Raw genomic sequence first — 114674 nt, forward strand, 5'->3', positions numbered from 1 at the left:
GTGATCGCCAACGGGCTGCGCTACGGCACGTGCGCTGCGCTCACCAACGTGCTGGGCGCGCAGGTCGGACTTGCGATCGTGATCGGCACCGTCGCGGTCGGGCTGACCTCGCTGATGGCGACGATGGGCTACTGGTTCGACTGGGTGCGCTTTGCCGGTGCCGCCTATCTGGTCTGGCTCGGCTTCAAGCTGATCCGCTCGCCGGTCGAGGGCGTCAGCACCGACGACACGCCGCCGCCGCCGCGCGGAGGCTTCTTCCTGCAGGGCTTTCTGGTGCTGCTCTCGAACCCGAAGGTGCTGGTGTTCTTCGGCGCCTTCATCCCGCAGTTCATGGATATGGACAAGCCGCACGTCCCGCAGGTGGCGCTGCTCGGCCTTACCTTCATGGCGACCGCCGTGCTGACCGATGCCGCCTACGCCTTAGCGGCCGGCCGGGCCCGCAAGTTCTTCTCCAAGGAGCGGACCCGGCTGATGTCGCGCATATCAGGCGGCTTCATGATCGGTGGCGGCATCTGGCTGGCGCTGACCCGGGCGCGCTGAAGCCGCCGGGCGATAGGCTCAAAATCGCCGCCGACAAGGCCACGATTCCCGGCGTCGGCAAACTTCGCAGACGTTTGCTCTAGCCCGGAGGCCGTCGGCCATGCTTTGATCCGCGACGGAAGCTAACCCATCGTCTGGGAGCAGGCCTTGACTACCGTGAATCGGCGCCTGGCAGCGGTTCTGGCGGCGGATATCGCCGGCTACAGCCGGCTGATGGGAATCGACGAGGAAGGCACCTTGGCCAGGCTGAAGTTGGTCAGGCGGATGCTGCTCGATCCGACGCTGGCTGCGCATCGCGGTCGCGTCGTCAAAACGACCGGCGACGGAATACTCGTTGAATTCGCCAGCGCCGTCGATGCGGTGCGCAGTGCGGTTGAAGTGCAGCGCCGAATAGCCGATCAGAATGCTGCCGTGCCGCTGGAACAGCGTCTCGAATTCCGAATCGGAATCCACGTCGGCGACATCATTTTTGATGACAACGATATCTTTGGCGACGGCGTCAACATCGCAGCGCGGCTGGAAGGGATTGCCGAACCGGGTGGCGTTTGCATTTCCGACGACGCGCAACGGCAAGTTCGCGGCAAGGTCGATGCGACCTTCGAGGACTTGGGGCCGCAGCTTCTGAAGAATATTGCGGAGCCAATTCGTGCTTGGAGGCTTCGCGTTGGTGACGCCTGCGCAGCGGCCACGGTCGCGAAACCCGCCTTCACCCCTCCGGCCTCCCCGCCCGCGCTTGCCGAGAAGGCCTCCATCGCGGTGCTGCCGTTCCAGAATATGAGCGGCGATCCGGAGCAGGAATACTTTGCCGATGGCGTCGTCGAGGACATCATCACGGCGCTATCGCGTTTCAGATCGTTGTTCGTGATCGCGCGCAATTCAAGCTTCACCTACAAGGGAAAGCCCGTCGACATCAAGCAGGTCGGGCGCGAACTCGGTGTGCGATACGTGCTCGAAGGTTCGGTGCGCAAGTCGAGCGGCCGCGTTCGGATCACCGCGCAACTGATCGAGGCCGGCAGCGGTGCGCATCTCTGGGCAGACAGGTTCGACGGCGAACTGAAGGACGTGTTCGACCTGCAGGACCAGGTCACCGCAAATGTTGTCAGCGTGATAGCGCCAAAAATCCAGCAGAGCGAGATCGAACGAACCCGAAGCAAGCCGACCGATCGTCTCGACAGCTACGATCTCTTCCTGAGAGGCATTGCGGCCTATGCAGACCGCTCCAAGTGGGGCGACGCCGAACTGGGCGAGTGGTTCAACAAGGCCTGCGCGCTTGATCCCAATTATGCGGCCGCTCAGATTATGCTGGCCTATTCGTCGCTGCTGAAACAGACCACGCGCGGTACGCCCCCCGGCGCGGAGGAGTTGGCAGAGGCGCTGCGGATCGCCGAACTCGCCTGCGCGCTGGCGAGTGACGATCCGTTCGTGCTGGCTCGCGCGGCTCACATGTTTGCCTATCTCGGCCACGACTACGATCGCGCTGAGACGATGATCGAAGAGGCGATCTCGCTCAATTCGAACGATGCTGCGGCGTGGGGATATCGCGGCTGGATTTCGCTCATGTGCGTCCAGCCGGCACGCGCGATCGAAAGTTTTGGGCATAGACTCCAGCTCAGCCCGATCGACCCCGGGCGGGCGTCCATGTGGAACGGAATCAGTTTCGCGTATTTCATGCTCGATCAGTATGAGCAGGGCCGTGCGGCGGCCGCCAAGGCGCTGGTGATCGGCGAAGACGCACACACGCTCAGCGCATTGATCATGAATGAAGTCGGCTCGGGGCGCCTCGACGAGGCGCGCGTCATCGCCGGCCGCCTGCTCAAACTGCGGCCCGATTTCCGCGCTTCCTACGCGCGGCAGAATTTTCCGACCAGGAGCGTCGAATGGGGCGACCGCATGGTCGCCGTGCTGTGTGAGGCCGGCATTCCGGCGTAGGAATTCCTGGATCTATGCATTCCAGACGCGACGTTGCCTCGGGGCCGCGAATGGGCGCTTGATCCTACGCCACGATCCGCTCGACGACGTCGCGCACCAGGCCCGTCAGCAGCTCGAGCTTGTATCCGGTCATCGGTAGCGGCCTGGCTCCCGAGGTCACCAGTTCGGCGGCCTGCGCGATGGTCGCCGCGTTAATCTGCTTGCCCTGCAGTGCCGCCGCGGACGCGATAAGCCGCAGCGGGACCGGAGCGATGCCGCCGGCGGCGATGTGGACCTGCTGGAACGCGCCGCCGGAGATCACGGTCCGCACGCAGATCTCGACCAGCGGCCATTCCGCATGCGTCCGGCTGATGGCGCGCTTGCACAGCGCGCGCTCACCGGCCAGCGGGGCAGGGAGCTCGATCCGCTCGATCCGTTCGCCCGGTGCAAGCAGATTGTCGGCCGCACCATTGCTGCCGTCGCCGAGCAGCTCTGAGATCGACAAGCCGCTGCGCCGGTCGGTGGCGACCTTCGCATCATAGGCGAGCAGCGCCATCGCCATCGTCGATGGATGCGGCGCCACGCATGGGCCGAGATCGAACGCGACGTGATAAAGGTGATTGCCGGATCGCGCCGGACAGTCGGCGCCGCCCTTCTTGAGACAGGCGATCTGCGGATTGCGGAAATACCAGCAGCGCGAGCGCTGGGCGAGGTTGCCGCCGAGCGTCGCCATGTGCCGGATCTGCGGCGTGGCGAGGCCCTGCGCGGCTGCGGCGATGCCGGGGTAAGCCTCGGCGAGCCGCGGATCGGATGCGATCGCAGCGATCGTGGTCAGGGCGCCGATGCGGGCCGAGCCGTCCGCATTCCACGCAATGCCGATCGTGTCGGGACTGGCGGCGAGATCGATGATCACGCCGCACGACAGGCCGCTGCGGCGACGTTCCGACAGGTCGGTGCCGGCGGCGCGGAATTCGGGCGCGGATATGACGTCTGCAGTCGCGACACTCATGCGGCATCCCTCCCTTTCAGGGCGGCGACGATGCGATCGGGCCGGATCGGAATCTCGGTGAGGCGGACGCCGATCGCGTTGTGGATCGCGTTGGCGACGGCGGCCGAGGTCGGCACCGTCGACGCCTCGCCGATGCCGACGCTGTTGCCGAGCACATGGTCGAAGCCGGCTTCGTCGAAATGGACGTCGATCTCCGGCGTGTCGGCGATCCCCGGGATGCGGTAGTCCTCCATCCCCGCGGTCAGGACGTCGCCGCTGCTCGGATCGAGCTCGCGTGCCTCATAGAGTGCGTAGCCGAGGCCCTGGATCACCGCGCCGCAAGCCTGGCTGCGCGCCAGCGCTGGGGAAGCGATCCTGCCGACCGCGATGCCGGTGTGCACGTTGAGCACGCGGACATGGCCGAGCCAGGTGTCGACCTCCACCTCGATCACCTGCACCGAGCTCGGCACGCCGGCGCCGACCGCGATGTTCGAGAAGCGGCGCATCATCCAGCCGAACACCATGCCCATCAGGCCGACTTCGCGCAGCGGCGAGCGGATGCCGGGCGCGGTGTTCTTGCCGTCCTCGCCGCGCGTCTCCACCACCGCGATGTCGGGCGAGCGTGCGATCAGCTCGCGCCAGGGCGCGTTCGAGCCGGGCGCCGGCTTTCGCGTGGCCTGTTCGAGCATCGCGGCCTTCAGCTTCCGCACCGCCAGCAATGTCGGCGGCATCACCGAGGCGGTGACGCGGCTGCCGCCGGAGCCGGGGCCTTCGGGCAGCGAGGAATCGCCGATCCGCACATCGATCTCAACGGGTTCGAGATCGAACTCGCGCGCGATCGCGTCGGCAAGCACGCTGCGGGTGCCGGTGCCGATGTCCTGCGTCGCCGTGCTGGCGACGATGCGGCCGCCCTTGACCGCGACCTCGACCTTCACCTTGGGCTGCCAGAGATAGAGCCAGTAACCGGTCGCGACCCCGATGCCGCGGCGATAGCGCCCGTTCTGCGGCGGTTTGCGGTTGCGCCAGATCTCGAGCCCTGATGCCCAATCGTAGAGTCGCTGCCGGTTGGGATCGGGATCCCAGCGCTTGCGCAAGGCGATCGGATCGACGTTGAGCCGCAGCGCGGCCTCGTCGATCGATTGCTCCACGGCGAATGCCATCGGCGGACCGCCGGGGCCGCGGAAGGCGGCGCCGGGCGGCAGATTGCTGATGACGTCGAAATCCGAAAGATCCTTCGCCTCGGCCGGATAGATCAGCCGTGCCAGGCCCGCGATCGTCGAGTTAGTCGCGGCCCCGGTGTCGGCGTGCGCGGTGACGGAGAGCGCTTTCAGGCCGCCCTGGTCGGAAGGCAGCAGCGCGACCTTCAGCTCAGCAGCCGGCCGATAGCCGGCGACCGAGAGTTCTTCCTGGCGATCATAGGCGACCCGCACCGGCGCTTTCGCCGCGCGGGCAAGCTCGATCGCGGCGATCGCCTCGGTCCCCAGGCTCGCCTTCGACCCGAACCCGCCGCCGACGTGGTCGGCGATCACGCGGACCTTGTCGTGATCGAGCTTGTAGCGCTTTGCGATCTGCTCCTTGAGGTGAAACACCTGCTGGGTCGAGGCGTGCAGGGTCAGCCGGTCGCCGTCGAAGCGCGCCACCGCGGCGTGGGGCTCGAGACATGCATGCTGTTGCGTCGCGGTGCGGAAGGTGGCTTCGACGAGCAGTTTGTTGTTGGCCTGGCGCGCCTCGTCGACCCAGTTGCGGGCCTTCTTGGCGCGGGTCGAGAACACAGCGGTCGGCCCGCGGATGTTCTGCTTCCAGGGCGCCGGCCCGCCGGCCGCCTCCGAGACGTTGCCGGCCCGCTTGCGGCTTGCCTTGTCGAACACCACGGGCGCGCCGTCCTTGCGTCCGGCGTCGAGCCCGATCACGGCGGGCAGGCGTTCGCTGATCAGCCTGATCGCGGCCAGCGCGGCCAGCGCGCTCTTGCGGTCTTTTGCGGCGACCGCGGCAATCGGCTCGCCGACATAGCGCACGATCCGGTCGTCGCCGAGCAGCGACACCGCGGTAACGCCGGCAAGCGCGCGCGCCGGCGCGAGATCGAGCGTGGTGATGCGCGCATGCGCCTCGCGCGAGCGCAGGATCAGGCCTTCGAGCTGGCCGTCATGATGGATGTCGACGGTGTATTTCGCCGCGCCCGTCACCTTGTCGCGCGCCTCGATGCGGGGCGCCGTGACATGATCGCCGTCGAAGTGGCCGGCGCAGGCATCCGCCACCGCGCGAAAAATCCCGTCATAGGCGCCGCAGCGGCAGAGATGGCCGGACAGTGCCGCGCCGATCTCCTCGCGCGACGGCACCGCCGTTCCCCTGGTCTCGCGCCAGCGGTCGCAGAACGCGGTCGCTTCCACGATGAAGCCGGGGGTGCAGAAGCCGCATTGCAAGGCGTCATGCGCCATGAACGCCTTCTGCACCGGATGCAGCCCGGACGCGCCGATGGCTTCCACCGTCGTCACCGATTTGCCGGCGGCGGCGTGCGCCGGCATCAGGCAGCTTGCGACCGGCGCGCCGTCGACCAGTACGGTGCAGGCGCCGCAAACGCCGGCGCCGCAGACGAGCTTGGTGCCGGTGAGCTTGAGCTGGTCGCGCACGATGTCGATCAAGAGCGCATCGGGATCATCGGGCAGGGATTCGACGCGGCCATTGATGGTCGTCGTGCTCATGGATGTCCTCCGCTTGTACTGCGTGTCGGCCTTTTGGGGATCGCCGGCTTCTTGACGGGCGGCTTCTGCGATTTCGGATTGGATTTCGGTAGCGCGCCGGCGCAGAGCGTCCGCACTATGATCGCCATGTCCTTCAGGAACGCCTCCGACGGCTGCATCGCCGGATACTGCGACTTCGCTGCGTACATCGCCATTTCGACCAGCCGCGCGAATTCGGCCGGCGAGAGGTCTTGCGGCAGCGCGAGCTGCTGCTTCCGCACGACCCGCGTGATCGTCGCGACCATGCGTTCCGCATAGCGCGCGGCGTAGGTCTGGTAGAGGTCGCGCGCGTGCACGAGGTGCTCGGAATACAATTCCTCGAGATGCGGCGAGCCGTCCAGCGACCCGATCATGGTCGACATCCGCGCGGTCATGCCCGCGGCCAGGATGTTGCCGAGATCGCCGCCCGCCGTCTCCGCCGCGGCAACGGCGGTCTCCTCGGCCGCGATCGCGGATTCATGCACGCGCTCGATCACGGCGCGGAACAGCGCTTCCTTGGATTCGAAATGATGATAGAGCGCCTGCCGTGTCAGGCCGGCCGCCTCGGCGACCTGCTCGATCGAGGAGCGGCGAAAGCCGTGCCGGCGGAACACCAGCATGGTGGCATCGAGAATGCGGGTTTTCGGTCCCATTTGACGATTTTGACAAATATAGAAGAACTGTCAAATCGCGATTTGGTGAGGAGGCGATGCTGGAGCTTGATCACCATTCCGCGAGGCCGCCGCGCCGCCCGCCCCCGTGTGAACCGCCTTTCGAATGGTCGCGTCGAAGAAACGTGGAGCTCCAAAGGCGAGCCTTCTCGTCCGGAGCTTGCGAGGATAACGCACATGACCCAGGTCTTTTTCCATTGCTCGACCACGCACGGGGTACTGATGGATCGCCGCGGCACCTCGGTGACCAGCCTCTCGGAGGCCTGCGAGGCGGCGACGTGCATGATGCAATCGCTGGTCGCAACGGTCAGCCTGGAAGACTGGCGCGACTGGGTCGTGCATGTCAGCGACGAGTCCGGCGAGGAGATCGTGATCCTGTCCTTCGCATCCGTCCTCGGCCAACCGCACTGAGGGCGCCATGCTGTCATTGCACGCATCATTGCTCCTTCTGCGCGACAGCTTGAACGCGATCACGACGGGCTTGCAGAATCTGATCGCGCGAATTCGCGACCCCTACCGGCCCGAGCTGCACTACATGCGCGGACCGGGCCCCAAATGGCATGCCAAGCATGCCGTGCGAGCCGCGGCCGGTTGAACGCGGCGCTGTTCAGCTCTCGCTTTTCGCAGGGCGATGCATCTCGCGCCGCCACGCCGCCGGGCTGACGCCGACCACGGCGGAAAACACCCGCGTGAAGTGGCTTTGATTGGCAAAGCCGGCGGAAATCGCGATCTCGGACAGCGACAGGTCGCGCGCCGCCATCAGCTGCTTGGCCACCTTCAGGCGCTGCTGAAGCAGCCATTGGTGCGGCGGCAGGCCGGTGGAGATGCGGAAGGCGCGCGAAAAATGGCCGACCGACAGATCGAGCTCGGCCGCGATCTGCTTCAGCGAAATCTTCCCGCTGAGGTCGGACTCGAGCTTTTCGCAGGCGCGGTTGATCTGCCAGGCGGCGAGGCCGCCACGGGTCGGTCCGGTCGGGTGTTGTATTCCGCCATAGGTCCGGGTGACGTGCGCGGTCAGCGCCAGCATCATGTGATCGATGAACAGCTGGTTGGTCTCGTCCGGCCGACGCAATCCCTCGCGCAGCAGCGCCCCGACGTGGCGAATGACGCCGTCGTCGTGACCGGTGCCGATTTCGCAGGCCAGTTCGCCGATGCGCGGCGAGCCGGTCTGTTCGGCGAAATCAGTGAGCGCCGAGCGCGGCAGATAGAAGAACAGCGAGTGGAACGGCTTGTCGATCACGTAGCGCGGATCGCGTTTGAGATCGTAGAGATAGGTCGCGCCCGCCGGGATATCCCGCTTCATGAGGCACTTGCCGCCCTCCCACAATTCGCAGTCCGGATAATCGTGCAGCTTCAGGCTGACGAGAAAGGCATCCTCGGCGGTGAGCGATCCGGACAGCCCGGGCACCGGGTTGTCGTCCCGTGTTTCGGTGACCGCGAGTTCGGCGCTGCGCAGCGTGCGCGTGATCAGCGCCGGCGGCGTGTCCTTCAGGCGCAGGAATTGCCCGAGCCGCTGCCCGTAGGCGCCCGCCTGTGTCATCTGCGTTGAGTCCATCATTGATGTGCAGCCGGGCAGGGACCTGTCAGCCATCCTGCGAAGCCGTCACTCATTATCCGGGATTGCTGCTGCGCAGTCCAGTTTGCTCACGCAATCATGAACGACCTGCCCGCCGATCGCGGCCAAGCGATTCCAGAGCGATTTCAATTGCCTTGGTTCGATCGGCCGTACCCGGCGCAGAAATATCGCAGCGCTGCGCTTGGCGCAGAATTGGGCAAAGCATGGCCGTTTCAGGAAAGACATTCGAATTGCACGGCGCTTAGGTCCGGCGGGCAGTTCCGCGCCTCACCGGTCCCACAGACCGGCCCGCAAGGAGGGAGCGCATGAGCCTTCAAACGCGAGCACAGGTGATGAGTAAGCCGATCCTGCACGATCCTTTGCGGGATTCGTCCGCCGCATCCGAAGCGCGGCCGGCCGAGGCACTGGCCGGCCCGCGCTGCCCGGCCGGCCAGGAGATGGCCCGTGTGCTCAAGACGCAGCCGCTTCGCATGGCGGCCGACCCCTCGAGCGGCGCGATCGCCTATTGGAAGCATGATGCCCTGCACGACGTGGTCAGGCCGATGGTCGACCATGTCGTCATGAGCTATCCCGCCGGCTCGCAGCGGCTGGAGCGGCGCACCGGCAGGGTGGCTTCGATCGGAACGGCACGGTCCGGGGTCGTGACGATCATTCCGGCCGGCTCGAGCTCGCGCTGGGATATCCACCAGTCGGTGCATGTCGTTCAGCTCTATCTTCCGCATGCGACGCTGGCGCACGTCGCCGGCGAAGCCGACACCGCGGCTCCCGGCGATCTGCTGGAGCGCACCGGGCACCCCGATCCGATTACATCGCGGTTGCTGCTGAGCGCCGCTGATGCGCTCGAGGGCAGCGCCGCGCTGGATGCGCTGTTCCGCCAGCAACTGACGGATCTCTTGGCCACGCGCCTGCTGTCGGCGCATGCCGGCGTGCCTGCCACCGTGCGGGCGACCGTGGGCGGTCTTGCGCCGACAGCGCTGCGCCGCGCCATCGAGCGGCTGCGCTCGGACAGCGATGCGGACGTCTCGCTCGCGGCGCTGGCGGCGGAGGCCGGCCTGTCGCGTTTTCACTTCTGCCGGGCTTTCAAGGAAAGCACCGGGCTCTCGCCGCATGCCTGGCTGCGCCAGCACCGGCTCGAGCAGGCCATGAACATGCTGCGCGACACCGACGCATCCGTGGTCTCGATCGCAGCGGCGCTCGGCTACAGTTCGCAGACCGCGTTCGCGGCCGCGTTCAGGAAGCTGACCGGCGAAACCCCGAGCGACTGGCGACGGCGCCTGCGGTAGAGCGTTTTCGAGCGCAGAATCGAAAATGCTCTAGTGTGCTGAATGCGAAGTTCGTGCGATTTCGCGGCAGCCACTTTCACGAACTTCGCATTCATAAAGCACACCAGAATCATAAGTTTGCTAGTGTCCTTATCGAATCCGAAGTTCGCTCCGAAGGTGCGGCAAATGATGCGAACTTCGGATGCGGGACACTAGCCGCAATCGCTCTTCAGGTCGGGCAATCGCTCTGGGGCACTCATACGGCCAATTCGCTAGATCACCGTGGCGCCCATGCCAATAACGGAGACAAGCGATGGCCTGGAAGGATTTCGGTAGCTCCCTTGCAGTCACGCGACGACGCCGGGTCCTCGCGACTGCACTGATGTACGGACTTACGCTCACCGTCCGCTTCACGTCGGCAACCGGCGAGGATGCCGATGCGCCGGCGCAGGCCGTTCAGGGCGCCGATGCCATGACGTCGGTGACGATCAGCGACGCCGCCCAGGCGCTGTACCGCGACTGGCTCCCGGGGGCCGCGCTGCCGATCGGCCTTCAGCATGGATCGCTGTCGGGCGCGAGAGGCTGCCGCGCAGCGTGCATGCCTGCGGCGCGCACGCCGTTCCTGTCGAGCTGCGCCCGGCAATAGGCGCTCGCCCTTTCACCTCTTCGCGTCGCCGATCGCGACAGGCTTCGCCGCACGCGGCGGCAACGCGCGGACATCAGAGACTGTCAACCCAGAGGAGTCATAACATGCGAATTGTCATCATTGGCGCCGGCTTTGCCGGCATGTACGCCGCGCTCTCCGCAGCCCGCCTGCGCGACATCAAGGGCGTCTCGCCCGAGGAGCTCGAGATCGCGCTGGTCGCGCCGGAGCCGACCCTGGTGGTGCGCCCGCGGCTCTACGAGCCGAAGCCGGAGACGCTGACCGCGCCGCTGCTCGACGTCTTCAACGCGATCGACGTCGTCTATGTGCAGGGCAGCGCCGAAGCCGTCGACACCAAGGCCCGCACCGTGCAGATCGTCACCGCCAAGGACGCGCGCAAGACGCTGCCTTATGATCGCCTTGTGGTGGCGACCGGCAGCCGGCTGTTCCGTCCGAACGTGCCCGGCCTCGCCGAACATGGCTTCAGCGTCGACAACCTTGCGGACGCGATCGCGCTCGACCGCCATCTGCATGGCCTCGCCAGGCAGCCGGCATCAGTGGCGCGCGACACCGTCGTCGTCGCCGGCGGCGGCTTCACCGGCATCGAGGCCGCGACCGAGATGCCGGCGCGGCTGCGCGAGATCCTTGGCGAGGACGCCAGGCCGCGCGTCGTCATCGTCGATCGCAATGCCGCGATCGCGCCCGACATGGGCGAGGGCCCGCGTCCGATCATCGAGGACGCGATGCGCAAGCTCGGCGTCGAGGGCCGCTTCGGCGCCGGCGTCGCCGAGGTCAGCAAGTCCGGCGTCACGCTGTCCAGCGGCGAGCACATCGAGGCTGCGACCGTGGTCTGGGCGGCGGGCATTCGCGCCGCGCCGCTGACCACGCAGATCCCGGCGGAACGCGACAATTTCGGCCGGCTGCTGGTTGATCGCGATCTGCGCGTGCCGTCGGTCGCGGGCGTGTTCGCCACCGGTGATGCGGCGCGCGCCGCATGCGACGATGTCGGCAATTACGCGCTGATGTCGTGCCAGCACGCGACGCGGATGGGCGCGTTCGCCGGCAACAACGCCGCGGCCGAGCTGCTCGGTGTCCTGACCAAGCCGTATCACCAGAAGGCCTATGTCACCTGCCTCGACCTCGGCGAGGCCGGTGCGCTGTTCACCCGCGGCTGGGAGCGCAAGGTCGAGATGGTCGGCGACGTGGCCAAGAAGACCAAGCGGGAGATCAACACCGTCTGGATCTATCCGCCGCGCGCCGAGCGTGCCGCGGCGCTCGCATCCGCCGATCCGGAGCACGTCACCGAAGTCTGACGCTGAGCTCGGCGAGAGCACCGCAACTGCGATCATCGCTTCCGCGCACGGCGTCGTTCGATCGCTGTGCGCGGAACTGACTCGAAGTATCGCGGAGCGAAACGCAATTTAGAATCGTCCTTAGAAGCGCTCGAAAAATCTGAGGCGCATTGACGCAGTTTCGCTGCGTTCACGTTGCGAGCTCGCAACACCATCGGCGATAAGCCCAACACTGGACGTGTTCTAATCACCGATCGGCTGCGTACGTCTTTCATCGTGTTAGTGACGGCGAGGATGAAGGCGATGTGAGTTGACGGGGGTCGGATGTTTCGTCGCACTGCGCTGGCGGCCGGGTACATGGCCGGCAGCGGTTTGTTCGTGCTGAGTGTGGTGATGCCGCGTGAAAGCGTTGCGCAATCGGCGCTGCCGCCGGTGACGGTCGAGGCGCCGAAACAACAGCAGCAGGCGCGGCGAACGCAGCCGGCGCGACGCGCGGCGCGTCCTGCGCGCACGACGCCGCGATCGATCGCGAACCGGGCGCCCGCGCAAGCGCAGAACGTTCCATCACGGTGGGCGGGTGGCGGCGGCGAGCGCGGCAACGGGCCGGTCTCCGGCTATCTCGCCAGCCAGAGCGTCACCGCAACCAAGACCGACACCCCGGTGCTCACGACGCCGCAGTCGATCTCGATCGTCACCCAGGATCAGATCCAGGCGCAGGGTGCGCAGAACATCACCGAAGCGCTGCGCTACACGCCCGGCGTGACGATCGAGAGTTTTGGCGCCAACGCGTTCTTCGACGAGTTCAAGCTGCGGGGCTTCACCGCGCCGCGCTATCTCGACGGGCTGCGGCTGCCGACCGACACCACGACCTTCGCGGTTCCGCGCATCGAGACCTACGGTCTCGAGCGCATCGAGGTCCTGAAGGGGCCGTCATCCGGCCTCTATGGACAATCCGATCCGGGCGGCCTGTTGAACCTGGTCAGCAAGCGGCCCACCGAGACGCCGCATTACGAGATCGAGGGGTCGTTCGGCTCGTTCGATCGCTTCCAGGGCGCCTTCGATATCGGTGGTCCCGCCGACAAGGACGGCCGGTTCCTTTACCGCATCGTCGGCCTTGGCCGCGACAGCAACAGCCAGACCGACTTCGTTCAGGACAACAAGCTGTTCATCGCGCCGAGCTTCACCTGGCGGCCGACCTACGACACCAGCTTCACCGTGCTCTCGCAGTACCAGAAGGTCGACAACAAGGGTTACCAGCAATACGTCCCGGGACAGGTGTCCTTCCTGCCCAACCCCAACGGACATATTCCCTACAGTCGTTACCTCGGCGAGCCCGGGCTGGACGGCTATCATCTCGAGCAGTTCGCGGTCGGCTACGCGTTCGAGCATCGCTTCGACAACATCTTCCAGTTCCGGCAAAACCTCCGCTACACCCAGGTCAGCAACGACCTCGCCTCGGTGCGGACCGAAGGCATGGTGACGGATCGTCTGGTCGCGCGCAGCTACAACTACGTCAAGGCCAATGCCGCCAATGTCGCGCTCGACAATCAGCTGCAGGCGGATTTCGCGACCGGGCCGCTGGTCCACAAGGTGCTGGCCGGCGTCGACTACTTCGATCTGTGGGCGAACACGGACTATCGCACGACGCCGATCGCGCCGATCGATGCCTATAGTCCGGTCTACGGCACCGCCGTTCCGTCAGCCAGCTCGCTGGCGCCGTTCATTCTGCGCGACGACAGGCAGTCGCAGCTCGGCGCCTATCTGCAGGATCAGATCAAGCTCGATCGCTGGACGTTGACCATGAGCGGGCGCCAGGACTGGGTCAGCTCCGGCTTCACCAGCATGGCGTTCTATCCGCCCGCCGGCCATTATTCGCGCGACGACTCGGCGCAAACCGGGCGCATCGGCCTGAGCTACCTGTTCGATATCGGCCTGGCGCCCTATGTCAGCTACGCGACCTCGTTCACGCCGAACCTCGGCACCGACAGCGCCGGCCGGTCGTTCAGGCCGACGACAGGCGAGGGCGCGGAGGTCGGTGTCAAGTTCAAGCCAAACGGCTCGAACTTCATGGTGACGGCGGCGGCGTTCGATATCCGTCAGCAGGACGTGCTGACGGCCGATCCCATCAATCCGCTCTTCAACGTGCAGACCGATGCCGTGCGCGTCCGCGGCCTCGAGCTCGAGCTGAAGGGCAATCTGACGCGCGAGTTCGAGATCACGGCGGGATACACCCACCTCGATCCGCGGGTGACGACGAGCATCGCCGGCTATGCCGGCAAGTACATGATGAACACGGCACAGGACCAGGGCGCGGTCTGGGGTAAGTATACCTGGTATGACGGCGCGCTCGCGGGCCTTGGGCTCGGCCTCGGCGTGCGCTATGTCGGCGAGACCTACGGCGACAACTTCAATACCTTTGTCATTCCCTCCTATGCCTTGCTCGATGCGGCGGTCAGCTACGACTTCGCCTATCTGCGGCCCGACCTGAAGGGATGGAAGGCACAGGTCAACGTGACCAATCTGACCGACCACTTCTACGTTGCATCCTGCCTGACCGGGCTTCCCTATTGCGGCCTCGGCAATGGCCGCACGGTGCTGGGCACGATGAAGTACACCTGGAACTAAAGCATGATCCCGAAAAGTGCGAAGCGTTTTTCGGAAAAGATCATGCTTCAACAAAAGCATGATCCGGAAAAGTGCGAAGCGGTTTTCCGAACAGATCATGCTTCAACAAGAGGCTAAAGCTCGACGACGATCCAACTGGATCTCATCGCGCTTTAGGTAACGACATTGACTGCGACGACCAGATCCTTGCGGCGATGGGGCGCTGTCCATAAATGGACCAGCCTCATCTGCACGTTGTTCATGTTGCTGCTCTGCATCACCGGCCTGCCGCTGATCTTCCACGAGCAGATCGACGATCTCCTGCACAGTCAGGTCAAGCCGGCCGACGTGCCGCCAGGCACGCCGCCGGCCAATCTGGACCGTCTGCTCGGCAACGCGCTGGCGCAGGCGCCGGGAAAGGTGCCTCACTTCCTGATCTGGGATCGCGATGATCCGAGCGCGATGTTCGTCAGCGTCGGCCCGACCATCGATGCCGATCCGACCAACAATTTGCTGATCCGGATGGATACGCACACCGGCGTCTATCTCGATGCGCCCGATGTGACCGGCCGCTTCACTTACATCATGCTGAAGCTGCACACCGACATGTTCGCGGGGCTGCCCGGCAAGCTGTTCCTTGGATTGATGGGGATCCTGTTCTGCGTCGCGATCATCTCCGGCATCGTCGTCTATGCGCCCTCGATGCGGAAGCTGCGCTTCGGCGCCTACCGCGCGCAGCGGACCCGCGTCGTGCGCTGGCTCGACGTCCATAATCTCGCAGGCATCCTGCTCGTCGCCTGGACGCTGGTCGTCGGCTTCACTGGCGTCATCAACACCTGGGCCGATCTCGTGCTCAAGATGTGGCAGTTCGGCCAGCTCGCCGAAATGACCGCGCAGTACAAGGACCGGCCGGTTCCGTCGAAGCTGACCTCGCTGAATGCGGCGGTCGAGGTGGCCACCCATGCGGTGCCCGGCATGACGCCGAGCTTCGTCGCCTTCCCGGGAACCCTGTTCAGCAGCAAGAGCCACTACGCGGTGTTCCTGCACGGCGATACGCCGCTGACCTCGCGGCTGCTGAAGCCGGCGCTGATCGACGCGGAAACCGGCAAGCTGACCGATACAAGGGACATGCCCTGGTATGTGACGACCCTGTTCGTCTCGCAGCCGCTGCATTTCGGCGACTATGGCGGCATGCCGCTCAAGATCGTCTGGGCGCTGCTCGACATCCTGACCATCTTCATTCTGGTGACCGGCGTGTATCTGTGGGTGCGCCGCCGCAAGGCGGGCGTGAGCCAGGAACGCGCGATCGCCAACGCCGCCTCCATCGACAACCCCGCATTATCGTCGTGACGTCAGCATGGTCTCGCATCGTTCATTGACCCAGATCTTCGGCGCCCCGCTCGTCATCGCGATCGTGAGCACGGTCGGATTGATCAGCGCGCTGGTCGGCGACGGCTGGTGGGATGCAGTCTCGTGGGCCGGGCTCGGCCTGCCGGTGCTGCTCTATCTGCTGTTCATCTGGCGGCGCCAGCCGAATTGATTGGGTTGACCTGATCGCGCCTCGAACCGGTCGTGCAATCAGCAAAGCTGGTCCAATCGGAATATGCCGATCCCTGCGGTGTCTCATCCGCGGAGATGCGCAAGAAATCCAACGGGCAATCGAACAAGCAGTCGCGGCCGCGTAAGTGTCTGGCGTGCGGCATCGCGCCGGTGCGCGCGCCGCAGATCATCTGCCACGGTTGCATCGGCACCGCGGCCGCGATCGAGGTCGTTCGCAAGTCCAGAGTGGCGCGGGGACCGGCCAGGAAAGCCAAGGCGTCTGTCGGGCCTCCCCTGAAGAAGCGGCGGCTTCATCTCCGCCGCCCCAAGGCATCTGTCTAGGTGGACGACCAGGTCGTGGACCCAACAACGTGATGGCGCGGCGATGTCATGATGTTCCGCCGTTTCCGCTATGGGCCGCTACCGGCACTCGTCGTCTCGACGGCGTTGTAAGATGACAGGTCTTCACTCCGGGAGCCCCGCCATGCGTAGCGGGTTGACCAATGCGTCCAGGTCGCCTTGTCGACGGTACGGCAGCAGCCTGGCCCAGCGGGCCAAGCTGAAATTGGGGTGGCCCGCCAGCAAGTCGCTTGAGATCATGCGCGCGTCATCTTGCCGGCCGAGATTCCAGAGCGCCGCTATGAGTGTCGACTGCGCGGTCAGCCAGAGCGGCCGCTGCCTCAACACGCGGGAGGCTATATCGTGCGCCGCCACGAAATCTCCGAGATGAAATCTTGCGCGCGCTTCGTCCACCATGGATTCGTTGCGCTCAATCGGACTGAGCCGTTGGGCGTGTTCCTCGTAGAGGACGGCTTTTCGGAAGTTGCCGGCATAGCCGTGGTACATGCCCGCCATGTGATGGGCGTCAGAGCTGCTGGGAGCGAGACTGATCGCCGTTTCTCCTGCTGCCACAGCCTCATCATGACGGCGTTGATAGGTGCGAACATAGCCGATCACCAGGTATGCTTCCCCGAAGCTAGGGTCGGCGGCGAGAGCCCGATCAGCGCAGCCCAGAGCGGCTTGATACGCTTCATTTTCATCCTTGATCCAACCGAATCGCGCCTGGTCTGTCAGGGTAAGACCCAACAAGTAGAGCGCCGGCATAAACGAGGGATTGATCTCCAGCGCTTGTTCAAAAAGCTTCCGGGCCTGTGCATGGGTTTGCCTTGCGAAATTAACGTACAGGGCGCGTCCCTTTAAGACATACTCATAAGCCAGCGGACTGCCCGAGCGTTTTCTCCACACCCTTGCGCGTTCGCCGACCGTCAACTGCACTTCAAGCGCTTCGACGATCTCTTGCGTAATTCGGTCCTGGAGATCGAACACGTCGTCCAGGTCTCCGTCAAAGCGATCCGCCCAGAGATGACCGCCGTCTCGACCATCAATCAACTGCGCCGTCAATCTGATGCGATTGCCGATCTTTCGAACGCTCCCCTCCAGCAGATAGCGAGCACCCAGGATCTGCCCGATTTCGCGAATGTCCCGGTTCTGCCCCTTGAACGCGAAGCTCGAATTGCGAGCTATCACCATCAATTCCTGAATCTTTGACAGGGTCGTAAGGACGTCTTCCGCGATCCCATCCGCGAAATACTCCTGCTCGTTGTCGCCGCTCATGTTCTGAAACGGCAGCACCGCGATGGAGGGCTTTCCCGAAAACGGGCGTACGTGAAGCGATTCGGCGGGAGTTGGATGGCGCTGAGGTGAAGTTCTGGCGCCGATCTTCATTCGCCAGGCGCGGATCGGTTCAGCGATGTTCTTCAGATTCTGTTGGCCCATGTCTTCGAAGGCTGCATCGACCTTGCTCCGGATCTGCCGGTAGGCGTCGTCAGACAGGCATATGCCGCCCGGGTCCGCGATGTTCTCCAGCCGCGCGGCGATGTTGACGCCGTCGCCGAAGATGTCGTCGTTGTCGATGATGATGTCGCCGACGTGAATGCCGATGCGAAATTCGATCCGCTGCTGTTGCGGTGCGGATGCATTAAGCTCCGCCATCCTGCTCTGAACGTCTACAGAGCTGCGCACTGCATCGACGGCGCTGCCGAACTCGACAAGCATACCGTCGCCGGTTGTTTTGACGATGCGGCCTCGATGAGCGGCGATCGTTGGATCAATGAGATTCCTTCTGGCCGCCTTGAGCCGCGCGAGCGTACCTTCCTCGTCCGCTCCCATCAGGCGACTGTAGCCGGCGACATCTGCCGCCAGCACTGCTGCCAGTCGCCTCTCCACTCGCTCGGGCGCCACGGACTACCCTAACTTGGAAGTTCAACCCAGCCAATTAAAGCACGTCGAACTGGCTTCGGGCTAGAGGCCACGCCCTGGCTGACCGTTAGTCGCTAGATCAGCGCTTCCGTGCGCAGCGTCGCCTCGATCTCGTCGAGGATGCGCGCCAGCCGTTCGGCCCATGCGGTCTCGCCGGCCTGGTCGGAGATCAGGTCCTGGCGGATCTCGATGCCCGAATTCATCAGGCCGCGCGTCTCGCCATGCACCGGGATCGTGTAGTCGGTCTCGTCGCTGACCGCATAGGGCTCGTTGTCGCCGACCACGAGATCGCCCTCGGCGCGCAGACGCTTCAGCAGCAGCGGCGGCAGCACCGTGTCGCGGTGATAGAGCGTGCCGATGTGCCAGGGGCGTGCGATGCCGGCGTAGATCGGCGTGAAGCTGTGCAGCGACACCAGCACCGTCGGCAGGCCCTGACGCGCACGCGCGTCGATGATCTCGTCGATGCGTTTGTGATAGGGATCGAAGATCTGCGCGCGGCGCATCTCGGCGGCCTCGCGCGACATGCCTTCATTGCCCGGCACCGTGGTGGCCTCGCTGATCAGCGGGATCGAGCTTGCGACATGCGGCGGACGGTTGCAGTCGATCACGAGCCGCGAATAGCGCTGCGCGATCAAATGCGCGTCGAGCCGCTCCGAGAGCCGGGTTGCGACGCCGGCGATGCCGATATCCCAAGCGATGTGCCGCACCAGCTCATCTTCGGGCAGGCCGAGGTCGCCGAGCGGAGAGGGGATCAGCCTGCCGTAGTGGTCGCAGGTGAACAGGAACGGTGAGCGGCCGCCGGCATTGTGTTCAAGAACCGGTGAAGCGTCGGTGCTCGCGAGCAGGAACGATGGACCGCCTCCGTAATTCAAGGGCTTTTTTCCTCAACTTTGCCTATTCAGGCGGCATGCTGATCTGGAATCGGGCAGCTTTCTCTATAGATTATGCGGTCCGAAATCACGATGATTGTTTGAAGATGCCGCTGCTGACTATTCATCACAAGACCGTTTATCGCTACGCGCGCCCGGTGGCGTTCGGCGAACACCGCATCATGCTGCGGCCCCGTGACGGCCACGATCTGCGCGTGCTCGACAGCGCGCTTGTGATCGATCCACAGCCGATGTCGCTGCGCTGGATCCACGACGTGTTCGGCAACAGCATGGCGATCGCCGCCTTCGACGAGCGCGCGGACACGCTGTCCTTTGTCTCGACCGCCACGGTGGAGCACAATCCCGCCGATAGGTTCGCGCTGACGCCGGACGATCCCGCCTATTTCTATCCGTTCCTCTACGACGATGAGGAATTCCCCGATCTGCAGCAGTTCATCACGCCGCAATATGGCGACCCGAACGGCGAACTGTCGGCCTGGGCGCGGCGCTTCCTCGATGTCGAGGCACCGACGCCGACTTTCAAGATCCTGAGCGGCATGACGCACGGCATCCGCGAGGCGTTCAGCTATCGCAAGCGCTATGAGCAGGGCACCCAGCATCCGCTCGATACGCTGCGCACGCAGTCCGGCACCTGCCGCGACTATGCGCTGTTCATGATCGAGGCGCTGCGCCGGCTCGGCATCGCCGCGCGCTTCGTCTCCGGCTATCTCGCCATGCCGCCCGGCAGCGCGCACGGCTATGTCGGCGGCGGCTCGACCCATGCCTGGGTGCAGGTCTATCTGCCGAGCGCGGGCTGGATCGAGTTCGATCCGACCAATGGCATCGTCGGCACGCGCGATCTGATCCGCGTCGCGGTGGCGCGCGATCCGCGCCAGGCGATCCCGCTGCACGGCGTCTATCTCGGCGCGGCGGATGCCTTTCTCGGCATGGATGTCGACATCAAGGTGGTCTCGGTCGGCGAGAATGCGGAGCAGGAGACGGCCTGACGATGCAGATCAAGGTCGGCTTCGAGATCACCTACACGGCGGCGCAGCCGACCCCGATGGTGATCATGCTGTCGATCCATCCGTCGCGCTACGCCGACATCGTCGGCACCGAGCATCTTTCGACCGAACCGGACGTGCCGATCGGCCTCTATCGCGACGGCTTCGGCAATGTTTGCGGGCGCCTGGTCGCCCCAAGCGGTGCCGTCACCTTTCGCGGCAGCGCGCTGGTGCGGGATTCCGGACTGCCTGACATCGTCAATCCGGCTGCGCAGCAGCTGCCGATCGAGCAATTGCCCGACGATATGCTGCTCTATTTGATGCCGAGCCGCTATTGCGAGACCGACAAGCTGACCGACATTGCCTGGTCGCTGTTCGGCAACACACCGCAAGGCTGGGCGCGGGTGCAGACGATCACCGATTTCGTGCACAACCACGTGACGTTCGGCTACCAGCACGCCCATCACATGAAGTCGGCGCACGACGTGTATGAAAGCCGCGCCGGCGTCTGCCGCGACTTCGCGCATCTGGCGCTCACCTTCTGCCGCTGCATGGGCATTCCGGCGCGCTACTGCACCGGTTATCTCGGCGACATCGGCGTGCCGCCGGACCCCGCGCCGATGGATTTCTCCGGCTGGTTCGAGGTCTATCTGTCGGGCCAGTGGTACACCTTCGATGCCCGCCACAACACGCCGCGGATCGGCCGCATCCTGATGGCGACCGGCCGCGACGCCGCCGACGTCGCCCTCACCACGAGCTTCGGGCGCATGACGCTGACGAAGTTCGTCGTGGTGACCGACGAGGTGGCGGCGGAATGAGGTAGTCCCCGTCATTGCGAGCGGAGCGAAGCAATCCATCTTTGCGGCGGCATGGATTGCTTCGCTTCGCTCGCAATGACATAGAGGGCCATGACCTCCGATCTTCTCTTCGTCTACGGCACGCTGATGCGCGGCTTCGACCATCCGATGGCGAAGCTGCTCGCGGGCAATGCCGAATTCCTCGGGCCGGCGCAGTGCCGCGGCCGGCTCTATCTGGTGAAACATTATCCGGGCCTGGTGGTGTCGGACGATCCCGCCGACATCGTGCATGGCGAACTGTTCCGCTTGCGTGAGCGCGAGGCCATGCTGCGCGAATTCGACATGTACGAGGCCTGCGGCGAAGGCTTTCCGCCGCCGACCGAGTATGTCCGCGAGATGCTCGAGGTCACGCTCGCCGACGGCAGCGTGCACGAGGCGTGGACCTATCTCTACAACTGGCCGGTCACCGAGCTGCCGCGGATCACGTCAGGAAAATTCCTGGAGCATTAGCTGCTTCAGATTTCCCGCATCACGCGGATATCGACTTCGCGCTCGACAAAATTCCATTCCTCGGTCGCGCGCAGCATGCTGACCAGTTCGTCGAACAGGGTGACATGGTCGGGTGCGAACTCGAACCAGGTCAGGAAGTCGAAGGGCATGCCGAGGTCGCGGGAATGAAACAGCTGGCGGGCGATTGCGGGGAGGAATTTGAGGGTGCCGGCGATGTGGTGCGACTTGTCCTCGAAGATCTGGCGGCGCTCCTCCTGGGTGAGCTCCCACCACGCCGCGGATTTCCTGATCGGGATCAGGGCCGCGTGGGTTGCCTCGCTGCGGCCGAGCCCGGCCTGCACGGCTAAGAGCTTCTCCCGCTCCTCCTTCTCGGTGTAGCGCAGATGGCTGGTGACGCCGGCAAGTCGCCATGCGTTCTGCGACGGCAGCAGCGGCAGCGCGATCGACTCGCTCGCAACGATCGACAGCGCCGCGACCTTCGGCAGCGTCTCGCCCTTCACCCGCGTGATGGAGGTGACCTGCCAGCCGCCGCTCTGTCCGCCTCTGAATGTCGTGAACATGGCCTATCCAATCCCGGAAGCGGGAAGGGGGCAAGCTCGCCACACAGGCTCTCCACCGTGGATTTGGGGGTAGCCCGCTCGACGGAGCCGTGACAGGCCAGACCTGTGAATAGCCCGGAAAAGCCCCACATTGTTCGGCATGGCGGGTCGTGCCGCTATATGGCTAACCGGTTGTCTGCGATTCGCCGCCCGAGCCCAAAATCCTGACTGATGCGTTTCACGCCCGAATTCCTCGATGAGCTGCGCGCCCGGCTTCCGGTCTCGGAAGTCGTGGGCAGGCGCGTCAAGCTCAAGAAGGCCGGTCGGGAGTGGAAGGGGCTGTCGCCGTTCCAGCAGGAGAAGACGCCGTCCTTCTTCGTCAATGACCAGAAGCAGGCCTGGTTCGACTTCTCGTCCGGGCTGAACGGCAACATCTTCGACTTCCTGATGAAGACGGAGGGCGTGACTTTCCCCGAGGCGGTGGAACGCCTCGCCGCGATGGCAGGTGTTCCGCTGCCGGCCGTGACGCCCGATACAGCGCGGCACGAGCAGCACCGCCGCACCCTGCATGACGTGATGGAACTGGCGACCAAGTTCTTCGCCGACACGCTGGCTTCGCGGGGCGGCGCCAAGGCGCGCGGCTATCTTGCCGACCGCGCCATCTCGCCGGCGACCCAGCTCCAGTTCCGGATGGGCTATGCGCCGCCGGATCGCTTCGCGCTGAAGGAGCACCTCGGCGGGCAGGGCATCTCCACCGACGACATGGTGGAGGCGGGCCTTCTGATCGGCGGCGAAGATATCCCGGTGCCGTATGATCGCTTTCGCGACCGCGTGATGTTTCCGATCGCGGATGCCCGCGGCCGCGTCATCGCGTTCGGCGGGCGTGCGCTGGAGAAGGACGTTTCGGCAAAGTACCTGAACTCGCCGGAAACCACGTTGTTTCACAAGGGCGACAATCTTTACAATTTGTTCACCGCGCGGCAGGCCGCGCATGACGGCGCGCAGCTGATCGTAGTCGAGGGCTATGTCGACGTCATCGCCATGGTCACGTCGGGTTTTCCCGGCGCCGTCGCACCGCTCGGCACCGCGCTGACCGAGAACCAGCTTGGCCTGCTTTGGAAGATGGTCGACGAGCCGATCCTCTGCTTCGACGGCGACCGCGCCGGGCAGAAGGCGGCGTACCGTGCGGCCGACATCGCCTTGCCGCAGCTCAAGCCCGGCAAGAGCCTGCGGATTGCGCTGCTGCCGGAAGGGCAGGACCCTGACGATCTCGCCCGCTCCGGCGGCCGCGGTGCGATCGAGGACGTGATCTCGGCCGCGCGTCCGCTCGCCGACATGATCTGGTCGCGCGAGATCGAGGGCGGCAATTTCGATACGCCCGAGCGCCGCGCCGCGCTGGAGGCGCGGATCGGCGAGCTCACCAATGGCATCCGCGACGAGGTGGTGCGCCGCTATTACCGGCAGGACCTGCAGGAGCGGCTGCAGCGCAATTTTGCGCCCGAGGGCGGACGCGGCGGTTATGGCCGCGGCGGCTACGGACGGGGCAATTTCGGCGGCGGCCGCGGCGGCGAATCACCCCGCCAGTTTGCCCCCCGGGGACCTGCCCAAAACGGCCGACAAGGAGGCCTGCAAGGCGGCCGGTTCGGTGCCAGGGCCGGCGCCACCCCCGGGATTTCACGGGGTCCCTACCAGGCCGCCAGCCCCCAATTGGCCAACAGCCCGATCATGCGCGGCCAGCGCAGCGCGATCTCCCGCCGCGAGGCCCTGATCCTGCAATCCCTGATCAACCACCCCTGGCTGCTGCACGACCATCTCGAGGAGGTGGCCGCGCTCGAGCTCGCCCATCCCGAGGCCCACAAGCTGCGGGCTGCCGTCATTGCCGCCTTTGCCCATGACCATCACCATTCCCCTGACGCCGAGGAGCAGGCCGAGAAGATGCGGGCCGACCTTGAGGCAGGAGGATTATCGCAGATTCTTCAAAGGGTTGAGCGGGCGATCACAACCCAGGCGGTGTGGGGGGCGCAGATCGGCGCCGCGCGCGAGGATGTTTTATCGACCTGGCGTCAACTCGTTGCCTTGCATCAGAAAACCCACGCCTTACTTAGGGAAAGAAAAGACGCGGAAGCGGCTTTGGCTGATGACTCCAGCGAAGCCAATCTGGCGTGGTTGCAGGATATCCAGGCCCGGATGGCAGAAGCCGACGGGACCGAAGCCCTGATTGAAGGGTTCGGCGAATTATCGGGCCGGTTCCAGCGTAATGTCTGATAACAAAAATGCTGCGGACGGCGCTGGCCGAACCCGCAAAAAGACTCGCCAAATCCATGGTTTGGCTGCAAAAACAGGGTTAAGCGAAACTTAATAGCTACCGTAGCATTTTCAGGCGAAGTGGTTCCCGGTTCGCCGTCAGAAAATGCGTCAGATCTAGATCTGGCGCGTCTTCCGATCGTAAAACCGGTGTCCACTTTTACGGAAGACGCGACGGGCTATTTCAGAACGGAAACCGTCGAGACGGCTCAAAGGGGTGGCGAAAATTGCGCCGCCCTTTGCGCGTCGAGAGTTGATCAGGTGAAATTGTGCGAGGTGCGCGCGTGGCGCCATTTTGCACGACCGCGTTTCGGGAGCTTAGTGAATGGCCACCAAGGCAAAGACGCTGCAGGTTAAGGACAAGGAAAAAGACGACAAGGCAGCGGATGCTCCTGAGAAGGATGCCGCTGACGCGCCGTCGCCGTTGCTCGACCTGTCGGATGCCGCGGTGAAGAAGATGATCAAGCAGGCCAAGAAGCGCGGCTTCGTGACCTTCGATCAGCTCAACGAAGTGCTGCCCTCCGACACCACGTCGCCCGAACAGATCGAAGACATCATGTCGATGCTGTCGGACATGGGCATCAACGTCACCGAGGCCGACGATAGCGAAGGCGAGGACGAGAAGGACGACGGCGACGACGAGACCGATAACGAGCTCGTCGAGGTCACGCAGAAGGCCGTCACCGAGGTCAAGAAGTCGGAGCCCGGCGAGCGCACCGACGATCCCGTGCGCATGTATCTGCGCGAGATGGGCACCGTCGAGCTGCTGTCGCGCGAGGGCGAAATCGCCATTGCCAAGCGCATCGAGGCCGGCCGCGAGGCGATGATCGCGGGCCTCTGCGAAAGCCCGCTGACCTTCCAGGCCATCATCATCTGGCGCGACGAGCTCAACGAAGGAAAGATCTTCCTCCGCGACATCATCGATCTCGAAGCCACCTATGCCGGCCCCGAGTCCAAGGGCGGCATCAATCCGAACCTGATCGGCAACAACGGCGCCGAGGGCGCCGCCGCCGAAGGCAATGGCGGCGATGCGCAAGGCGCAGCGCCGGCCCACGTCGCGCCGCCGGCCGCGCCGCCGTCGCCGACCCCGTTCCGCGCCGCGCCCGCCGGTGGCGAAGCCGCCACCGAGGAGAAGGATCCCGCCGAGGCCGCCGCCGAAGGCGACATGGACGACGACGAGTTCGAGAACCAGATGTCGCTCGCCGCGATCGAGGCCGAGCTGAAGCCGAAGGTGGTCGAGACCTTCGACAAGATCGCATCCGAGTACAAGAAGCTGCGCCGCCTGCAGGAGCAGGACATCGCCAACCAGCTGCAGAGCGAGTCGCTGTCGCCCTCGCAGGAGCGCAAGTACAAGAAGCTGAAGGACGAGATCATCGTCGAGGTGAAGTCGCTGCGCCTCAACCAGGCCCGCATCGATTCGCTGGTCGAGCAGCTCTACGACATCAACAAGAAGCTGGTCTCGTTCGAGGGCCGCCTGCTGCGCCTCGGCGACAGCCACGGCGTCGCGCGCGAGGACTTCCTGCGCAACTACCAGGGGTCCGAGCTCGACCCCCGCTGGCTCAACCGCGTCTCCAAGCTGTCGGCCAAGGGCTGGAAGAACTTCGTCCATCACGAGAAGGACCGCATCAAGGACCTGCGCCACGAGATCCAGTCGCTGGCCGCGCTCACCGGGCTCGAGATCGGCGAATTCCGCAAGATCGTGCACGGCGTGCAGAAGGGCGAGCGCGAGGCCCGTCAGGCCAAGAAGGAGATGGTGGAAGCCAACCTCCGTCTCGTGATCTCGATCGCCAAGAAGTACACCAACCGCGGCCTGCAATTCCTCGACCTGATCCAGGAAGGCAATATCGGCCTGATGAAGGCGGTCGATAAGTTCGAATATCGCCGCGGCTACAAGTTCTCGACCTACGCCACCTGGTGGATACGGCAGGCGATCACCCGCTCGATCGCCGACCAGGCCCGCACCATCCGCATCCCCGTGCACATGATCGAGACGATCAACAAGATCGTCCGCACCTCGCGCCAGATGCTGAACGAGATCGGCCGCGAGCCGACCCCGGAAGAGCTCGCCGAGAAGCTCGGCATGCCCCTCGAGAAGGTCCGCAAGGTCCTCAAGATCGCCAAGGAGCCGCTGTCGCTCGAAACGCCTGTGGGCGATGAAGAGGATTCGCATCTCGGCGATTTCATCGAGGACAAGAACGCGATCCTGCCGATTGATGCTGCGATCCAGTCCAACCTGCGCGAGACCACGACGCGTGTCCTGGCCTCGCTCACCCCCCGCGAGGAGCGCGTGCTGCGCATGCGCTTCGGCATCGGCATGAACACCGATCACACGCTGGAAGAAGTCGGCCAGCAGTTCTCGGTCACCCGCGAACGTATCCGCCAGATCGAAGCCAAGGCGCTGCGCAAGCTGAAGCACCCGTCGCGCTCGCGCAAGCTGCGGAGCTTCCTGGACAACTAATTCTATCGGTATCCATCGAAACGAGAACGGCGGGCCTGAGCCCGCCGTTTTCATTGTGTGCCGAGTATGAGCGACAGCTTGGAGGTGGAAGTCCTCTATCCAGCCTGATGGCGGCGAAGGATTAGCGAAGCGCAAGGGCGTCATCGTGAGGTGGGGTCTGAAGAAAGCGTGGAGCAAAGCCGCGGCCCGATGGACAAACACCGGATAACGAGGCCTACCCGGCCGGACGAGCGAGCAATTGATCGCGAAGTCCAAGGTCATCAAAGGTCGGGGTGGTAAATTCGGCGGGCGTGCGGTGAAGGCGGTCGGTCTTACCTCGGGAGGTCTGCGCTGTGTCTCGGCAACGAGACTGAGACCGTCGCAAGACGGCCTGACCGCAGCGCAGAAGTCAGCCGAGGGCGTAGTAGGCGGCAGCGCGCCGCTGAAGGCCTGAACGGTGGAAGTGGTCAGTAGAGCGGCGATCTCGTGCGAGCCATGCGGCAGAAGAATCAGGTCGAGCTGAACTTGAGCCCCGGAGCGGAGGGTGAAGCCCGAAGCGCCGGCGCCCGAGAGCCTGAAGCGCGTGCGGCGGAAGTCTGTCTCGAACGCCCGGCGGTCGCAGGACCGTCGATGGAAGACGTTGTCGAGAGTGAGAATCTGAAGGCAGCGTTGGCGCAAGTAAAGCGCAACAAGGGCGCGGCGGGCGTCGACGGGATGACCGTCGGCGAGCTGTCAGCCCACCTGAAGGAGCACTGGCCTGCGATCCGAGCCCAGTTGCTTGACGGCACCTACAAGCCACAGCCGGTGCGGCGGGTGGAGATACCGAAGGCGTCGGGCGGCCTGCGGCCGCTCGGCATTCCGACGGTGCTCGACCGCTTGATCCAGCAGGCGGTGATGCAGGTGCTGCAGGCGGATTGGGATAGGACGTTCGCCGAGACGAGCTTCGGCTTTCGGCCGGGGCGCTCGGCACATCGGGCGGTGGAACGGGCGCAGGCGTACATTGCGGCCGGCCACAGCATCGTGGTGGACATCGACCTGGAGAAGTTCTTTGACCGGGTCAACCACGACATCCTGATGGGACTGGTTGCCAAGCGGGTTGCTGACAAGCGCATCCTGAAGCTCATCCGCGCCTTCCTGAATGCGGGTGTGTTGGAAGGAGGGCTGGTCAGTCCGACGGAAGAGGGCACGCCGCAGGGCGGTCCGCTCTCGCCGCTGTTGTCGAACCTGATGCTGGATGTGCTGGACAAGGAACTGGAGAAGCGCGGCCACCGCTTCGTGCGTTACGCCGACGACTGCAACATCTACGTGCGCAGTCAGCGGGCGGGCGAACGGGTGCTGGCTGGCGTCGAGAGGTTCCTCGAAAAGCGCCTCAAGCTCAAGATCAACAAAGCGAAGAGCGCGGTTGCCAAACCGAGTGTTCGCAAGTTCCTGGGCTTCAGCTTCACCGGCGGGCAAGAACCGCGGCGGCGCATCGCGCCGCAGGCACTCGCCCGCTTCAAGGCGAAGGTTCGGGAGCTCACGCGACGCACGCGTGGTCGATGCCTCGTGCAGATCGCCAAAGAACTGTCGACCTACCTGATTGGGTGGCACGGCTACTTCGGCTTCTGTCAAACCCCGTCGGTGTTGCGCGTGCTTGACCAGTGGATCAGGCGACGGTTGCGCGCCGTTGCCTGGAAGCAATGGAAGTATGGACCCGCTCGCTTTGCCGAGTTGCGACGCCGCGGCGTCGGCCGGGATCTGGCGGCGCAAACCGCCGGCAGCCCACGTGGCCCTTGGCGGCTCGCGAACAGCCCCGCGCTCACCATTGCTCTGCCAAACGGCTTCTTTGCCTCACTCGGCTTGGCTTCCGTCGCGGCACGGCGACCCGCATAATCCGCTGAACCGCCGGATACGGACCCGTATGTCCGGTGGTGTGGGAGTTGCGCCTTGCAAGCGCGTTGAAATCTGCCGTCTGAGATGACGGCCACGGCAAAGCCTAGCGAGCGGCCGTGTACCAAGTCTTGCGTGGCGTCCGGTAACGGTCGCTACGAAGCGTAGACAGGGAGGTTGCAGGCCGGAATGAAGTGAACGGGAAGATAGCCCCGAAATCGAACGTGATCGGAGTAGCCGACCCTGTCTCTCAAAGGGGAAGGCGGAATCGCAACCCGCGTCATCGCGAGCGGGCTGAGGTGCTCCCGGGGTTCGTACCGCCAGCATGCAACCAAGGGGATTGACGTGAACAAGGGAGATCCGTCCGGTTCAAGCGCAAGCTTGTAGGACCTGCCAAGCCGATGAGGTGAGAAGGGTCTGATGACCGGGTGGAAGTCAGACTGACTGATAGTACTCGGAGGTCGGGAGAGCCGACTACATGGGGAAGCGGTCAGCGGTAGTTGAATTGTTCTTGGGCGACATGGGCTCCATTCAACGGGAGTCACGGCCTTCTATCCTAAGAGAAGATCAGCTGACCATGGAAACGAAACTTGAACAAATAGCAGTGAAAGCTCGGCGCGAGCCAAATCTTCGCTTCACCTCGTTGGCCCATCACATCACGCGCGACCGAGTGCAAAAGAATCTATTACAGATTCCGAAGCGCTCCGCCGCCGGGGTGGACGGACAGACGGTGGAGGCGGCGAGGGAGAGCTTCGACGGATGGATCGAGCCGATGCTCCAATCCATCCACCGACAGGGATATCGGGCGCCGAACATTCGGCGTGTCTATATCCCCAAGCCCGGTAAGACGGAGAAGCGCCCCCTCGGGGTTCCAACTGTCGCCGACCGGGCCCTCCAGCGCAGCACGGCTGAGGTGTTGTCCGCCATCTACGAGCAGGACTTCTTGCCCAGCTCGTTCGGCGGCAGGCCGAAGCTCAGCGCCCATCACGCCTTGGCGACCCTCAATGAGGTCATCGCCGGCGGCATGATCAGCTGGGTGTTGGAGGCGGACTTGAAGAACTTCTTCGGGAGTCTCGATCATGATTGGGTCCTCCGGTTTGTCGAACATCGAGTCGGTGATCCGCGCCTGATCAGCTTGATCCGGCGCTGGTTGAAAGCGGGTGTCTTGGAAGACGGAGCAGTGCATCCGAGCGAACAAGGAACGCCACAAGGCGGATCGATCAGTGTGCTTTTGAGCAACCTCTACCTTCATTACGTTCTCGACCTCTGGTTCGAACGCGTGGTGAAGGGTCGGTTGCGGGGCGAAGCCCGACTTTTGCGCTATATCGACGACTTTGTGATCTGCTTCCAATATCGATCGGACGCCATCCGCGTACAGGAGGCCCTGCGTCTTCGGTTGGGGAAGTTCGGCCTCACTCTAGAGCCGACCAAGACCAAGTTGGTCGAGTTTGGTCGGTTCGCGCAAAGACACGCGGGCAAACGCGGCAGAAACCGCCCGGAAACAATCTACTTTCTGGGGCTGACGCTCTATTGCACGCGAAACCAAAGAGGCAACTTCAAGGTTGGGATGCGTACCGAGAAATCTCGGCTAAAGCGCAGCCTCATGTCTCTGCAGGAGCTGATGCGGCGAATACGGCATTACAAGATCAGTGACCAGGCCGATGAAATCAACGTCGTCCTGCGCGGCCACTATGGCTATTACGGCGTCGCCGGAAATCTCCGGAGCCTCGTAAAAGTTTATCGGGCAGTGGAGCGTTACTGGCGCGGAATGCTGCGCAGCCGCAGCTGGGCAGGCCGACGCCTCACTTGGGACGCCTTCAACCAAATCAAAGAACGGACACCGTTGCTGAAGCCTAAGCTGCGCCTCCCTTATCGGGAGCTGCAGGCGCTTGCGGTGCTGTGAACCAACTGTCGAAGAGCGTCGGTGCGGGAAATCCGCACGCCACGTTCTGTGGGAACCGGGGGCGGGCGACCGCCTCCGGTGACCCGGTGGGCGGAGCCGCGAGGCTTCCCCCTATCCCGATTTCCCACCTTAAAGGCGGCAAAATTTCCAGACATTGAGAAGAGCGGACGAAAATTGTTGCATGACGCTGGAGTCCACGAATGAGCCCTTCCGGAGCTTTGATCGCGATCCTGCCGTGTAATGACCTCGATGCGTCGGAGCGGTTCTACAATCGGCTGGGCTTTGCGCGCCCGGACAGCGAAAGGCCTGCTCCGGGAGAGCCCGACACCTATCGGATGCTGTCGAACGGGAAGGGCGGATATCTACATCTGACGGACGCGGTCGAGGGATGGCTCACGCCGGGCAGAAACCCGTTTGGGCTTTATTTCTACCTCGATAGCGTTGATGCCGCCGCGCGCGAATTTCAGCAATCACCCGAAGACAAACCGTGGGGGATGTACGAATTTGCGATCTCTGACCCGGATGAAACGTTAGTCCGTGTCGGTTGGCCAACCCGTCTCCGCGCCGGGGCGCAATAAATCGTCTGCAACTGGCCCATCGTGACATGTTGTGCTGCTGCAGTCACTTGGTCGCTATGGGAGCAAAGCGGCTGCCGAGTTTATAGGTACACGGCCTCGTCGCGAGCGTGAATAGCGCGCTCGCTGCTGATCGCGATCCTCGATCCCGAGGCTTGCGCGCGCTACTTCTTCTTCGCGCCGACGCGCTCGATGGACTTGATCTCGAGCGGCGAGCGGCCGCCCTTTTCGGCGATCTCGCGGTCCTGCTCGCGCAGGAAGGCGCGCACCGGCTCGTCGCCGTCGAGCCCGCCAATGAGCTCCGACGGCACGCGGCGGTTGGAGCGCTGCGAGCCGTCTTCATAGAAGACGTTGAAGAAGGCGAATTCGCCTTTGGGATTGGTCCCGGGTTTTTTCGGCATGCGCGGCTTGTCCCCGATCGGGGCGGCGCTGTCAAAGCAAATCGCCCGCGCCCGTGCGCCGGTCTGCCCTGCGCGATGGGGTTGCGTGCGACCCTTGCGCAACGTCGGGCGCAGTTCGGCCCGGCATGCGCTCGCGGCGCCCGTCCGGTCACATCAACGACACATACGGCTCAGCCCTCGAACAGCACGAACGCCGCCCACACGCTCGCGTCGCCCGCGCCCGCGACCTTGCCGTCACGCGCATCGCGCCTGGACTGGCGCAGCGCATCCGAATAGGTCAGCCCCTCCGCGAGGTGCTCGTAGAACCGCACGGTGAAATTCGCGGTGCCCTCGTCGGCGACCGGCCACAGCGTCAGCAGCGCGCGCCGCGCGCCGGCGATGCCGAGCGCGGTCGGCAGGCCGCGCAGGCCGCTGACGAAGCTCTCGTCGCCGCGGCCGGTTTCGCAGGCCGACAGCACCAAAAGATCGAGCCCGGACAGGTCCCAGTCCATCAATTCGAAAGCATAGAGATAGCCGTCGTTCTCGTCGCGCAGCGGAAATCGGCTGTCGCCGGCGCCCGACAGCACGATGCCGCTCTGCCACAGCGTGTCGAGGCCGGATGCCGTGCCGTCGCGATAGAAGCCGTGCGTCGCCAGATGCGCGATGCGTGCCTTGCCGATCGCCGCGCGCAGCGTGCCTTCGCTGACGCCGCGGCCGGTCAGCATCTCGACCGGCGCGCCGCGCGTGCGGGCGAGCTTTGCGATCGCCTCGATCTCGGTCCGGGTCGCGGGCAGGGGCATCGGCCCCGGCTCGCCATATTCGATGCCGCCGGCGAGCAGCATCGCGCCCCGCTGATCGAGCGTCTCGCGCGCATGGATCGCGATCAGCGCGTCGGGGCTGGTCAGCATCCGGATCGTGAACTTGTCCTCCAGCAGGCCGCCGCCATTGCCGGGCAGCAGCGCGAACGGCACGGCAAACAGGAAGCCGTCAGGCACGACATAGAGCGTGGTCTTGTCCTTCAGCAGCGGCTCGAGCGGCGCGAACAGCCGCGCCCGGAGGTTCTGGAAGCGGCCTTTGACGTCGGGCGCGTGCGCATCGGGATCAGGCACGGTGGCCCGCGTCGCGCGCAGCCGGGCGATCTCGGTGCGCACGCCGGTGTCGATCATCCGGCCGGGATCGCCGAGATCGACCACGCGCGGCTCGCTCGTTGCGGTCTCGACGATGGCGTAGAGCACGGTCGCCGCCAGCGGCGCATTCGCCTGGCGATCCGCCTTCCATTGCCGCGTGATGAAATAGTTGACGACGGCTTCCTGCGCCGCGAGCAGCTGTGACGGACGGATCGGGTCTTGCGGCAGCTTGACGCCGATCGCATCGAGCCGCTTCTGAAGCGCCTTCTCGGCCGCGTCCTGCCGCCCCCACACCGACCTTGCCCAGTCGTCGATATTGCCCGACGAGAACAGCTCCTGCTTCTCGCCGTTGAGCCGGAGCGCGGTGCGCAGCAGCGTCGCGGTTTGCTCGTCCTTGCCGGCGACCGCTGTCTCGAGCTGGCGCAGCGCCGTGGCGTCGGCGCCGCCGAGCGTCTTCCAGCGCAGCACGGCGGCGGCAAAGGCCGGCTGCGCCACGGCGGAGCCGGCGCCGGTGGCGAAGCGGCCGAACGCGAACAAGAGATGGTCGGCATGGGCGCGGATCGCTTCGGCGACGGCGCGATCGCCCGATGTGCCGACCTCGCGCTTCATCCAGTCGAACATCTCGCGGTCGAGCGCGGCGAAGGCCTGCACCGCGCGGGTCGGATCATCAGCGATCAGCGCGGTCGCGATGCCGAGCTTGATCTCGAAGCTGATCGGATGCTGCGCGGTGAAGGCGCGGCTCGAGATCGCCAGCGCGGTCTCGCGCAGCCGCATCCCCTTGTCCCGCTCGCCGCGCTGCTCGCGTTGGCCGGCAGCCAGCACCGCGGATTTGATGCGCAGGAAATCAGCAAAATTCGCCTCATTGGCGACGATCGCCTCCAGCCGCCCCAGATCGGCCGGCGTGATCGCGGCGTCGCCGGCGGCGAGCATGTCGGTGTAGAACAGCCAGGCGTCGGCCTGTCCGGCAAAGCTCGGATCCTTCGGCGCCATCGCGGCCGCGATCGCGCGGTGGCGGCGGAAGTAACGGCGGGCGTCGTCGAAGCGGCCGAGATTGAGGAAATCCTGGCCGGCATTGTTGACCGTCACCAGCGTGTTGAGATGGTTCTCGCCATAATGTTTGGCGCGCTTCTCGATCGCGAACAGATCGAGCTCGAGCGCCTTCGCCGGCGCGCCGATCTCGCGCAGCATGTCGGCATAATTGTTGGCGAGCTTCCAGGTGGTGCGGTGGTCGGGCCCCAGAGCCTTCTCCGCGCGCTCGAAATTGTGCCGGCCCAGATTCGTCGCCGACGCCGCCGAGCCGTTGGCGGACAGCGCGACCGCGAGCTTGTCGTTCGCGATCAGCGATTCCTCGGAGCCTTCGCCCCAATAGGCGTTGAACGCCGCGATCGCCTTCATGTAGAGCGGAACGGCTTCGGCGATCCTGGCGTGGTCGGACAGCAGGATCGCGTACATCAGCAGCACGTCGGCATTGCCGGGCGGCCTCTGCGCCGCCGCCTTGCTCTGGAACGCGCGCACGAACAATTTTTCGGCGAGATCGTCGCGCTTGACCGCGCGCAGCGTCGCGGTCGCGTCGAAATACTGCTCCATGACGAACTGGGCGTCGTCGAGCTTGTCGGCGGCATCCAGTGCTGCAAGCAGCTGTGCATAGCCGGCGTCGATCTTGCCGCCGCGCGTCAGCGCGACGGCGTTCTTGATCTGCGCGGCGATCGCCTGCGTGCTGCCGCCGCCTTGCGCCGGCGCACGCTTGGCGGAGACGCCCTGCGCGGCGGCGGTGTCGACCGTTGCGGTCAAGACAGCGCCGAGCGCGAGCACGACACCGAGCGATGCGGCGGCCCTGCGCGCGCGTGCGAGACCCCCGGCGATCGTCATCAACAGCACATCCTCATCCCCAAACGCGTCATCGGATGGCGTCCCCAAATGACGGCGGCGTTGCAGCCGGCGTGGCTGGCTTTAGCGGCGCGGCGTTGCATGAACAAGACAGCGCGGCCGGCCGCGTGGCGGAAGCGGCTAGCCCAGCCCGTGCTTCTTGGTCGCGGCCGGCGGCTTCGGCGTTCATGCCTCGCGTCCGCAAATGCTGCCGTGCGGTGGGTCGCTCGCCGCCGCTTGCAGGCCACCGGCAGTCAAGCCATCGGATGATATTACCGCCGGTTGCGCCGGCCCGCCTGCCGTTCGCGCCGAGCCGAGGGAATGGCTGGCGGCGGAGCCGCGCACGGCGGCGCACTTTCCCGGCAGCCGTCTTTCGCATCGGCGTGCAAACGAACGACGGCCGAAAGCTGAGCTTTTTCTGACCATCGTCACTTGCGCCATGCCGTCCGATTCGCGTATGAGGCGCATCCTTCTCCTTCTACAACCTTTCCTTCGAGAACCGATCGCCGATGTCCCACGCCACAATCGACGCCAACAAGGCGCTCGTGCTCGCGCATTACGACGCCGTGACCAATCGCCACGATCCCGAGGCGATCCGCGCGCAGCTGGCGCCCGACTTCTTCGACCATGCGGCGGGCAAGCGGCTGAGCGCCGAGGACGTGATCGCGCATTCGGCCGCGATGCACGAGACCTTCGCCGACCTGTCGGCGGTGGCGGAATGCCTGGTGGCCGAGCGCGACATCGTCGCCGGCCGCTTCGTCTGGCGCGGCCGGCACCGCAGCCCGTGGCGCGGCATTCAGCCAACCGGCCGCCACGTCGAATTCCGCGGCATGACGTTCTGGCGGATTCAGGACGGCAGGATTTCCGAGCGCTGGGCGGAAATCGATTTCGTCGGGTTGGAGCGGCAGCTCAGGGATTGAGGGAAATCTGCACGACTCCGCCGCGCTGCGGCCGTGATCCTCTGCTACAGATCATCGCTGCCGCCTTACTGCTTCATATTTGCGCGAGGATAAACGCATAGACTTCTTTGCACCATTGAGGTGGCAATAAAATTGGGGAGGGTGAAAATCACTAACTGCCTTACGAATGCCTTCCAGTGAAAGAGTCGGTTGCATCACCATTACATCGCTTAGAACTAAACCGTACGCGACGTCGCGTGCGTGGAAATACTCCTCGAATTCCTCTCGTGAGATCGCTGTTTGGTTGCCGAGCGATCGCCAAATCTGCGTCGGAGACCCGCTCGCTATTCTGACTAGATTTGCATAACCGCATATTGCCGCAGTTGGCGCTGTGGCATAAATCCAAACCCGAGTGCCTTCGGCAATCTTCAGTCGGCGTCTCCGAAGCTCGACAGTCTTCTTCCCATGAAAAAGATTGTCCGCATGCTGAGGTTTCAAGGATATTAGGATATCTCTTGCTTCATTCATCGGAATAGCCTGCATCGACAATTGCAGCTAGTTGTTCGTCCGTGATCGGCGTGGCCGAAACAAGGTTGGTTTTGGTCACGCAGCCCATCTGCCGCAGCGCTTCAAACGAGACCGGGTTTCGTAGAGCGACAAGATTGTCGAAGGTGGTAGCAAGCACACGGCTGGACTTTGTCAGTATCTCAATATCATCGACGACGCCGCCTCTCTGAAGAAGCTCTGGCGCTCCTCTAGAGGGAATTGAGGTCGAGTCCACAATCCTACCAAGAGCAACAATCGCTCCCCGTCCGCCGCCACGTTTAGACTCGTAGAAGGCAAGTGCCGCTCCCCGAATCATAGCACGTGAGGCCCTGATCGTGTTGAAGTATGTTCGCCGCGTAAGAAAGTGAGCCTCAGGAACCTCCAGGAACGAGAATTGCCGATCGGTCCCTAAGAGGTCAGCCGCGTAGGATCGCGTTATCGGGACTATGACGTCGTTTCGCTTCGGCAAAGCCAGCAGGGTCGGCGAAAGCAACGCCTCAAAGTCATAGAGTTGAACGGCGCGTGCATCTCCGTTAGATGCAATTCTAATATCTGGTTTATCGTACCTCGGGCATTCTTTCTGGACGCTTAGCCCGGCGAGTCTCTCAACAGAGAGACGAACTCTGTTCCAATTGGCTTTTGTGACAGGCTGTCCCAAAGCCATCTTTGCAAGCTCACTGCGCCCGCTGACGTGTTGGAATCCCTGACCGATGGCGATCCTGCGCGTGATCGGATGAGTCGGAATATCAATCATCAGCATTCTGCACGGAGCTTTGGCCGAACAATAGCGTACCTGATCGGAGATGAGGTAATCCGCGACAGTCGATGAAAATGGATGCTCTTGGCGTACGCATACGACGCTGCGAGACGGGTGATCGAGCGCGCTCGAGACCCGCATGATGGCAACGCCTATGATTCCATCCTCGTCAAGAACCGCTAGCTGGCGACATTCCGCGCTAGCTATTTCTGGCTCCAGGGAAATGCCTTCACTCGCGACGAACGCGACTAGGTCTGATAGGGACACCGCGGTAATGCGGAAGTTCTTTGTGGTGCGTGCTGATTGAGTTTGGCCAGCCTCCGGCAAATCGAGAAGTTCTGCGAACTCCGCTAGTCCAATTACGTCCAGTCCAAAATCCTGCATCAGAGTGTCGCGAGCGTCGAGCACTTTGGTATCGCTCGTTATGTAACCATGCGCACCTGCTGCAACAGCGTGAGCTAAGTGGAGCGCATCCGACACGTCGGTCGACTTGAGCTTCTGCTGTGCAAATCTCTCCGGAAAAACTTTTGGGGCAATGAGGTCTGCGAGACTAGTAATCTTTGATTTTTCTTGAGGCGGTAGGAGCGGGAGACGCTTAGCAAACGAAAGAACGGGGTCCCGGGACTGGTCGGACGATGTTCGACGAAGCTCGGACGTAAACTCTTGACTGACGGCCAGTCTGATTTGATGGTCTAAGGCAGCCTCAATGATAGTCCCTGCATCCTCTGATCGGCGTCGATTCCTGACTACGTCAAAGAAAACATTTAGATCAATTGCGTAAAGCGGAATGCTTGAGGAGCGCTTTTTCAGTTGAAATAGTTCAGAGGTTTCTAGCGCAACAGTGCCCAGCATATAGGACATGAGACTGGGAGTATCGAGCTGAAGTATCCGAACGTTGATCGTCCGGTTCCGGCTTTTTCCTCCAGTCTTTAGACGAGACGAAAGAAAGCCGTGTCGTTCGTAGAATCGGTTGGCTTCGACCAGATCGGTGGCGACGTTGGCCACAACGTTTAGGTAAGACTCTTTCTCGCCTTGGGCCACTAGAGCTCGCAACAACCTACTTGCGTGTTGTTGACGCCTGTATTGTGGTAACACCACAATTTGCCGCACTCGGAGGATTGGAAAGATTCCACCAAAGAGCAGGTGCCCGACATAGGAGACTTTGTCTCCGTCTTGGGAGACGAGCAGAATGAGCTTTTTCTGTCTCGCAGCTTCCGCGTAAGCCGGCTCGGGAAGAAAACCAAGTGCGCCACGCTCGCTATCTGCCTGCTTGCGGATCGAATCCAGAAAGGGAAGGATATCGATAAAATCACGTCGGATAAAAAACTGTTCAGCCATTTCCTCTACCCTACGTTGAGATGTTATCCACCTCCCAAGATTTGGCAAGTGGTTGAGGACTGAGGACGATTGACTTCAATAGGCTCGTATGAACTCCTCGATGCATGCTAAAAATCGTTAGATTTCGATTTTAGGTAACCGGTGAAGGGGGCAAGTCGAAATGTATCGATTCCGAGTGGCTCTATTGCTAACTTTGGCTTTTGCCACCCCCTCATACGCCGCCCGTTGCGGCGGCAGTTTTCCCGGCTTCGTCCAGTCGTTCTCGCAGGAGGCGGCGAGGGCCGGCATCCAGCAGGATGTGATCTCGGCGGCGCTCGGCGGGGTGCAGCAGGATGGCGGGGTGCTCGCCTTCGACCGGCGGCAGCGCTACACCTTCAACAAGACCTTTGAGCAGTATGTCGCAACCCGGGTCGGGCCCGGGCGCATCAATGGCGGCCGCGCGATGCTGCAGCGGCACGCCGCGCTGCTCTCGAAGATCGAGCAGCAGTATGGCGTGCCGCGCCAGATCCTGGTCGCGATCTGGGGGCTGGAGACCGATTTCGGCAAGGGCGACATGGGCAAGCTGCCGGTGTTTCGCGTGCTCGCCACGCTGGCGCATGATTGCCGCCGCACCGACCTGTTCCAGGGCGAACTGCTCGCCGCGCTCAAGATCGTGCAGCGCGGCGATCTCCGTCTGAACGACATGATCGGCGCCTATGCCGGCGAGATCGGCCAGACCCAGTTCCTGCCGTCGTCCTACATCAAGTACGGCGTCGATTTCGACGGCGACGGCCATGTCGACCTGCGCCACTCGGTCGCCGACGTGCTGGCCTCGACCGCGAACCTCCTGCACACCAGCGGCTTCAAGATGGGTGCGCCCTATGGCGAGGGCACCGCGAATTTCGAGGCGATGCGCGAGTGGAACAGGGCGGTGATCTATCGCAAGACCATCGGGTATTTTGCCGATCAGCTCGTGGGGCGGTGAGGGCGCGGCGCCTCTGCCGCGTCGTCATTGCGAGCGAAGCGAAGCAATCCATCTTTCAGCACATGCGGGACGATGGATTGCTTCGTCGCTTCGCTCCTCGCAATGACGACCGGGGGATGGCATGGAAACCATCGGCAGCCAAAAGATCTGGTCGTTCTTCGACCGCAGGGGATGCCAGGTCGCGAAGAACGCGGCGGTGCGGGAGGGGCCGGGCCATCGCGTCTCCTCCTATCTCGAGCTCGCCACCAAGATCGCCGAGCTGCAATTCCTCAACCGCGACCATGTGCTGCTGTTTCGCGGCCAGGGCGCCGACTACAGGAACATCAAGCGCAACTCGTCGCTGAAGCCGACGTTGTTTCGCGGCGGCCGCGGCAATCCCGATCAGGCGACGTTGGTCGGGCGGTTCGATGCGCTGCAACGCGCCGAGCGGATCCTGATCACCGAATACGCCAGGGAAAAGCTGCTCGGGCTCGAGCGGTTGAAGCGGCATCGCATCCTGCGCTGGTCGATCCTGCAGCATTACGAGGTCTGCACCACGCCGCTGCTCGACGTCACCCATTCGATCCGGATCGCCGCCTCCTTTGCCTCGCTGGCGGAGACCGGAACCGCCTTCCTCTATGTGCTCGGCGTGCCGAATCTGAGCGGCGCGATCACCGCGAGCGCCGAGGCCGGCCTGCAGATCGTGCGGCTCGCCAGCGTCTGCCCGCCGTCGGCGGTGCGCCCGCACATCCAGGAGGGCTATCTGCTCGGCGAGTATCCGGAGATGTCCGGCACCGAGCAGAAGGAAAACTACTTTCCCTATGAGATGGATTTCGGCCGCCGGCTGGTCGCAAAATTCTCGTTCGCGCCGGCGTCGTTCTGGAAGAACGACAATTTCCCGCAGGTGGCGAAAAGCGCGCTCTATCCGTCGGAGAAAAGCGATCCGCTGTTCCGGCTGGCGCTCGGGGTGAAGAGGCAGCTCGGCGGGTAATCTCGTGTCGCGATGACGCGCAGGCGTGACTCGCAGGCATATGTATGACCCGCGGGCCGTGCAACATCCTCCGTGTCGTCCCGGGCTTGACCCGGGACCCATAACCACAAATTTCGGCCGTTCATGACGTTGTGGCCCCAGCGTGTCTCACCAACTCAATCCTGTGGTTATGGGTCCCGGCTTTCGCCGGGACGACGGGTGTATGCGCGTCTGCACCACAGGCCTCATGTCGCGCATCGTGCATTCGCTCACTGCTCGCGCAACATCCTCAGTGTCGTCCCGGGCTTGACCCGGGACCCATAACCGCAAATGGCGGTTGTTGCACGACGTTGTGGCCCCGGCGTGCTCAACAACCCGATCCTGTGGTTATGGGTCCCGGCCTTCGCCGGGACGACGGGTGTATGCGCGTCTGCGCCACAGGGCCTCATGTCGCGGCGTCGAGCGTTGGCTCGCTGCTCGTGCAACATCCTCGGTGTCGTCCCGGGCTTGACCCGGGACCCATAACCACAAATGTCGGTTGTTGCACGACGCTGCGGCCCCAGCGTGCTCAACAACCCGATCCTGTGGTTATGGGGCTCGGCTTTCGCCGGGACGACGCCGGTTGAGGTGCGCGGGTTACCCGTGCCATCGCGCTACTGACTCGCCCTCGCGGCATCGCGCGCCATCCGCCTGGCCGCCGTCTTCTCCATCATCCGTTGCATCGTTTTCCAGTATGTCGCCGGGCGGAAGCGTTGCAGCAGATCCATGAAGTATGCGTCCTTGCCGATCAGGATGCGCGGCTGGTTCTTCTCGATGCCGGCGATGATGCGCTGCGCGGCCGCGGTCGGCGTGGTCCTGGCCAGCGCGTCGAAGCGCTCGATCGATTCGGCGCGGCGGGCATTGTCGGTGACGCCGGTGCCGGCGCGCGAGTTGCGCGCGATGCTGGTGGCGACGCCGCCGGGATGCACGACGGACAGACGCACCGGGCTGTTCGCCACCGCAAGCTCGTGGCGCAGGCTTTCCGAGAAGCCGCGCACCGCGAACTTGGCCGCGCAATAGGCGCTCTGGCCGGGCGGGGCGATGATGCCGAAGATCGAGGAGACGTTGACGATATGCGCCTCGCGCTGCCGCGAAAGCTGCGGCAGGAAGGCGCGGGTGCCGTGCACCACGCCCCAGAAATTGATGTTGAACAGCCACTCCATCTGCGCCTGATCGAACTCGCCGAACTCGCCGAGCAGCGCGACGCCGGCATTGTTGACGACGATGTTGAGCGAGGGATGCGCTGTAACGGCGGCCTCCGCGAACGCCGTGATCTGGTCCGGCTCGCTGACGTCGAGGCGGTGCACGGTGACCTTGCGCGGGCTCGCTTTCGCGATCTCCGCGGCGGCGGCCTGCAGGCCGGCCTCGTCGCGGTCGGCGATCGCCAGATCGCAGCCGCGCAGCGCCAGTTCATGCGCGAGCGCGCGGCCGATGCCGCTGGCGGCTCCGGTCACGGCAGCGGCGGATCCAGAGATCGCGGTCATGTCAGGTGAGCTCCATCTCAAACGGGGGTAGTGGTTGCCAAGCGGGGAACACGGCGTTTCCACGCTTTTCTCAAATTGGAACTGAACCATCCAGTGATTTTAGGCATTTAATCTATGTTACGCGCTCGAACCGAAGCATTCAAACCAAGGGAGCCACACCCATGGGACAGTCAAAGCCCTATCGTGCGAAGGCCCTGGTTGTTGAGGACGACCCGATGCAGCGCGAGATGATCGGGCTGCTGCTGGAGGAAAGCGAATTCGACGTCATCGCCTGCGAGAGCGCCGAAGCCGCCGAGCTGGTGCTGCAGGGCAACGGCGAGAACGTCGTGCTGATGATGACCGACGTCGAATTGGCCGGACACATGACCGGCGTCGAGCTCGCTTATGTCGCGAAGAAATACAGACCCGATCTCGACGTGATCGTCACCTCGGGCAAGCCGCTGCGGCAGCGCCTGCCCGAAGGGGCCTTGTTCTGGGCCAAGCCCTGGGCACCGCTGGACGTGATCCGGGTCGCCGAGATGAAGGCGTCGGAGCTTTCGCATCGCGGATGGCGCAGGTCGTCATGACGGGGTGTCGGCGCGGGCGCCGGGCGGAGGCCCGGCAGCCGCTTCCGCCGTCCCCGTCGCCGTGATATTGGCGGACGATGTCCCGCCCGCCTGTCCCGCCCGCCGAGGATGTGAAGTGACTTGGTCCTTTCTGCTGACGTCGCTGATCGTGGTGGCCTCGCCCGGCACCGGCGTGCTCTATACGCTGGCGGTGGCGCTGACCCGGGGAGCGCGGGCGAGCGTCGCGGCGGCGTTCGGCTGCACGCTCGGGATCGTGCCGCAGATGATCGCGGCGATGCTCGGGCTTGCCGCCATCCTGCACACCAGCGCCGTGGCGTTCGCGGCGCTGAAATGGGGCGGCGTCGTCTATCTGCTCTACATGGCCTGGCAGGCACTGCGCGAGCGCGGCGCCCTCGCCGTCGACACCGAGATCAAGCCGCGCTCGCGCCGGCGGGTGATCGTGACCGCCATCCTGATCAACATCCTCAACCCGAAGCTGTCGATCTTCTTCCTGGCCTTCCTGCCGCAGTTCATCGCGGTCGACGAGCCGCATCCGCTGGCGCGGATGGTCGAACTCAGCGGCGTCTTCATGGCGATGACCTTTGCGGTGTTCGCGGTCTACGGGCTGTTCGCCGCCTCGGTGCGCGACCGCGTCATCACCCGGCCGAAGGTGATGGCTTGGCTGCGGCGAAGCTTTGCCGCCGGCTTTGCCCTGCTCGGCGCCAGGCTCGCCTTGGCGGAGCGCTGACGTCGCGCCCTGACGCAGGCAATAAAAAAGCAGGCGTTGCGCCTGCTGCCTTGTGCCCCGACAGTTCGGGGCCGATCGATGTAGGGCTGGTGAATTCGAGGTTGCTGTCGCTGCGACCGGTTGTCCCGATCCGGGTGCCCGGGCAGGGCAAGGGCCGCTACCCGGGCTGGAATTCGTTACTTCTTGGCGGCCTTCTTCTTGGTGGCCTTTTTCGCCTTCGCCTTCTTCGCCTTCTTCGCTTTCTTAGCCATAGTATCCTCTCAGGGTTTCATGGATTGAACGCGACTCCGAGGCATGCTTGGCGGAGGGCCAGCCTCGCAACATCCTCGATATCAAACTCAGCAGATTCGGAGGCTGCTGCCGCGTGCTGTCACGGCGCCGTCATCGTGTTATCCACAGCTGTTACGTGTTTTCGCCAGTTTTTTCGCAAAGCGCGGGCATGTCGCGCGTCGCGTCGTCGTCGCATCCGTCATGCTTAACGATGCGCAAACGGCGGATGCGCAGATCTTCATCAATTCAAAACCACAGCACGGATTGCCACGTCGCGGGTGACGCTCCGTTAAGTGGCGCGGCCGCATGCTCTTCCGTAAGACAACGGGGATTGTCATTGGAGGAAACGCCCGGGGGGGCGGACGATCATTTCAGGAGAGGCGAGGCCGATACGGGTCTCGAACAGGGGCGATGTTGAGCGTTCCGACGCTTTGGACGGTATTCATTATCAATTTTCTCGCGCTCGGGCTGATCTGGGCCTATGTCGCGCGCAGCTATCCTGCTTTCGGCGCGGCGCGGTTCTGGACCGCATCCGCCTTGGTCGCCTCCGCCGGCGCCACCTGCGCGATGCTTCGCGTGATGCTGACGGACTCGCTGCTGCCGCTGCTTGCGGCGGGGACCTTGATGGTGTTCGCCGCCGGCCTTGCCGCGATGGGCATCGAGCGGTTCTACGACAAGCCCGCGACCTGGCGCGCCACCCTGCTGACCACGGCGCTGGCCTTCGCCGGTCTCGGCACCTTCATCTTCGCCTATGACAGCATGCCGATGCGCATCCTGCTCTACACCGTCGCACAGGTCACGCCGTTCGCGCTGACGCTGAAGCTGTTGCTGTCGTCCGAGAACGGCCGCGTCAGCCCCGGTGCCCGGCTCGCCGGCATCGTCGCCTCCGTGCTGATCGGCATCTACGCGCTGCGCGCCGTCGGCGCGCTGCTGCAGGCCGGCGAGTTCTCCTTCGTCCGCTTCTCCGCGGGCCAGTCGCTGGTGATCCTGCTGATGGTGTTCCTGTCGATGGCGCTCAATTTCGGCTTCCTGCTGATGGCGATCGACCGGCTGCGCAACGAGGTCGCCGACCTCGCGCTGCTCGACGATCTCACCGGCGTCGGCAACCGCCGCCATCTCTTGCAGCGGCTGACCGAGGAATGCGCGCGCTCCGACCGCAACGGCGAGGCGTTCGCGCTGCTGGTGATCGACCTCGACGGCTTCAAGGGCATCAACGACACCCATGGCCACGCCGCCGGCGACGCCTGCTTGCAGCACTTCACGCTGATGGCGCAGACGCGGCTCCGCCCGGGCGACATGCTGGCCCGCACCGGCGGCGACGAGTTCTGCATCGTGCTGCCGTCCTCGACCCTGCGCGAGGGCGCGATGATCGCGCGCCGCGTGCTCGAGGTCTGCCGCGCCGATGCCGAGCAGTGCACCGGCAAGGACATCCCGATCGCGGTCTCGATCGGTGTCGCGCAATGGACCCGCGAGATCGGCCTGCATCCCGACCGCCTGGTTGCCGCCGCCGACCACGCGCTTTACGACGCCAAGAAGGGCGGCAAGAACGGCTACGCGACCTACGAGCCGAAGGCGCCGGAGATGGCCGATCCGCTGGAGGCGAGCCTGCGCAAGCGCGCCTGAGCGTGCCAGGGCCCGTACTCGTTCCGCGGTCGCAATCCAACGATCGCTATTGCGCCAACTCGGACAATGAAGCCTGCGCGCGGCGCTCGAAGATGACCGCACCCTGGCGCTTGGCGATCTCGGCAGCGGTTGCGAAGGCCGATCGTGCCTCCGTCTTGTTGCCGCGGTCGAGCGCCAGCAGGCATGCGCCGCGCAAGCGGTAGATTTCGGGTAGGTAGATGCCGATGCCGGCCTCGTCGATACCTGCGATCGCGCGGTCGAGATGACCGAGCGCGTCCGCGGGGCCCGCGGAAAGCAGAACTTCAGCTGCGAGGCCGAGATAATATTGCGGCAGCGGACCGGCTGCGGTGGCGATCTCGGCATCGATCAGCCGCACGGCATCCGCGGCGCCTGCACCACTTGCGGTGGCCCACCCGGCCAGGATGAGGCTGCTGGCGCGCCATGGCGGCAGGGCGAACTTCTCGGCCAGCGCTGCCGCGCGATGTGCCACAGCGTAAGTCGCTTCGCGGTCTCCCCCGAGCTGATAGCCTATACCGACATTGTGCAGCCCGTGCGCGAGACTGTTCGGGTGATCGAGCATTTCGGCCAGCGCAATGCCTTGTGTGAAATGCGGCTTTGCCTGTTGTTCGTCTCCCGATAGCCGCCGTGAATTGCCGCACTGGATATGAGCGCAGACGGCGGGATCGTGACCTCCAAACGCGTGCGCAAGATGGCGATGCTGGGTCATGTCGTAAAGCGCGATGACGTGCTGGCAGCCCTCTAGCGCGCCGCCGACGTCGCCACGAAAATATGCCGTTGAAAACTGGCAATGATAGGCTTCCAGCAACAACTCGCGATCGCCTGACTGTTGCGCGAGCGACACCAGCTCGCCGGCGCGGTCGCGCGCGAGGGCCGTTTTGCGCCTGAGGTTGCGTTGATCCAGAGGCCCCATTTGGCCTGGAAGGAAGCGGTGCTGTCGCCGATCTGCTCGCCGATCTCGCCAGCCTTGGTATAGGCTGCTTCGGCCTCGGCGCTTTGCATGCCGTGGGCGACCACCGACGCCGCGCCGAGCTTGAGCCAGAACTCCACTTGCCGGCGCAGGCCGTCTTGCGCCGGCATGGTTTCGGCGAGCTTGAGACCCGCCGTGAAATGCGCGATCGCCTCCACATAGGCCGAGCGGCTCACGGCCTGGTTGCCGGCGCGCATGCGGTAATCGCAAGCGAGAGCGAGCTGCTCCGCTTCGCCGAAATGATAGGCCAGCAACTCCGGTTCCTTGGCAGCGACATCGCCAAAACGCTCCAGCGCGAAACCGACGCGCCCGTGCCATTCTCGGCGGCGCATCAGCAACAGGCTTTCGTAGGCGGCGTCGCGCACCAGCGCGTGCTTGAAGTTGAAGCTCCGCTCGAGGCCACGCTCCTCAGGAAACACAATTCCCGCGGCAACCAGCTTTGCCAGCATGTCTTCCAGTTCGTCGTTGTCCTTGCCTGCTACCGCTTCCAGCAAGGCAAAGGTAAATTGCCGGCCGATCACCGCGGCAATTTGGGCCACCTCGCGGGCGCCGCCGAGACGGTCGAGGCGGGCCATTAGGGAGTCCTTCAGCGTCGCCGGCACCGAATCCTCGCCCGCCGATTCCATCACGCTTCGGGTCAGCTCTTCGACGAACAGCGGCACGCCATCAGTCTTGGCGATGATCGCGGCGATCGTGTCCGCCGTCAGTCCATGCGGCGGCGACGCTTGCGACCACCTGCACGCATTCGGGGCGGCCAAGGCGTCCGAGCGTGATCAGCGTGGCGTGTGGCCTTGACAACCAGGGCGGCGTGAAATCCGGTCGCGCCGACACAACGACAAGAAGCCGCGCGCGGGCGATGCTGTCGGCCAATCGCGTCATCAGTTCGATCGTGGTCGCATCGATCCAGTGCGCATCTTCCAGCACGGTCAGCACCGGATCGCTGTCGCTGGTCCGCGTCATGATCTCGACGATCAGCGCCAGCGTCGCGGCCTTGCGCTGCGCCGGCGACGCGGCGGGAGCCGCCTCAGCCAGCGGGATCGACAACAGCTCGGCCAACAGCGGCAGCGCAGCCGGATCGGCGACGTGCCGCGCGCCAAGAAGCGCGCGGAGTTTCTCGGTACGCACATCGGACGGGTCGGCAGGCGCGAGGCCCGCGACCCGGTTGAGATACTGGATCACAGGGTAGAGCGCGCTATCGCTGTGATAGGGAGAGCATTGCAGATTGATGCGCGCATGAGCGTCGGCCGCAAGCTCTTGCTGTAGCGCCTCGATCACGCGCGATTTGCCGATTCCGGCTTCGCCGGTCACGGTCACGATCTGGCCGTCGCCCTGCCGCGCCAGATGCCAGCGTTCGCGCAGCAGTCCCATTTCATGGGCTCGGCCGACCAGCGGCAGGCGTCTCGCTCGGATCGCGGCAAATCGGCTTTCGACCGAGGCCTCGCCGCACACGCGCCAAGCTGGTACCGGTCGGGAGAAGCCCTTGAGCTCGTGCTCGCCGGTATGGGTGAGTTCGAATAGGCCGCCCAACAATTTCTGGGTGGACTCGCTGATAAGGATGCAGTCTGCACTGGCCAGCGCCTGCAGCCTCGCCGCGAGGTTGGGTGTTTCACCGACGATGGTCCGCTCCTGCGCCGAGCCGGTGCCGATGATTTCGCCGACCACGACAAGACCAGTGGCGATGCCGATCCGGGTCTGCACGCGTGTGCCGTCGGGCAGTTCGATTGCGCCGACTTCCGACAGAATTCCAATCGCGGCGCGAACGGCACGTTCCGCCGCATCCTCGAAGGCGCGGGGAAAACCGAAATAGGCCAACACACCATCGCCCATGAACTTGGCGACAAATCCACCGTAACGGCCGATCGCACCGGCCACCGCGTCCTGGTATCGCCGGATCAGGCCGCCGAGCAGCTCCGGATCGATCTTCGCTGAGAGTGCCGTGGAGCCGACCATATCGGCGAACATCACCGATACCTGCGGCCGCTCGGCGTCGCCAGAGCCGGGCGCGCCAGCCGCGGACGAAGCTTTGCCGGGCGAAGGAGCCTTGTCCTGGCCGGAAATCGGGCTTGCTGCGATATTACGGCCCGCGATCGCCTTCAAAAGCCGGCGGCGATTGCCCAGTGAGAGGCCCAATTGCTCGAGATCATGGTCATCGAGGTCGGGCAGGATGTCGAGGTCGATGTCATTCGCCTCAAACGCGTCGGCATATTGCTCGAGATTCCGCCCACGCAACCAGTCGCGCAGATCGCTCATGCCGTCGATTCCCCCACCCGGCGCTACTAAAGGTAGATTGGCACATCTACCTGACCGTGGGATACAGGACTTTGGGCGCGGGATTTCGAGCAGCAGAGGGAAGCTCCGCCCGGGGGTCATTTTCGACAGATGCGGCGGCGGATTTGGGCTAGCCCTAACGAGGAACGACACCGGATCTCCGTGATGATGCCTCGCCTGCTCGCCGCGCTCCTTGCGCTGGTCCTGTCCTCCGCCGTATCAGCCCAAACCCCCGATCTCGCGGCCATTGCGCGATCGCAAGGCACGCCCGAGATTCCCGGCTTGAAGATGATCTGGCTGTCGCCCTGGGGCGACGTCGCCAAATCGCATCCCTGGCGCAACATCATCGTGCACCAGACCGAGGGGCCGCAGGGCTCGGCGCGATACGGCGCCGAGGCGCAGCACAAGAACCCGACCCGGCGCGGCGTCATGGTCTGGGTCGAAACCGACGGCACGGTCTACTGGTCGGTCGCCGACAATCTCGTTCCGACCCACACCGACGGCGCCGATCGCAATGACAACAAATACATCGACAACAGCAAGACCTATCGCCAGGTGAACAAGGACACCTCGATCGGCGTCGAGTTCGCCGGCAATTACCCCGACGTCACGACCGGCCCGACCGACGCGCAGGTCGCGGCCTGGCGGGTGCTGGTGAAGCTGCTGCGCGCGCGTTACGGCATTCCGGCGGAGCGCGTCTACGCGCACAACTGGATCGACTTCAAGGACGCCCGCTACTGCGAGGGCTGCGCGCTCGCGACCATGGCGCGGCAATGGGGCGAGTAGGGCGCGTACTCCATTAAAAGCCGGGACGCCCGCTTGCGCGGACGAAGCGGACGCCCGATCCGACCTCAGGGATATCGCCTTCTGCCCCTCATCGGAAATCGGTGGGCCCAATCCGGCCGTCTACCGCTGACAATTATCGGAGCCATTCGCCGGATCGGATGCCTCGCGGGTCAATGTCTCGGTGCGAGGCGACGTAGTCGATCTCTCCGCGCGTGGTGCCGATGTCCATCAGCTCCGCGTCGCTTAGGTTGGACAGGGTGGCGCGCAATTCCTGGCGTTCGCGGCGCTCCCGAAAGGCATCCCAATATTTCCAGATGAAGCTGGAGACATGCCGGGTCGATACGGATGTCCGTTCCAGCCACGTTGTACCGTGCGTCGAGCTCATCGCGTAGTCTCCATGGGGTGGTGTTTTCTTCCACGGCTTTAGCGCTCCCCTGTTGCCACTATGGTGTCAGGAGCCGTCATCGCCGGCATGAGGATGTCGCGAGAGCGGCGGGGATGCTTGACCGGCGGCTTACATTTTCCTCACCTGCAGCTTATTCTTGCGATTTCCCGCCGGCCCAAGGCGCTGCCCGGTTATCGGGGGCTCTCATCCGAGGGGATTCCAGGGGGATTCGCATCTTGCGCTATCTCTTCGAGGATTACGCATTCGACCTCGACCGGCGCGAGTTGTATCGCGGGGCGGACGTCGTCCGCATCGCCCCGCAGGTGTTCGATCTGCTCGATTATCTGATCCGCAACAGGGAGCGCGTCGTCAGCAAGGACGACCTGATCAATGCCGTTTGGAATGGGCGCAGCGTTTCGGATGCGGCACTGACGACCCGGCTGAATGTCGCCCGAAGCGCAATCGGCGATTCCGGGGAGGAACAGCGACTGATCAAGACGTTACCACGCAAGGGATTCCGTTTCGTCGGACAGGTGCAGGAGGCGCGAGAGGTTGCAGGTCCGGATCCGGCCGATACGCCCGAGAGCGCCCCTGCGGTACCCGACAAGCCCTCCATCGCCGTGCTGCCGTTCGCGAACATGTCTGGCGATCCCGAGCAGGAGTACTTCGCGGACGGGATGGTTGAGGAGATCACGACTGCGCTTTCGCGGTTCAAATGGCTGTTCGTGATCGCGCGCAATTCGAGTTTCACCTTCAAGGGCAAAGCCGTCGACATCAAGGACGTCGGGCGCAGGCTTGGGGTCCGCTATGTCCTCGAGGGAGCCGTGCGCAAGGCGTCGGGGAAAGTCCGCATCACGTGCCAGTTGATTGAAGCGGCCACGGGCGCACACATCTGGGCGGACAGGTTCGAGCGTGACCTGACGGACGTTTTCGCGCTGCAGGACGACATCACGCTCGCTGTTGTCTCGGCTGTTCAGCCAGAGTTGTTTCAAGCAGAAATCGCAATGGCGTCGCGGCGGCGACCGGAAGACCTCACCGCATATGATCTTTATCTCCGGGCAACACAGCAAGCCGTCCGATCGACCCGCGAAAGTCTGGCCGAGGCACTCCGACTGGTGCAGCGCGCCCTGGAGCTTGACCCTGGGTTTGCTGCTGCGGCAGCTTTGGCAGGTGCCTGTTATTTGGAAAACGTGCTCAGGAGCTATGCGATCGACCAACAATTCGAACGCGAGGCGGCCCTTCGGCTTATGCGCCTGGCATTGAGCCTCGACGATCATGATCCAGGCACGTTGGCAACTGCCGCATTGATCTCGGCTCTTTTGGTCGGCGATTGCGAGGCTGAGATTGAGATGGCCGATCGGGCGGTCGCGCTCAACCCGAATTCATATAACACATGGAACCGCAGAGGCTGGGTCTATAAGATTGCGGGGCAGCCGGAGGAAGCGATCCGGAGCCTCGAACGCGCCATGCGAATGAGCCCGGTGGACCCGCTCCAATTCACAGCGTTAACCGGGATGGGATTTGCCCTTATTGAGCTTCGTCGCTTTGACGAGGCCATCGTTGCAGGGAAGAAAGCCCTGCGTCAGAACCCTTCCTATCCAGGCGCATACCGCTGCCTCGCGTCTGCTTTCGCTCATCTCGGACGGGACGCTGAGGCCCGTGAAGCGGCAGCCGGTGTGCTTGAGCTCGATCCCACTTTCACAATATCGGCGTGGATCGCTCGGAGCCGGCTATCAATAAATGCGAAGCTGATGATCGAGGGTTTTCGCAAAGCGGGGTTGCCCGAATGAGCCGCGCTCCTCCGCATCGACAGGCTGATCTATGGGGCGCGATTTGCCGCGGCGCATCTCCGGAACCACCGATCGAATGTGGACGACGGGTGTTGCAGAACAAGGGCCGGCGTTAACGACGCTTGGCGATTTCCACCCTGAGCGAAATCGCTTCGAGGCTTGTTAAAATTTGCCGGGTACCTCTTCCAGGCTTGGGATCAGGGGAGAGGTATGGGCAAGCGGGCCAAACGTGGAAAGATCGAAACGCTCACCCTGCCGGTCGCCGGAAGAGTTGTAGTTGGCGTCGTGGCCGCTGCCGCATTGGGGTACAGCTTGCTGTGGCGGCCGGCGAGCGTTCAACCAATACGGAAGCAAGCCGCGCACCAGGTGCCGGCGCCATCTAGTCCGACGCCGTCGACTCCCATTCACGTAGCGGCGCCGGTTCAGGCTCCAGCGCCAGCTCCGGTTCCAATCCCGGTCCCCGCACCCCGGATCGAAACACCAAAAGCCGCTGACGCTCCCGGAAGATTTGTTCGGCAGGTGGTTGACTACGTCAGTCACCAGCCGCCGGGCACCGTCGTCATCGATACCGGAAACACATTCCTCTATCTCGTTCTGAACGGCGGGCAGGCGATGCGCTACGGCATCGGTGTTGGCCGCGAAGGTTTCACATGGTCCGGTGAACAGGTCGTGGCCCGCAAGACGGAATGGCCGGATTGGCGTCCGCCGGCAGAGATGCTTTCGCGCCAGCCTTATCTGCCGCGGTTTATGGCAGGCGGTCCTGGTAATCCGCTCGGCGCCCGGGCGATGTATCTGGGCGATACCGAATATCGCATTCACGGCACCAACAAGCCCGATACGATCGGGAAGCGGGTTTCGTCCGGCTGCATCCGGCTGACCAATGACGACGTCACGGACCTTTATGATCGGGTGAAGGTCGGAGCGAAAGTGATCGTGCTTCCGGCACAAGCTGCCCATCGACCATCCCAAAGCGCGCCGCCCGACGCCGCCCTCTCATCGCCGGAACCGGCGTCGCCGTCGAGCCGGCCCTCGGCAGTCAACGCACAACCGCAGTCATCCCGACCGAAGATGGCCGACGCCCAGTAGCTCAAGGCAGGACTTGCGTGGGTCTTGTTCGATGATCGCTCCGAGTCTGAGCCGTAAGCTTCGAAGTCGATAATGCGGAATGCGACAGTTGCGGCACTAATATGCGAGTTTCTATTGCCGCCCGGTTTAGCCACCACGGGCGGCTTTTGACCCGATGCGGACTCCCGGCCAACTGCCATGTTCCCGAATTGGTCTGGTATCACCATCCGTTCTGACGGGACGGTTGAGTGCTGTCCGTCTTAGGCACCGGCGCAGGGCGCAACGCACATAAAATAGGGGCCGCCAACGCAAGCGACCCCTGCCGGATAACCAAAAAATGATCTTTATGAAATAGCCCGGGATTAGGACCCTAGGCCCCTTCTGCTTCAAAGCAGATTTCGTAGAAACACGGTGACAAAAAACGGCCCCAGCGCGTTGGAACGAACACTGGGGCCGCCTCACCGCGCCGTCTCTGGAGAATTGCAGATTATGACAGGCCTGTCTCTCCGGTGTTTCACCGTCCGTCCCAATTGGCCGGAGCTTAGTTCGAATTTCCGAGGGGCCTGTTCTGAATTAACCCATAGCAAATGTTGCCGTCTGCCAAAGTTCTCTCAATCCACAGCGCAGGGGTGTTACCGCGGTTCTCCATGGGTGAACAGAATTTCCCTAGTTAAGTCCGGAACGGACTTAACTCCGGTCTGTTGGGTCAGCGTGATCGGTGGAGATCATGCGATGCTCAAAACAGAAGAAGCTATCCGTCGCTGCAAGTGCGGCCGAGAGCTGACCAACCTCCGCAGCTTTCCTGACGCGCAGACTGGAACTCGCTTCCTGACGCAGCGCTGCGAGGCCTGCGGAGAGGTCAGCATTATCCTGTTTGAGGAAAAGGGAGCGGCGTCGGAATGAACCGCGCCGGCCACCTCAGTTGGCGGGCCCGAGGAACGTTGCGCGGCTTCCCGACTTGAGTCCCTCGTTCCAGGCAGGAACCCAATGAGGAAATTCGCATGGGACCAATTAGACGCCGGAGCATTCAAACTGAGCCGCTGGAACGCGGCTTGCCGGACAGGCCGAAGAGATGCGCGAACGGGCCAAGTCGATGCCGCCAGGTGTTGAGAAGGAGGCGCTGTTGAAGCGCGCCAGGCAAGCCGAGACCGGCGCGCACGCGAGCGAGTGGCTACGCTCTCCCGGGCCGACGTGAATCGAGAGGAGGCGAAGCAAGAACTTGAACAGAAGCTGCGCGGCTATCGTGGGCTTTCGGAGCGTTTCGCCCATGACGCTCTGCGGTTTTTGCTCATTGACATAATCAAGGACATCGAAGAGCAATTAGCGGAGCTGGACCGCCGACCGTAGCAACCTTCCGCTCGCTCAGCCGTATCCCTATTGCTGGAGGATTGCAGCTTCCAGTTTGAGCGCCAGCGCCGCCAAGTCTTATACAGCTTGGTCGCGCTGTGCGCTTGAACGTCGGAGCCTAATAAGGGCACCTCACACCTTGGCTCTCTTACCTATGTGAATGGATTCATCGACCGATCCTGCGATCCTATGGCATGGCTGGTCGCGAACAAGCGTTGCGCACTCAAATGCGCTTTCACTTAGAGGCAGCTTCGGCGTACGCCGAAGAGCTGCATGACACACGCACTCAAGCCGTTGTTGATACAGTGCTGCAAGAGGTTGAGCAGGACGAAAAGCCGGGCCCTAAAGAGCAAGGCCGCCAGCCCAATCCGTAGGAACCACCTCCAAGTACAGATATTGAGAGTAGGGTCTGTGGTGCGACGCTTGAAACACCAAGTTCGTGCCATCCACCCGGAACGGCCCATCGTCGATCGCGCGGTTGGCGGTGGGCCGGTTCTTGATTAGAGCGCTTTAACTGGTGGCGTCTTTCATTCAGCCGAACCAGCAGTAACTACCGCTTGTGGCCCTTAGCCGACATGAACCAAGTTTGCCTCGTTTGTCCGCACCCGAGGCTGATGCGACATTCGTCGGCAGGCGGATCTATGGGCATACGATCCTGGATCGAGGTGCGTGCCGAAGCACTATGCCAAAAGCCAGCCCGTAGCATGGGTGGAGCGAAGCGATACCCATCAACCTTGTGCTGCGCGCACTACGGCAGTCCGCCGGAGCGCGTCTACGCGCACAACTGGATCGACTTTAAGAACGCCCGCTATTGCGAGGGCTGCGCGCTCGCCACCACGGCGCGGCAGCGGGGCGAGTAGGGCAGGTACTCACTAAAATCCGGGACGCCCGCTGTCGGGGACGAAGCGGAAACCCGACCCGACATCGGGGATATCGCCCTCTGACCCGAAGCGGTCCTGCACGCGGATGGCGCGTCGTCGCGTGCGCCATCCGCTCCTGCAATCGATCTCTTGCGAAGAAAAGAGCCTTAGGCCTTCAGGTCCGTGATCCGCATGATCGCGACCACATTCCCATCGTTGTACGCCTGCTCTTTTGTTTCCTTGTTACAGGTCCAGACAAAATTCTTCTTGCCCGTAAAGGTCTTTCCCTCCTGCTCAAGCCGAAGCTCCCCTTCGGTGATATGGCAGATCATGGCGTTCATCATCGGGGGACCCATGGTCTTCGATCCCGGCTGCATAATGACATCGCGCATTGAGACTGTCTTGAATCCTGGGATCAGGGATGGTGTCTCGCCTTCATATTCACGCACCACGACACCTGGCCAAGGTGCCGTATCCTTGTAGCCCGTGGCTTGAGCCTCGGCGGGCTTGATCATGGCAGTCGAAACCGCTGCCAACGCGATTCCCAGTGCGGACCTTCGATCGACCTTCCTCATCGCTTTTCTCCCGACGTTACCGAACGAGCCGCCGCAAATGCAGCGCGCAAAGTTCGTGGTGAACGGTGGTGCGAAACCGAAAAAAGAACGGCCTCTAGGAGAGCGTGCCTGCCGATGGCACCAGTGCTGCTCGTTTGCCCGGACGGTGATTTCGGCACGTCCCGTTTCAAGGGCCGTGACATTCTACGTCACCTGACGCATCCGGGGAACAGGTGGCGATGCACGAAGACACTGCGGCCTGTCGGGAATGTCCGAAATTGGCCCCGTAGCCGACATGGCCAAGTGCGCCTCGCTTGTCCGAGGCTGATGCGGACAGTCGTGGGCAGGCGGAATTATGGGCATTCCTCCACTGCTTCCCGGAATTCTGCCCCCGAAGGCAGTCCCGCTTTGATCTAGATCAAGATCGCCTTAAGCGAGTGAGTGTCACCTGTATCAGCTTCAGGGCGGCCAGTGAGGCACCGCGGCATCCGTGGGTCGAACAGAGGCCGCGCGCGCAGATATTGGACCACGGTCCGATATCACGCGAGGGTTTTGCCTCGTAGCGCGGAAAGACCGGCTGGGAGGTGACGCCTTGCGAGCGAAGTCCAAGCGCGCGCGCGATATCGCCATTTGCGATGGTCCGTCGGATATCGACAAGATGATCTACATACCCGGCGGGACATTCCGCATGGGATCGGACAAGCATTATCCGGAGGAGGCGCCGGCACATCGGGTGAGTGTCGATGGCTTCTGGATGGATCGCCATCCTGTCACAAACAAGCAGTTCAGAAAGTTCGTCAAGGCTACTGGTCACGTTACCGTGGCCGAGATTGCGCCCGACCCGAGAGACTATCCCGGGATCCTACCGCATATGGTCTTTGCGGGCTCACTGATGTTCTTGCCGCCGGGGCATCCGGTCGGCCTGCGCGACTTCAGCCAGTGGTGGACCTTCGCCAGGGGTGCTGACTGGCGCCATCCCTACGGACCGAATAGCAACATCCATGCGCTCGACCATCATCCGGTCGTGCACGTGGCCTTCAACGACGCGCTTGCCTACGCGCAATGGGCTGGCAAGGAATTGCCGACCGAAGCGGAATGGGAGTTTGCGGCACGCGGCGGGCTCGACGACGCCGAGTATGCGTGGGGTGACGAATTCATGCCGCGCGGCCATCACATGGCTAACACCTGGCAGGGTGATTTTCCGCACCAAAACACCAATGCCGACGGTTTCGAACGCACCTCGCCAGTCACCGCATTCCCGCCGAACGGCTACGGCCTTTACGACATGATCGGCAACGTCTGGGAATGGACAGCCGACTGGTATTCCCCCAGGCATGAGGCGGATGTGACGAAGGCCTGCTGCATCCCGGAGAATCCGCGCGGCGGGCGTGAGGCCGACAGCTACGATCCCAGAATGACCAACGTGAAGATTCCAAGGAAGGTCATCAAAGGCGGCTCGCATTTGTGCGCGCCGAATTACTGCCGACGCTACCGGCCGGCAGCGCGCCACGCGGAGCCGGTTGATACTTCCACGAGTCATCTTGGCTTTCGATGCATCAGTCGAGGAGCCTCTAGTGCATCATAAACAGGAGAGCGTAGCCATGTTGAGTTCTGTATTGCCCGACAAGCCGTCGCCGCCTACTAGAACGCCGTCACGCAAGACATCTGGCCGGCTCAAGGGGACCTGCGCCTCGCTGCTCGGCACGACGATGCTGATGGCCTTGTCCGGTCCGGTCAGTACGCCGGCCTTGGCGCAAAACCAGCAAAAACCAAACATCCTCTTCATCATGGGTGACGACATCGGCTGGATGCAGCCGAGCATCTACCATCGCGGATTGATGGTCGGGGAGACGCCCAACATCGATCGCATCGGCAACGAAGGCGCAATGTTCACGCACTATTACGCGGAGCAGAGCTGCACGGCCGGGCGAACGGCCTTCCTCACCGGCATGCAACCGGTTCGCGTCGGCATGACCTTGCCGGAGATTCCCGGCAGCCCATCCTATCTGCGGCCCGGGACGCCGTCGCTTGCCAGGTTCCTGCTCGATCTCGGCTACAACACCGGGGAGTTCGGCAAGAACCATCTCGGCGACCACACCGACTCGTTGCCGACTGCGCATGGTTTCCAGGAATACTGGGGCTACCTGTATCACCTCGACGCCATGCAGGGGGTGAGCTTCCCCGACATCAACAAGACCGCGACCCAGCAGACCGTCGCGCCGCCCTGCAAGAATACGCTGATCCCCGGCCTGCCCGAGGTTGCCGGCGCGGTGGATCCAAAGACCACGGTCTGCCTGACGCCACCGCGTCCGATGCTCGCGTGCAAGTCCTCGGATGGCACCGCCAAGAACATGACATGCAAGGACGAGGGCCCGCTGACCCTCGAGCGATCGAAGGGTATCGACGAGGAAATCTCGGCTAAGGTCGTCGACTTCCTCGATCGCAACGATCCGAGGAAGACCAACAAGCCGTTCTTCGCCTGGTACAATCCGGCACGCATGCACATCACGACCGTGCTGTCGGACAAGTACTTGGCCATGGTGGGCGAGCCCGGCGGCAAGGACTGGGGCGTCAACGAAGCCGGTATGAAGCAGATGGATGACAACATCGGCGTGGTGCTGAAGAAGCTCGAAGACATGGGCCAGCTCAACAACACGATCGTCGTGTTCACCACCGACAACGGCGCCGAGACCATCACCTTCCCGGACGGTGGCGTCACGCCGTTCAAAGGCGGCAAGCTGAGCACTTGGGAGGGCGGCATGCGCGCCCCGATGGTGATCCGGTGGCCAGGCGTCATCAAGCCGGGCACGGTCAAGAACGAAATGTTTGCCGCCCTCGACTGGGTCCCGACTCTCGTCGAGATCGCCGGCGGGCCCAAAGGCGACGGACTGAAGCAACGGATCGAGGCCGGGGAGTATCCCGGCATCGTCAAGACCACGCTCGATGGCGTCAACCAGGTGGAATACCTGAGCGGCAGGTCCGACAAGTCGGCCCGCGACCACTTCCTGTATTACTCCGGCAAGGAGCCGTCGGCGGTCCGCTACAAGAACTGGAAGATGTACTTCGCAATGGTGTCCGACTCACCGTCGGGCTTCATTTCCGGAGTGCTGCCCTTCCACTGGACCCAGGTCGTCAACATCAAGCGCGATCCCTTCGAGACCTCTATTGGTTCACAGCAGAAGACGCTGTTCGGTATGGGCGGGGCGATTGCTTCTCCGTCTACCGCCTATGTCTATGACTGGAACATGCTGCCTATCGGGCAGCAGCTGTGGCTGATGCACCTCGAGACTTTCGTCAAATTCCCGCCGCTGCAGGACCCGGCCAGCTACAACCTGGACCAGGTCATGCAGCAAGTTAAGAATATGAAGACGGCCGGCCGAAGCGACTAGCTGCGAACGTCAGGCCGCGATTGAGAACAACAGAAGCGGCCGGCCCGAAAGCGCCGGCCGCCTATCCCGGGCACCTACAAACTCCACGAGAAGCGCAAGATGAGGCTCTCAACGAAGACTAGGCCGAAACTCTCTGTGACTGCGACCGCCGGAGATCGAGGATGAATCGGCGCAGGCACATCTGGTTCGGCATGGTGGCATCGTTCGCCGCCATGATGGTCGCATCCGCGGCGTCAGCACAACAGCAAAAGCCGAACATCCTCCTCATTCTCGCTGACAACATCGGCTATGGCGACATCGGAGCTTACGGCGGCGGCGAACTGCGCGGGGCGCCGACGCCGCGCATCGACCGGCTTGCCGCCGAAGGCTTGCGGCTGACGCAGTTCCTGGTCGAGCCGTCCTGTACCCCGTCGCGCGCCGCCTTGATGACCGGACGCTATTCCATTCGCTCCGGTCTGTCGCTGGTTGCTGTCGAGGGGACTCCAATCTCGCTGCCGGCAACAGAAATCACCATGGCCGGAATGCTGCGCGAGGCAGGCTACGCCACGGCGATCTTTGGCAAATGGCATCTCGGCGCCCAGCCTTACAGCCAGCCGCAGAACAAGGGTTTCGACGAATTCTACGGCATCCCACCCGGCGATACCTGGGATGCCTTCCTCATGACCCAGCAGGCTCGGCAAACCAAGACGCTCGATATCCCGATCGATAAGGGGCCACAGGTCGTGGAGGCCGCGCGTGGCGAGCCGCTCAAAGCGGTGAAACCCTACACGGCGGATGTGCGGCGCGAGATCGACTGGGAGCTGGCGGAGCGCGGCGTCGATTTCATGCGGCGCCAGAAGGCCGTCGGCAAACCGTTCTTCCTCTATCTGCCGATATCGCGGACGCACTTTCCGAACCTGCCGTCAAAGCGGTTCGAGGGCCAATCCCGCGTCGGCCAGTTCGGTGATTCCCTGATGGAAGGCGATGCCATCGTCGGCAGAATGCTCGATGCACTCGATCAGCTCGGTCTCGCGCGCGACACCATCGTGGTGTTCGCGTCCGACAATGGCCCTGACGGTCCCGTCTCGCGCCCATTCGGCGGCGACATGCCGGACATGGGCTCGTCCGGGCCGTGGCGCGGGGCGCTGGGTGACATAAGTGAAGGATCGATCCGCACTGCCGCCATCATTCGCTGGCCGGAGCGAGTAAGGCCTCGATCGTCCAACGCCATGTTTTCGATCATGGATTTCTTCCCGACCTTCGCGCGGATAGTCGGCGGCAAGGTGCCGGATGATCGCCCGATCGACGGCATCGACCAGACCGACTTGCTGCTTGGCGGGAACGACAACGGGCGTCGCGAAAATCTCCTAACCTTCGTCGGCCCGTCTCTCGTTGCGGTGCGCTGGAAGCAGTTCCGCATCTATTTTGTCGACGTGGCGCCGGGCCGCAGCGGCGCCGGCGGCGCGACCCTCTTGGGAGGAGTCGGCGCCAGCGCAGCACCGATGAACGGCTATCCCAAGGTGTTCAATATCGAAGCGGACCCCCACGAAGAACACAACATCGGAGAGATGTACGAATGGGTGATCGGCCCGGCGCTGAAGACGGTCGAGGAATACAAGGCAAGCCTTGTGAAATCGCCGAACCCGCCGGCCGCGAACATGACTCGCTTTTGAACAGCGACCTGCGGCAACGTGATTCAACGCCATGGAGATCGAGGATGAGTACGACCCCGAACACCTGGCCCAGCATTCTCGCCATCGTGGGCGACGACATCGGCCATGGCAACATCAGCGCCTTCAACTGTGGCACCGAGCGGCACTATCCGGGGAGGCGATCATGAATCCGCAGTTTCCTCACATGGACCGCCGCGTCCTCCTCTCCTCGCTGGCGACCGTCCCCTTGCTCTCTGCTTTGCTTCGTTCCGCGCCAGCGGTGGCGCAAGCGCAGCGCGATCCATTGCCGTCATGGAACGAGGGCGAGACCAAGGCTTCGATCCTCGATTTTGTCACCCGCGTCACGACGCAAGGCGGACCCTTCTTCGTTCCTATCGAGCAGCGCATCGCGACCTTCGATAACGACGGCACCCTTTGGGTCGAGCAGCCGATGTATGTGCAATTGGCCTTCGCCCTCGACCGAGTGAAGGCGCTGGCGCCAATGCATCCGGACTGGAAGACCAAGCAGCCGTTCGCAGCGGTGCTGGACGATGACCTGAAGGCGTTGGCGGCTTCCGGCGAAAAAGGATTGGTCGAAATCATTGCCGTGACGCATGCCGGCATGACGACGGCTGAATTCGAGAGGATCGTCACCGATTGGCTCGCGACCGCGCGAGATCAGCGCTTCAAGCGGCCCTATACTGAACTGATCTATCAGCCGATGCTGGAATTGCTGGCCTATCTTCGGTCCAACGGCTTCAAGACCTTCATCGCGTCAGGCGGCGGCATCGAGTTCATGCGTCCGTGGACTGAGAGGATTTACGGAGTGCCGCCGGAGCATGTCATTGGGTCGTCGATCAAGACCCGGTTCGAGATGAAAGACGGCGCGCCAACGCTTTTCCGGCTGCCCGAAGTTAACTTCATCGATGACAAAGCAGGAAAGCCGATCGGTATCAACGAGCACATCGGCCGGCGTCCGATCGCAGCATTTGGAAACTCCGACGGCGATCTCGAAATGCTGCAATGGGCAACGCTCGGCTCCAGCGGCGCACGGTTCGGTCTGATCGTCCATCATACCGACGCCGAGCGCGAATATGCCTACGACCGCCAGTCACATTTTGGCAAACTCGAAATAGCGCTCGACGCCGCGGCGGTGAACAGGTGGACCGTGGTCGACATGAAGAAGGACTGGAGGCGGATCTTTGCATTCGAATAGGTGAGATCACCGGCTAACCTTGGCACGCCCTGTACCCAGCGGATGTTCGGGGCCGGCCCGAAGTTGACTCGCAGTCCTCCCGAGGCTGATGCGGACATTCGTCGGCAGGCGGATTGATGGCTACAAGCCCCAGACCGAGGCTCGTGCCGAGCCCCACTTTGCAAACAACAAAAAAGCCGGCGTTGCCGCCGGCTTTCGTGTCTGTTGGCTCACTGCTGCGCGATCAGTGCGCGGCTTCGAGAGCGGCGGCTTCCTGCCGGGCGATCGTGCCCTTGACGGCCGACTGCACCTTCTCGAACGCGCGGACCTCGATCTGCCGCACGCGCTCGCGCGACACGCCGAACTCGGCGGCGAGGTCTTCCAGCGTCATCGGCTCGTCCGCCAGACGCCGCGCCTCGAAGATGCGGCGTTCGCGCGGGTTGAGCACGCCGATCGCACCGTTCAGGGCCTGGCGGCGATGATCGAACTCCTCGCTCTCGGCCATCAGGGCTTCGGCGTTGGGCGAGTTGTCGACCAGCCAGTCCTGCCATTCGCCGGCTTCGCCGTCGTCGCGGATCGGGGCGTTGAGCGACGCGTCACCGCCGAGGCGGCGGTTCATGTCGATCACGTCCTGATCGGTCACGCCGAGGCGCTTGGCAATCAGCTTGACCTGGTCGGGGTGAAGATCACCCTCTTCCAGGGCGGAGATCTTGCTCTTCGCCTTGCGCAGGTTGAAGAAGAGCTTCTTCTGGTTCGCGGTGGTGCCCATCTTCACGAGCGACCAGGAACGCAGAATGTACTCTTGTATTGACGCCTTGATCCACCACATGGCGTAAGTGGCGAGACGGAAGCCCTTCTCGGGCTCGAATCGCTTCACCGCCTGCATCAGGCCGACATTGCCTTCCGAGACGACCTCGGAGATCGGCAAGCCGTAGCCGCGATAGCCCATGGCGATCTTGGCCACGAGCCTGAGATGGCTGGTGACGAGCTTATGCGCCGCGTCGCGATCGTCATGCTCGCGCCAACGCTTGGCGAGCATGTACTCCTGCTGGGGTTCCAGCATCGGGAACTTGCGGATCTCGGCGAGGTATCGAGAGAGGCCGGATTCTCCATTGAGGACCGGCAACGTAGCTGTACGGGCCATTTGAGCGCCCTCCAGTGGTTCAGGCCCCCGATAGCGGCGGGCCCGGCAGGTGGCCGCTGGGTTAAAGCCGGCCATGCTGCGATGTTCCGCGCTGGATATTCAGCGCAGGTGCAACATACACCAAACTGTCCGTGATAGGGAAGGATTGCTGACGTCACGTCCCCGTGTGGCAGGTATAACCTGTTGTCATAACGCGGCTTTTCCGGGAGGGGTGCGTCATACCGCCGCTTCCAGTGCCCGTTGCAGAAGAAGCAAATCCTCCGGCAAAGGCGCCTCCCAGTGCAAAAGTTCTCCGGTCCGGGGGTGCTCCAATGCCAGCAGATAGGCGTGCAGGGCCTGCCGGCCGAGCGCGGTGAGTGTGTCCTTACCTTCCGCGCCGAGCTGCCCGGCCTTGGTCTTGAAGTGGGCGCCGTAGACGCTGTCGCCGAGCAGCGGATGGCCGAGATGGGCGAGGTGCACCCGGATCTGATGGGTTCGCCCGGTCTCGAGCCGGCACGCCAGCAGCGATGCGACCGGCTTGCCGTCGCGGCCGGCAAAGCTCGAGAGCACTTCGAAATGGGTGATCGCCTCGCGGCCGCCTTGGCGCACCGCCATCTTCTCGCGGGCGTGCGGGTGGCGGTCGATCGGCGCGTCGATCGTGCCGTGGGGCCGGTTCGGCACGCCCCAGACGAATGCCATGTAGCCGCGCTCCATTGGGCCGGTGCGGCCATGGTCGGCGAACTGCGCGGTCAGCGACTGGTGGGCATGGTCGTTCTTGGCGACCACCATCAGTCCGGTGGTGTCCTTGTCGAGGCGGTGCACGATGCCCGGCCGCTTGACCCCGCCAATGCCGGACAGGCTCGAGCCGCAATGCGCGATCAGCGCGTTGACCAGCGTCCCGCTGGCGTGGCCGGCGGCGGGATGCACGACGAGGCCCCTCGGCTTGTCGATGACGATGATGTCGTCGTCCTCGAACACGATATCGAGCGCGATGTCTTCGCCCTGCGGTTCGGCGGGCGCGGCCTCCGGCACGTCGATTATGATCGTATCGCCCTTGGCGACATGATAAGCGGGGTCGCGGACGACGGCGTCCTTGACGGTTACGGAACCGGCGAGGATCAGCGCCTTCAGCCGGGACCGCGACAGCTCGGGACTGCGCTGCGCGAGCACGCGGTCAAGCCGGGCCGAGCCCTCGTCGCCGGCGACGACGACCTCCAGCTTCCGACCGCCATTCGAAGAGACTTGTTGCGAAGACACTTGCAAAGATAGAGCCTTGTGATGACCGACACCGCTGTGACCGAACCGACCCCCGACCAGGCCGCGCTGATCGCGCGGGTGCGGCGCATGATGCTGATCGCGGGCCTGACCTCGGCACTGGCCGTGGCCGTCGTACTGATTGCCATCGGCTACCGCCTTTATCGCAGCGAGGGAAGCCCCGTTTCCGTTTCCGACGTCACTGCTGCGCTGCCGAAAGGCGCGCGCATCGTCGCCACCGGTGTCGCCGGCGAGCGATTGATCCTCACGCTCGATGTGGGCGGTGCAACAGAGATTCGCACATTTGATGCAAAGACGCTGAAACCTGTCGGCAGGCTGAGCTTCGTCAACGAACCCTGATCGCAGCAATCGCGAAGCTGCGCCGTCGATCAACCGAAAGCTGCAGCGTATTTTTTGCGCATGCGTTCGCGCATCGAGAAGGTGTGCCGCCATCTTTTCGGCCGAGTTGCACGTTCAGCTTGCGCCATGTCGCGATCCAACCCGAGCGCTTCCATCGAACAGTCTGGTGAGTCCGATGCGTCGGGCTCGTGCGCCGACCCGACGCGCCGCGCGGTGTTGATCGCGCTCGCGAGCTGCGCCTGCCTCGCCGCGATCGAGCCTGCGGCCGCCGACGATGACGAACAACCCGGCGCCAACGAGCGGCCGCAAAAAGCCGATCGGCTTGTGCGCGCCGAAGGCGACAAGGCGGGCCAGGTCATCAAGTCGGAAGATCTCACCTTGGGCGGCCCGCCGATTCGCGCCTGGCCGCAGGACCCGAACACCTCGGTCGTCCGCAAGGGCTCGCGGCTGAACGAGGTCGTGCTCGTCAAGCTCGATCCGAGCGAACTCGACGATGCCACGCGCGCCCGCGCCCCCGACGGCATCGTCTGCTACTCGGTCGTCTGCACGCATGCCGGATGTCCGATCACCGCCTGGTTGAAGGAAGAGCAGGGCGACAAGAACGTTCTGAAATGCCTCTGTCACAACTCCGAATACGATCCGCGGCAGAATGCGCAGGTCGTGTTCGGGCCGGCGCCACGTCGCCTCGCGGCATTGCCGCTGACGGTTGCCGACGGCGTGATCACGGTCGCAGCGCCATTCGTCGGAAAGGTGGGTGCTCAGCAAGGAGGATGAGGCCACATCGGGATTTCTGCATGACCTAAACTGAAAAAATCAAAACAGAGCAGGGAGGTAGCATCTCATGACAAGCAAGCAGTGGTTACTGTCGAGTTGTGTCGCATTCACGTGCCTCATTTCGACCTACGCCGTCGCGGGGCCGATCGAAAACTACAGTTCGGTGACCTCGGCGCGTCTCGAAAATCCCGAACCCGGCAACTGGATGCTGTATCGCCGGACCTATGACGGACAGGGGTATAGTCCGCTCAACCAGATCAACACCTCCAACGTCAAGGACCTCAAGCCGGTCTGGACCTTCTCGACCGGCGTCATCGAGGGCCATGAGGCGCCGCCGATCGTCAACAATGGCGTGATGTTCGCCGCGACCCCGATGGGGCAGGTGATCGCGCTCAACGCCAAGACCGGCGAGGAATATTGGCGCTACAAGCGGCAGCTTCCCGACGATCTGTTCCAGCTGCACCCGACCAGCCGTGGCGTCGGCCTGTGGCAGGACAAGGTCTACTTCGCCACCACCGACGACCATGTCGTCGCGCTCGACGCCAAGACCGGCAAGGTGGTCTGGGACACCAAGGTCCAGGACTACAAGAAGGGTCAGTATCTGACGCTGATGCCGCTGGTGGTCGACGGCAAGGTGATCGTCGGCGGCTCCGGTGGCGAGTTCGGCGTGCGCGGCTATGTCGTCGCCTACGATGCCGAGAGCGGCAAGGAGCTCTGGCGCACCTTCACCATCCCCGGCGAAGGCGAGCCCGGGCACGAGACCTGGAGCGGCGACGACTGGAAGTCGGGCGGCGGATCGGCCTGGATGACCGGCACCTACGACAAGGACAACAAGACGATCCTCTGGGGCGTCGGCAACGCTGCGCCATGGCCGGGCTCGGCTCACGCCGGCGACAATCTCTACACCAGCTCGGTGATCGGCCTCGATCCCGAGACGGGCAAGATCAAGAAGCACTTCCAGTATCACCAGAACGATTCCTGGGACTGGGACGAGGTCGACGCGCCGATGCTGGTCGACCTGCAGCGCGACGGACGGTCGTTCAAGAGCCTGATCCACCCGGGACGCGACGCGATCTTCTGGGTGCTCGAGAACAAGCCCGACAAGATCAACTACGTGTCCGGCTGGCCGTTCGTGAAGACCAATGTCTGGAAGGGCATCGAGGCCGAGACCGGCCGGCCGATCGTCGATCCCGAGCACAAGCCGGTGATCGGCAAGCGGGTCGAGTTCTGCCCGTCGCTGTGGGGTGGCAAGGATTGGCCGTCGGCGGCGTACAGCCAGAGCACCAAGCTCGTCTACGTTCCCGCCAACGAGAATTTCTGCGGCGGCTTCACGGGCGAGAAGCAGCCGCTGGTGCCCGGCCAGCTCTGGCTCGGCACCAAGCCGGAGGACATCGGACTGACACCGGCACCGAACGCCGATCATTTCGGCGAGTTGCAGGCGTGGGACCCGGCCACCGGCAAGAAGGTCTGGCAGCACGACTTCAAGACCTCGCAGCTGTTCGGCTCGGTGACGGCGACCGCGGGCGACCTGGTTCTCGCCGGCGGCACCAATGACCGGATGTTCCGCATCTTCAACGCCAAGACCGGCGAGCTGTTGTGGGAGCAGAAGACCAACTCCGGCATCATGGCGATGCCGATGTCCTATGAGGTCGACGGAACGCAATACATCGCGGTCCAGTCGGGCTGGGGCGTCGACGCGCAACGCATCCAGGATGCACTGGCCGGTAAGGTCAAGGGCTTCGAGAACAACGTCCCGCAAGGCGGCGTGATCTGGGTGTTCGCGCTCGACAAGAAGTAAGGCGCGATCTGAGCTTCGGTCCTGATTGAATCAGGACCGAAGCTCCGGCTTGTTAAGACGCGTTTCCTCCAAGCGAAACGGTGTTCGTTTCACGCGAAGACGCTTCTCACCGACAGGGGGCGATGCGATCGGGAAGCGGTGGCTGGGGAGACCGCCGCTTCCCGGTCTGCGCTTGCTTTATTTGCCCTTGGTATCGACCTTCCGCTTCTCGTCGTCGTTCATCTGCCTGATCGTGGGGTCGCGGCTCGCTTCGCCGGTGGTTTGACCTGTGGTCGACGGCGGGCCGCTGCTCGGAACCGAGCTCTGGTCGGGCAGCACCTTGGCCGGGCGCGTCGCGGTCGCTTTCGGCGGCGAATCCGACTGTGCGAGCGCAGCCTGTGTCGCAAAAAGAAAGACGCCCGCGGACAAGGCTGCCGCGAGCGTCCCGAATGTCTGAGGCGGGGTTCTCATCGATCTGCTCCCTAAAGCGCGATCGATGAGAACGGCCCGTCTCGCCTAACGTTCCAGCCTCAGGTCTCCAGCTGCTTGCCGATCGGAAGGGCGCGGATGCGCTTTCCGGTCGCGGCAAAGATCGCGTTGATCAAGGCCGGCGCAAACGGCGGCACGCCGGGCTCGCCGACGCCGCTCGGCGGGGTGTCGGCGCCGGGCGGCACGATGTAGACGTTGGTGATCACAGGTGACTCGTCCATCCGGATCACCGGGAAGTCGTCGAAATTGCCCTGCTGCACCTTGCCGTCCTTGAAGCTGATCTCGCCGTATTTGGCCAGACTCAGCCCCATGATCGCAGCGCCTTCGATCTGCGAGTGGATCCGTTCCGGATTGACGTAAGTGCCGCAATCGATCGCGGTATCGACCCGCGGCACCGAGAACTTGCCCTTGTCGTCGACAGCCACCTCGACGACGGTCGCGATGTAGCTGACGAACGAGCGGTGCACCGCGATGCCGAGGCCGTGGCCCTTCGGCACCTTGCGGCCCCACTCGCCCTTGTCGGCGACCAGTTCGACGACCTTGCGTAAGCGCGCGGTGTCGATCGGGTAGCTGTCATAGGGCTCGCCGTAGTTCCAGGGATCCTTCACCGAGGACAGGTTGACGATCCGCGGGCTTCCGATGAGCTCCAGCAGCATGTCTTTCTGGTCGCGGCCGGTCGCATGCGCGATCTCCGCGGCCATCGATTGCACGGCGAAGGCGCGCGGGATGTTGGAGACCGAGCGGAACCAGCCGATCCGCGTGAACGCGGCCGCTTCCGGATTCTCGCACTGCAAATTGGCGATCTCGAACGGGTTGTCGATCAGGCCCATGCCGAGCTCGAACGGCGCCTCGTGATTGGCGCCGGCGGCGAAGGTCGAGGCGATGGTCGGCGCCACGCTGCGGTGCCGCCACGCAATCACCTTGCCGCTCTTGTCGAGACCGGCCTCGATCCGTTCCACGGAGACGGTGTGCAGGAAGTCGTGATGGACGTCGTCCTCACGCGTCCACTGCACCTTGACCGGCGCGCCGAGTTCCTTCGACAGCAATGCCGCCTCGAGCGCGAAGTCGCATTTCGACTTGCGGCCGAAGCCGCCGCCGAGCAGCGTCACGTTGACGGTGACATTGTCCTCGGGGATGCCGAGCGTCTTGGCGACATCCTCGCGGGTGCCGCCGGGGCTCTGCACCGGCGCCCAGATCGTGGCCTTGTCGCCCTTGACGTCGGCAACCGCGACCGGCGGCTCCATGCTGACATGGGCGAGATGCGGCAAATAGTATTCGCCTGTTATCACCTTGTCGGCACTCTTCAGCGCCGCATCCGCGTCACCTTCCTTGCGCACCACGAGGCCGGGCTTGCGCGCGGCTTCTTCGAGCGAGGCACGATAGGTGACAGAGTCGTATTTGGCGTTGGCGCCGTCGTCCCAGACGATCTTCAGCGCGTCGCGGCCCTTGATCGCGGCGCCGGTGTTGCGCGCGATCACGGCCACGCCGCCGAGCGGCTGGAACTTGGACGGCCAGGGCCAGCCCTTGACCTCCATCACCTTCTCGACGCCCGGCACCTTCTTGGCCGCGCTGTCGTCGAACGACTTGAGCTTGCCGCCGGTGACCGGCGGACGCGCGATCACGGCGTATTTCAGGCCGGGCAGCCGGACATCGGCGCCGTAATGCGCCTTGCCGGTGGTGATGTCGTGCAGGTCGACGATCGAGACCTGGCCCTTGCCGAGATAGCGGAAGTCCTTGGGGTCCTTCAGCTTGAGGCCCTCGACGCTCGGCACCGACCCTTTGGCGGCGTCGGCCGCGAGTTCACCGAAGCCTATCTTCCGGCCGCTCGCGCTGTGCACCACCTCGTGGTTCTGCGCCTTCACCTCGGTCGCCGGCACGCCCCATTTCTTGGCGGCGGCGGCTTCCAGCATCGAGCGCGCCGAGGCGCCGATCTGGCGCATCGGGATCAGATAATGCCGCGTGCTGCGCGAGCCGTCGGTGTCCTGGTTGCCGAACTTGACCTCGTCGCCATGCGCCTGCTGGACATGGACGCGTGACCAGTCGGCCTCCATTTCCTCGGCGACGATCAAGGGCAGGCTGGTGCGCACGCCGGTGCCCATCTCGGAGCGGTGTGCCAAGATGGTGACGATGCCGTCGGGCGCGATCGCGACGAACACGCGCGGATCGACCACGACGCCGTGCGGCATCTTGCCGGCGCCGGTCTCATAGGCGAACGCCTGGCGCGTCATCACGGGCGCGGCGAGCACGAAAGAGCCGGCGATGCCGAGCCCCTTGAGGATGCTGCGGCGCGAAACGTTCTCGACCTTCACGTGCTTCTCGAAGCCGCGAAGCTTGCTGGGATTGGTGCGGATATTCATGTCACACCCCCGTCGATGCGAGATGGACGGCATTCTCGATCCGCTGGTAGCAGCCGCAGCGGCAGATATTGCCCGCCATGGCTTCGCGGATCTGGTCGTGGCTCGGCTTCGGGTTCTGGTCCAGCAGCGCCGCGGCCTGCATGATCTGGCCGGCCTGGCAGTAGCCGCACTGCGGCACGTTGACCTGGCGCCAGGCCTTCTGCACCGGATGGTCGCCGGTCGGATGCAGCCCCTCGATGGTGGTGATCTCGCGGCCGACGACGTCGGACACCGAGGTGATGCAGGCGCGGACCGCCTCCTTGTCGACGATCACGGTGCAGGCGCCGCACAGCGCCTGGCCGCAGCCGAACTTGGTGCCCGTGAGGCCTGCTTCGTCACGGAGATACCAGAGCAGCGAAAGATCCGGGTCGCCGTCCCAATTCTGTTCCTGGCCGTTGATTTTTAGTTTGATCATGGTCTGTCCTCGCTCTGCCTAAGCTATTGACCTGTGCGGCGCGAGGTGCGGAACGTCTTCCATGGCCTGCGACCGCGCTGATGTTTGTTGTGCCAAGATATTCGTGAGCCAAATTTGCCGTGCGCCAAAGGGCCTGCGCGCTTTGTTCCAAGCACTCCTCTCGCTTGTCCGGCGCCGTGCGGGGCGCAGCATGGTGAATGGCTGCGATGTTAGCAGAGGCCGGTGACGGGTGACTTCACAGGCAGGTGTTTTGCATTTCCATTTGGCGAAAGCAGGGCCGCCGTTGCACGACGCAGACATGACATCCTGACGTGGTCATCATGCAATCGGCGCGGCGCGGCCGCATCGCTGGTCCGTGCGCGCGGTGCACGGAGGCCTTTCGGGCAGGGCACTCTCGGACCGCCGCCGCACCGGAACGGCCGTTCGGCGTGGTAAGCATGGCTGGCAAAATCCCCGCCGCAATGCACAAGGCATCTTGCGGCAACCTGATTTCAAGGCTATTGCCTTGCCTCTCAACGCTCCCTTCGTCTAGCGGTTAGGACGCGGCCCTCTCAAGGCTGAAACAGGGGTTCGATTCCCCTAGGGAGCGCCAATCATTTCAATGCCTTAGAGCTTTCATCGAAAACTCGTCGAATATCCGTTGAATAAGCGCCGACGAACGTTGGCGAACTCCGCCACACTAATTCAGTGATGCGATCGCCTAGCTCTCTGCCATAGTTGGTACCAACGTGACGCACAAAGCGGATCGCGGTCAGCGCCAGCCAGAGTTGGCGCTGCGACTATTCGTTGCTCGCGGTGAACATGTCCGAATTCAATCCATCGCCTAACGATGCGCCGATCAAGCAACCCGCCGAAGACAGGTTCGGTATCGATCCTTTTGCGCAGGCGCTTGCATCATCCATTCGCAAGATCAAAGCGCCGGAAGGCACGGTGATCGCGCTTAATGGTCCTTGGGGATCGGGCAAAAGCAGTGCCGTAAATCTTATCCTGCATCATTTGAAAGACGCCGTTGCCGCGGACGAAATCGCCATCGTGAACTTCGCCTGCTGGTGGTTTCGTGGCGAGGAGGCCTTGGCGCTGGCTTTCTTTCGCGAGCTTTACGCGGGCCTCGGCCCATCGCTCGGCGACCGCTTCAAGAAAGCTCTGCCAAAGATCGGGGCTCAGTTGCTGCGAACCGGCGCCCTTGTCGGTGCTGCTGCTGATCTTGCGGGATACAAGGGAGCCGGCAAGGCCGCCGAAGCGGGCCTTGCGTGGCTCGCCGATCTGATTCATACCGAGGACACGGTTGAAAAACTTCATGCCGAGTTGACTGCCGCGCTGGGGGCCCAGAAGAAGCGCTTCCTCATCGTAATCGACGACATCGACCGCCTGTCACCGGACGAGGCTCTTCTGATCTTTCGTCTCGTGAAGTCAGTGGGCCGTTTACCAAACGTCATCTACCTGCTTGTCTTCGATCGCGAGCTTGCCGAGGGGATCGTTTCGGAGCGGTTTCCTTCAGAGGGGCCGCATTATCTCGAAAAGATCATTCAGGCGGGCTTTGATCTACCGCTGCCTCAAGCCGCCGATCTCAATCAGGAACTGCTGCGCCAGATTGGCACCCTATGCGGCTCTCCCCCTGAGGAGCAGCTCAAGCGCTTTATGAATGTGTTCTACGAAGTCATCGCGCCGGAAATCCGCACGCCGCGCGATCTCATTCGTCTGATGAATGCGCTGGCCGTCACTTGGGCTGCCGTCGGCAGCGAGGTCGATCTTGCGGACTTTGTCGCCCTCGAAACGCTGCGGCTTCTTCGGGGCGAAGTCTACCGTGTCATTCGCGCAAACAAAGGCGAACTCTGCGGTTTGGCGCCGCGAGGCACGGGAGACGGACGGGGTAGAGCAAGTGAGATCGATAGCCTGCTGCTCGGCTCGGTAAAGGAGATCGACCGCCCGCGCTTGCGACGAGTGCTGATGCGGCTTTTTCCGCGTCTCGAAAGCGTGTGGAATAACCTTCACTACGGTGAGGGTTCGGACAGCGAATGGGTGCGCGAGCGCCGCGTATGCACGAAGGAGCATTTCGGTTCTTATTTCCGCTTCTCCGTGGGAGACGACGTTCTTCCTCGGGAGGAGATAAAAAGTATCATCGCCAGGGCATCCGATGCTGCTTTCGTGCAAGCTACCCTTCGAGCGGCTTTGTCCGTCGCGCGCAAAGATGGGACCACGAAGGCCCAGCTCCTGCTGGACGAAATGACTATCCATGCTGGCGATGTCGCCGACAAGGATGTCGGTCCACTTTTAACGGCGGTGTTCGAGCTTGGGGACGAAGTCGATGTTCCGGGAGACCGGGCGAAGGCCTTTTCGGTCGCCGACAATGTGCTCCGCATTCACTGGCTGCTGCGTCGGTTGACCTTGGAGCGCTTCGATCTAGCAACGCGTTCCGCCATTTTTGTCGAGGCTTGTTCTAAAGCCGGGTTGGCTTGGCTCGCCGATTTTTCCAGCTCCGCCTATCGCGATTACTATCCGGTCAACGGCAGGGCGCCCGAACCTGAATCAAATTGTCTCACGACGGAGGCAGACGCCGTTGCGCTGGAAGCCTTGACGCTCAACCGCATACGGGCTGCAAGCCAATCCGGCGAATTGCTGAAGGCCAGGCGATTGGCGCGGTTGCTATTCGACTGGCGCGACCTGGCAAAGGATGACGGCGCAGAGGTCAAAGCATGGACCGCGGAGCAATTCAAAAATGATGCTGCAATCGTCACCTTCGCGCGGGCGTTCACGACCTATTCGTGGAGCCAGGGTATGGGCATGTCCGGTCTTGGTGACATTGTAGCCAAGCGTCATACGCGGGCGGGTGTCGATTCCCTCGATAAAGTTCTTGATCTGGCGGCTTTCAGATCCCGCGTTGAGGAGCTGGATGCGCGCAACGCAACGGACGATGACGGCGCAGCGATCCACGAGTTTCTTGAAGCCTGGCGCCGTCGAGACAAGAATCCGCGCGACTAAGCCAATCGTCGCGCAAGCTCAGATGCTTCTCTATTCCGGGGGCGACGGTCCACTGCGATCTGTCCCCGTGCCGCCAGCTCTCAAAGAGTTACGGTCGGCCCTGTTTGAGGCCATCGGTTATATGTTCGGGAATTTCGATCTCGAACAGTGCCGTGGCTGGCGTTACGAAGGCGATATCAGTCGCGCCATCATAGCTGCAAGACGCAACGCCAAATACATTTCCAGCCGCGTTGAATAAGGCGCTAACAGTGGATCGCTATGCGCAGGTCTCACGCCAGCCGCTCCACTGGGGCGGGCGGTCGCTGCTCTGACCTGTCCGCGTATAGATGACAGCCCGGTCGTTCACGACAGGCCATAAGAGTTCGATGCGCTTTTCGTAGGAGCCGTTGTTGAAGATCAATCCGCGCGGTCGATGCAATCCCCACGCGGTCGGATTGTCGGGCCGTCCCAGCAAAAGGTTAAAGTGGACGCCCGCGACGCGAAGCTTGATGCCCTTGATTTCGCCTGTCGGGGCGTTTAGCGCCTCATAGTAGAACTCCGTTGCGAGCGTCAGAGGGGCGGCCGGAAAGGGGACGTACAGTCCCCATCCTTCGGGCCACCGCTCGCCAGTCAACAGACGCAGCAATGTGTCCGGAATAGCCGTGTCGCTGCTTTTGGCGGCCGCGAGGCCGCAGTAGAGCTTCAAAAACCATCGTTCGATCAGATTGCCGTCGACCTGTGTCAGAGGATGTGTGGCTTCCGGACGCTTATCTACGCCGTCGATCGCGCGAAACAATCTGCCGGCCGCCTTGTCCAGTTGGCTCAGTCCGGCGTTGTGCTTTTCGCACAAGACCTTTGCGACAAGCGCGTTGATCCCGATGCTCTGAAACGTATCCGGCGGCTGCCACAGAAGTCCTCCAACATGAACGGCACCGCCGCCGCCGATCGCGTCAAGAACGGTGCGCGAGATATAGTGCTCGCTGGAAATCTTGCCTTCGCAAGCGCCATGGCCGTGCAGGAAGCATCGTTTCATGGTTCGCCCGCCGTCTACGCCGCCAATCGTCTCCAGTCCTCTGCCGGAAACATCGCCGCGTAGTTTCGAAGCATGAACCACGCATAGGGCGGATCGTATCTTCGCCGGACGGTTTCGCCAGGTGTCCGTCCAAGCGCCTCGCAGCAAAGATCGATTCCTTTTCGGGCCGAGTTCTCGATCGCAACCCATTCCGTGGCGTCGCGGTCGGGGATGCAGTCAAGGAACGACAGATCGCGGGTTTCGAGCAGGTAGCCACCTAAAAGAACATGCACGCGATTATGATGTTTGGGACAAAGCCACTGATAATCATGGATGGCATCGTCGACGCCGCATTCGAACTGAAGCGCGAGCGGAAACGAATGATGCGCGTGAGTAACTTCCGGATCCGCATATCACACATGGCTGCGGCCGTTCGCGTATGAAGTCCCGGAATTCAGCTCGGGCCGTCTGAAGCCAGGCCTTTCGTCGGGCATTGAATTAGGCCCGCCCTTCAGGACTGCCGGCGGGCATCAAGGTTTCGACAACCGCGTTGCGCTCCGCGGAGTTGGGCTCACCGCACCGCTGGTAGTTGGCCTTGACATAGTGCGGCATCGGGTCTTCGCGCCGCAGCGGCACCAGCCAAGGCTTGACCCCGAGCGTCCGACAGGCGGCATAGCGAGCCCGCCCGTCCCAAATCATCCCTTCATAAAGAACGATTGGAAGCCGCTGGCCACGCGCGCTCATGTCTTGTCTCAGGACGCCATAGAGAGCGCCGCTCATTGTGGGCAAAGAACGCACGATCGGATGTACTTGGAGTGTTGGCATGAGTGCGGCTCCGAGCAACGATGCCCCTCCGAATCAAGAGGGGGTATGAATTATAGCACAATCTCGTCGTGTCCGTTGGCCGCAATCGGCGCGCGCGTCGTAAGAAAGATCTAGCCCACGAACTGGCGCTTGATCGACGAACGTCCCGCCGCACCGGTGATGCCGCTACGAGCGCGGCTTCGGCGGGATTGAGAACATAGGAAAGAAGCTTCTCTGGGTTTTGATACGAATAACATCGCTGGCGATGATCGTATTCGCCTTTCGGCGCTCGCCGCCGGCCTCGGTGATGACTTCGAGGTCCGGGTTATCGATGATTGCCGAATGGATGTCGTCGGTATGGGCAGGCGTGGCGTTGTAGATGCTCTCATAAAACGTGCCGACCTCTATCGCGTCGCCGAATTCCGATACAAGACGCGGAATGTCTGCCGTGAGCTGATCTTTGGCGGAGGCTCGTCCAGACATATCGAAAAGGTAGAGAGCACCGCTGTCGTGAGTGGGATCGTAAGAAAGCATATCCAGGCCTGACCGTCCGTAATGCGCCTGAAAGCTGCTATTTGCATGGAGTATGTCATTGTACCATTGCCGTGCCCTGTACGAGTTCGCGAAATGGATCAGCCAATATCGCCAGCCATCCGGGTTGTTGATCGAGAACGGGCTGACGAAGGGGGCACAGCTCCAGAATGCGCCGAAGACCAACTTCTCGGCAACGCCAAGCCAGGTCTTCTTGTTCATGCCGCCTTCGAGGTTCTTTAAGTCGGCTTCGCTCAGGTCGATGGCGGCGAGTTGCGACGCCAGTGCCGTCGGCTCTTTTGCCCGCAAAAACGCGAGCAGAGACTCGATTGCAAAAGTGTAAAAGATTTCGGCCGACGGATAGGAGCGCATGATGTCAATCAGCGTCGAGCGATTGACGCGACTGTGTCCGCATTGGTCGAGATTGAATACGACGTTGCGAAATCGGCCCTGTTGCAGCGACTGCTTGATGCCGGGATAAGCCGTCTCGAATTCGTCGCTTCTGTATTCGACGCTGATGTGCAGCTTGGGATGATGTTGCCTCACTTCGGCAAGAAGCGGGGCGACATGGGTCTTCAGAATCTCGATCGCTTGCAGACTGGCGTCGTTGAGAATGAGCAAGCACTCGATTTCAAGGGGTTTCAGACCGTTGGCGGATCTGTAGATGTTGAACCGCTCCACCGCGGCCTTCAGCTCCTCGAGGAAGATCAACGGCGAGCCGGGGGCGCCGCAGCTATATTTTCCGGCGCCGGCGAATCCTTCGACGATGGCCAGCCGGAATTTCTCCTGTTGAGGCAGTTGGCAGCGAACGGTCAGGTAGCGAGAGAAATATTCTCTAAGTATTTTGTGTTTGCGCTTTGAATGCTCTTCAAGCTTTGCACCGTCAGGCCACTGATAAGGCTTTTCAACCATTCTCCCCCACTAGCCGGCGCCCATGGCGTGTTCTGGCATCTGATCCCAAAATTGACCGCGATATTCGCGTCCATTCGCCTTTTTTGAGCGGCGCTTGTTGTCTTTGCCCCATGTTCCCCACTGCTTGAAGAAGAAGGCCGTTCGTTGCCGCACGCACTGCGCATAGATTTCGTCGATCCACTCTTCCCTGATCGGCCTTGCCGCACTGCCGCTTTCTCCGCCGACGATGGCCCAATCGATGTCCTTTAAATCAATCGGGCCGACCGGTCCGATCAGGGGTTCGAATGAAATGAAGCGGATTGCGGCCGGTACGGCGCGAAGATCGTCGGCACGATCGCGCACTTCCGCGTTCTCAATACTGGTCCCAAGCCAGACGTTCGGGAGAATCGTGTCCACCCGATCGGCGACAAGTTGAGCCATGCGCCGCGGGCGCTTGGTGAGAATCTGATAGTTGTGCTGCGGGGTCGCCCGCATAACCTTCCAAACATCCAAAATGAACTGATCCGTGACCTGCTCGTGGAACAGATCGCTCATTGAGTTGACGAATATCTTCTTCGGCTTCTTCCACCCGTAAGGTATGTCGAGCGCCGCTCGATCCTCCCTGACCACGCCGTTCCAGACGGTCCGCTTGCCGCTGCGCCGCGTTAGACCCTCGTACTTCTCGACGCCCATGGCTTCGAGACGCTTGGCCATCTGCATTGCATAGCAATTCGTGCAACCGGCCGTGACGATGGAGCAGCCCGCGACGGGATTCCACGTTGCATCGGTCCATTCAATATGCGTCTCGGCCATGCGACTACTCGAAGTTACTAGAGTGAGAAGTATATCAAACTAAAGAGAAGTCCTCACCAACTCAATAATGCCTTCAGCAGGATCGAAAAAACAAAGCAATTCTTATCAGTAGCTCGCTTCGTGTGAACCTCTCGCTGCCTACAATGCGCTGAGATCGTCCGGTACGTCGCCGAACTTCCTGATGATCTTTGCATCGCCGAAGTCGCCGGTGGCGGGATCACCTGTACGGCTGAAGGCGACAGCTCCGACATGTCCCGGTTTGCGCGACAAAGCTTCCGCGCGCATGACGACCGCCGTCGAGTTGAAGCATTCGGTTGGCTCGCCGGCCACGATGCCGTCGTCGGCAGCGACGAAGGGCAATGCCACGAAGTAGGTCACTTGCGTCATGGTATGCTCCTAGCCGGAATATGTGCGAAATCGCCCGCGGATGAAGGCGTGCGAGACCGCCTTGTTCAATGCCTCGTTCTCGGATTCCAAATAGCTGTTCGCAACGATGAGCGCGCGAATGGTCGCGCGCAGATCGCTGCCGCATGTGTCGATCGCCTCGTCGACGGCAGCCTCGAGATCATCCGCGCCTTGTGCGTTCGGCTGAGATTCCGAGGACATGGCGCCGTCCCTGATTGACCGGGCTGGCCCTATGTTCTTATTTTGTTCTCATGAAGTCAAGCTGCCGTTTCACCCCGCCCTGGAGCCTGATCCGGGAAAATTCCGAGTATTATGTTATCCGGACGAAGGCCTTGTCCGACGTTTCGGCGCTCTTGTTCGACCGCCGCGGTGTTGCGCGCAGCGTCAAGCGCGCCGATGCGACGGGTGAGGGCCTTGATCTCGGCTGCGTCGTTGAATTTCAGCCGCGGCCAACCGTCAATTGCTTTTGCCAGGCGTCGCAGCCGGTGAGGGCGGTGAAATCCGAGCCCGGGAATTCGATAATGCGCAAAATACTTCGCGCCGGCAGCGGCTCTATGGCGCAGTCGGTGTGCAGAACAGGTTCACTCGTCTGCAAACCGTTCCAGATCAGGAATTGCCGCGCCACTTTCATGTCCAAAAATGACGGCCCTCGGAGACTTGAGATCGGCACCTCGGCCTCAACCAGGCAAGGCGTGCCGATGCCGGCAAGGAGCGGGCCACGAACGGCATGCGTATCGTGCGAATTATAAAGAGACTCGCCACCCCAGTAACTCAGAAGATCCGAAAGCCCGGTCTCGCTGTCCAGGTTCGGCGGGAAGAAGCAGAACCAGATGCGGCCGGCCCGGTTCTTCTCGGCGGCCTCATTGTCGGCTATCAGCTCGGCCGCGTTCGCGGCATCCAGCAGGCCGCCGTCGCGCAAACTCTCGATGCGTTGGTGAAGCATCGCCTCGTTCGGCAACTGCATGCCTGACGATCGTATCCGTGCGATTTCTGGTCGGATCAGCCGGGTGCAATGATAGCCGTGGAGGGTGTAGTTGTTGAGGACCTTGCGCAGCTCGCCCAGCGCGCGATCATAGTCGGGGCCGGACACCGACTCGCCGCCTTGCGCACCGATCTTTTGAAGCTCCCAGGCGCGAAAAACGGCCTGATGCCGCCGGAGATGATCGAGCAGCTCGTCAGGCCAAGTGTCTTGTTTGTTCATGTCCATGGCTGAAGATCGCAGCCTGCGCTGACTTTCGCAAGGCGATTGCGCGCGCATCGGCTGATGCTGTCGTTCTCGCTTGGGACCGAGTCGCTCGCTATATTTGAAACTGGCCGAAGCTCGGAGGCGTTTGGCGGTGGATATCGACGAGTTCAGAAATTCCCAGATGCGGCTGTACGGGCTCACTAAGGCCGATGAGAGCTATACGTTCTATCACGACGAGACCAACAATATCATCAAGCTGCATGTCGGCGTCCAAGGCTTGAACGTCGCCGAACTGAAGGTCTTCGTTCTGGGCGGTGTCGTGCACGAAGGGGCGCCTCGTGCCATCGACATCGAGCCCTTGCGTGCGGCCATGCGCGTTCAAAAGTCGGCGCCCGAAATCAAGCTTAAGCACGTTGCGAAGGGCGACTTTCTTGCGGTGTTGCGCTCTGCCAAGCTGACGACGGTTTTGCGCTGGATTGCCGACAACGGTTTGATGATCCACTATCATGACCTCGACCCGCTCTATTGGTCGATCGTCGATATCATCGATTCTATTTTGTCCGAACTCCGCGATCCTGTGCTGATCCAATATCATGCGCTGCTGAAGAGCGACCTGGCCGCGGTCCTGAGAAGCTATCTCGCGGCAACGATCAATCTGTTCTATCGCTATAATTATCCCGACCTGGTCCCGGAACATCGCAAGCCGTTCCTGAATGAACTCGTCGATCTGCTGAACCATAGCGTTGACGTGCTGTCACCGGTCAATGCACGCATGTTAAAGAACGTGCTCAAGGCCGGCCGGAGCCTGGAGAGTCTTGATTTCATCGAAGGCTATCCGCCCCATCTGCTCATCGATGACTTCAGTACCTTCTACATGGGCAGGATTGCCATATTCAAAAATTCCGCACACGTCCTCGACATGGAGGAGTCGATCCGCGACCGTTTTGAACGCACGCCGCTCACCAGCGGTGGCAAGCCGGTCACTCACTATCGCTTCGCGGATTCCAAGGCCGAACCCGGCATCCAGCTCTCCGATATCGTCGTGGGCGTGCTAGGCAAGATGCACACCTATTTCACGGAAACGGCTGCGGAGGAGATTGCGGCGGATCGCGCCGGTCTAGCCGGCACCAGCTTGCAGAATGCCGAGCTGCTGCGCGATCTGATTTCTGCTTCGCACGTGGCCAACATAGCCTTTCTGAATCATGTCTCGAGCCTGCACGATCTCGACAAATTGGACCTATTCCTGCGCTTCTACGACGGGGCCCACGCCGCATGATAACCGTCAACGCGCAGCGGCGAGCAGTCGGGATAACGTGAAAAACATACCTGTCGAGAAGTAGCTGCGAAGGCGCCAGACTCTACCATCTAAGCGCGTCCGCGATCTCGCGGCTGGCTTGATGCGATGGTTGCCCGTTGTGCCGCTGTAGTGGTGAACGTGCGCGGCCAATCGTAATTCTTGCGGTGGACTGGAGTACGCGGAAACAGCGTATCAGTTGACCAGTAGCGCAATTTATGCATAAGTCGATATTGCCGGCGCGATATCGCAACAGGCCGGGGCGAGGTCCAAACTCGCTCCGGTCCGCGCTGGATTTTAGTAGGTGCCGGAGGCGAATGAGCCAAGATACGTTCTTGAAGGAAGACCTTGCCAACCTCCGTAAGGAGATGAGGCTTACGCAGCAACAGATGGCCGACGCCCTCGGCATGGCGCTGCGCGCTTATCAAAGCATCGAGTCGGGAGAGTCTGAGTATCGGTTTATTCATCGACTGGCGGCTGAGCGAGTCGCGCTCATGATCGCGGCGGACCGAAAGGAGCCCATGCTGGCACCGTCATCCGTTCGCGATGATGCGATTGAACTGGTTCGCGTCGGCCGCCTGACCGGTGCCCCGGTGTTCCAGAAAGCGCGCACTGACGACGGTAATGACAAGGCGGCGTCCGCTGAATATCAGGCCGCGGGATTCCGCGCAGCCTATGGCACCGTCGGCGAAGTGGTCTTGCTCGCAAGCGCGATCGACAGCCAGCTCAATCACGTACTTATACAACTGCTCCATCTTGTCGAGTCGCCCATGCTCGAGGCCGTGATCGCTACGCTGGATACGGTGCGCAAGATCGAGATGCTGAAGGAGCGGTCGACGTTTATCGCGCAAACACGCTGGCAAAAGCCGGTGCGGATGTATGTCGAGAAGGTCGAGCGCGTATACAAGTGGAGGAACATCGCCTGCCACACGCCGATGATTCCGGACGAGAAGCACGGCGCGGTGTTCGTGCCGACTGCGGCGGCCAAATTGCTGAAGGGCTTGCAGTTGAACGAGCCGGTCGCAAAGCGCGTGCCTTACTCGGAGCTGGAAGCCGCGATCAAGATCGGCGAGTCCGCTCTGGCGGAGGGCATGAGCCTCATAGAGAACTTTCAGAAGGTAAATATCGAGCGGAAAAAGCGCTTCGGTTGAATGGGGGAGCATGGCCGGGTTTGAGGAGTTCGAGCGTTGCATGGCGTGGCTGACGCAAACGGAACGAATGTCGGGTTGCTGACATGAACGAGACGCTTCGTAATCTATTCGTCAAGCGGCTGATCGAAAACATCGAGGTCATCGCGCCGGGGCCGCGCTTCGAGCGGTTCGGCAACGCTTATGTCGACTTCTATTTGGGGGTTCCCTTGGGCCATCGCGGGCTCAATGCGCTCGGCAATCCGGTCGGACACACGGTCGATACCGTATCCGATCAGGGGCATGTGGCTGCCGAATATACGATCGACAAGAAATACTTCGATGGCGATATGGACAAGGCGCGGAACGATTTCGAGCATGCGCGCAAAAAGCATCCGAACGCGAAGGACGTTTTCCTCTTATGCACCGAGACTGCGGGGCCAAAGCGATACAGCGAAATGGTCGAAGAGGCCGCCAAGTACAGGGCGAAACATGGCGTAAGCATTCACCTTCATGATGGAAGGCGCATTGCAGAGACGATCGTCGACCGGCTGCTGGGAAACGACGCTGTCGTCGAGCGGCTCGGCGAATATTTGCCCGCGTTGGGGCAGATTCGCGACGAATACGAAGCCAGCAACCTCGTGCCCGATCCGGGTAACGGCTATCTGGCGCGTCCCGCGGTGGAGAAAGCTGTCGCGGATGCGCTTGCCGCCTCGTCTTGCGTCAAGGTCGCTGGGATGGGTGGCAGCGGTAAATCGCAATGTGCAGCCGCGGTCGCGGCGGCTCAACGGCAGCAATACGATCTGATCATTTGGTGCGACGCAAGCCAGCTCAGGCATTTGGAGCAACTCGCAAGCCTACCTGTGGCGCGGTCGGGTGTCAGCCGGAACGTCGTCGCCTTGCTCCGAACGATGCGATGCCTGCTCGTTCTCGACGATGCTCGGGTCGTGTTCGACCGGGCGCGCGTCGTCGGCATGTGCGGAACTGGTTCGAAGGTCCTCATTACAACGCGGCAGGCGGATGCCGATGCCTATTTGATCCCGCCGCTCGAACCGGAAGACGCGCGCGAAATGCTGGGCAGTGGCATTGATGGCGGCTGTCCCGCAGAGGTATTCGACGCGGTATGGTCGACGATCGGCGGTCATCCACTGACCTTGCGGTTGATGAATGCCGCAGTCTCAGATCGAACCGCGAGCTGGCAGGAACTGGTTGCCGACTGCCAGGCCGTGGCGGAATTTGTTGACGACCGCCAGGAGCGCATCGCCGATCGGATCCTTCGCCGGTTGATGCCGGCGCTCAATCGCGAACTTTCGCTATTTGCCTGGGCGGGACAGCCGACGTGCGATCGCGGATTTGCCAGGCATGCCATCCAGCCCGTTGGACTGCGCAAGCTGCAAACCTATTGCCTGACGACGCCCGACGCTGGCGCCAGCGTGCGGATACACGACATCGTCTATTCGTGCCTTGGCTCGACGCCGGAACTGCTCACTGACGCGCGCCAACGCGAGCTCGGCGACGCATTCGAGGCCTATATCCGCTCGGTCTACAGTCTCGACTTGGAGCTTGTGGCTGTCTGCTACGGAATGAAAGCCGTACTCGAACGCCTCGTTCGCGCGGGCGATCGCCGTCCTGCTTTTCTTTATTGCCTGCTAATGGGCTGGGACCCTGCCGAGGTGGACCCTGCCTTGATGGGCGACATCCATGCCTATGCGAAAAGCCTGGGCGGCGTGCAATCGCCCGAGCCTATCGCTATTAGCGTCGCGCTTGAAGCTATCGAGGCTCGTTACCGCCACGAGCGGCCGTCGTCGTATGATACCGCCAAAGCCAATTTGCTTTCCGCTCTGCCGATTTTCGACGAACTGGCCGCATTGACCGGATTGACGGATCGTTCGCAGGCCGAAATTCAGCATCACCGCGGCAAGGCGCTGAAACTCGTTGGCGAGACCACCGAAGCGATAAAGGTGTTCGAGGCCGTATTGGCCGGACCGGTTCCGCTTCAGGCCGCGCGTCTGCAACTGGTCCGCATGTATGCGAGAGAGCGAAAGCACGCGGATCGTGCGCAGCAGCTCGTGTCGGAGATATTGAAGACCGCGCAACAGAAGCCGCAGGAGGTTGCGAGTTCGATCGTGCTCGGCAGCATTGAGTCGCTGTCCGGCGCAGTGCCGCCCGATCGCCAAAGGCTAATTTACGCCGACCATGGCGACATGATCGAGGAGCGGATACTGACATCAGCGATGGTAGGAGCGGATCAAGCCTATCAGGCATTTGCGGTCATCGGCCGCTACTGGGCATGGAACGAGCCGCAGCGATTCAAAAGCGTATTCAACTCGCTGCCGCGCCGCTCTGTGGCCGACGTGACGCGGGACTATGACCGCTCCGCTTATGGAGAAATCCTGCTCGAAATCGGTGGCGATACAGATATCCCTCAGCAAGAGCGTCAGATCATGCTGGAGGACTCGCTTGGATTCTTCGAGGCGATCGAGAAGCCTTCACCATTCCAACTGCGCAAAATGGGCGAAGTGCTCGTCAAGCTGTCAAAATGGGCCGATGCCGAAGCGGTGCTGCTGCCGCTGGAGGCCAAGCAGGAGCCTTGGCGCAGCTATTGGCTCGCGAAGGCAAGACTCGGAGCCGGAAAGGCTCAGGATGCGCTGCAGGCCGTGGACGCCGGGCTCCAGAAGCTCGATTCGTCCAGTCAGTATTTGAGCACATTCAAAGCACTTCGATATGATATCCGCGTGGACCTCGGTGACTCAGGGGCGATTGACGACCTTCGCGAAGCGGCCGCAAGCTGCACCAATGATCGGTACAAAGCCGTCTTGATGCAGCGTCTTGCTGCGGCTGAATGTGCAAAGCCGGCATGATTTGCCGAAGCCAGCCGGTCTATCCGGCAGCCGAAGCCCCCGGTCAATAGGCTCGACCTCACTGGATCAGCGTTTGGAGGATTTCACGCCCGCGCGGCGCGCTGTGCCTGCTTTTCGTTTCAACTTTCGGGCCTTCGCAGGCGGCTTTACTTCTGGACTCACATCGACGCCGAATTCGAGGATGGTCTCGCGACCGCCGTGCTTTGACAGGACGCGCTTTCCGTTGGAAATCGTGCGGCCGTCAAACACCAATAGGTAGCCTAGGTTCGTGTCCCGGTTTTTCATGTACTGCGTGATCTGCAGTTCGCCTGACGCCGCGCGAGAATGTCATCGGCAGGATGCGGCGCGGATCCGCTCCACTTACAATCAGATGCGCCAAACGGTGTGCGAGGGTGTTCGTCTTGCCGGATCCCGCTCCTGCTGTCACGAACAGCGGTGCTCCGACGTGAATGCTATCCGGGACGCCGTGTTCGACAGCTCGACGCTGGATGCTGCAGCCGAAGCGAGCATGAATCAGTTTCCCCGCTGAAATTCAACGCTCGATGATTTCCGCTGGAACCGCAACACGGTCGACCATCCTGCCACTGCCCTTTGGAGCGAATGGCAAATTCGGCCTTCGTCCCCTGCGCGACGGCACACGGTCGTCGAGCCGAGGCTACACCGTCGCCTTGTCCTCCTTGTCGGCGCCGCGCATGACGATCTTCAGCGCGTCGTCAGCCAGAGGGCGCTGCAGCGCCTTTGCCTCGTCCCAGGAGGAGCGCATCCAGACCTCGCGCTCCTCCTCCGTGGTCAGTATCACGGGCATCGCCTTCGGATGAATCGGCTCGACCACCGCATTCGGCGATGTGGTCAGGAATCCGTACACCAGGTGAGGACCGGGGATTGGTTTGGACTTTGTGCCGCGATCGCCCTTGAATTCAGTCCAGATGCCGGCGAAACAAAAAAGCGGGCGGTCGTTGCTCAGCGCAAACCACACGACGTCTTTCTTCTTTGTCTCGGGACTCGGCTCGCGAGCATACTCGGCAAAGCTGTTTGCGGGCACGACGCAGCGGTTCTCCGGCTTCAACCAGCCGCGCCAATGCGGTGACGACGTATTGCGGATGTTGGTGACAGGTGGGCCCCCGTCCTGGGTGGGGGTGGCATGCCCCAGCGCATCATCACCATCTCTCCGGCATCGCCGGCATTCCGGATTACCGGGGCTGGATAAATCCGAAAATACGCCAGGCATCGGCGCCAGATTGCCGACATAACGATTCATGCGGCTGAACAAAGCGGCGATCGCCGCTTGATTAGTGGTGATGCTGTAGAGGTTGCACAAACTGGTGAGCCTTCGCGTTCTTCCCTAGTCTAAAGTTGTTGTGCGGGACGCTGCCGTCGGCGCCGAATGTCGTATTTGATGGCCTTGGCGGCAAACGCAACCCGCCCCTTGAGCCGCTGCAAGCGTCGCCAGATTGGATGCGATCGAAAGCGGCGCTTACCGTTGCGCGGTACGGGCGGCAGCCACGCCGCCGCTGGCCCAACATGAACATTGATACCGTAGGCAAATTGTTGCTGATTGTAGGGCGCGCCACGATACAAGATCGCAGCACAGGTTTCTGCCAACTTCCGGTACAAAGCGTTATCGGTCGCGCATCCGGACAGAAGTGCGATCGTCATGCGCTCATCGCCGGCGGTAGCTACGACAGTTACGTACAGCGCCTTTTCGTCTGGCTCTCCAATTTCAACACTCCAGCCGGAATCGCGCAGCGGTCGAACCAGTTCGTTGATGCAGTCATCCGCTAGAAGCGCTCTTCGCAAAAGACCGCCGTCATCCGTGGGCATCACCGGCACCAGACGTCCATGTTTTTGGAAACGCCGCTGCTCGCGCCGCTTTAGTCCCATCTGCCCAAACCCGCGCGCCAAGGCTTGCTGCCAAAGCAGCTTGCTGTCCTCATCCATCACGGGGAAAATCAGCGACACATTGTGCGTATCGTCATGCCAGGATTCGATCAGCGCCAAGGTCGCCAAGACAACGACCAGGCGCTCGAAATTGGATGATTGTTGCCAAAGCGAATGTGTGCCGTGCGCGAACATGTGGCGGTTCAACCATGTGCCGCCGTCATACTCGTCGGTCTTCCTGAAGAAGGAATTGTGCAGCCAGCGGCGGAACGTCTCAAACGCAAAGACGCGCTCGTCCTGACCAAACAAATAGTCTTTGCTGAGATAATCAGCTGGCACCCACATTTTCTCAAAGTGACGCTTTGCGGCCGTTGCGATGGCGCGATCGACCACACGGTCAACTTTCGTCGGGATCGAAACATCCTGTTCTGAAGGTGACGCGATCCGGCTCAGGCTGCCTTCGATCGCGGGTATGAGTGCTGCAATGCTCGACGCACGATAGCCATTATAAAAGGCGAGGTACGCTTCCCGCGCCAGGGGACATAACTCACTGAGACTGCGGGCTTGGGGCAAAATTTGCGCGATGCAAATTGCCTGAAACGAAAGCGTGTACAAAGTGGAGGTGTGATACTGAAACCACTGCAGAGCTTGCTGCCGCGAACTGTGTCTTGCCGTGGCAAGAATTTTGGCGACGTCGCGCTTGGGAACCCACAGCGGCGAGAACCACTCCATCTTCTCCCACAGCGCGGCCTCGGCGTCCGCTAGCGCGCGCCGGGACGACCAACTCGGGTCGTCCTCCGTTGGACTCTTCGGAAAACATGCTTTTGCGTCGCCGACGCTCAGTATGATTGCCGGGATCGTGGCAAAAGCTCCGACTTCGCGTTCCTCGACGCCGGTTACATTAAGTCCGCGCTCCCGAGCCCAGCTCTCGATCAATTCAGGAGTCAGGGCAGCGAGCGATGGCGCGTTCAGCGCGCGACGCCAAATGCCCTGAAAGTGTTCACTAATATCGGATGTCATACTGGCGCCCTGCCTTGCGAATTTCGGACCTTGCCTCTGGCGGCTGGCCTCGGTCCAGATTGACCCGACCAGCTTGTTGTTCTTATTTTGTTCTAACGGAGGCAGCCCGCCGTTTCAAGCCGCCCTGGACTGTGGTCCGGGAAAATTCCGAGTGCTACGTGGTCAGGGAACCAATGGCGTGACCCTCGGCTGGGTCTATTGCGGTGACGACAAGCAGCGGTACAGCTTCGGTGTCAGCAAGCTGTCGTCAGATGAAGCGCGCCGCGTCGGCAGGGCGTTCGCGCACATCCCGGAATTCATGATGCCGCGCCAGGGCTTTTATCCGCGCGGTGGCGGGCCGCGCTGGCGGGCCGACCGGCCGTACCATGTCGCGCTGGAGGATCGCTATATCCGGGAGCACTGGGACGAGATCGACGCCCTTTGCAAGCTCAACAGCCTGCCTTTCAACGCAACCGGTGAAGTCATCGAGAATGGTGGCGTCTGGAGAGTCCACGAGTTTACTTGGCAGATGGATGCCATCCTGTTCTGGGCACGCTTCGAGGGACGCTGGCTGCGCGGAACGGAGTTTCATTTTCCCGAGTTGCCCGAGAATCTACCGTCGCTCAAGCCGCTCACAAACTGGCCCAAGTTCAATCCGCGAAATCTGCGCTGACTGCTGGTGTCCCCTCATGATCGAACGCCTCGGATTGCTCTTGCTGCTTGTTTTGCTGTCAGGCGGCGCCGTGGCCGACAATTTCGTTGGTCAGGCCAGCGTCGTCGATGGCGACACACTGGAAATTTACGGCACGCGCATTCGGCTGTGGGGCGTCGATGCGCCGGAAAGCAGTCAGCTCTGCCGCGGCGAGGACAGCTTGCAATTCGTTGCGGCGCGGAGGCGGCGAATGATCTCGACAGCTACATCGGCCGGCGTCCGGTCAACTATGTTCCTCTCAACCTGGATCAATATGGACGCACTGTTGCCACGTGTTCGATCGGCGGCATTGATCTCGGCGAATGGCTCGTGCGCAACGGTCTAGCATTGGACTGGCCGCAATACTCCGGGGGACGATATGACGCGGCCCAGCGTGACGCCGAGCGCGCCGGCCGCGGACTCTGGAAGGGCAGTTACGTCGAGCCCTGGCGCTATCGCGCCTGCACTCGCGCCAACGGAAGGCCATCCGCCTGCTCAGATGACGCCAACGCGCATCCCTGAAACCTGCTACGAGGCGGCACTCAATTATCCGCACCTTGCGAGCCGCCGATCGAACGTCATCGCGAGGGCGAATGACGCGATCTCATTCCGGTTTCGGGAGCAGGTCCAGATAACCGCCATCACCCAACGCCGCCATATAGCTGATCGTCTCCGCAGCCAGCGAACGCCCCCTGCCGGAGCCGCTCGCGATCCCGTTTGCCAGGATGAGACGAACCTCCGCCTGCTGGGTCATATAGACCCATCGATCAAAGCGAGGGCTTTTGGCGAGAGCCGCGAGGACCTCGACGGCGTGTATCCGATGCTCCGCGGAGAGCTTCGCTAGATGCCGCAGCACGCTATAGGGCTCCGAGGGCGCAAACCCGATTGCCGCCATCGCCAACACCTGGTTCATCAGCCAAGGGCCGTCGATCTTGCCATTGAGGAAGAACTGCCCGATCGTCCCGATCTCCTCGCGAAAGTAGTCGGGGTTCGACGACGCCTTGGCGGCCGCGAGCCTTCGGTCCCAGTAAGAATACGCGCGCGCCCGGAATGGCTCGGGAAATTGATCCGGCGGCTGTCCAAGCTGCGTCCCGAGAAACCACATCGCGCTTTTTCGTGCGCTGGCCGGTGCAGTGTCCCAGAACAATTGGAACACCTCGTCTGGCAGCGCTGACCAAATGTAAAGAACGACGAGGTAATGCGCTAAACGTTCTTCGACATGGGTGCGATCGTCCGGGCCGTCATCGGCGCTGAGGCGGTTGATTTCGGCGACGTAACAATCGCGCATATCCGCGGCCAGATCCTTAATAGGGCCGCTATCGTTGGCGAGATGCGAGATCCAGCCCGCATCACGCAGCGACAAATCACTCGCAGGCAATATTTCAGTGATGTGTCGGCGGAACCAGGCCTCGTCAAAAAAGAACAGCCAGTTGAGATAGCGTCCGACCACAGCGCGGGGAATGCGGCCAGTCGGCGTGTCGTCGGCCAATTCGGCTTCCAGGATCGTTCGCAATGCCGGAAGTCTTTCGAGCGCTGCTCGCGGCGCTTGTCCGATCGGGCTGCTATCGTCCTTGCTGAGCCAGAACAGCACGAGGACGACAAGCTCGACCGTCATGCCGCGCGCTGTGCCTTGCGCTGCGAAAAACGGCGAACTCCGATAGCTCTCCTCGAATGACGTGCTCTCCGACAGCCGCGGCGCCTGGCGATAAAACGCGGATACCAGCCGTGTGACCAGCTCCGCATGCTTGAATGGGATGCCCCGCGCGCCCTGCCGCAATCCCGATGCGAGGAGAGCGGCTCCGGCTTTCAGGCACCACGAGGTATCCGCATCGTCGCCTTCAATGCCGCTTGGCACGTGCTCCGTTGATTGAATGACGCTTGCGACCAGCGACACTGCGCCGTCCCAGTCCAACGACTTCCGGTTATTGGATGCGTTCTCTAACCCTTCCAATACTCTGCGAACATAAAGCAATGGAAGCCCGGCAAAGCGCGGCGCGTTTGCCGAATACAGCTCCGGATTTTCGCCAGCAGCCAGCCGCAGTCCCTGCGCCAGCGCGGTCATGGTCTGACGCTTCTCTTCTGGTGACGGACGCCATGCCTGCAGAAAGGCGATGATCTTATCGATGGGCGCTGCCTGAAAATCGGGAGCCTCGGGCGGTGGCGCCTCCGGCTCGTCAAATCCCCGCCGCCACGCGTCGGGATCGCCAAGCTCCTTGACGGCCGCCGTCACTTGCGCTTGCCGGTCCTCGGGCAGCACCGAGCGCCAGCCCCACAGAATGTCACGCACCGCCGAAAGCCGAAACAACCGCTCGTCTTTGGCCGTGACCGGCCTCTTGCTGTGGGCCTCAAATTGCTGCTTCCATCCTCCGATGTACTTATCCGGAACGCTGTCCACACATGCCAGCACACGCTGCTGCATCGCCGGCGGCAGCGAAGGAAACCACGCTTGTGCCAGCGCGGCATATTCCGTGCTGCACCAGCTTGCTTCGATCAAATCGGTTTTGGTGAGATACCCTTCGGCCAGTTCGGGCGCGTGACCGGGATAAAACGACAGCACGTGAAGCGCCAGCCGCACGAATATCTTCGCGGGATGGCTGGTGATTTCGAGCATGACCTGCTGCGTGCACGAAGGGGCGGTCTTGATCGCAAGCTTCGCCGCCTGGATAATTCCGCCGACCAGGGCGTCAATGACGTCATGCTTGACGCCGTGCTCGGAGATCTGTCCCGACAGGTAGTAGGTGTAGTCAGACGGCGGGTCTTCGCTGAACTTGCCGCTAATTCGCACCGCTCGGTCTAGAAGGCTGCACAACAGACCAACGGCTTCAACGCCGCACGCCGGAGCCAATGCCTTCACCGTGTCCGGCAGGAAGTGCTCGTACATGTGCTGGCTGAACAACGTGGCAAGGCGCCCGCCGTTGTCGAAGACCTGAAACAGCACGCGCGCCACGCGCAGCGCCGCAGCTCCGTGGCCAGCTTGCGCCAGCCGTCGTAACAGGTCATGTGGCGCTTGCGCCATAACGAACCGGGCATTGCGCGTCAGCCACGTCTCGGCGAGGTCGACCAATGGCGCCGCATCATCGGCAGGGAGTGCCGCCAACACTTCAATGCCCAGCTGTTGCACATCGACGTGCTGTGAAGTGCCGACACCACGCAGCGCCTGAACGACCTGGCTGCGGACCTCCGGGTCCTCCGAGCCCGCCATGCGCACTAGATAGCGGCCCGCAGGCCACTGGCGCAGCAGCAGCCCATCACCCGCGTCGTCGTCGGCGGGCAAGGTCGGCCCCACCAAGAGATTCTCGGCCGCCAAATGAGGGAGCCAGTCCGCGGTCTGGAGTTGATTGAAGAAATGCCACAGCAGCGGTAACGCACCAGGTATTTCTTTGACGAAAATCTTCACCGCCGCCGCGCGATCCGCCATCGCGACGAGCTGGTCAACGCGTTGCATGAAGGCGGCATACTTTCCTTGAAGCGCGATCATCAGCCCGCGGACGACCGTGTCGAACGGTTGCTGCCATTCGAGCCGAAACTCTTCATCGACGACTAGAGACCGATAAAAATCGCGGCGGTGGGCCTCGCCATGGGCCTGAGCAATCGAGATCCATGCCCTGGCGATATCGCCGTCAGCGCCAAGCCCGAGACGCGTCACGATCGCCTGAATCTCCTCCTTATGGCTGCGGCGCGGCCGCAATTTTTCGACGGCGCGGTTGACGGCGTCATCCTTGAAGCCGAGCGCGCGCAGTTGCTTCCTGGCCGCCTTGAGTCGCGCTTTATCCTCGGTCGTCGCCTCAAGAGCGACACCTATTGGCCCTGCCAGCGTCTGCCGCAGGACTGAATCGAGCTCCCGTATGGCATGGCCAGCTACCGGAACGGATACGCGAAGCGGGATCGCGCCCGAAGCCACGCGGCAAAAGTCGACGTAGCGATCGGCAATACTCTTGCCGAGCATTTGCCGCATCAGCGTCGCCGTATTTTGCTGCTCTGGTGAGAGGTCGCCTCTCTTGGTGGGCTCGTTCATCTAACGCTGTCGGTTAACGCCCCGCGTCTTGGCGCGGCGGGAAATGAATTCCCTCATCAAGGGCAGAAAAAAAGCCTTGCTGAAATGGCCAAGCAGCGGCTCCGGTTCAAGGTAGAACGACTGGCCGATGATATCCTGATTGTACTCGTCAAGAATGATCCAGAGCCGCAGCGTGGCATCAAGCCCTGCGCGTCGCTTTTCCATTTCTGGAATTTCGGCGGCAAAACGATCGGAAGAGGGCGGCTGGCTGGTGATTGGAAACAGCACCAGGATATCCTCGCCCTTGGGCCGTGCAATCCGCACACCCACAGCGACCGGACGGTGCTTGCGACCTTCGGTCTCCCCTCGCTCGGCCTCACGTACCCACAGATAAGGAAAGCGGATGACACATCCGGTGCGAAGCTCGTGCTGGCTCACGGATCGTCACCGTCCCGCTCATAGGCATCGACCGCATTCTTAACGTCCTCAAACAGCTCGTCCGGCATCGTCTCAAGCCGGCCGGCCATCCTGGTGTCGGCTCTGGCCTTAAGCCTGCGATAGTCTTCGATGCTGAGCAGCACCAGGCGCGGCTTATTCCGCTGGGTAATGGTGACGGGCCGGCGCAGCGCCTCAGCAATGATGTCTCCCGATTTTCGGGACAGATCACTCGTCGAATATTCGGTCACACATCGATCTCCAACATTGCTGTAATATACAACATTGCTGTAATTTACGCAAGTGCTTAAATACCGGAATAGTCGATCCGCACCGGCCGTCTAGCGCTCGATCTTGCGCGGCTTCTGCAAGTCAGCCGGAGCTTTGATCACTCGATGCGCAGCATCGTCCTTTCGCTTTTCGGCGGCTGCTTTCCTCCGCTCTCGCCAGCCCGACAGCAGGAACACAAGCAGGCCGGGAATTCCGATGATGGAGGCAATGACCTGTAAGTCGCTCGTCACGTTCCGGCTGAAAGCCATGAACACAGGCCGATCCAGGACGACGAGGTTGATGATGCGCGCGTCCTCGGCATCGGGTTTTCTCGGAAATAGCTCGCCGGCCTTGGAGGATGGCAACGGCTTTTCGCGCACGGTCGGCGCATCCGTGATCCAGAACTGATCGACGATCCTTACGCTCTTATTCCCTACGGCCGAGGCAGTCACCAGGAAGGTCGTCGAACTACCGTCCTTGAGCGTCAAATCGATGCCGTCGGCCGGGACTATCTTTAAAGAGGGCCCATCAATCGCGATGTGCACCCGAGCGTTTGGATCGTGCTGATAGGTGCTCGCTACGTCCGAGAGCGAAACCGATATCGGTAGATCGTCGCCAAGATACAGCTGCGCGGGATGATTGACAGTGAGCTTATAGGCTTTCTCGGGGCTCCCGCCGTGTCCGCTTAGCGGCCCTAACGTCGCGTCCCAGATCTGAATGCCATCGGTCAGGTATGCGCTACGCGTCACCGTCAGGGCCGCAGTTAGCGCCAAGGACAGGCCTATGCCGGCGACACCGCAAGCCAGGAATGCGAACCTCCAATTTCTGATCCGTGCCCAGACAACAGCATTCTCGCGAGGGTCCGAGGGTAACGCTTCATCCGAATTCGTCATGAGAACGCCCGCGTCCCTTCGTTGCGCAATCGAACCGTCATCGTTACCGCGAGAGCCACAATAAGCTGTCCACCCCGACTTTGAATATCGATTTCGGCGACCATGTCGGAAGGGCCGGTGTAGAACCAGCCATATCGCCCGTCATCGATTCGTAACACAAACCTCCGGACTCAAACTGCAATGGCAAGGAAACTAAGCATTCCGAGGCGGCTGTTCAAATACCGCGTGTTCAACAATCTCACGCTGGATATCATCATTGCCGATAATCTGTTCTATGCCGATCCAAGCACGTTCAACGATCCGCTCGATACACGGCCCTCGCTCAACACGGATCTTCCCACCCCAGACCTTGAACGTGCGTTGCGCAAGTTCGTCGAGCGCCGCGTCGGCGCGGAGATGAAAGCCGCCGCCAAAACCATTAGATAGTCGACCGTTAAGAAGCCGGATTGAGCTGAGCTGGAGAGTTGAGCGTGCGCCAGAGCGAGACCAACAATAGGCGCAAAAGTTCTCTGAACCAGGCGAGGATGCGACGGAGGTTGTGTCCGACGGCGGAGAGGACGACGTTTGCCGCATCGCCGGCGCGGCCCTTGAGGTAGCACCGGCCGAGGTGTCCTTCGGCTTTGAGGTGTCCGATGATGGGCTCAATGGCGGAGCGGCGGCGCAGCTCACGCTTGATGGCGCCGAAGACACCGCGCTTCTGGCCGGAGATGAAGACGCGACGGGGATTTTGCGCGTCGTGGCCGCGGTAGCCCTTGTCGACATAGGCCCGCTCGATCGCACAGCCGGTAAGTGTCTCGGTGCGGTCCATAACGTCCCGCAACGTGTGACCGTCGTAAGGGTTGTCGGGCAGCGACCTGGCATGCAGCACGAACAGGCCACCGGGGGCGCGGCGATTGTTGGTAACGATGGAGGCCTTCACGCCGAACTCGTAAGGCGCGGCGGCCTTGCCCTTGCCGATGCACTCCACCTCCGGGGCATGGAAAGAATAAAGCTTGAAGCCGCGCTGGCGCTGCTGCTGCGAGCGGATCTGCGTGGCCCGGCCAAGCGGGAGGGCGAACGCCTCCTCCAGCGTCGCCTGGCCTTCGATCTTGCGGCGGATGTCGCGGATGATCCTCCCCAGCCGGCTGCGCAGGATACGCAGCTGCCGCTGATGCCGGTTGAACTGTTTGGCATGAGCGTAACGGCCCGCCATCATCGCCGCGCTTTTGGCCACGCGACAATAGGATTGCCGCAGCCTGACCCCGTGTTTCCTCGCCAGGCGGTTCAGCCCCCGGATCGCTGCATGCAGCAGTTTGGCATCGGTCGGGAAGCTGATGGCCTTCGGTTGCACTGTGGTGTCGACCGTGACCCGCTTGAGGTCCTGGCTGCGTAACGCACCGGTCTCGTGCGCCACCCGAAGGCTCTCGGCCAACAACCGCTCCAGCTTGTCACCGAGCCGCTTGCGCCAATGGCTCAGGTCCGAGCGCTCGTGCGGGAAAACGTGCTGGAAAAATTCTTCGCCGGTGAAGAACTGGAAGTACGGATCGTGCACCCAGCGCTCGCACACCCCCTCATCGGACAGCCCGTAAATGTGCTTGAGCAACAGCAGCCCGATCATGAAGCGGGTCTCGATCCCCGGCCTGCCATTCTCGCTGTAGAGCGGGGCGATCTCGCTGTCGATCCAGTCCCAGTCGATCTTGCCGGCAAGCAGAACCAGCTCGTGCTTCATGTTGATGATCTGGTCCAGCCGTGCCCGGAACAGATCGTTCGATCCTGTCGTCTTGTGCTTCTTCGGCCGCATCGTCCCTCCGGTGCACCACAGAAGCACGGTTCACAGTGGACAGGAATCCACAAAACGAATTTGCAGGGTTTGCGGCCATCAAGCCTCAAATCCCTGCAATCTCAAACGCCATCAAATCCCAAAAACAGACTCCTGCTCAACCGCTTACAGGCTTGTTCACAGCCGACTAGATACAAAGGTCCGAAAACCCTGGATCACATCAGCCGGTTGAGCCGGTTGCAGGCTGATCAGGTCATTTCAGAGGTCAACTATAACGCCGGCGATCCAAGTTACGAGATGGCGGATCCTCATCAATATCTCCTTGGTCGCCAGCTCGAAAAAGAACTGCTGCTGCAATATGACAAGGGCATTGTATCTCTGGCTCAGCGCGTGACCTGCCCGCTGATGTGGAGCCACTATGGCGACCAGCATCGGGGTGTTTGCATTGGCTATTCGGTACCGCCCAATGCGCAACATGATCTCCATAAGGTCAAGTACGGCGGCAAGCGGCTTGTTGACGCCAGCAAGGTCCTGGCAATGCTCGATGGCGACAAGGATGCTGGTCTTCAGGTCGACGAGGCAGTTTTGTTGCGAAAAGCGGCGAGTTGGCGGTACGAGCAGGAATGGCGTTTGATCGGAGAGCGAGGTCTGCAGAATTCCCCGCTCGAGCTCGAAGAGATCATCTTCGGGATGCGTTGCACCGAGGCAGTGAAATATGCCGTCATCGCCGCCTTGGATGGCCGGAGCCGATCCGTGCGCTTCTATGAAATGTCCGAGCTCCACGGGACCTTCAATCTGAAAAAGTACCCATTGGACGAGGGAGAGATGAGGGCCTTTCTACCGAGGCGGTCTCGCGACACGGACGAAGCATTCGAGTCCGCCGCCTTTCCCGTCGCAGAGAAGTAGCCGCTGTGACGGTCGTCAGGGCGGCACCGGCCCGCGGCCGGTCACGCTCTACTCACAGGCACACGCCTGCGAGCGGAACCGCAAGAGCGTCTCCGCCCTTCGGGTGACGATCGTTGCCGCAAACATCTGCATAAGGGCAAGCGCAATGTGTCGCTCGCCGGAGGCACTCGCCCTCGGGCCCGCCGTCATCGCATGCCGGCGTCGCTATCACTGCCCTTCGGGTCGGGTGCCTTCTTAACCGGTCTCGCGACTGCACTCGGTCTCGGGTCCCGCCGCTGCGCGTCGGCGCTATGCTGACCCTCCTGCGGGTGCCTCTTTGATTCTCCCACTCTTGCGAACTGTCTTCACCTCTTCGGTGCTTCCTGCATGCTCACGGTCGAAATCTAAGGAGCACCGCCCCTCACAGGGGTAATCCGGGCGCTCATGGTCATCATGTCCACGGACGGCGCGCGGATCTCGGCATCTTTCAGTCGCACGGTTCTGGTCGTCCTGGATATTGTGCTGCGGTCGTCATGACGGTGCGGCCGGATCTTCCTTGACGCCGCGGGCGACGATCCGGAGGCTTCCGTCCGGAAGCGGCCGCTGTAGCTTCAGGGCCTCGTCTAAAGGAGCCGTCATCCAGGTCTCGACCTCGTCCGGCGTCGTCAGGATCACGGGCATCGCCTTCGGATGGATCGCGCCTACTTCGGCGTTCGGCTCCGTCGTCAGGAACGCGAAGATGTCGTTGGTCGTCTCGCCTTCCTTGACCTTCCTGACGGACGTCCAATTGGTCCAGATGCCGGCGAAGCAGGAGAGTGGGCGGGTCTCGTCGAGCGCGAACCAGATATCACCGCCCTCGGCCTTGTTGAACTCGCTGAAGGAGTTAAAGGGCACCACGCAGCGGCTTTCGGTCCCGAGCCATCGCGTCCAGTGCTTGCTTTTCACGTTGCGGATGTTGGTCGTGCCGCCGTCCGGCTCCATTCTGAGCAATTCCTTGAAATCCACCGTCTTGCCCTTGGCTTGCAGCTTCTCGGCTCGCTTCTTGGTGGCGTCCATCAGTGCCTTTGACGACGACGGCATCCCCCAGCGCGCCGTCGCGAGTTCGCGGCCCTCCGCCCCATTGCGCACGATCGGTGCCTGGTAGTCTGGAAAAACTCCCGGCATCGGCGCCAGGTTGCCAACGTATCGGTTCACGACACGAAACAGCGCGCTGATAGCCGCTTGGTTGGTCGTGATGGAATAGAGATTGCACATTGGTCAGGGTTCGGTTCGAGGGTGGCGCGGCTGCCACGTCAACTGTAACAGAGTCGCGGATGGACGCCGGCCGGCCTTGGCGCATTTGCGGCAGCGCAGCCGGCTGGCGAGATCGTGCACGAAGGTGGTCGGCGGGTGCTTCATCGCCGCGAGGTCCACGTCGCTTGGCGTCTTGCAGCGCGCGCACCTGATCTCCAGCCAGGGGAAGCCACCGTTCACGGCCTGATCGATGGTCGGCGACGGATCGATCGGTTCGCCGTCACTCCACATGCGCTCGTTCCAGCTTTCGCAAAGCAGCCTATCGGCTTGCTGGATCATCGCCTCGCCTTTGGCCCGCATCTCTGCCGATTGGGTAGCCAGGATGTTAGCCATCGCGCGTGCCTTGCCGAGCTCTTTCGCCAGAGCCTTGCGATCGCCGCCCGACAGGGGCGTAGGGTGATACTTCGGGGCCATCCGGACATCCAGGCGCAAAGAGATCGGATCGGCAAATGCTGAGCGACTACGGCGTCTCGAACGCTGGCCAGCACCCGTCTTCTTCATGCCTGCCGGTACGCTGCTGGCAGGTGTTGTCGAGCAATCGCTGCGCCACGTCCTTCCAAACTGCGTTGCGGCCATACAATCGGACAGCATCGGCCGTCTGGATTTCTAAGGTACGTTCGCAGCGGCGGCAGGAGACGCGGAGCACGTGGCGCTGAATTTCGGAAAGACACCGCTGCCGCATTTGAGCCCCGGTCGTGCCGGCGCGAGGGTCTCTGAGGACCGATTCCCAGTATTCGGCTGGAAGCGGCGCCTCTGGAGCCGCAGTGGAAGGGCTCGGCCTACGGGCGGCTTCGGCGGCCAGCTTTTCCATCTGCTTCGGGGTCGGCATGCGCCAGCTCGCGGGTCGGTCGGTCATGCCTGAATTAGAACATAACAAGAACAAATGTCGAGTCCGACCAGGGCAGCTGCTGAGAAAAATCCTCCTATCGAGCGGGCAGCGATGTCGGAACCAAGCCGGTTGGTTCGTCTTGAATCCGGCATCAGTAATGGAGTTCCCGCGATGGCCCCCCGCGCCAACTGGAAAGGCTTCTTGCGTCTCTCCCTCGTCACCTGTCCGGTCGCGCTCTATCCGGCCACCTCGGAATCCGAAAAAGTCTCCTTCAACCAGCTGAACCGAAAGACCGGCCATCGGATCAAGTACGCCAAGGTCGACGCCGACACCGGCGAGGAGGTCGACAACGAAGACATCGTCAAGGGCTACAAGGTCGATACTGACACCTTCATCGAGGTGACCAAAGAGGAGCTTGAGAACGTCGCGTTGGAATCGACGCGAACGATCGAGATCGACGAGTTCGTCGACCGCAGCGAGATTGATCCGCGATATCTCATTCGTCCTTACTACCTGCGTCCCGACGGTAAAGTCGGGCATGATGCGTTCGCCGTCATTCGGGAAACCATCCGCGAGATGAACAAGGTCGCAATCGGCCGTGTGGTGCTGACCAATCGCGAACATATCATCGCGCTCGAGCCGCTCGATAAGGGGCTGATGGGCACGCTGCTGCGCTATCCCTACGAAGTCCGTTCCGCGGACGAGTATTTCGATGGCATTCAGGATGTCAAAGTTACCAAGGACATGCTTGATCTCGCCAAGCACATCGTCAATCAGAAGGCGGGCCACTTCGAGCCGAACAAGTTCGAAGACCAGTACGAAACCGCCCTCATCGATCTCATCAATCAGAAGCGCGCGGGCAAGCCCATCACCGCGAAAGCGCGTCCTCGAGGTGAGAACGTCGTGGACCTGATGGACGCGTTGCGCAAGAGCATCGGACGAGAGGCGACGGCCCCGACTGAGGCGCCGAAGAAGCCGGCCAAGAAGCCGCGCAAGGCGGCCGCTGCGCAGAAGGAAATGCTGATGCCGATCACCGGCAAGAAAGCGGCCAAGGAGGGTGCGGCGAAAAAGCCCGCCGCGAAGCCGCAGCGAAAGTCGGCCTAGCCTATCGTGAAGCACCGGTCACGCCAGACGGTCACTCCTTCGTCATCCGCGCAGGCTCTGGCAGACCGTAAATCCCATCTCGACGAGGTCGCGTGAGACTATCGCGCTGACCGGCAGATAGGTGACAGCCGCGAGGCCGAACCAACGGCGCATAGAGCCGTCAACCTCGCGATTCGCAATGAGAGGGGACACTTTGCGCGCTGCAGGCCGCGCCACTGCGGAAGTTTATCAAGTTGCGTGATTTGCCCTGGGGGGAGTGTTTGGGCAGCGTAGTCTTTCAGCCTAATCAGTTTGGTTTTGGGAGAGAGGCGATCCATTGGGGGCGAGACGCAGCTATGGGTGCAGTGCACCGTCCGCAAAGTTTAACATGCTTGAATCCCCAAGCGGGCGAAACCGCGCTAGGATTAGATTTTCCCTTGGGGGGCTGCTATGTTCGACACGGCAACCACCGCGCTTTTGCGCGCGATTCTCGATGAAGTCTGTGAAAGCGTCTCGCACCGCGAGATCGGGGCACGTACCCACGTCGCGTCGAAAATCCTAGAGGCTGCGACGAGAGGCGAGATTTCTCCCGAAGGTCTCAAACAGATTGGTCGCGACGCCCTCTCGCACGCGCCGACGATGTGGCGCTGATCGCGGGGCGGGCGTGAACTTTCAAGTCACCGTCCTGAAGATTTGGTAGCTTATCCGGACGGCTTTGCCGTGATGGAGGACCTCAAGAGGGATATGGCCATCCTAGCAACGAGTGGCCGCGACTGGGCGGACCGGACCAGGCGCCCTCGCGGCGAGAGTGCCCGATCTCGACATCTTCTCACAAGGATTGGTCAAACGGATAAGCGGAGGATGGAAGATCACGTCCAAAGGACGGGCGTTGCTCGAATTGATGGAAGCGCGGCCAACGGCCTTGGAAAGGGCCGAGGCGCCCCCAGTTTTGGAGACGAGTGCGACCTCGCCGGCGCCTGTTCCTCCGCTGCGGCAGCCCGCCGGATCGTGCCAAGCGACGGCGCGAAAGACGTCAACGTCGGCGCGAGGCGCGCGAACGGGCAAGAGCAAACGCCTCTTGAGGTAACGACTGAGGGAAGAAAAATCCGCCAAATGGGAGCAGCGGTTTGATAGTCCCGGACTGTCGATTTGCCTCCCCAGCCCCAAGCGTACCGCCGTTACCTTGTTTGCGGCCATGCCGGCCCCGATCTACTCGGGACGGCGACTGAGCACGGGTCCTTCTACCGAGCCGGCGAGCGACAATATGGCGAGGAAATGGAGGCCGAACCCGCGCGGAAGAGCTGGCCGGGTTCCTTTTGAAAGGGCGTTGCGCGGTCGGTGAGGCGAGCTACTTCAGACAATCGCCATAAAGTTCACTGACATGCTCCCCAACAGTCAATCTTCACGAAGGCCATAATGTCCCAGTACTCACTCGATGTATTGCGTCAGCGCTATGTCGTTGAGAAAAGACCGCTCGAGGCCAGCGTCGAGCAGATCTTGCGGGCCGACACCCGCGCCGGAGCGCGGGCCATTCTGGCTTCAATCGACAAACGCCGCTTCGAAAATAGGTCGGAAGGGCAGCGCCTCCGCAAGATGCTCCGCTTCGAGACCTCTCTGTGGGAAACAGGCCATCATGCCGTGGCAGGCGTGGATGAGGCCGGAATGAGCCCTCTCGCCGGGCCGGTCTCCGCTGGCGCCGTGATCCTGAAACCGGGCACGCGGATAGTCGGAATCGACGACTCGAAAAAACTCGACGCCGCGGCTCGCGAAGAACTCGCGAAGGAGATCAAGGAAAAGGCGGAGTGTTGGTCTGTGGCGTTCGTCGAGGTCGAGGAGATCGACGCGATCAACATCTATTGGGCGGGCATCCAGGCCATGCAGCGTGCGGTCCGGGGGCTAGGCTTGACGCCGCAGCACTTGCTGATCGATGCGAAGCGGTTGAAGGAAATCGATATTCCTCAGCAGGCCATCATCAAAGGCGACGCCAGGTCCGCCAGCATCGCGGCCGCCTCCATCCTCGCGAAAGTCGAGCGCGACGCCGTCATGCGGGCGCTGGACCTGCGACACCCCGGCTACGGCTTCGCGGATCACAAGGGCTACCCGGTGCCGGCTCATTATGAAGCGCTCGCCAGACTCGGCGCATGCGCCGCTCACCGGCGGTCGTTCGGACCGGTACGTAAGGCTCTCGGGTTGCCGCCCTTGCCGCCATGGCCTTCGGCATCTGAGCGCGACGCCGGCTGAACAGGTCTACGCTTCGTCTCGGCGGCGCTATTTTCGCGACCGCTTCTTTTCGCGTACGACGTTCTTCGCGTTTTTGTCCGACCGCAGCCCGAGATAGACCGGCTGGCGCAGCTCGCCGTTGCTGGTCCACTCCGCGAACTTCACTTCTGCGACCAACGCAGGACGCACCCAGGTCGTGACCTGCTCATCCTTCACCTTGGCAGGGAACGGTGACTTGGCGGTTTTGAGCTTCATGAGCCTGCCGTGAAGCTCTTCGAGAACTTGGTGGCTGAAGCCGGTGCCAACGTGGCCTATGTACCGCCATGCATCCCCTTCGCGTACCGCGAGGACGAGAGCGCCGAAGAAAGGCCGGGTTCGCCTCGGCGCCGTGAAGCCGGCGATCACGACCTCTTGTCGCTGCGCGGTCTTCACCTTCAGCCAGTCGGCGGTCCGGCGTCCGGACGCGTACGGGCTATCGGCGCGCTTGGCCATGATGCCTTCGAGATGTCTCCGCTCCGCATCTGCGAAGAACTTCGTTCCCTTGCCTTTGCGGTGGTTGCTGAACGCGACGAGCTTGTGGCGCGGAAGGATGGCCTTGAGCCGCTTCTTGCGCTCGAGGAGCGGCAGCGCACGCAGGTCCTCACCGTCTGCGAACATGAGGTCGAAGGCGCAATACAGGAGCTTCGCCTCATGGCGCAGCGCGTTTTGAAGCAACTGGAAATGCGAGACGCCGTCCTTTCCGATCGCGACGAGCTCCCCGTCGATCACGGCATCGCCCTTCACGCCCTCCAGCGCTTTGGCGACCTCGATATAGCTGCGGCTGATGATCTTGCCATTTCGGCTGTAGAGCGCAACCTTGCCTCGCCGGATTTTCGCGATCATCCGGAAGCCGTCATACTTGTCCTCGAAAACCCAGCCGGGATCGTCGAACGGCGCGTCGGTGAGCGTAGCGAGCATCGGCTGCAGGCGCTTGGGCAGGGTCGACGTCCGGCTCATTCGAGGCCAATCCTTAAGAGCACGTTGCCAAATGCGTGGACGTCCTTCAAGGATTAGGGAACGCTTCGGGGCCGCGTCGTGTTCCGCAGGCTCCGTGGCATGCGACGTTGACGCTCGATTGAGGAGGGCGGATCAGACCGATGGCGAGAAAACTGAAAACCTTTCAGACTTCTCTGGGCTTCTTCGATCTGGCGATCGCCGCTCCGTCCATGAAAGCGGCCCTCGAAGCCTGGGGCCCCAACAGCAATCTCTTCCACCAGGGCGCGGCGAAGGAAAGCGACGATCCGGACGTCATCGCTGCGGCCATGAAGAAGCCGGGCGTCGTTCTCAGGCGCCCGGTCGGATCCAACCGATCCTTCAGCGAGCAAGCCGAACTGCCCTCCGATCTCGGCGGGGACAGAAGATCGACGAACGCCCCGCGCAAATCGAAGGGCCAAATTGCGAAGAAACCTTCCTCACGTCCAGTCGACAAGACGGCCGAGCGGAAGGCTGCGCTTGCCTACGAACGGGAGGAGAGGCGCCGGGAAGGTGAGCGGGCGAAGGAAGAGGCCGCCAGGCAGAGAGAACGTGAGCGCCGTCAGCAGGCGGTCGACAAGGCGCAGGCTGCGCTGGACAAGGCGGAGCAGGAGCACGCGAAGCGGGCTGCCGCCATCCAGGCCGAGGTTGAGGCTCTCGCGAAGAGATCGCAAACCGAAGACGATCGCTGGAATAAGGAGAGGGAGCGATTGGAAGCTGCGCTGCAGCGTGCGCGGAGTTAGTTTCTTGGCAGTTCTTGCTCGGCGGCACCGAGGGAAGGCAAAGGGTTGCCGTCAAGCAATCATCGTTCGGGGTCTGGTGCGCGCGCTGCGGCTCGGTTCACCGTGGTGCGGTCCCCTCGGTCCTCGGGACGCGAGCTCCATGACCGCTTGATGCAGCTCGGCCGGAATAATCAGCGGACTTTCGGGGGCTTGTTCGCCCACTGCCAGAAGCGATCGAACGCATCCATCACAGGTCCTCCCGTAGGCCCCGGAAGAAGGGGTGGCGAACCTTTCCCTCGGCCGACTTCACGCGATACTCGATCTCGGCCAGAAGCTTGGGTTCGACCCAGATGCCCTTGTGACCGATGCGCTTGGTATATGGCTGGGTCTTTCGGATGAGGGGTTTAAGCCGTTTCTGCAGATCGGCGGCCGAGACCTTGTCGAAGCCGTGGTCGACTTTGCCGGCGTAGACCAGATCGTCGCCCTTGCGCCGGCCGACGTAGATGCCGTCCCACTTCGTCCCATCGAGTGCGAAGCCGGCAATGGTCAACGTCTCACGCTGTACGCAGGTCTTTTTGACCCAATCATTCGTGCGTCCTGTTGGATAGGCGCTGCCCCGGACCTTCGAGACGACGCCTTCGAGGCCGAGCTTGCAGGCGTGCGCGAACATCTCGCGGCCGTCTATCTCGAAGCTTTCGCTGAACTGGATGTCGGTACCGCCTAGGATCTTCTTGAGTTCGGCTTTGCGCTGAGAGAGCGGTAGCTTCCGGATATCCCGGCCGTTCAGATAGAGCAGGTCGAACGCGACGAGCACGATGCTCTTCGACTTGCCCTTGAGCTCGTTCTGCAGGACCGAGAAGTCGGTCGTGCCGTCGGCGGCCGGTACCACGATCTCGCCGTCCACCACCGCCGAGTTCGCCTTGATCCGCCAGGCGTCGTTAGCGACCTTCTTGAAGCGATGCGTCCAATCGTGGCCGCGTCGGGTGAAGATCTTCGCCGTCTCATTGGCCAGATGGACCTGAACCCGGTAGCCGTCGAACTTGATTTCGTGAATCCAGCGCTCTCCGGACGGCACCTTCTCGGTCGAGGTGGCCAGGGCCGGCTCGATGAAGCCGGGCAAAGGCGCCTTGACGCCAATATTCGCCGGTTTTTGACGCTGAAACGCCACTGAAGAACTCCACGCTACAGCCGATTCAAATTGGCACAGTTCGAATCGTTCCGGAACCGCGGAATCCTTGTTGCGTTGCCTCGACGCCACGAACAGGAGGTATCCATGGCGGCAGCAAAGAAGTCGAAGACGGCGCGCGGGCGAAAGCAGGACCGGGCTCGGGTGGCCGGCGGGCAGGACTACGAAGTGCAGTACGAGGCGAAGAAGACACGAAAGTCGGCGCCGGCGGTGAAGAAGGCTGTCAAAAAGGTCGGCAACGCGCGCAAGCGCGTGGAGAAACGGCTCGGCCGCTGAGGTCGGAGACGGGCTGGCGTCGAAGCTTAGCGCCAGTCCTCCTCGTCAGAGGGGCATTCTGGGCAGGTATCACCAATCGAGTCCAGCACGTCGCGAACCGCGGCCTCCGCTGCCTGAGGGGAGACGTCTGCTGGCGGGTGAAGACGCGCGATATCGAAGGCGCGCTCTCGTGCATGCGGATCGGCGCGGTCCTGCATCCAACCGTGCTCCTCGCACTCGCGGATGGCGCCCGCTTCCTGGAGCACGTCGATAGCCCATCCCCGCAGCGTCCGTATCGCCGGCCTTCGCTCAATGGTCATCAGCATTGAAGTAGACTCCGAATAAGACGAATCCTGTAACCGCTCGTTTGTTCCGGCTGCTAGCACAAGGCTGGGATTCCCAGTCAGCAGAGGGACAACGTTTTCCCCGTTCTGAGACCACTGTGAAAAATGCCAGGCGGTTCTCGCAGGGTTGCCTGCATCACGTGCACTCAGGTCTTTCAGTGTCTGCGCGTGCGGCCGGAGCCGCACCGGGCTCTCGTGAACCGAGCCGCGCAGCGTCTCGGCCGTGCGGCTTCGATCCCTCGCGCCAGAGCTTCGGTGCTCCTCGCCGGGGGCACGCGGGAAAGGGGCCCGCCGTCATGAAGTATGCCGGCGTCGCTATCACTGCCCCGTTCCCGGGTGCCCTTTTAACCGGTCTCGTCGCTGCACTCGGTCCCGCGTGCCGCCTTCGGCGTCGCTATGCTCACGCTCCTGCGGGTGCCATTTCTCTTTAAGGCGATGCGCCCTGGCGCACGCCTGGTCGGGCCTGCGGCCCTATGACCGAGCTCTAAGAGCGAGTCTCGTCGCGCATCGAGATCAAGTTCACAAAGAGATAGAAGGTAATCCCGTCCGATGGTAAGAGCCAATATGCGATGCGGCGAAGTTTGTTGCCTTGAGCGGAAATCAACGTGCAAGTAACCGGCTATTGTTCACTTGGGAAACAGCTTGTCCCGAATGTAGCGGGACGTCGGCGTTAGCCTGATCCGTCGCGGCTTGCGCCAGACCGCCTTGTCGATCTCCTTTGTGTCACCAATCTTCAATTGGCCGGACGCTTTCTTAGCCACGAAAACAGCATCGCTCATCTTGCGCCCAGATCGGCGGTTCGTGCCCTTCACTTCCTTCCAGAGCTTCAACGGTCCGAGTTTGATTTTCGGAAGTTCTTCCGCAACCTCTCGACGAAGGCACGCCCTGTCACTCTCACCGGCACGCTTGCGGCCGCCCGGAAACATCCAGAGCCCGTCGCGAGGGCGTCTGACAAGAAGCGCACGACCGTTCTTCGCAACGACAAGCTTTGAGGATTTCGCCATAACCCCTCAAATCGGTTTCACAATCCGAGATCTGTTTAGGCCGCTTGGGCCGCTAAGAGCAGTGACGCGGACCGCGTTCCTTCTCTTCACAAAAGGAACTATCACGATGTGGGGCCGAGCTTGCATGATCCTGAGCGATCTATCGCGCAAACGTTCGTATGTCTTGGAGAAAGATCTTTGAGCAGTTAAGTTTTGAACTGCTTCAAGGAAGAGCAAGCTGGCATCGGCGAGGCGTTCTCGGTTGGGCAAGCCGCTCGCCTCTCATTCGGCGATGGCGATAGATTTTCTCTATCTCTCGTATCGGACATGGTCTTCAGGTACTCTCGATGAGCAATTTGATCCGACTCCGCTACAACACAATGGCAGACGAAAGCCCGGGCGGGGAGTGGAAATGGCGCGTGATCTTGGAGAGAGATGGTGGATACGAGGAAGTTCTCGTAAAGAAGCTCTCGATTAACGTGCCTTCATTCTCTCAAGCAGACGAGATGCCTATTGTGGGACGCAAGTATCACATTGCTTGCTACGGCGAATTAACGATAAAAGACGGACACGGAACCATATGCAAACCCAGGTAAGGTCGCCTTGGTTCGGGCTGCTCTCCTTATCACTTATGTTTTCCGGTTTGGCTCCGGTACAGCGAAGGTCGCCGCGGTTACGCGGATCTGCTTACCGCACAGCCGCGCGGCGATGCTGTTCATGGTGGTCATCACGGCATATATCGGATTTGTGAAAACGTCTCATTTCGAGCCCCAGCCGGTGCCGTAATGGGCCCTGCTCCGAACAAGGTCTGATGACGGTAACTGTCCCTCATGGACGATGAGACAAAGACACGACTTTGAGTCGAACACATGGACTTCGATGCTCAAGGGACTTTCTGGCTAAGATGCAGGTCGGTCCAACAATGCGGAGATCACCCGCAATTAAACTGAATGACTGCCCAGGAACACCTTCACTCAAGCAAATTCAACTGCACACAGGTTCAGGCTGGCACGTATGACGTCGTCGGATAGACTGAGGACGATAAGGATCGTTCAATTATTTGTGCAATCCGTATGCTCTAAATAGAACGGCCCGCGGACACCCGCGCTGAACGTCTCGGCGGCGCCCAAAGCTTCAAGGAGGCGTGCTTTGGGGTCATTCCAGTCGCGTGTTGATCTCAGCGAGCCGAGCGCTATCGCATTACCGCATCCGCACGCATCGAACCCATGGACCGATTCTCCAACCTGGTAATCGTCCGAGATATGGAACAGCCGGGCGGCGTAGCCGACAAGGAACGTCCCGCCGTATTCAGCAGAATCCCTCGTCCTAGCAAAGCCGCCATACTTCATTCGAGCTCTCACGGCGTCGATGAAGTCGGTGACCATGTAAGTCATCACATCGACACCCACGCGCGGCCTGTTAGGATGGAAGCCAAACGCCAAAAGCTGTCCCATCCGGAATGAGCTGGTAAAGCCCATGACGAAATCACCGCTCCGGAATACCTTCCTGTCGTTGCGGACGACGAGAGAGTAGTTCGAGTCCAAACCGGCGCTATCGCCACCGATGTAAACAGTGCCTTTATTAACCAGTCCAACAATACACGTCATTGCGCCCCAATCTCCTCAGCTACGCTCCGGAAGCAAACTACGGTTCATCGTGAGAACGAATCAGGTCCCTTCTGACGCACTAAAGAACGACCTGATTTCATTTCAGTGGCTGGTCGACCACCGCGCCACGCCTTTGCATGTTCTACCTCATCATTCTAGATCAGAATCAGACGTGAAGTTTAATGAGGTCGTGCGCGTGAAATGACGGGGTCAATGGCGTTATCGTGTACAACGATGGACTTACCAGAAGTCACGACGGCCTTTGCAACGGCTCCCCTCGACTGGCAGTTCAGCATCGCCACCTTTGCGCTGCAGTCTGCTATTTAGACCGACACCCCGGTCTACATCGGTTCCATAGTTTCGCCGCACGGCGATCTCCGGGCTGACTTTGCATTTGCAGCGACGCAGGTCCGCTCAGAAGATAATCGTGGATGATGAGGTCCTGAACAAAGCAAGCAACGTACCAATCTGAATACGCATGTTTAAAGAAATTCGTAGAAGTTCGTCGCGTCAAAATCAAAAATAGCTCGCGATGTCGCCTCATCGCCCATCACCGACATGCCCTGGTCGCCCGGCGATGACTGGTTTTAGTGGTAAAGCGAACACGGCGAATTATGAGTAGGCGCCCTAGCGCCGATACAGATCCGGCTTGAATTCTTGCGGCGAGGGCGGGACAAAGCCGTGATCGTCGGGTTTGCAACAGACCGGACGCGGCATCCTGACAGTGCGAAGCGCATGCAGGCGTGTGGTCTTTGTATGGCTGAGCCGGATTCACCTCCCGGAGCCAGCGGGTATCATTGCAGAAGCTGCAGCGCGGTGAGGTAATGATGGATCCTCCCCGACACCATGAAAGAGCTGAATGTCGCCCCTTACCTTCGGCAGTTGACAAGATTACTCGATTTCGACGAACAGCTTCGGCGCAACCTAGATCGCCTCATGCTCGATGCGTTTGGTGTGGGCCTGGGTCTTGCGGATCAGCGGCGTCAGTAGTTTGTGGAGATCGGTGGCCGAGGCCTTGTCGAAGCCGTGGTCGACCTTGCCGGCGTAGAACATCTCGTCACCCGTACGCCGGCCAACATAAATGTCGCCACATTCATTGCCGTCCAGCGCAAAGCTCTCAATGATGCGTGAGCATATCGCCTGCACGCGGACTCTCTGAGTCAATTCTGTGCATGTCGGCTTTTACAACCCGATCGTGTGGGCGGATTAGGTCCTTCGAGATGAGATTTGCATCCCGCCTCGAGCAAAACGAGTGGCGCAGTCGATCGCTTCCGAGCCGACCTAAGGATGATGAGAAAGCCCAAGAAGAAGCTTGAGTGGCACGAGGCCGCGTACAAGACGGGACCGTCGCCCGACCCGCCTGGGGGAATACTGTGGAAGTTTGAGTCGGACCGAGAACAAACCTTGGTATAGGCTTTGTAGCCCATGCGATATCACCCGCTTACCTTTGTAGAGTTGAGCATCTGCCAGGTTGTCCATACTTTCGATTTCAAAGCTGAATCATTCGATCGAACGGGTCGAAGCCTTGAACTGACGCGATTCACCTAGACGGTTTTGCGCTCCATTCAGACTTGAGCACGAGTAAATGGAAGCACGTGAGCCCACCTCCACATCCTGAGGCGGACCTCAGGCTGATTACGCGCAAAAAGGACTTGGGTCTTATCTTGCGAAGGCGCTCCCTATTCGAGATCGCACTCAGCCAAGCGGGGTCGGCGTTCATCATAAGCAGCGAGAATGGAAGAAGCGGAAGGCTGAGCCTCTGCTTGGGAACATACGAGTCTTTAGAGCGGCCACTTCAGTTTCGCTTATAGCAGGGGCCTGGCCGCAGTTGCCGCTTTAATAACGATGGCTGTCGCGCGACTCGCTAGCGAGTTTGCGTCACCCTCTTTGAATGCGAGTCGAGATGACATTTACAGAGCTTTTCATCAAGCGTCCGGTTTTATCTATCGTCGTCAGTCTACTGATCTTGCTGATCGGCCTTCGCGCGGCCGCTGTTCTGCCAATCCGGCAGTATCCCAAACTGTCTAACACGGTCGTCAATATCACGACCTCCTATCCTGGCGCCTCCGCCGACATGATCCAGGGGTTCATCACCACTCCTCTGGAGCAGGCGGTCGCTTCCGCAGAGGGCGTCGACTATGTCACTTCCTCATCTGTGCTCGGTGCGTCGACGATCCAAGTCTACATCAAGCTCAATTTCGATCCCAACGAGGCACTCACCGAGGTGCTGTCTAAGGTCAATTCAGTCAAATCGTTAATCCCGAAAGAATCGAACGATCCGATCGTCACTAAGTCAAGCGGTCAGGCTACCGCTGTCATGTACATCGCCTTCTCCAGCGAGGAACTGACGGCCAGCGCGATCTCGGACTATCTCTCGCGCGTCGTGCAACCGGTTTTGTCGACCGTCGACGGCGTTGCGGCGGCTGACATCCTGGGCAGCCAAAGTTTTGCGATGCGGCTATGGCTCGATGCTGCGAAAATGGCGGGGCACGGCGTGTCGCCGGCAGATGTTTCGGCTGCAATCGCTGCCAACAACTTCCAGGCCGCGTCCGGTCAGACCAAGGGCTATTTCACTATCTCCGACGTCACGACAAACACCGACCTGCGGAGTGTCGATGACTTCAAGCGCATGGTCGTCAAAGCGAATGACGGCGGCTTTGTACGCATGGAGGACATTGCGGCAGTCGAGCTTGCCGCGCAGACCACAGACGTCAGCGTCTCCATGAACGGCGAGCACGCGGTCTTCATCGGTGTCCAGGCGAGCCCGCAGGGCAATCCGCTAAACATAGTGCGAGGTGTTCGGGCGCTGTTTCCAGAAATGGAACGCAACCTGCCGCCGGCACTGAAGATGAAAGTGGCCTACGATTCCACCAAATTCATTCAATCGTCGATCGATGAAGTGGAGAAGACGCTCATTGAGGCCGTCGTGATAGTGGTGGTGGTCATCTTTCTATTCCTGGCCTCGCTGCGGTCGGTCATCATTCCCGTCGTTACCATTCCGTTGTCGCTCATCGGTGTCTGCAGCATGATGCTGGCGCTGGGATTCTCATTCAATCTCCTTACCCTCCTTGCGATGGTACTCGCGATCGGTCTCGTGGTCGACGACGCGATCGTCGTGGTGGAGAACGTTCATCGCCATCTGGAAGAAGGTGCGCCGCCCCTCCAGGCTGCTGCGAGAGGCGCGCGCGAGATCGTGGGCCCCGTCGTCTCCATGACGATTACGTTGGCCGCCGTATACGCGCCCATCGGTTTTCTCGGGGGCGTCACCGGCGCGCTGTTCCGCGAGTTCGCGTTTACGCTGGCGGGGGCGGTGATCGTGTCGGGCGTGATCGCTTTGACGCTGTCGCCGATGATGTGCTCGGTCTGCCTGAAGAGCGCTGAGGAGGGGCGGTTTGCAAGAGTTGTGAACCGCGTGTTTGGCGCCACGACACGCTGGTACGGACGCAAGCTCGACCGCTCGCTCGACTATCGTCCGATTACCGGGCTGTTCGCCCTGACCATGCTGGGTCTCGTCGGTTTTCTCTATATGCACACTTCCAAGGAACTCGCGCCGGAGGAAGATCAAGGGATTGTATTCGCGCTAACCAAAGCGCCGAAATACGCCAACATCGACTACCTCAACTATTACGGCGCCAAGCTCGAAAAGGCGTTTCAGAAGTTTCCCGAGACCGATTTGAGCTTCGTGCTCAACGGCACTAGCGGCTCGCGGGGAGGGATGGCCGGCATGTTGCTCAAGCCTTGGGATGAGCGCAAGCGGTCATCGATCGCGCTAAAGTCCCTTGTCCAGGTCGAGCTGTCCAAAATCGAAGGTATTAACGCATTTGCGTTTAGCCTGCCTTCGCTTCCGGGAGGCACGGACGGGCTACCAGTGCAGATGGTGATCAATTCGACGCTAGGTTTCCAATCCGTCTATGAGCAGATGTCGAACCTGAAGGATGCCGCGCGCAAAAGCGGTCTGTTCATGGTCAGCGATTCTGACCTCGAGTTCAATCAGCCCGTGGTACGAATCAAGGTCGATCGATCGAAGGCCAACGATCTTGGCATCACCATGCAGAATATTGGTAATGCGCTCGCCACCCTACTTGGCGGAAACTACGTCAATCACTTCAATCTGCAAGGCCGTTCGTACCAAGTGATTCCGCAGGTGCCCCGCGAGCAACGCCTGGCCCCGGAAGCGATCGGAAACTATTATGTGAAGACCGCGAAAGGTTCGATGCTTCCGCTGTCTACCGTAGTCTCGGTGGAGACTGCGACTGATCCGAACGCACTCACGCACTACAACCAGCTCAACTGCGCGACCTTTCAAGCCGTGCCGATGCCCGGCGTTACGATCGGTCAGGCCGTGGACTTCCTGGAAGCGCAGGCAAAGAAACTGCCCGCAGGCTTCAGCCACGACTTCCTTGCCGACGCCCGGCAATATGTGCACGAGGGTAACCAACTGGCCATTACCTTCGCGTTTGCCCTTATCGTCATATTCTTGGTGCTTGCGGCGCAGTTCGAAAGTCTGCGCGATCCCCTCGTTATTATGATCAGCGTGCCGATGGCAATCGTCGGCGCCCTGATACCGCTATTTTTGGGCTGGGCGACGATCAACATCTACACCCAGGTCGGACTGCTAACGCTGGTCGGGTTGATTTCCAAGCATGGCATCTTGATGGTTGAGTTCGCCAATGAACTGCAGCTCAAGGAGCGACTTGACCGTCGCTCGGCTATAGAGATGGCGGCGCGCGTCCGGTTGCGTCCAATCTTGATGACGACGGCGGCGATGGTCACGGGCCTCATACCCTTGTTGACCGCAACGGGAGCTGGCGCCGCGAGTCGCTTTTCGATCGGGCTGGTGCTCGTCGCTGGCATGTCTATCGGCACGCTCTTCACTCTCTTCGTGCTGCCGGCGGTCTATGTCGCAATCGCGTCCGATCACCGAGCCGACGCGAGCGCCGGTCACGGGAAGAACGGCACAGAGGTTGAACTCACCGGCGCTGCTGATGTCCAGCTGGCCAAATAGTAACGACTAATCAATCCGCGTTCGCTCGATTGCTGCTCCGGATAGGGCGTTGTTCGCCGACCGCGGTGATTTTATCGACTCGAAATTCACGAGGGTACAAGGATGATGTCCAACTGCTGCGCCTGTTTTGACCCATCGTTTGCCCGAGGAGAAGGGCTGCACACTGCCAAAAATGCGGCCGCTTCATGATGCCGGTGTGGTCAGCGATAGAGCCTGGGACGGCCTCATGCTTTTCGCGTAACGAGATCGTCGCCACATGCTGCCCAGCTTGGCGAGCGTCAGGCGGCCGGCGAAGAACTTGTCAACGCTGAAAAGGTGATGTTGCTATTATCCCAACGTCTCTGGAGCGAATTGCTTTACTCCCGTCTGAGCGCCTCGCATTGCTAGTTGAAAACGACGACCTCTGGGTTGCAACGACCTTAGGGTTTAGTTGCCGACAGTTCAAGTCCACTGGGGACCGTTCGGAACTGGTCGTCAGGAGCCCCTCGCATCTACGACCGCCGCAGTCATGGCTTCGATACGAAAACCAGCGATCGACAAGCCGAAAAATAGACTGACACGTATTAGCTGAGTGATCGCGGTCGGGTAGGGGAAGTACAACGCAGCTTCATACAACCGAAGTCGATAATAAGAGAAACTAGCGCGCTTGGCCACGGCCAAAAACCAATGTGAAGGTCGCCGGAGCTGCGAAGCGAGGGCGGAATCTGCCGCAATCCTGATGACCAATGTCCACGTCTGATTCGCTGACGTGTGATCGGACGCGCTCCGGACTAGGAAGGTTAAGTAAATGCCTGAGTTTGATGGTGCTATGCTATTTTTGGCCGCAACAACTTGTTTTGCGGCCTTTGTAAATGGAGCCATTGGCTACGGTTTTTCGTCGCTCACTGTACCCCTTGCGCTGGTTTTCTACCCCAATCGCATTCTCAACCCGGCCATTGTTATCATCGAAGTCTTCGTCAACGTTTACGTCCTCTTCATCAATCTGAAGGGTGTGCCGGCGGTTTGGAGACGAGTGTTTCCCATCTTGCTTGGGCTCTTGCCAGGCATTGCGCTCGGGGGCTATGCGTTGGCCTCACTGCAGCCGGGCTGGATCAAATTCGCCACGTACACGATCATTTTGCCCCTGATCTTGTTGCAAGCCGCGGGCTGGCGCCGCCCTATCGAAGCGAGCTGGCTGATCGGTCTGCCATTCGGGTCGATGCTGGGCATCCTCTATTCGGTGACGACTATCTCCGGCCCGCCTTTGGCCATGCTGTTTAACAACCAGGGCCTCGTCAAAAACGAATTTCGCGCCGGTCTTGCCCTGGTTCGCGTAGTGGAATCGAGCGCAACTGCCTTTGTCTACTACAAGCTCGGCCTTTTCATTTCCGAAAGCGGCAGCCTGCTTTATGCCTTTATACCCAGTGTTTTGCTCGGCATCCCGCTGGGATCCTACGTCATTCGGCGGCTTGATCCGGAGATGTTTCGACGCATTTGCATGAGCTTTGATGCTTGGATCGTGGGATTCGGTCTGTCACGGGTGTTGATCGAGCTCGATCTCGTGCAGAACGGCTGGGCTTACAGCGTGATGACGGCGACAATACTGATCGATTTTTGCTTGCTATACTCATTCGTTACCACGCACAGTCCGACCTGGTCAGAACGACAGTCGCGGCGCTCCGCGGATATAAGCGCTTGAGGGATGCCGGCGACCAGCTCGCTATCGAACGCGCGCTTCCTGGACCTAACCAGATAGCAAAGGTAATTGATGACTGCACGCGATGCCGATGCTGCCCTTCTGGCGCCAACATAAATGGCAGGGAGGATTTGGTTGATTGCTCCATCACAACCCAGCGCTCCGACACCGGGAATTTGGAATCGCAGCTCTGATTTTCCGTCACGTTCGGATGATCTGCCGCGATCCGATGCCCCGGTATAGCGTAGAAGTTCCCCGCGGTCAGCTCCGGTCCTCCATGAATGTTCGTTGTATTGAGCTCAGGCGTAGCGCAGCGCCTTTGCGTTTTGTGAGAGCTTCCAGATTGACAGCAAATGCTGCCGGGGAGCTGACGGCCGTGTTCACGCGAGCTGTGGTGTTCTTCTCGAAGTAAACGCAAGGTCCGGGTGCCGTCGGCTTTGTGCGCTTTGCGACAAAGGCAACTCGAGCTGTTGCGCCTCTAACCGTCGGAACAAGCAAAGACTAGTGTCCTTCGTACGGCTAGCTATCCGAGAAAGATAGGCCAAACCGGTGTCCGGGGCTTGACGATCATTCCGCGTTGACGCTTGCCACTCCGGGAGTGGCTCGAGCTTTTGCGATGGCATCGCATTTGCAGGGATGAAAAATGCCAACGTGAGGCCATCATCGGACCGCTTGCAGGCGGCGCACACAGGATGAGGGGCGCCGCGCTCACCAGCCCGTTCTCTCAGGAGTGCCTGTGATACCATCTGCCAATTGGGCAGCCGGCCTGCTTGGGACGCGGCTTGCGTTTTTTGTTGCCGGATTTGGCCTCGCGGCGTGGGCGCCTTTGGTGCCGCTCGCCAAGGAGCGGCTCGCGGTAGATGACCGCATGCTCGGTCTTCTGCTGCTCTGTCTCGGAATGGGATCCGTTCTCGCTATGCTTTTGACCAGCGTGTCGAATGCGCGGTACGGCAGCAAGCCCATTATCTTCGTCGGTGGACTCGGCCTCGCGCTTATCCTGCCGTGGCTTGCTATCGCCGGAACACCTCTTGCGCTCGGTGCCACGCTGTTTGCGTTCGGCGTTTCACTGGGGGCGATCGATGTAGCCATGAACATCTATGCGATTGAACTGGAGCGCGCCACCGGCCGTCCATTGATGTCCGGCTTCCATGCCCATTACAGCATCGGCGAATTCACCGGCTCTGCTGCCGTGACTTTGTTCCTTTCGCTTCAGCTTGGTCCGCTTTTTTCAACGTTAGTCTGTTCGATGTTTATGATGATCGCGATTGTGTCGGCCTGGCCGCGGTTGACCGCGACGAGTGTAAGGCAGCAGGGGCCAGTGTTTGTCTTGCCCCATCGCAGTGTGGTGCTAATAGCTGCGCTCGCGGCTATTACGTTTCTTGTCGAAGGTGCAATGCTTGATTGGAGCGCTTTGCTTCTCGTTGGGCAAGATCTTCTCGCTGAGGCGCATGGAGGTCTTGGCTGTATGCTCTTCGCCATCGCGATGACTGCGGGACGTCTCGGCGGAGATGCCGTAGTGGAGCGAATCGGCGACCGTGCCACATTGATGCTCGGAACTCTACCAATCATGATAGGCTTCCTGGCTGTG

Annotated in this window: 100 protein-coding genes, 1 tRNA gene and 4 pseudogenes (2 of these 105 only partly in view); 59 read left to right on the top strand and 46 right to left on the bottom strand. The window is 61.9% G+C overall.

The genetic code is table 11. The features are described 5' to 3' along the window. Together ACE10X_RS08425 and ACE10X_RS08430 are read left to right on the top strand one after the other, a co-directional pair. Positions 1-540, top strand: the 3' portion of a protein-coding gene (locus ACE10X_RS08425; protein ID WP_375764157.1) for a LysE family translocator. Its footprint begins 78 nt before the window's first position; the window shows 540 of its 618 coding nt (coding positions 79-618); its start codon lies beyond the left edge, outside the window; the stop codon is at positions 538-540. 213 nt (positions 541-753) lie between these two features. After that, complete coding sequence (locus tag ACE10X_RS08430; RefSeq protein ID WP_375764573.1) at positions 754-2469, top strand: adenylate/guanylate cyclase domain-containing protein; 1716 nt, start codon at positions 754-756, stop codon at positions 2467-2469. A gap of 64 nt (positions 2470-2533) precedes the next feature. On the opposite strand, the gene ACE10X_RS08435 is transcribed toward ACE10X_RS08430, so the two are convergent. From ACE10X_RS08435 to ACE10X_RS08445, 3 genes are read right to left on the bottom strand one after another with little or no spacing between them, the layout of a single operon-like run. Continuing rightward, entirely contained in the window at positions 2534-3457 is a 924-nt protein-coding gene (locus tag ACE10X_RS08435) for a xanthine dehydrogenase family protein subunit M (protein ID WP_038386856.1), read from the bottom strand. After that, on the bottom strand, positions 3454-6135 hold the full coding sequence (locus ACE10X_RS08440) for a molybdopterin-dependent oxidoreductase (protein ID WP_375764158.1): 2682 nt from the start codon (positions 6133-6135) through the stop codon (positions 3454-3456). Before ACE10X_RS08440 ends, ACE10X_RS08435 begins: the two co-directional genes overlap by 4 nt. Further along, positions 6132-6806, bottom strand: coding sequence for a TetR/AcrR family transcriptional regulator (locus tag ACE10X_RS08445; RefSeq protein ID WP_038386854.1), 675 nt, complete (start codon positions 6804-6806; stop codon positions 6132-6134). Before ACE10X_RS08445 ends, ACE10X_RS08440 begins: the two co-directional genes overlap by 4 nt. A gap of 195 nt (positions 6807-7001) precedes the next feature. On the opposite strand from ACE10X_RS08445, the gene ACE10X_RS08450 reads away from it, so the two are divergent. Next, positions 7002-7235 carry a DUF6894 family protein gene (locus ACE10X_RS08450; RefSeq protein WP_375764159.1) on the top strand — a complete coding sequence of 78 codons (234 nt, stop codon included), beginning with the start codon at positions 7002-7004 and terminating at the stop codon, positions 7233-7235. 7 nt (positions 7236-7242) lie between these two features. Beyond that, a complete protein-coding gene (locus ACE10X_RS08455) occupies positions 7243-7419 on the top strand; it encodes a hypothetical protein (RefSeq protein WP_162832436.1) in 177 nt (58 codons plus the stop codon). Between the two features lie 12 nt (positions 7420-7431). On the opposite strand, the gene ACE10X_RS08460 is transcribed toward ACE10X_RS08455, so the two are convergent. Next, positions 7432-8364 carry an AraC family transcriptional regulator gene (locus ACE10X_RS08460; protein WP_038386864.1) on the bottom strand — a complete coding sequence of 311 codons (933 nt, stop codon included), beginning with the start codon at positions 8362-8364 and terminating at the stop codon, positions 7432-7434. Between the two features lie 368 nt (positions 8365-8732). On the opposite strand from ACE10X_RS08460, the gene ACE10X_RS08465 reads away from it, so the two are divergent. The 7 genes from ACE10X_RS08465 (at position 8733) to ACE10X_RS08495 (ending at position 16082) form a co-directional block, all read left to right on the top strand. Continuing rightward, positions 8733-9683, top strand: a complete 951-nt coding sequence (locus ACE10X_RS08465) for an AraC family transcriptional regulator (protein WP_038386852.1) — start codon at positions 8733-8735, stop codon at positions 9681-9683. A 292-nt stretch (positions 9684-9975) separates the two neighbouring features. Then, positions 9976-10308, top strand: coding sequence for a hypothetical protein (locus tag ACE10X_RS08470; RefSeq protein WP_038386851.1), 333 nt, complete (start codon positions 9976-9978; stop codon positions 10306-10308). A gap of 104 nt (positions 10309-10412) precedes the next feature. After that, the gene (locus ACE10X_RS08475; protein ID WP_375764160.1) at positions 10413-11618 is read left to right on the top strand and encodes an NAD(P)/FAD-dependent oxidoreductase; all 1206 of its coding nucleotides are present in this window, start codon (positions 10413-10415) and stop codon (positions 11616-11618) included. A gap of 336 nt (positions 11619-11954) precedes the next feature. After that, positions 11955-14222, top strand: coding sequence for a TonB-dependent siderophore receptor (locus tag ACE10X_RS08480; protein WP_375764574.1), 2268 nt, complete (start codon positions 11955-11957; stop codon positions 14220-14222). A gap of 240 nt (positions 14223-14462) precedes the next feature. Beyond that, on the top strand, positions 14463-15551 hold the full coding sequence (locus ACE10X_RS08485; RefSeq protein ID WP_244435916.1) for a PepSY-associated TM helix domain-containing protein: 1089 nt from the start codon (positions 14463-14465) through the stop codon (positions 15549-15551). Between the two features lie 7 nt (positions 15552-15558). Continuing rightward, positions 15559-15741 (top strand): hypothetical protein, encoded by a 183-nt coding sequence (locus tag ACE10X_RS08490; protein WP_038386847.1) that lies wholly within the window; start codon positions 15559-15561, stop codon positions 15739-15741. A 32-nt stretch (positions 15742-15773) separates the two neighbouring features. Next, a complete protein-coding gene (locus ACE10X_RS08495) occupies positions 15774-16082 on the top strand; it encodes a hypothetical protein (RefSeq protein ID WP_038386846.1) in 309 nt (102 codons plus the stop codon). Between the two features lie 123 nt (positions 16083-16205). Here the strand turns inward: ACE10X_RS08495 and ACE10X_RS08500 are convergent, their stop codons facing one another. After that, complete coding sequence (locus ACE10X_RS08500) at positions 16206-17945, bottom strand: adenylate/guanylate cyclase domain-containing protein (protein WP_244435915.1); 1740 nt, start codon at positions 17943-17945, stop codon at positions 16206-16208. Between the two features lie 128 nt (positions 17946-18073). Next, the gene (locus ACE10X_RS08505; RefSeq protein ID WP_038386845.1) at positions 18074-18871 is read right to left on the bottom strand and encodes an N-formylglutamate amidohydrolase; all 798 of its coding nucleotides are present in this window, start codon (positions 18869-18871) and stop codon (positions 18074-18076) included. Positions 18872-18975: 104 nt separating this feature from the next. On the opposite strand from ACE10X_RS08505, the gene ACE10X_RS08510 reads away from it, so the two are divergent. The 3 genes from ACE10X_RS08510 to ACE10X_RS08520 all read left to right on the top strand — a co-directional run bounded on the left by ACE10X_RS08510 (position 18976) and on the right by ACE10X_RS08520 (position 21179). Beyond that, positions 18976-19875: a transglutaminase family protein gene (locus tag ACE10X_RS08510; RefSeq protein WP_038386862.1), complete on the top strand. Its 900-nt coding sequence runs from the start codon at positions 18976-18978 to the stop codon at positions 19873-19875. Positions 19876-19877: 2 nt separating this feature from the next. Beyond that, positions 19878-20690 carry a transglutaminase family protein gene (locus tag ACE10X_RS08515; protein WP_038386844.1) on the top strand — a complete coding sequence of 271 codons (813 nt, stop codon included), beginning with the start codon at positions 19878-19880 and terminating at the stop codon, positions 20688-20690. Between the two features lie 90 nt (positions 20691-20780). Then, entirely contained in the window at positions 20781-21179 is a 399-nt protein-coding gene (locus ACE10X_RS08520) for a gamma-glutamylcyclotransferase (RefSeq protein WP_038386843.1), read from the top strand. A gap of 5 nt (positions 21180-21184) precedes the next feature. On the opposite strand, the gene ACE10X_RS08525 is transcribed toward ACE10X_RS08520, so the two are convergent. Further along, positions 21185-21739: a chlorite dismutase family protein gene (locus ACE10X_RS08525; RefSeq protein ID WP_038386842.1), complete on the bottom strand. Its 555-nt coding sequence runs from the start codon at positions 21737-21739 to the stop codon at positions 21185-21187. A gap of 210 nt (positions 21740-21949) precedes the next feature. On the opposite strand from ACE10X_RS08525, the gene dnaG reads away from it, so the two are divergent. The 5 genes from dnaG (at position 21950) to ACE10X_RS08550 (ending at position 30809) form a co-directional block, all read left to right on the top strand. Beyond that, on the top strand, positions 21950-23983 hold the full coding sequence (gene dnaG / locus ACE10X_RS08530; protein WP_375764161.1) for a DNA primase: 2034 nt from the start codon (positions 21950-21952) through the stop codon (positions 23981-23983). Between the two features lie 364 nt (positions 23984-24347). After that, positions 24348-26480 (top strand): RNA polymerase sigma factor RpoD, encoded by a 2133-nt coding sequence (gene rpoD / locus ACE10X_RS08535; protein ID WP_038386840.1) that lies wholly within the window; start codon positions 24348-24350, stop codon positions 26478-26480. Between the two features lie 474 nt (positions 26481-26954). Continuing rightward, positions 26955-28331 carry a group II intron reverse transcriptase/maturase gene (gene ltrA / locus ACE10X_RS08540; protein WP_028144467.1) on the top strand — a complete coding sequence of 459 codons (1377 nt, stop codon included), beginning with the start codon at positions 26955-26957 and terminating at the stop codon, positions 28329-28331. 574 nt (positions 28332-28905) lie between these two features. Continuing rightward, on the top strand, positions 28906-30231 hold the full coding sequence (gene ltrA, locus ACE10X_RS08545) for a group II intron reverse transcriptase/maturase (protein ID WP_375763020.1): 1326 nt from the start codon (positions 28906-28908) through the stop codon (positions 30229-30231). A gap of 200 nt (positions 30232-30431) precedes the next feature. Beyond that, positions 30432-30809: a VOC family protein gene (locus ACE10X_RS08550; protein WP_038386839.1), complete on the top strand. Its 378-nt coding sequence runs from the start codon at positions 30432-30434 to the stop codon at positions 30807-30809. 161 nt (positions 30810-30970) lie between these two features. Here ACE10X_RS08550 and ACE10X_RS08555 read toward each other — a convergent pair whose 3' ends face one another. Both ACE10X_RS08555 and ACE10X_RS08560 read right to left on the bottom strand, forming a co-directional pair. After that, entirely contained in the window at positions 30971-31207 is a 237-nt protein-coding gene (locus tag ACE10X_RS08555) for a hypothetical protein (RefSeq protein WP_038386838.1), read from the bottom strand. A gap of 170 nt (positions 31208-31377) precedes the next feature. Continuing rightward, positions 31378-34182 (bottom strand): CHAT domain-containing protein, encoded by a 2805-nt coding sequence (locus ACE10X_RS08560; protein WP_375764162.1) that lies wholly within the window; start codon positions 34180-34182, stop codon positions 31378-31380. A 506-nt stretch (positions 34183-34688) separates the two neighbouring features. Here ACE10X_RS08560 and ACE10X_RS08565 point away from each other — a divergent pair. Beyond that, complete coding sequence (locus tag ACE10X_RS08565) at positions 34689-35099, top strand: ester cyclase (RefSeq protein WP_051003157.1); 411 nt, start codon at positions 34689-34691, stop codon at positions 35097-35099. Positions 35100-35598: 499 nt separating this feature from the next. On the opposite strand, the gene ACE10X_RS08570 is transcribed toward ACE10X_RS08565, so the two are convergent. Next, positions 35599-37719 carry a GNAT family N-acetyltransferase gene (locus tag ACE10X_RS08570; RefSeq protein ID WP_375764163.1) on the bottom strand — a complete coding sequence of 707 codons (2121 nt, stop codon included), beginning with the start codon at positions 37717-37719 and terminating at the stop codon, positions 35599-35601. Between the two features lie 160 nt (positions 37720-37879). On the opposite strand from ACE10X_RS08570, the gene ACE10X_RS08575 reads away from it, so the two are divergent. Together ACE10X_RS08575 and ACE10X_RS08580 are read left to right on the top strand one after the other, a co-directional pair. Continuing rightward, positions 37880-38683, top strand: coding sequence for a lytic transglycosylase domain-containing protein (locus ACE10X_RS08575; protein ID WP_375764164.1), 804 nt, complete (start codon positions 37880-37882; stop codon positions 38681-38683). A gap of 121 nt (positions 38684-38804) precedes the next feature. Beyond that, on the top strand, positions 38805-39653 hold the full coding sequence (locus ACE10X_RS08580) for an FRG domain-containing protein (RefSeq protein ID WP_038386834.1): 849 nt from the start codon (positions 38805-38807) through the stop codon (positions 39651-39653). A 632-nt stretch (positions 39654-40285) separates the two neighbouring features. Here ACE10X_RS08580 and ACE10X_RS08585 read toward each other — a convergent pair. Then, positions 40286-41155 carry an SDR family oxidoreductase gene (locus ACE10X_RS08585; RefSeq protein WP_038386833.1) on the bottom strand — a complete coding sequence of 290 codons (870 nt, stop codon included), beginning with the start codon at positions 41153-41155 and terminating at the stop codon, positions 40286-40288. Positions 41156-41316: 161 nt separating this feature from the next. On the opposite strand from ACE10X_RS08585, the gene ACE10X_RS08590 reads away from it, so the two are divergent. From ACE10X_RS08590 to ACE10X_RS08600, 3 genes are all read left to right on the top strand, one after another. Further along, entirely contained in the window at positions 41317-41721 is a 405-nt protein-coding gene (locus tag ACE10X_RS08590; RefSeq protein WP_038386832.1) for a response regulator, read from the top strand. Between the two features lie 115 nt (positions 41722-41836). Continuing rightward, a complete protein-coding gene (locus tag ACE10X_RS08595; protein WP_038386831.1) occupies positions 41837-42448 on the top strand; it encodes a LysE family translocator in 612 nt (203 codons plus the stop codon). A 681-nt stretch (positions 42449-43129) separates the two neighbouring features. Next, positions 43130-44341 (top strand): GGDEF domain-containing protein, encoded by a 1212-nt coding sequence (locus tag ACE10X_RS08600; protein WP_038386830.1) that lies wholly within the window; start codon positions 43130-43132, stop codon positions 44339-44341. A gap of 46 nt (positions 44342-44387) precedes the next feature. On the opposite strand, the gene ACE10X_RS08605 is transcribed toward ACE10X_RS08600, so the two are convergent. The 3 genes from ACE10X_RS08605 to ACE10X_RS08615 are packed head-to-tail and all read right to left on the bottom strand — an operon-like array spanning position 44388 to position 47579. Next, entirely contained in the window at positions 44388-45068 is a 681-nt protein-coding gene (locus tag ACE10X_RS08605) for a hypothetical protein (RefSeq protein WP_157788065.1), read from the bottom strand. A gap of 32 nt (positions 45069-45100) precedes the next feature. After that, positions 45101-45991, bottom strand: coding sequence for a hypothetical protein (locus tag ACE10X_RS08610; RefSeq protein WP_375764165.1), 891 nt, complete (start codon positions 45989-45991; stop codon positions 45101-45103). A 4-nt stretch (positions 45992-45995) separates the two neighbouring features. Next, entirely contained in the window at positions 45996-47579 is a 1584-nt protein-coding gene (locus ACE10X_RS08615; protein ID WP_375764166.1) for an adenylate/guanylate cyclase domain-containing protein, read from the bottom strand. Positions 47580-47762: 183 nt separating this feature from the next. On the opposite strand from ACE10X_RS08615, the gene ACE10X_RS08620 reads away from it, so the two are divergent. After that, positions 47763-48383, top strand: a complete 621-nt coding sequence (locus ACE10X_RS08620) for a peptidoglycan recognition family protein (protein WP_038386829.1) — start codon at positions 47763-47765, stop codon at positions 48381-48383. A gap of 133 nt (positions 48384-48516) precedes the next feature. Here the strand turns inward: ACE10X_RS08620 and ACE10X_RS08625 are convergent, their stop codons facing one another. Beyond that, positions 48517-48768, bottom strand: a complete 252-nt coding sequence (locus ACE10X_RS08625) for a DUF1127 domain-containing protein (protein ID WP_038386828.1) — start codon at positions 48766-48768, stop codon at positions 48517-48519. 236 nt (positions 48769-49004) lie between these two features. Between ACE10X_RS08625 and ACE10X_RS08630 the strand changes: the two genes are divergently transcribed. From ACE10X_RS08630 to ACE10X_RS08655, 6 genes and pseudogenes are all read left to right on the top strand, one after another. Next, the gene (locus ACE10X_RS08630) at positions 49005-50558 is read left to right on the top strand and encodes a winged helix-turn-helix domain-containing tetratricopeptide repeat protein (RefSeq protein ID WP_038386827.1); all 1554 of its coding nucleotides are present in this window, start codon (positions 49005-49007) and stop codon (positions 50556-50558) included. Between the two features lie 210 nt (positions 50559-50768). Next, positions 50769-51644, top strand: a complete 876-nt coding sequence (locus ACE10X_RS08635; RefSeq protein ID WP_028343429.1) for a L,D-transpeptidase — start codon at positions 50769-50771, stop codon at positions 51642-51644. A gap of 711 nt (positions 51645-52355) precedes the next feature. After that, a complete protein-coding gene (locus ACE10X_RS08640; protein ID WP_155258707.1) occupies positions 52356-52526 on the top strand; it encodes a hypothetical protein in 171 nt (56 codons plus the stop codon). Between the two features lie 264 nt (positions 52527-52790). After that, on the top strand, positions 52791-52970 hold the full coding sequence (locus tag ACE10X_RS08645; RefSeq protein WP_028343430.1) for a hypothetical protein: 180 nt from the start codon (positions 52791-52793) through the stop codon (positions 52968-52970). A gap of 194 nt (positions 52971-53164) precedes the next feature. Further along, complete coding sequence (locus ACE10X_RS08650; protein ID WP_155258708.1) at positions 53165-53344, top strand: hypothetical protein; 180 nt, start codon at positions 53165-53167, stop codon at positions 53342-53344. 369 nt (positions 53345-53713) lie between these two features. Continuing rightward, positions 53714-53830, top strand: a pseudogene (locus ACE10X_RS08655) (N-acetylmuramoyl-L-alanine amidase); the annotation flags it as partial. 167 nt (positions 53831-53997) lie between these two features. Here the strand turns inward: ACE10X_RS08655 and ACE10X_RS08660 are convergent. Then, positions 53998-54405, bottom strand: coding sequence for a hypothetical protein (locus tag ACE10X_RS08660; protein WP_028343431.1), 408 nt, complete (start codon positions 54403-54405; stop codon positions 53998-54000). A gap of 637 nt (positions 54406-55042) precedes the next feature. Between ACE10X_RS08660 and ACE10X_RS08665 the strand changes: the two genes are divergently transcribed. The 4 genes from ACE10X_RS08665 (at position 55043) to ACE10X_RS08680 (ending at position 60620) form a co-directional block, all read left to right on the top strand. Continuing rightward, positions 55043-55969 carry a formylglycine-generating enzyme family protein gene (locus ACE10X_RS08665; protein ID WP_028343432.1) on the top strand — a complete coding sequence of 309 codons (927 nt, stop codon included), beginning with the start codon at positions 55043-55045 and terminating at the stop codon, positions 55967-55969. Between the two features lie 130 nt (positions 55970-56099). After that, positions 56100-57773, top strand: coding sequence for a sulfatase-like hydrolase/transferase (locus ACE10X_RS08670; protein ID WP_028343433.1), 1674 nt, complete (start codon positions 56100-56102; stop codon positions 57771-57773). Between the two features lie 161 nt (positions 57774-57934). Then, entirely contained in the window at positions 57935-59425 is a 1491-nt protein-coding gene (locus ACE10X_RS08675; RefSeq protein ID WP_244435988.1) for an arylsulfatase, read from the top strand. A 163-nt stretch (positions 59426-59588) separates the two neighbouring features. Continuing rightward, positions 59589-60620, top strand: a complete 1032-nt coding sequence (locus ACE10X_RS08680; RefSeq protein WP_028344494.1) for an HAD family phosphatase — start codon at positions 59589-59591, stop codon at positions 60618-60620. A 223-nt stretch (positions 60621-60843) separates the two neighbouring features. Here the strand turns inward: ACE10X_RS08680 and rpoH are convergent, their stop codons facing one another. Together rpoH and ACE10X_RS08690 are read right to left on the bottom strand one after the other, a co-directional pair. Continuing rightward, positions 60844-61743, bottom strand: coding sequence for an RNA polymerase sigma factor RpoH (rpoH, locus tag ACE10X_RS08685; RefSeq protein ID WP_028343435.1), 900 nt, complete (start codon positions 61741-61743; stop codon positions 60844-60846). 216 nt (positions 61744-61959) lie between these two features. Next, positions 61960-62979 carry an RluA family pseudouridine synthase gene (locus ACE10X_RS08690; RefSeq protein ID WP_244435987.1) on the bottom strand — a complete coding sequence of 340 codons (1020 nt, stop codon included), beginning with the start codon at positions 62977-62979 and terminating at the stop codon, positions 61960-61962. A gap of 21 nt (positions 62980-63000) precedes the next feature. Between ACE10X_RS08690 and ACE10X_RS08695 the strand changes: the two genes are divergently transcribed. The 3 genes from ACE10X_RS08695 (at position 63001) to ACE10X_RS08705 (ending at position 65908) form a co-directional block, all read left to right on the top strand. Then, positions 63001-63336 (top strand): hypothetical protein, encoded by a 336-nt coding sequence (locus ACE10X_RS08695; protein ID WP_018269854.1) that lies wholly within the window; start codon positions 63001-63003, stop codon positions 63334-63336. A 126-nt stretch (positions 63337-63462) separates the two neighbouring features. Continuing rightward, positions 63463-64110: a ubiquinol-cytochrome c reductase iron-sulfur subunit gene (locus ACE10X_RS08700; RefSeq protein WP_375764167.1), complete on the top strand. Its 648-nt coding sequence runs from the start codon at positions 63463-63465 to the stop codon at positions 64108-64110. A gap of 67 nt (positions 64111-64177) precedes the next feature. After that, positions 64178-65908, top strand: coding sequence for a methanol/ethanol family PQQ-dependent dehydrogenase (locus ACE10X_RS08705; RefSeq protein WP_038387773.1), 1731 nt, complete (start codon positions 64178-64180; stop codon positions 65906-65908). 177 nt (positions 65909-66085) lie between these two features. Here the strand turns inward: ACE10X_RS08705 and ACE10X_RS08710 are convergent, their stop codons facing one another. The 3 genes from ACE10X_RS08710 to ACE10X_RS08720 are packed head-to-tail and all read right to left on the bottom strand — an operon-like array spanning position 66086 to position 69187. Further along, positions 66086-66358 (bottom strand): hypothetical protein, encoded by a 273-nt coding sequence (locus tag ACE10X_RS08710; protein WP_038387772.1) that lies wholly within the window; start codon positions 66356-66358, stop codon positions 66086-66088. A 59-nt stretch (positions 66359-66417) separates the two neighbouring features. Further along, on the bottom strand, positions 66418-68733 hold the full coding sequence (locus tag ACE10X_RS08715) for a molybdopterin cofactor-binding domain-containing protein (protein ID WP_038387771.1): 2316 nt from the start codon (positions 68731-68733) through the stop codon (positions 66418-66420). A 1-nt stretch (position 68734) separates the two neighbouring features. After that, entirely contained in the window at positions 68735-69187 is a 453-nt protein-coding gene (locus ACE10X_RS08720) for a (2Fe-2S)-binding protein (protein ID WP_038387770.1), read from the bottom strand. Positions 69188-69704: 517 nt separating this feature from the next. Here ACE10X_RS08720 and ACE10X_RS08725 point away from each other — a divergent pair. From ACE10X_RS08725 to ACE10X_RS08735, 3 genes are all read left to right on the top strand, one after another. Continuing rightward, positions 69705-69779 (top strand) — tRNA-Glu (locus ACE10X_RS08725). Positions 69780-69988: 209 nt separating this feature from the next. Continuing rightward, positions 69989-72166: a P-loop NTPase fold protein gene (locus tag ACE10X_RS08730; RefSeq protein WP_028343441.1), complete on the top strand. Its 2178-nt coding sequence runs from the start codon at positions 69989-69991 to the stop codon at positions 72164-72166. 22 nt (positions 72167-72188) lie between these two features. Beyond that, the gene (locus ACE10X_RS08735) at positions 72189-72404 is read left to right on the top strand and encodes a hypothetical protein (protein WP_145972840.1); all 216 of its coding nucleotides are present in this window, start codon (positions 72189-72191) and stop codon (positions 72402-72404) included. 18 nt (positions 72405-72422) lie between these two features. On the opposite strand, the gene ACE10X_RS08740 is transcribed toward ACE10X_RS08735, so the two are convergent. From ACE10X_RS08740 to ACE10X_RS08770, 7 genes are all read right to left on the bottom strand, one after another. After that, a complete protein-coding gene (locus tag ACE10X_RS08740; RefSeq protein ID WP_016844874.1) occupies positions 72423-73178 on the bottom strand; it encodes a hypothetical protein in 756 nt (251 codons plus the stop codon). 477 nt (positions 73179-73655) lie between these two features. Beyond that, positions 73656-73901 (bottom strand): hypothetical protein, encoded by a 246-nt coding sequence (locus ACE10X_RS08745; protein WP_125459155.1) that lies wholly within the window; start codon positions 73899-73901, stop codon positions 73656-73658. 246 nt (positions 73902-74147) lie between these two features. Continuing rightward, complete coding sequence (locus ACE10X_RS08750) at positions 74148-75404, bottom strand: three-Cys-motif partner protein TcmP (protein ID WP_028343442.1); 1257 nt, start codon at positions 75402-75404, stop codon at positions 74148-74150. A gap of 9 nt (positions 75405-75413) precedes the next feature. Next, positions 75414-76196, bottom strand: coding sequence for a phage Gp37/Gp68 family protein (locus ACE10X_RS08755; RefSeq protein WP_028343443.1), 783 nt, complete (start codon positions 76194-76196; stop codon positions 75414-75416). A gap of 138 nt (positions 76197-76334) precedes the next feature. Next, the gene (locus ACE10X_RS08760) at positions 76335-76583 is read right to left on the bottom strand and encodes a hypothetical protein (RefSeq protein WP_016844879.1); all 249 of its coding nucleotides are present in this window, start codon (positions 76581-76583) and stop codon (positions 76335-76337) included. A 9-nt stretch (positions 76584-76592) separates the two neighbouring features. Further along, complete coding sequence (locus ACE10X_RS08765) at positions 76593-76802, bottom strand: hypothetical protein (protein WP_016844880.1); 210 nt, start codon at positions 76800-76802, stop codon at positions 76593-76595. A 238-nt stretch (positions 76803-77040) separates the two neighbouring features. Continuing rightward, complete coding sequence (locus tag ACE10X_RS08770; protein WP_016844881.1) at positions 77041-77808, bottom strand: hypothetical protein; 768 nt, start codon at positions 77806-77808, stop codon at positions 77041-77043. A 130-nt stretch (positions 77809-77938) separates the two neighbouring features. Between ACE10X_RS08770 and ACE10X_RS08775 the strand changes: the two genes are divergently transcribed. The 3 genes from ACE10X_RS08775 to ACE10X_RS08785 all read left to right on the top strand — a co-directional run bounded on the left by ACE10X_RS08775 (position 77939) and on the right by ACE10X_RS08785 (position 83069). Continuing rightward, complete coding sequence (locus tag ACE10X_RS08775) at positions 77939-79063, top strand: DUF3800 domain-containing protein (RefSeq protein WP_028343445.1); 1125 nt, start codon at positions 77939-77941, stop codon at positions 79061-79063. Between the two features lie 335 nt (positions 79064-79398). Next, positions 79399-80232, top strand: coding sequence for a helix-turn-helix transcriptional regulator (locus ACE10X_RS08780; RefSeq protein WP_016844883.1), 834 nt, complete (start codon positions 79399-79401; stop codon positions 80230-80232). Positions 80233-80315: 83 nt separating this feature from the next. Next, positions 80316-83069: an NB-ARC domain-containing protein gene (locus ACE10X_RS08785; RefSeq protein WP_028343446.1), complete on the top strand. Its 2754-nt coding sequence runs from the start codon at positions 80316-80318 to the stop codon at positions 83067-83069. Positions 83070-83135: 66 nt separating this feature from the next. On the opposite strand, the gene ACE10X_RS08790 is transcribed toward ACE10X_RS08785, so the two are convergent. From ACE10X_RS08790 to ACE10X_RS08805, 4 genes and pseudogenes are all read right to left on the bottom strand, one after another. After that, a complete protein-coding gene (locus tag ACE10X_RS08790) occupies positions 83136-83354 on the bottom strand; it encodes a hypothetical protein (protein WP_125459156.1) in 219 nt (72 codons plus the stop codon). 31 nt (positions 83355-83385) lie between these two features. After that, a pseudogene (locus ACE10X_RS08795) lies at positions 83386-83583 on the bottom strand (UvrD-helicase domain-containing protein); the annotation flags it as partial. 141 nt (positions 83584-83724) lie between these two features. Further along, positions 83725-84387 (bottom strand): annotated as a pseudogene (locus ACE10X_RS08800) (SOS response-associated peptidase). A 29-nt stretch (positions 84388-84416) separates the two neighbouring features. Next, on the bottom strand, positions 84417-85967 hold the full coding sequence (locus ACE10X_RS08805) for a hypothetical protein (protein ID WP_016844886.1): 1551 nt from the start codon (positions 85965-85967) through the stop codon (positions 84417-84419). 178 nt (positions 85968-86145) lie between these two features. Here ACE10X_RS08805 and ACE10X_RS08810 point away from each other — a divergent pair, with 178 nt between their 5' ends. From ACE10X_RS08810 to ACE10X_RS08820, 3 genes are read left to right on the top strand one after another with little or no spacing between them, the layout of a single operon-like run. After that, entirely contained in the window at positions 86146-86619 is a 474-nt protein-coding gene (locus tag ACE10X_RS08810) for a hypothetical protein (protein ID WP_016844887.1), read from the top strand. A 16-nt stretch (positions 86620-86635) separates the two neighbouring features. Further along, positions 86636-86983 carry a hypothetical protein gene (locus ACE10X_RS08815; RefSeq protein WP_311990552.1) on the top strand — a complete coding sequence of 116 codons (348 nt, stop codon included), beginning with the start codon at positions 86636-86638 and terminating at the stop codon, positions 86981-86983. Then, on the top strand, positions 86866-87159 hold the full coding sequence (locus ACE10X_RS08820) for a thermonuclease family protein (protein WP_311990334.1): 294 nt from the start codon (positions 86866-86868) through the stop codon (positions 87157-87159). The genes ACE10X_RS08815 and ACE10X_RS08820 overlap by 118 nt, the downstream gene beginning before the upstream one ends. 82 nt (positions 87160-87241) lie before the next feature. Here ACE10X_RS08820 and ACE10X_RS08825 read toward each other — a convergent pair whose 3' ends face one another. The 4 genes from ACE10X_RS08825 to ACE10X_RS08840 form a co-directional block, all read right to left on the bottom strand. Further along, positions 87242-90652, bottom strand: a complete 3411-nt coding sequence (locus ACE10X_RS08825; RefSeq protein WP_253592558.1) for a hypothetical protein — start codon at positions 90650-90652, stop codon at positions 87242-87244. After that, on the bottom strand, positions 90653-91069 hold the full coding sequence (locus ACE10X_RS08830; protein WP_016844888.1) for a hypothetical protein: 417 nt from the start codon (positions 91067-91069) through the stop codon (positions 90653-90655). Further along, the gene (locus tag ACE10X_RS08835) at positions 91066-91317 is read right to left on the bottom strand and encodes a type II toxin-antitoxin system Phd/YefM family antitoxin (RefSeq protein WP_016844889.1); all 252 of its coding nucleotides are present in this window, start codon (positions 91315-91317) and stop codon (positions 91066-91068) included. Before ACE10X_RS08835 ends, ACE10X_RS08830 begins: the two co-directional genes overlap by 4 nt. Before the next feature lie 90 nt (positions 91318-91407). Continuing rightward, positions 91408-92229: a hypothetical protein gene (locus ACE10X_RS08840; RefSeq protein ID WP_125459157.1), complete on the bottom strand. Its 822-nt coding sequence runs from the start codon at positions 92227-92229 to the stop codon at positions 91408-91410. 225 nt (positions 92230-92454) lie between these two features. Here ACE10X_RS08840 and ACE10X_RS08845 point away from each other — a divergent pair, with 225 nt between their 5' ends. Further along, on the top strand, positions 92455-92655 hold the full coding sequence (locus ACE10X_RS08845; protein WP_179077353.1) for a hypothetical protein: 201 nt from the start codon (positions 92455-92457) through the stop codon (positions 92653-92655). Positions 92656-92662: 7 nt separating this feature from the next. Here the strand turns inward: ACE10X_RS08845 and ACE10X_RS08850 are convergent, their stop codons facing one another. Then, positions 92663-94009: an IS5 family transposase gene (locus tag ACE10X_RS08850; protein WP_028343449.1), complete on the bottom strand. Its 1347-nt coding sequence runs from the start codon at positions 94007-94009 to the stop codon at positions 92663-92665. Between the two features lie 207 nt (positions 94010-94216). Here ACE10X_RS08850 and ACE10X_RS08855 point away from each other — a divergent pair, with 207 nt between their 5' ends. Next, positions 94217-94894, top strand: a complete 678-nt coding sequence (locus tag ACE10X_RS08855) for a DUF2971 domain-containing protein (protein ID WP_244435986.1) — start codon at positions 94217-94219, stop codon at positions 94892-94894. Positions 94895-95404: 510 nt separating this feature from the next. Here ACE10X_RS08855 and ACE10X_RS08860 read toward each other — a convergent pair. From ACE10X_RS08860 to ACE10X_RS08870, 3 genes are read right to left on the bottom strand one after another with little or no spacing between them, the layout of a single operon-like run. Next, positions 95405-96127 (bottom strand): SOS response-associated peptidase, encoded by a 723-nt coding sequence (locus tag ACE10X_RS08860; RefSeq protein ID WP_028343450.1) that lies wholly within the window; start codon positions 96125-96127, stop codon positions 95405-95407. A gap of 3 nt (positions 96128-96130) precedes the next feature. Further along, the gene (locus ACE10X_RS08865) at positions 96131-96580 is read right to left on the bottom strand and encodes a hypothetical protein (protein ID WP_016839810.1); all 450 of its coding nucleotides are present in this window, start codon (positions 96578-96580) and stop codon (positions 96131-96133) included. 46 nt (positions 96581-96626) lie between these two features. After that, positions 96627-97022 (bottom strand): hypothetical protein, encoded by a 396-nt coding sequence (locus tag ACE10X_RS08870; protein WP_016839811.1) that lies wholly within the window; start codon positions 97020-97022, stop codon positions 96627-96629. Positions 97023-97166: 144 nt separating this feature from the next. On the opposite strand from ACE10X_RS08870, the gene ACE10X_RS08875 reads away from it, so the two are divergent. The 4 genes and pseudogenes from ACE10X_RS08875 (at position 97167) to ACE10X_RS08890 (ending at position 100319) form a co-directional block, all read left to right on the top strand. Continuing rightward, the gene (locus tag ACE10X_RS08875) at positions 97167-98099 is read left to right on the top strand and encodes a Ku protein (protein WP_028343451.1); all 933 of its coding nucleotides are present in this window, start codon (positions 97167-97169) and stop codon (positions 98097-98099) included. Between the two features lie 429 nt (positions 98100-98528). Then, positions 98529-98729, top strand: coding sequence for a hypothetical protein (locus tag ACE10X_RS08880; protein WP_028343452.1), 201 nt, complete (start codon positions 98529-98531; stop codon positions 98727-98729). A gap of 13 nt (positions 98730-98742) precedes the next feature. Continuing rightward, a pseudogene (locus ACE10X_RS08885) lies at positions 98743-99160 on the top strand (hypothetical protein). A gap of 334 nt (positions 99161-99494) precedes the next feature. Next, positions 99495-100319, top strand: a complete 825-nt coding sequence (locus ACE10X_RS08890) for a ribonuclease HII (RefSeq protein WP_028343453.1) — start codon at positions 99495-99497, stop codon at positions 100317-100319. A gap of 27 nt (positions 100320-100346) precedes the next feature. Here the strand turns inward: ACE10X_RS08890 and ligD (ACE10X_RS08895) are convergent, their stop codons facing one another. Continuing rightward, the gene (gene ligD / locus ACE10X_RS08895) at positions 100347-101294 is read right to left on the bottom strand and encodes a non-homologous end-joining DNA ligase (protein WP_028343454.1); all 948 of its coding nucleotides are present in this window, start codon (positions 101292-101294) and stop codon (positions 100347-100349) included. 140 nt (positions 101295-101434) lie between these two features. On the opposite strand from ligD (ACE10X_RS08895), the gene ACE10X_RS08900 reads away from it, so the two are divergent. Then, positions 101435-102052: a cell envelope integrity/translocation protein TolA gene (locus ACE10X_RS08900; RefSeq protein WP_028343455.1), complete on the top strand. Its 618-nt coding sequence runs from the start codon at positions 101435-101437 to the stop codon at positions 102050-102052. A gap of 226 nt (positions 102053-102278) precedes the next feature. Here the strand turns inward: ACE10X_RS08900 and ligD (ACE10X_RS08905) are convergent, their stop codons facing one another. Then, the gene (ligD, locus tag ACE10X_RS08905; RefSeq protein WP_028343456.1) at positions 102279-103199 is read right to left on the bottom strand and encodes a non-homologous end-joining DNA ligase; all 921 of its coding nucleotides are present in this window, start codon (positions 103197-103199) and stop codon (positions 102279-102281) included. Between the two features lie 105 nt (positions 103200-103304). Between ligD (ACE10X_RS08905) and ACE10X_RS08910 the strand changes: the two genes are divergently transcribed. Then, on the top strand, positions 103305-103493 hold the full coding sequence (locus ACE10X_RS08910) for a DUF3606 domain-containing protein (protein ID WP_016848274.1): 189 nt from the start codon (positions 103305-103307) through the stop codon (positions 103491-103493). Positions 103494-103519: 26 nt separating this feature from the next. Here ACE10X_RS08910 and ACE10X_RS08915 read toward each other — a convergent pair whose 3' ends face one another. The 4 genes from ACE10X_RS08915 to ACE10X_RS08930 all read right to left on the bottom strand — a co-directional run bounded on the left by ACE10X_RS08915 (position 103520) and on the right by ACE10X_RS08930 (position 107552). After that, on the bottom strand, positions 103520-103798 hold the full coding sequence (locus tag ACE10X_RS08915; protein WP_028343457.1) for a hypothetical protein: 279 nt from the start codon (positions 103796-103798) through the stop codon (positions 103520-103522). Positions 103799-104442: 644 nt separating this feature from the next. Further along, positions 104443-104820, bottom strand: a complete 378-nt coding sequence (locus ACE10X_RS08920) for an NUDIX hydrolase (protein ID WP_028343458.1) — start codon at positions 104818-104820, stop codon at positions 104443-104445. A 1031-nt stretch (positions 104821-105851) separates the two neighbouring features. After that, positions 105852-106406: a hypothetical protein gene (locus ACE10X_RS08925; protein WP_016848004.1), complete on the bottom strand. Its 555-nt coding sequence runs from the start codon at positions 106404-106406 to the stop codon at positions 105852-105854. Between the two features lie 924 nt (positions 106407-107330). Continuing rightward, on the bottom strand, positions 107331-107552 hold the full coding sequence (locus tag ACE10X_RS08930; protein WP_028343459.1) for a hypothetical protein: 222 nt from the start codon (positions 107550-107552) through the stop codon (positions 107331-107333). A 757-nt stretch (positions 107553-108309) separates the two neighbouring features. Between ACE10X_RS08930 and ACE10X_RS08935 the strand changes: the two genes are divergently transcribed. The 3 genes from ACE10X_RS08935 to ACE10X_RS08945 all read left to right on the top strand — a co-directional run. Further along, positions 108310-111411 carry a multidrug efflux RND transporter permease subunit gene (locus ACE10X_RS08935; RefSeq protein ID WP_028343460.1) on the top strand — a complete coding sequence of 1034 codons (3102 nt, stop codon included), beginning with the start codon at positions 108310-108312 and terminating at the stop codon, positions 111409-111411. 787 nt (positions 111412-112198) lie between these two features. Then, positions 112199-113089, top strand: coding sequence for a sulfite exporter TauE/SafE family protein (locus ACE10X_RS08940; protein ID WP_016848000.1), 891 nt, complete (start codon positions 112199-112201; stop codon positions 113087-113089). Between the two features lie 736 nt (positions 113090-113825). Then, positions 113826-114674: the 5' portion of an MFS transporter gene (locus ACE10X_RS08945; RefSeq protein ID WP_028343461.1), read on the top strand. 291 nt of this gene lie beyond the right edge of the window; 849 of the gene's 1140 nt are visible here — the first part of the coding sequence; it begins with the start codon at positions 113826-113828; its stop codon lies off the right edge, out of view.

It is taken from the genome of Bradyrhizobium sp. Pha-3 (assembly GCF_042258325.1).
Lineage (GTDB): Bacteria > Pseudomonadota > Alphaproteobacteria > Rhizobiales > Xanthobacteraceae > Bradyrhizobium > Bradyrhizobium elkanii.

Bases quoted from the DNA above. Each gene is read 5' to 3' on its own strand.
- ACE10X_RS08470 (WP_038386851.1), top strand. From the start codon at position 9,976: ATGGCCTGGAAGGATTTCGGTAGCTCCCTTGCAGTCACGCGACGACGC.
- ACE10X_RS08455 (WP_162832436.1), top strand. From the start codon at position 7,243: ATGCTGTCATTGCACGCATCATTGCTCCTTCTGCGCGACAGCTTGAAC.
- ACE10X_RS08550 (WP_038386839.1), top strand. From the start codon at position 30,432: ATGAGCCCTTCCGGAGCTTTGATCGCGATCCTGCCGTGTAATGACCTC.
- ACE10X_RS08480 (WP_375764574.1), top strand. From the start codon at position 11,955: ATGGCCGGCAGCGGTTTGTTCGTGCTGAGTGTGGTGATGCCGCGTGAA.
- ACE10X_RS08450 (WP_375764159.1), top strand. From the start codon at position 7,002: ATGACCCAGGTCTTTTTCCATTGCTCGACCACGCACGGGGTACTGATG.
- ACE10X_RS08600 (WP_038386830.1), top strand. From the start codon at position 43,130: ATGTTGAGCGTTCCGACGCTTTGGACGGTATTCATTATCAATTTTCTC.
- ACE10X_RS08585 (WP_038386833.1), bottom strand. From the start codon at position 41,155: ATGACCGCGATCTCTGGATCCGCCGCTGCCGTGACCGGAGCCGCCAGC.
- ACE10X_RS08915 (WP_028343457.1), bottom strand. From the start codon at position 103,798: ATGCTGATGACCATTGAGCGAAGGCCGGCGATACGGACGCTGCGGGGA.
- ACE10X_RS08670 (WP_028343433.1), top strand. From the start codon at position 56,100: ATGGCCTTGTCCGGTCCGGTCAGTACGCCGGCCTTGGCGCAAAACCAG.
- ACE10X_RS08560 (WP_375764162.1), bottom strand. From the start codon at position 34,182: ATGACGATCGCCGGGGGTCTCGCACGCGCGCGCAGGGCCGCCGCATCG.
- ACE10X_RS08805 (WP_016844886.1), bottom strand. From the start codon at position 85,967: ATGACATCCGATATTAGTGAACACTTTCAGGGCATTTGGCGTCGCGCG.
- ACE10X_RS08665 (WP_028343432.1), top strand. From the start codon at position 55,043: ATGATCTACATACCCGGCGGGACATTCCGCATGGGATCGGACAAGCAT.
- ACE10X_RS08760 (WP_016844879.1), bottom strand. From the start codon at position 76,583: ATGACGCAAGTGACCTACTTCGTGGCATTGCCCTTCGTCGCTGCCGAC.
- ltrA (WP_028144467.1), top strand. From the start codon at position 26,955: ATGCGGCAGAAGAATCAGGTCGAGCTGAACTTGAGCCCCGGAGCGGAG.
- ACE10X_RS08745 (WP_125459155.1), bottom strand. From the start codon at position 73,901: ATGAGCGCGCGTGGCCAGCGGCTTCCAATCGTTCTTTATGAAGGGATG.
- ACE10X_RS08465 (WP_038386852.1), top strand. From the start codon at position 8,733: ATGAGTAAGCCGATCCTGCACGATCCTTTGCGGGATTCGTCCGCCGCA.
- ACE10X_RS08625 (WP_038386828.1), bottom strand. From the start codon at position 48,768: ATGAGCTCGACGCACGGTACAACGTGGCTGGAACGGACATCCGTATCG.
- ACE10X_RS08680 (WP_028344494.1), top strand. From the start codon at position 59,589: ATGAATCCGCAGTTTCCTCACATGGACCGCCGCGTCCTCCTCTCCTCG.
- ACE10X_RS08715 (WP_038387771.1), bottom strand. From the start codon at position 68,733: ATGAATATCCGCACCAATCCCAGCAAGCTTCGCGGCTTCGAGAAGCAC.
- ACE10X_RS08700 (WP_375764167.1), top strand. From the start codon at position 63,463: ATGTCGCGATCCAACCCGAGCGCTTCCATCGAACAGTCTGGTGAGTCC.
- ACE10X_RS08880 (WP_028343452.1), top strand. From the start codon at position 98,529: ATGTTCGACACGGCAACCACCGCGCTTTTGCGCGCGATTCTCGATGAA.
- ACE10X_RS08860 (WP_028343450.1), bottom strand. From the start codon at position 96,127: ATGTGCAATCTCTATTCCATCACGACCAACCAAGCGGCTATCAGCGCG.
- ACE10X_RS08705 (WP_038387773.1), top strand. From the start codon at position 64,178: ATGACAAGCAAGCAGTGGTTACTGTCGAGTTGTGTCGCATTCACGTGC.
- ACE10X_RS08850 (WP_028343449.1), bottom strand. From the start codon at position 94,009: ATGCGGCCGAAGAAGCACAAGACGACAGGATCGAACGATCTGTTCCGG.
- ACE10X_RS08580 (WP_038386834.1), top strand. From the start codon at position 38,805: ATGGAAACCATCGGCAGCCAAAAGATCTGGTCGTTCTTCGACCGCAGG.
- ACE10X_RS08605 (WP_157788065.1), bottom strand. From the start codon at position 45,068: ATGACCCAGCATCGCCATCTTGCGCACGCGTTTGGAGGTCACGATCCC.
- ACE10X_RS08750 (WP_028343442.1), bottom strand. From the start codon at position 75,404: ATGGTTGAAAAGCCTTATCAGTGGCCTGACGGTGCAAAGCTTGAAGAG.
- ACE10X_RS08515 (WP_038386844.1), top strand. From the start codon at position 19,878: ATGCAGATCAAGGTCGGCTTCGAGATCACCTACACGGCGGCGCAGCCG.
- ACE10X_RS08720 (WP_038387770.1), bottom strand. From the start codon at position 69,187: ATGATCAAACTAAAAATCAACGGCCAGGAACAGAATTGGGACGGCGAC.
- ACE10X_RS08435 (WP_038386856.1), bottom strand. From the start codon at position 3,457: ATGAGTGTCGCGACTGCAGACGTCATATCCGCGCCCGAATTCCGCGCC.
- ACE10X_RS08730 (WP_028343441.1), top strand. From the start codon at position 69,989: ATGTCCGAATTCAATCCATCGCCTAACGATGCGCCGATCAAGCAACCC.
- ACE10X_RS08755 (WP_028343443.1), bottom strand. From the start codon at position 76,196: ATGGCCGAGACGCATATTGAATGGACCGATGCAACGTGGAATCCCGTC.
- ACE10X_RS08490 (WP_038386847.1), top strand. From the start codon at position 15,559: ATGGTCTCGCATCGTTCATTGACCCAGATCTTCGGCGCCCCGCTCGTC.
- ACE10X_RS08935 (WP_028343460.1), top strand. From the start codon at position 108,310: ATGACATTTACAGAGCTTTTCATCAAGCGTCCGGTTTTATCTATCGTC.
- ACE10X_RS08865 (WP_016839810.1), bottom strand. From the start codon at position 96,580: ATGGCCCCGAAGTATCACCCTACGCCCCTGTCGGGCGGCGATCGCAAG.
- ACE10X_RS08790 (WP_125459156.1), bottom strand. From the start codon at position 83,354: ATGAAAAACCGGGACACGAACCTAGGCTACCTATTGGTGTTTGACGGC.
- ACE10X_RS08555 (WP_038386838.1), bottom strand. From the start codon at position 31,207: ATGCCGAAAAAACCCGGGACCAATCCCAAAGGCGAATTCGCCTTCTTC.
- ACE10X_RS08620 (WP_038386829.1), top strand. From the start codon at position 47,763: ATGATGCCTCGCCTGCTCGCCGCGCTCCTTGCGCTGGTCCTGTCCTCC.
- ACE10X_RS08565 (WP_051003157.1), top strand. From the start codon at position 34,689: ATGTCCCACGCCACAATCGACGCCAACAAGGCGCTCGTGCTCGCGCAT.
- ACE10X_RS08840 (WP_125459157.1), bottom strand. From the start codon at position 92,229: ATGACGAATTCGGATGAAGCGTTACCCTCGGACCCTCGCGAGAATGCT.
- ACE10X_RS08815 (WP_311990552.1), top strand. From the start codon at position 86,636: ATGATCGAACGCCTCGGATTGCTCTTGCTGCTTGTTTTGCTGTCAGGC.
- ACE10X_RS08870 (WP_016839811.1), bottom strand. From the start codon at position 97,022: ATGACCGACCGACCCGCGAGCTGGCGCATGCCGACCCCGAAGCAGATG.
- ACE10X_RS08570 (WP_375764163.1), bottom strand. From the start codon at position 37,719: ATGGCTGAACAGTTTTTTATCCGACGTGATTTTATCGATATCCTTCCC.
- ACE10X_RS08650 (WP_155258708.1), top strand. From the start codon at position 53,165: ATGGCTGGTCGCGAACAAGCGTTGCGCACTCAAATGCGCTTTCACTTA.
- ACE10X_RS08485 (WP_244435916.1), top strand. From the start codon at position 14,463: ATGTTGCTGCTCTGCATCACCGGCCTGCCGCTGATCTTCCACGAGCAG.
- ACE10X_RS08575 (WP_375764164.1), top strand. From the start codon at position 37,880: ATGTATCGATTCCGAGTGGCTCTATTGCTAACTTTGGCTTTTGCCACC.
- ACE10X_RS08780 (WP_016844883.1), top strand. From the start codon at position 79,399: ATGAGCCAAGATACGTTCTTGAAGGAAGACCTTGCCAACCTCCGTAAG.
- ACE10X_RS08710 (WP_038387772.1), bottom strand. From the start codon at position 66,358: ATGAGAACCCCGCCTCAGACATTCGGGACGCTCGCGGCAGCCTTGTCC.
- ACE10X_RS08445 (WP_038386854.1), bottom strand. From the start codon at position 6,806: ATGGGACCGAAAACCCGCATTCTCGATGCCACCATGCTGGTGTTCCGC.
- ACE10X_RS08875 (WP_028343451.1), top strand. From the start codon at position 97,167: ATGGCCCCCCGCGCCAACTGGAAAGGCTTCTTGCGTCTCTCCCTCGTC.
- ACE10X_RS08520 (WP_038386843.1), top strand. From the start codon at position 20,781: ATGACCTCCGATCTTCTCTTCGTCTACGGCACGCTGATGCGCGGCTTC.
- ACE10X_RS08785 (WP_028343446.1), top strand. From the start codon at position 80,316: ATGAACGAGACGCTTCGTAATCTATTCGTCAAGCGGCTGATCGAAAAC.
- ACE10X_RS08735 (WP_145972840.1), top strand. From the start codon at position 72,189: ATGCTTCTCTATTCCGGGGGCGACGGTCCACTGCGATCTGTCCCCGTG.
- ACE10X_RS08635 (WP_028343429.1), top strand. From the start codon at position 50,769: ATGGGCAAGCGGGCCAAACGTGGAAAGATCGAAACGCTCACCCTGCCG.
- ACE10X_RS08660 (WP_028343431.1), bottom strand. From the start codon at position 54,405: ATGAGGAAGGTCGATCGAAGGTCCGCACTGGGAATCGCGTTGGCAGCG.
- ACE10X_RS08765 (WP_016844880.1), bottom strand. From the start codon at position 76,802: ATGTCCTCGGAATCTCAGCCGAACGCACAAGGCGCGGATGATCTCGAG.
- rpoH (WP_028343435.1), bottom strand. From the start codon at position 61,743: ATGGCCCGTACAGCTACGTTGCCGGTCCTCAATGGAGAATCCGGCCTC.
- ACE10X_RS08675 (WP_244435988.1), top strand. From the start codon at position 57,935: ATGAATCGGCGCAGGCACATCTGGTTCGGCATGGTGGCATCGTTCGCC.
- rpoD (WP_038386840.1), top strand. From the start codon at position 24,348: ATGGCCACCAAGGCAAAGACGCTGCAGGTTAAGGACAAGGAAAAAGAC.
- ACE10X_RS08590 (WP_038386832.1), top strand. From the start codon at position 41,317: ATGGGACAGTCAAAGCCCTATCGTGCGAAGGCCCTGGTTGTTGAGGAC.
- ltrA (WP_375763020.1), top strand. From the start codon at position 28,906: ATGGAAACGAAACTTGAACAAATAGCAGTGAAAGCTCGGCGCGAGCCA.
- ACE10X_RS08430 (WP_375764573.1), top strand. From the start codon at position 754: ATGGGAATCGACGAGGAAGGCACCTTGGCCAGGCTGAAGTTGGTCAGG.
- ACE10X_RS08740 (WP_016844874.1), bottom strand. From the start codon at position 73,178: ATGAAACGATGCTTCCTGCACGGCCATGGCGCTTGCGAAGGCAAGATT.
- ACE10X_RS08825 (WP_253592558.1), bottom strand. From the start codon at position 90,652: ATGAACGAGCCCACCAAGAGAGGCGACCTCTCACCAGAGCAGCAAAAT.
- ACE10X_RS08910 (WP_016848274.1), top strand. From the start codon at position 103,305: ATGGCGGCAGCAAAGAAGTCGAAGACGGCGCGCGGGCGAAAGCAGGAC.
- ACE10X_RS08920 (WP_028343458.1), bottom strand. From the start codon at position 104,820: ATGGCGAAATCCTCAAAGCTTGTCGTTGCGAAGAACGGTCGTGCGCTT.
- ligD (WP_028343454.1), bottom strand. From the start codon at position 101,294: ATGAGCCGGACGTCGACCCTGCCCAAGCGCCTGCAGCCGATGCTCGCT.
- ACE10X_RS08475 (WP_375764160.1), top strand. From the start codon at position 10,413: ATGCGAATTGTCATCATTGGCGCCGGCTTTGCCGGCATGTACGCCGCG.
- ACE10X_RS08770 (WP_016844881.1), bottom strand. From the start codon at position 77,808: ATGGACATGAACAAACAAGACACTTGGCCTGACGAGCTGCTCGATCAT.
- ACE10X_RS08460 (WP_038386864.1), bottom strand. From the start codon at position 8,364: ATGACACAGGCGGGCGCCTACGGGCAGCGGCTCGGGCAATTCCTGCGC.
- ACE10X_RS08510 (WP_038386862.1), top strand. From the start codon at position 18,976: ATGCCGCTGCTGACTATTCATCACAAGACCGTTTATCGCTACGCGCGC.
- ACE10X_RS08695 (WP_018269854.1), top strand. From the start codon at position 63,001: ATGACCGACACCGCTGTGACCGAACCGACCCCCGACCAGGCCGCGCTG.
- ACE10X_RS08940 (WP_016848000.1), top strand. From the start codon at position 112,199: ATGCCTGAGTTTGATGGTGCTATGCTATTTTTGGCCGCAACAACTTGT.
- ACE10X_RS08900 (WP_028343455.1), top strand. From the start codon at position 101,435: ATGGCGAGAAAACTGAAAACCTTTCAGACTTCTCTGGGCTTCTTCGAT.
- dnaG (WP_375764161.1), top strand. From the start codon at position 21,950: ATGCGTTTCACGCCCGAATTCCTCGATGAGCTGCGCGCCCGGCTTCCG.
- ACE10X_RS08925 (WP_016848004.1), bottom strand. From the start codon at position 106,406: ATGACGTGTATTGTTGGACTGGTTAATAAAGGCACTGTTTACATCGGT.
- ACE10X_RS08440 (WP_375764158.1), bottom strand. From the start codon at position 6,135: ATGAGCACGACGACCATCAATGGCCGCGTCGAATCCCTGCCCGATGAT.
- ACE10X_RS08525 (WP_038386842.1), bottom strand. From the start codon at position 21,739: ATGTTCACGACATTCAGAGGCGGACAGAGCGGCGGCTGGCAGGTCACC.
- ACE10X_RS08640 (WP_155258707.1), top strand. From the start codon at position 52,356: ATGCTCAAAACAGAAGAAGCTATCCGTCGCTGCAAGTGCGGCCGAGAG.
- ACE10X_RS08615 (WP_375764166.1), bottom strand. From the start codon at position 47,579: ATGAGCGATCTGCGCGACTGGTTGCGTGGGCGGAATCTCGAGCAATAT.
- ACE10X_RS08890 (WP_028343453.1), top strand. From the start codon at position 99,495: ATGTCCCAGTACTCACTCGATGTATTGCGTCAGCGCTATGTCGTTGAG.